99 protein-coding genes and 3 pseudogenes (1 of these 102 cut by a window edge) are annotated in these 113,833 nt (G+C 74.1%); 40 read left to right on the top strand and 62 right to left on the bottom strand.

What is annotated here, in order from left to right; all coding sequences use genetic code 11:
* Positions 1 to 130: 130 nt before the first annotated feature.
* The gene (locus IE109_RS13615; protein ID WP_189551095.1) at positions 131 to 1,102 is read left to right on the top strand and encodes a GlxA family transcriptional regulator; all 972 of its coding nucleotides are present in this window, start codon (positions 131 to 133) and stop codon (positions 1,100 to 1,102) included.
* 142 nt (positions 1,103 to 1,244) lie between these two features.
* Here the strand turns inward: IE109_RS13615 and paaK are convergent, their stop codons facing one another.
* The gene (gene paaK / locus IE109_RS13610; RefSeq protein WP_189551094.1) at positions 1,245 to 2,540 is read right to left on the bottom strand and encodes a phenylacetate--CoA ligase PaaK; all 1,296 of its coding nucleotides are present in this window, start codon (positions 2,538 to 2,540) and stop codon (positions 1,245 to 1,247) included.
* A 141-nt stretch (positions 2,541 to 2,681) separates the two neighbouring features.
* Entirely contained in the window at positions 2,682 to 3,179 is a 498-nt protein-coding gene (locus IE109_RS13605) for a GNAT family N-acetyltransferase (RefSeq protein WP_189551093.1), read from the bottom strand.
* Between the two features lie 210 nt (positions 3,180 to 3,389).
* On the opposite strand from IE109_RS13605, the gene IE109_RS13600 reads away from it, so the two are divergent.
* The 4 genes from IE109_RS13600 (at position 3,390) to IE109_RS13585 (ending at position 5,401) form a co-directional block, all read left to right on the top strand.
* On the top strand, positions 3,390 to 3,632 hold the full coding sequence (locus tag IE109_RS13600) for a DUF397 domain-containing protein (protein ID WP_189551092.1): 243 nt from the start codon (positions 3,390 to 3,392) through the stop codon (positions 3,630 to 3,632).
* Positions 3,633 to 3,852: 220 nt separating this feature from the next.
* Positions 3,853 to 4,254, top strand: a complete 402-nt coding sequence (locus IE109_RS13595) for an ACT domain-containing protein (protein WP_189551091.1) — start codon at positions 3,853 to 3,855, stop codon at positions 4,252 to 4,254.
* A gap of 164 nt (positions 4,255 to 4,418) precedes the next feature.
* Positions 4,419 to 4,919 carry a hypothetical protein gene (locus tag IE109_RS13590; protein WP_064070633.1) on the top strand — a complete coding sequence of 167 codons (501 nt, stop codon included), beginning with the start codon at positions 4,419 to 4,421 and terminating at the stop codon, positions 4,917 to 4,919.
* A gap of 92 nt (positions 4,920 to 5,011) precedes the next feature.
* Positions 5,012 to 5,401, top strand: coding sequence for an RNA-binding S4 domain-containing protein (locus IE109_RS13585; RefSeq protein WP_189551090.1), 390 nt, complete (start codon positions 5,012 to 5,014; stop codon positions 5,399 to 5,401).
* Between the two features lie 42 nt (positions 5,402 to 5,443).
* On the opposite strand, the gene IE109_RS13580 is transcribed toward IE109_RS13585, so the two are convergent.
* From IE109_RS13580 to IE109_RS13555, 6 genes are all read right to left on the bottom strand, one after another.
* Positions 5,444 to 7,726 (bottom strand): terpene synthase family protein, encoded by a 2,283-nt coding sequence (locus tag IE109_RS13580; RefSeq protein ID WP_189551089.1) that lies wholly within the window; start codon positions 7,724 to 7,726, stop codon positions 5,444 to 5,446.
* Between the two features lie 121 nt (positions 7,727 to 7,847).
* Entirely contained in the window at positions 7,848 to 9,755 is a 1,908-nt protein-coding gene (locus IE109_RS13575) for an N-acetylmuramoyl-L-alanine amidase (RefSeq protein WP_189551295.1), read from the bottom strand.
* 267 nt (positions 9,756 to 10,022) lie between these two features.
* A complete protein-coding gene (locus tag IE109_RS13570; protein ID WP_189551088.1) occupies positions 10,023 to 11,777 on the bottom strand; it encodes a PP2C family protein-serine/threonine phosphatase in 1,755 nt (584 codons plus the stop codon).
* Positions 11,778 to 11,922: 145 nt separating this feature from the next.
* A complete protein-coding gene (locus IE109_RS13565; RefSeq protein ID WP_189551087.1) occupies positions 11,923 to 12,207 on the bottom strand; it encodes a GlsB/YeaQ/YmgE family stress response membrane protein in 285 nt (94 codons plus the stop codon).
* A gap of 512 nt (positions 12,208 to 12,719) precedes the next feature.
* Positions 12,720 to 12,899, bottom strand: a complete 180-nt coding sequence (locus IE109_RS13560; RefSeq protein WP_189551086.1) for a hypothetical protein — start codon at positions 12,897 to 12,899, stop codon at positions 12,720 to 12,722.
* Positions 12,900 to 13,393: 494 nt separating this feature from the next.
* Positions 13,394 to 14,515 carry an aminoglycoside phosphotransferase family protein gene (locus IE109_RS13555; RefSeq protein ID WP_189551085.1) on the bottom strand — a complete coding sequence of 374 codons (1,122 nt, stop codon included), beginning with the start codon at positions 14,513 to 14,515 and terminating at the stop codon, positions 13,394 to 13,396.
* Positions 14,516 to 14,749: 234 nt separating this feature from the next.
* On the opposite strand from IE109_RS13555, the gene IE109_RS13550 reads away from it, so the two are divergent.
* A complete protein-coding gene (locus IE109_RS13550) occupies positions 14,750 to 16,243 on the top strand; it encodes a DNA-binding protein NsdB (RefSeq protein ID WP_189551084.1) in 1,494 nt (497 codons plus the stop codon).
* A gap of 273 nt (positions 16,244 to 16,516) precedes the next feature.
* Here IE109_RS13550 and IE109_RS13545 read toward each other — a convergent pair whose 3' ends face one another.
* On the bottom strand, positions 16,517 to 17,956 hold the full coding sequence (locus tag IE109_RS13545) for a PP2C family protein-serine/threonine phosphatase (protein ID WP_189551083.1): 1,440 nt from the start codon (positions 17,954 to 17,956) through the stop codon (positions 16,517 to 16,519).
* Positions 17,957 to 18,166: 210 nt separating this feature from the next.
* Complete coding sequence (locus IE109_RS13540; protein WP_189551082.1) at positions 18,167 to 18,961, bottom strand: SDR family NAD(P)-dependent oxidoreductase; 795 nt, start codon at positions 18,959 to 18,961, stop codon at positions 18,167 to 18,169.
* A 199-nt stretch (positions 18,962 to 19,160) separates the two neighbouring features.
* Here IE109_RS13540 and IE109_RS13535 point away from each other — a divergent pair, with 199 nt between their 5' ends.
* Both IE109_RS13535 and IE109_RS13530 read left to right on the top strand, forming a co-directional pair.
* Positions 19,161 to 20,180 carry an NAD-dependent epimerase/dehydratase family protein gene (locus IE109_RS13535; protein WP_373297700.1) on the top strand — a complete coding sequence of 340 codons (1,020 nt, stop codon included), beginning with the start codon at positions 19,161 to 19,163 and terminating at the stop codon, positions 20,178 to 20,180.
* Between the two features lie 156 nt (positions 20,181 to 20,336).
* Entirely contained in the window at positions 20,337 to 21,215 is an 879-nt protein-coding gene (locus IE109_RS13530) for a hypothetical protein (RefSeq protein ID WP_189551080.1), read from the top strand.
* Between the two features lie 34 nt (positions 21,216 to 21,249).
* On the opposite strand, the gene IE109_RS13525 is transcribed toward IE109_RS13530, so the two are convergent.
* The 4 genes from IE109_RS13525 to IE109_RS13510 form a co-directional block, all read right to left on the bottom strand.
* Entirely contained in the window at positions 21,250 to 22,521 is a 1,272-nt protein-coding gene (locus IE109_RS13525; protein ID WP_189551079.1) for a cation:proton antiporter, read from the bottom strand.
* The gene (locus IE109_RS13520; protein WP_189551078.1) at positions 22,521 to 23,324 is read right to left on the bottom strand and encodes a VOC family protein; all 804 of its coding nucleotides are present in this window, start codon (positions 23,322 to 23,324) and stop codon (positions 22,521 to 22,523) included. The genes IE109_RS13525 and IE109_RS13520 overlap by 1 nt, the downstream gene beginning before the upstream one ends.
* A gap of 140 nt (positions 23,325 to 23,464) precedes the next feature.
* A complete protein-coding gene (locus IE109_RS13515) occupies positions 23,465 to 24,346 on the bottom strand; it encodes a YhjD/YihY/BrkB family envelope integrity protein (RefSeq protein ID WP_229890984.1) in 882 nt (293 codons plus the stop codon).
* A gap of 95 nt (positions 24,347 to 24,441) precedes the next feature.
* Positions 24,442 to 25,098 carry an HAD family acid phosphatase gene (locus IE109_RS13510; protein WP_189551077.1) on the bottom strand — a complete coding sequence of 219 codons (657 nt, stop codon included), beginning with the start codon at positions 25,096 to 25,098 and terminating at the stop codon, positions 24,442 to 24,444.
* 172 nt (positions 25,099 to 25,270) lie between these two features.
* Here IE109_RS13510 and IE109_RS13505 point away from each other — a divergent pair, with 172 nt between their 5' ends.
* Positions 25,271 to 26,221, top strand: coding sequence for a GNAT family N-acetyltransferase (locus IE109_RS13505; protein ID WP_189551076.1), 951 nt, complete (start codon positions 25,271 to 25,273; stop codon positions 26,219 to 26,221).
* Positions 26,222 to 26,340: 119 nt separating this feature from the next.
* On the opposite strand, the pseudogene IE109_RS33130 reads toward IE109_RS13505, so the two are convergent.
* Together IE109_RS33130 and IE109_RS13495 are read right to left on the bottom strand one after the other, a co-directional pair.
* Positions 26,341 to 27,659: pseudogene (locus IE109_RS33130) on the bottom strand (3-hydroxybutyrate oligomer hydrolase family protein).
* Positions 27,657 to 29,000, bottom strand: a pseudogene (locus IE109_RS13495) (extracellular catalytic domain type 1 short-chain-length polyhydroxyalkanoate depolymerase); the annotation flags it as partial. The pseudogenes IE109_RS13495 and IE109_RS33130, both read right to left, overlap by 3 nt.
* 489 nt (positions 29,001 to 29,489) lie before the next feature.
* Here IE109_RS13495 and IE109_RS13490 point away from each other — a divergent pair.
* Positions 29,490 to 29,690, top strand: a complete 201-nt coding sequence (locus IE109_RS13490) for a hypothetical protein (RefSeq protein WP_189551074.1) — start codon at positions 29,490 to 29,492, stop codon at positions 29,688 to 29,690.
* Positions 29,691 to 29,775: 85 nt separating this feature from the next.
* On the opposite strand, the gene IE109_RS13485 is transcribed toward IE109_RS13490, so the two are convergent.
* The 4 genes from IE109_RS13485 to IE109_RS13470 form a co-directional block, all read right to left on the bottom strand.
* Positions 29,776 to 30,132, bottom strand: a complete 357-nt coding sequence (locus IE109_RS13485) for a hypothetical protein (protein WP_189551073.1) — start codon at positions 30,130 to 30,132, stop codon at positions 29,776 to 29,778.
* A 66-nt stretch (positions 30,133 to 30,198) separates the two neighbouring features.
* Complete coding sequence (locus IE109_RS13480; protein ID WP_189551072.1) at positions 30,199 to 31,956, bottom strand: ThuA domain-containing protein; 1,758 nt, start codon at positions 31,954 to 31,956, stop codon at positions 30,199 to 30,201.
* 19 nt (positions 31,957 to 31,975) lie between these two features.
* Entirely contained in the window at positions 31,976 to 34,846 is a 2,871-nt protein-coding gene (locus tag IE109_RS13475; RefSeq protein ID WP_189551071.1) for a PQQ-dependent sugar dehydrogenase, read from the bottom strand.
* Positions 34,847 to 35,112: 266 nt separating this feature from the next.
* Positions 35,113 to 36,030 carry a S1 family peptidase gene (locus IE109_RS13470; RefSeq protein ID WP_189551070.1) on the bottom strand — a complete coding sequence of 306 codons (918 nt, stop codon included), beginning with the start codon at positions 36,028 to 36,030 and terminating at the stop codon, positions 35,113 to 35,115.
* Positions 36,031 to 36,887: 857 nt separating this feature from the next.
* Between IE109_RS13470 and IE109_RS13465 the strand changes: the two genes are divergently transcribed.
* Positions 36,888 to 37,082: a hypothetical protein gene (locus tag IE109_RS13465; RefSeq protein WP_189551069.1), complete on the top strand. Its 195-nt coding sequence runs from the start codon at positions 36,888 to 36,890 to the stop codon at positions 37,080 to 37,082.
* Between the two features lie 501 nt (positions 37,083 to 37,583).
* Here the strand turns inward: IE109_RS13465 and IE109_RS13460 are convergent.
* Complete coding sequence (locus IE109_RS13460; RefSeq protein WP_189551068.1) at positions 37,584 to 38,453, bottom strand: class II glutamine amidotransferase; 870 nt, start codon at positions 38,451 to 38,453, stop codon at positions 37,584 to 37,586.
* A 48-nt stretch (positions 38,454 to 38,501) separates the two neighbouring features.
* Positions 38,502 to 39,941 (bottom strand): glutamate decarboxylase, encoded by a 1,440-nt coding sequence (gene gad, locus IE109_RS13455; protein ID WP_189551067.1) that lies wholly within the window; start codon positions 39,939 to 39,941, stop codon positions 38,502 to 38,504.
* Positions 39,942 to 40,472: 531 nt separating this feature from the next.
* On the opposite strand from gad, the gene IE109_RS13450 reads away from it, so the two are divergent.
* A complete protein-coding gene (locus tag IE109_RS13450) occupies positions 40,473 to 41,033 on the top strand; it encodes a hypothetical protein (protein WP_189551066.1) in 561 nt (186 codons plus the stop codon).
* A gap of 130 nt (positions 41,034 to 41,163) precedes the next feature.
* On the opposite strand, the gene crcB (IE109_RS13445) is transcribed toward IE109_RS13450, so the two are convergent.
* The 6 genes from crcB (IE109_RS13445) to IE109_RS13420 all read right to left on the bottom strand — a co-directional run bounded on the left by crcB (IE109_RS13445) (position 41,164) and on the right by IE109_RS13420 (position 46,311).
* Positions 41,164 to 41,538, bottom strand: a complete 375-nt coding sequence (gene crcB, locus IE109_RS13445; RefSeq protein ID WP_189551065.1) for a fluoride efflux transporter CrcB — start codon at positions 41,536 to 41,538, stop codon at positions 41,164 to 41,166.
* Positions 41,539 to 41,665: 127 nt separating this feature from the next.
* On the bottom strand, positions 41,666 to 42,076 hold the full coding sequence (crcB, locus tag IE109_RS13440; protein ID WP_189551064.1) for a fluoride efflux transporter CrcB: 411 nt from the start codon (positions 42,074 to 42,076) through the stop codon (positions 41,666 to 41,668).
* A 64-nt stretch (positions 42,077 to 42,140) separates the two neighbouring features.
* Complete coding sequence (locus tag IE109_RS13435; protein WP_189551063.1) at positions 42,141 to 42,356, bottom strand: hypothetical protein; 216 nt, start codon at positions 42,354 to 42,356, stop codon at positions 42,141 to 42,143.
* Between the two features lie 114 nt (positions 42,357 to 42,470).
* Complete coding sequence (locus tag IE109_RS13430) at positions 42,471 to 43,784, bottom strand: vanadium-dependent haloperoxidase (protein WP_229890979.1); 1,314 nt, start codon at positions 43,782 to 43,784, stop codon at positions 42,471 to 42,473.
* Positions 43,785 to 43,910: 126 nt separating this feature from the next.
* Entirely contained in the window at positions 43,911 to 45,227 is a 1,317-nt protein-coding gene (locus IE109_RS13425; RefSeq protein ID WP_189551062.1) for a phytase, read from the bottom strand.
* A 211-nt stretch (positions 45,228 to 45,438) separates the two neighbouring features.
* Positions 45,439 to 46,311 (bottom strand): MBL fold metallo-hydrolase, encoded by an 873-nt coding sequence (locus IE109_RS13420; RefSeq protein WP_189551061.1) that lies wholly within the window; start codon positions 46,309 to 46,311, stop codon positions 45,439 to 45,441.
* 254 nt (positions 46,312 to 46,565) lie between these two features.
* Here IE109_RS13420 and IE109_RS13415 point away from each other — a divergent pair, with 254 nt between their 5' ends.
* Positions 46,566 to 48,662 (top strand): SpoIIE family protein phosphatase, encoded by a 2,097-nt coding sequence (locus IE109_RS13415; RefSeq protein ID WP_189551060.1) that lies wholly within the window; start codon positions 46,566 to 46,568, stop codon positions 48,660 to 48,662.
* Between the two features lie 82 nt (positions 48,663 to 48,744).
* A complete protein-coding gene (locus IE109_RS13410; protein WP_189551059.1) occupies positions 48,745 to 49,035 on the top strand; it encodes a hypothetical protein in 291 nt (96 codons plus the stop codon).
* A 22-nt stretch (positions 49,036 to 49,057) separates the two neighbouring features.
* On the opposite strand, the gene IE109_RS13405 is transcribed toward IE109_RS13410, so the two are convergent.
* From IE109_RS13405 to IE109_RS13395, 3 genes are all read right to left on the bottom strand, one after another.
* Positions 49,058 to 49,678 carry an L-threonylcarbamoyladenylate synthase gene (locus IE109_RS13405; protein ID WP_189551058.1) on the bottom strand — a complete coding sequence of 207 codons (621 nt, stop codon included), beginning with the start codon at positions 49,676 to 49,678 and terminating at the stop codon, positions 49,058 to 49,060.
* Positions 49,679 to 49,775: 97 nt separating this feature from the next.
* Positions 49,776 to 50,564 (bottom strand): SGNH/GDSL hydrolase family protein, encoded by a 789-nt coding sequence (locus IE109_RS13400; protein ID WP_189551057.1) that lies wholly within the window; start codon positions 50,562 to 50,564, stop codon positions 49,776 to 49,778.
* Positions 50,551 to 51,123, bottom strand: a complete 573-nt coding sequence (locus IE109_RS13395) for a PadR family transcriptional regulator (RefSeq protein ID WP_189551056.1) — start codon at positions 51,121 to 51,123, stop codon at positions 50,551 to 50,553. Before IE109_RS13395 ends, IE109_RS13400 begins: the two co-directional genes overlap by 14 nt.
* A gap of 102 nt (positions 51,124 to 51,225) precedes the next feature.
* On the opposite strand from IE109_RS13395, the gene IE109_RS13390 reads away from it, so the two are divergent.
* The gene (locus IE109_RS13390; RefSeq protein ID WP_229890977.1) at positions 51,226 to 51,654 is read left to right on the top strand and encodes a nuclear transport factor 2 family protein; all 429 of its coding nucleotides are present in this window, start codon (positions 51,226 to 51,228) and stop codon (positions 51,652 to 51,654) included.
* A 181-nt stretch (positions 51,655 to 51,835) separates the two neighbouring features.
* Here IE109_RS13390 and IE109_RS13385 read toward each other — a convergent pair whose 3' ends face one another.
* The 8 genes from IE109_RS13385 to IE109_RS13350 form a co-directional block, all read right to left on the bottom strand.
* Entirely contained in the window at positions 51,836 to 52,813 is a 978-nt protein-coding gene (locus IE109_RS13385; protein WP_189551054.1) for a hypothetical protein, read from the bottom strand.
* A gap of 902 nt (positions 52,814 to 53,715) precedes the next feature.
* Positions 53,716 to 55,155: an amidohydrolase family protein gene (locus IE109_RS13380; protein ID WP_189551053.1), complete on the bottom strand. Its 1,440-nt coding sequence runs from the start codon at positions 55,153 to 55,155 to the stop codon at positions 53,716 to 53,718.
* Positions 55,156 to 55,288: 133 nt separating this feature from the next.
* On the bottom strand, positions 55,289 to 55,963 hold the full coding sequence (locus IE109_RS13375; protein ID WP_189551052.1) for a hypothetical protein: 675 nt from the start codon (positions 55,961 to 55,963) through the stop codon (positions 55,289 to 55,291).
* A 168-nt stretch (positions 55,964 to 56,131) separates the two neighbouring features.
* Positions 56,132 to 57,505, bottom strand: coding sequence for a diacylglycerol/lipid kinase family protein (locus tag IE109_RS13370; RefSeq protein WP_189551051.1), 1,374 nt, complete (start codon positions 57,503 to 57,505; stop codon positions 56,132 to 56,134).
* Between the two features lie 67 nt (positions 57,506 to 57,572).
* Entirely contained in the window at positions 57,573 to 58,874 is a 1,302-nt protein-coding gene (locus IE109_RS13365; protein WP_229890975.1) for a polysaccharide deacetylase family protein, read from the bottom strand.
* Positions 58,871 to 60,991 (bottom strand): transglycosylase domain-containing protein, encoded by a 2,121-nt coding sequence (locus IE109_RS13360; protein WP_189551050.1) that lies wholly within the window; start codon positions 60,989 to 60,991, stop codon positions 58,871 to 58,873. The genes IE109_RS13365 and IE109_RS13360 overlap by 4 nt, the downstream gene beginning before the upstream one ends.
* Positions 60,992 to 61,490: 499 nt before the next feature.
* The gene (gene helR, locus IE109_RS13355) at positions 61,491 to 63,659 is read right to left on the bottom strand and encodes an RNA polymerase recycling motor ATPase HelR (protein WP_189551049.1); all 2,169 of its coding nucleotides are present in this window, start codon (positions 63,657 to 63,659) and stop codon (positions 61,491 to 61,493) included.
* Positions 63,660 to 64,654: 995 nt separating this feature from the next.
* Positions 64,655 to 65,479 (bottom strand): ATP-grasp domain-containing protein, encoded by an 825-nt coding sequence (locus tag IE109_RS13350; RefSeq protein WP_189551048.1) that lies wholly within the window; start codon positions 65,477 to 65,479, stop codon positions 64,655 to 64,657.
* A gap of 246 nt (positions 65,480 to 65,725) precedes the next feature.
* Between IE109_RS13350 and IE109_RS13345 the strand changes: the two genes are divergently transcribed.
* Positions 65,726 to 67,306 carry an FAD-dependent monooxygenase gene (locus tag IE109_RS13345; protein WP_268251472.1) on the top strand — a complete coding sequence of 527 codons (1,581 nt, stop codon included), beginning with the start codon at positions 65,726 to 65,728 and terminating at the stop codon, positions 67,304 to 67,306.
* On the opposite strand, the gene IE109_RS13340 is transcribed toward IE109_RS13345, so the two are convergent.
* On the bottom strand, positions 67,291 to 67,977 hold the full coding sequence (locus IE109_RS13340) for a ScbR family autoregulator-binding transcription factor (RefSeq protein ID WP_189551047.1): 687 nt from the start codon (positions 67,975 to 67,977) through the stop codon (positions 67,291 to 67,293). The two genes, IE109_RS13345 and IE109_RS13340, sit on opposite strands and share 16 nt — an antisense overlap.
* Before the next feature lie 368 nt (positions 67,978 to 68,345).
* Positions 68,346 to 69,269 carry a ScbA/BarX family gamma-butyrolactone biosynthesis protein gene (locus IE109_RS13335; RefSeq protein ID WP_189551046.1) on the bottom strand — a complete coding sequence of 308 codons (924 nt, stop codon included), beginning with the start codon at positions 69,267 to 69,269 and terminating at the stop codon, positions 68,346 to 68,348.
* A gap of 361 nt (positions 69,270 to 69,630) precedes the next feature.
* Between IE109_RS13335 and IE109_RS13330 the strand changes: the two genes are divergently transcribed.
* Together IE109_RS13330 and IE109_RS13325 are read left to right on the top strand one after the other, a co-directional pair.
* Positions 69,631 to 70,617, top strand: coding sequence for a TauD/TfdA family dioxygenase (locus tag IE109_RS13330; protein WP_189551045.1), 987 nt, complete (start codon positions 69,631 to 69,633; stop codon positions 70,615 to 70,617).
* A gap of 73 nt (positions 70,618 to 70,690) precedes the next feature.
* Complete coding sequence (locus IE109_RS13325) at positions 70,691 to 71,353, top strand: lysophospholipid acyltransferase family protein (protein ID WP_189551044.1); 663 nt, start codon at positions 70,691 to 70,693, stop codon at positions 71,351 to 71,353.
* Positions 71,354 to 71,384: 31 nt separating this feature from the next.
* On the opposite strand, the gene IE109_RS13320 is transcribed toward IE109_RS13325, so the two are convergent.
* Positions 71,385 to 71,717 carry a hypothetical protein gene (locus IE109_RS13320; RefSeq protein ID WP_189551043.1) on the bottom strand — a complete coding sequence of 111 codons (333 nt, stop codon included), beginning with the start codon at positions 71,715 to 71,717 and terminating at the stop codon, positions 71,385 to 71,387.
* A gap of 582 nt (positions 71,718 to 72,299) precedes the next feature.
* Here IE109_RS13320 and IE109_RS13315 point away from each other — a divergent pair.
* On the top strand, positions 72,300 to 72,632 hold the full coding sequence (locus tag IE109_RS13315; RefSeq protein WP_189551042.1) for an STAS domain-containing protein: 333 nt from the start codon (positions 72,300 to 72,302) through the stop codon (positions 72,630 to 72,632).
* A 37-nt stretch (positions 72,633 to 72,669) separates the two neighbouring features.
* Here IE109_RS13315 and IE109_RS13310 read toward each other — a convergent pair whose 3' ends face one another.
* From IE109_RS13310 to IE109_RS13300, 3 genes are all read right to left on the bottom strand, one after another.
* Positions 72,670 to 73,557 carry an SDR family oxidoreductase gene (locus IE109_RS13310; RefSeq protein WP_189551041.1) on the bottom strand — a complete coding sequence of 296 codons (888 nt, stop codon included), beginning with the start codon at positions 73,555 to 73,557 and terminating at the stop codon, positions 72,670 to 72,672.
* A gap of 348 nt (positions 73,558 to 73,905) precedes the next feature.
* Positions 73,906 to 74,181: a hypothetical protein gene (locus IE109_RS13305; RefSeq protein ID WP_189551040.1), complete on the bottom strand. Its 276-nt coding sequence runs from the start codon at positions 74,179 to 74,181 to the stop codon at positions 73,906 to 73,908.
* A 5-nt stretch (positions 74,182 to 74,186) separates the two neighbouring features.
* Positions 74,187 to 74,387, bottom strand: a complete 201-nt coding sequence (locus tag IE109_RS13300; protein ID WP_189551039.1) for a hypothetical protein — start codon at positions 74,385 to 74,387, stop codon at positions 74,187 to 74,189.
* A gap of 412 nt (positions 74,388 to 74,799) precedes the next feature.
* Here IE109_RS13300 and IE109_RS13295 point away from each other — a divergent pair, with 412 nt between their 5' ends.
* Positions 74,800 to 75,249 carry a hypothetical protein gene (locus tag IE109_RS13295; RefSeq protein ID WP_189551038.1) on the top strand — a complete coding sequence of 150 codons (450 nt, stop codon included), beginning with the start codon at positions 74,800 to 74,802 and terminating at the stop codon, positions 75,247 to 75,249.
* Positions 75,250 to 75,316: 67 nt separating this feature from the next.
* On the opposite strand, the gene IE109_RS13290 is transcribed toward IE109_RS13295, so the two are convergent.
* The 3 genes from IE109_RS13290 to IE109_RS13280 all read right to left on the bottom strand — a co-directional run bounded on the left by IE109_RS13290 (position 75,317) and on the right by IE109_RS13280 (position 79,603).
* Positions 75,317 to 76,930, bottom strand: a complete 1,614-nt coding sequence (locus tag IE109_RS13290; protein ID WP_229890973.1) for an adenosine deaminase family protein — start codon at positions 76,928 to 76,930, stop codon at positions 75,317 to 75,319.
* Between the two features lie 110 nt (positions 76,931 to 77,040).
* Positions 77,041 to 78,453, bottom strand: a complete 1,413-nt coding sequence (gene aspA, locus IE109_RS13285) for an aspartate ammonia-lyase (RefSeq protein WP_189551037.1) — start codon at positions 78,451 to 78,453, stop codon at positions 77,041 to 77,043.
* 139 nt (positions 78,454 to 78,592) lie between these two features.
* On the bottom strand, positions 78,593 to 79,603 hold the full coding sequence (locus tag IE109_RS13280) for an asparaginase (RefSeq protein ID WP_189551036.1): 1,011 nt from the start codon (positions 79,601 to 79,603) through the stop codon (positions 78,593 to 78,595).
* Positions 79,604 to 79,748: 145 nt separating this feature from the next.
* Here IE109_RS13280 and IE109_RS13275 point away from each other — a divergent pair, with 145 nt between their 5' ends.
* Complete coding sequence (locus IE109_RS13275; protein ID WP_189551035.1) at positions 79,749 to 80,204, top strand: Lrp/AsnC family transcriptional regulator; 456 nt, start codon at positions 79,749 to 79,751, stop codon at positions 80,202 to 80,204.
* Between the two features lie 184 nt (positions 80,205 to 80,388).
* Complete coding sequence (locus IE109_RS13270) at positions 80,389 to 80,604, top strand: hypothetical protein (protein ID WP_189551288.1); 216 nt, start codon at positions 80,389 to 80,391, stop codon at positions 80,602 to 80,604.
* A gap of 29 nt (positions 80,605 to 80,633) precedes the next feature.
* Here IE109_RS13270 and IE109_RS13265 read toward each other — a convergent pair whose 3' ends face one another.
* Positions 80,634 to 83,696 (bottom strand): CHAT domain-containing protein, encoded by a 3,063-nt coding sequence (locus IE109_RS13265; RefSeq protein ID WP_189551034.1) that lies wholly within the window; start codon positions 83,694 to 83,696, stop codon positions 80,634 to 80,636.
* Between the two features lie 98 nt (positions 83,697 to 83,794).
* Between IE109_RS13265 and IE109_RS13260 the strand changes: the two genes are divergently transcribed.
* The 3 genes from IE109_RS13260 (at position 83,795) to IE109_RS33125 (ending at position 85,666) form a co-directional block, all read left to right on the top strand.
* Positions 83,795 to 84,145: a hypothetical protein gene (locus IE109_RS13260; RefSeq protein ID WP_189551033.1), complete on the top strand. Its 351-nt coding sequence runs from the start codon at positions 83,795 to 83,797 to the stop codon at positions 84,143 to 84,145.
* Positions 84,142 to 84,999 carry a hypothetical protein gene (locus IE109_RS13255; protein WP_189551032.1) on the top strand — a complete coding sequence of 286 codons (858 nt, stop codon included), beginning with the start codon at positions 84,142 to 84,144 and terminating at the stop codon, positions 84,997 to 84,999. The genes IE109_RS13260 and IE109_RS13255 overlap by 4 nt, the downstream gene beginning before the upstream one ends.
* A gap of 316 nt (positions 85,000 to 85,315) precedes the next feature.
* Entirely contained in the window at positions 85,316 to 85,666 is a 351-nt protein-coding gene (locus IE109_RS33125; protein ID WP_229890971.1) for a hypothetical protein, read from the top strand.
* 145 nt (positions 85,667 to 85,811) lie between these two features.
* Here IE109_RS33125 and IE109_RS13245 read toward each other — a convergent pair whose 3' ends face one another.
* A complete protein-coding gene (locus IE109_RS13245; RefSeq protein ID WP_268251471.1) occupies positions 85,812 to 86,591 on the bottom strand; it encodes an inositol monophosphatase family protein in 780 nt (259 codons plus the stop codon).
* A gap of 236 nt (positions 86,592 to 86,827) precedes the next feature.
* Here IE109_RS13245 and IE109_RS13240 point away from each other — a divergent pair, with 236 nt between their 5' ends.
* The gene (locus tag IE109_RS13240) at positions 86,828 to 87,469 is read left to right on the top strand and encodes a hypothetical protein (protein WP_189551030.1); all 642 of its coding nucleotides are present in this window, start codon (positions 86,828 to 86,830) and stop codon (positions 87,467 to 87,469) included.
* Positions 87,470 to 87,628: 159 nt separating this feature from the next.
* Here the strand turns inward: IE109_RS13240 and IE109_RS13235 are convergent, their stop codons facing one another.
* From IE109_RS13235 to IE109_RS13225, 3 genes are all read right to left on the bottom strand, one after another.
* On the bottom strand, positions 87,629 to 89,467 hold the full coding sequence (locus IE109_RS13235) for a CASTOR/POLLUX-related putative ion channel (RefSeq protein WP_229890969.1): 1,839 nt from the start codon (positions 89,465 to 89,467) through the stop codon (positions 87,629 to 87,631).
* A gap of 286 nt (positions 89,468 to 89,753) precedes the next feature.
* Positions 89,754 to 89,975: a hypothetical protein gene (locus IE109_RS13230; RefSeq protein WP_189551028.1), complete on the bottom strand. Its 222-nt coding sequence runs from the start codon at positions 89,973 to 89,975 to the stop codon at positions 89,754 to 89,756.
* A gap of 175 nt (positions 89,976 to 90,150) precedes the next feature.
* Complete coding sequence (locus tag IE109_RS13225) at positions 90,151 to 90,429, bottom strand: hypothetical protein (RefSeq protein ID WP_189551027.1); 279 nt, start codon at positions 90,427 to 90,429, stop codon at positions 90,151 to 90,153.
* A gap of 256 nt (positions 90,430 to 90,685) precedes the next feature.
* On the opposite strand from IE109_RS13225, the pseudogene IE109_RS33120 reads away from it, so the two are divergent.
* Positions 90,686 to 90,781, top strand: a pseudogene (locus IE109_RS33120) (DUF5701 family protein); the annotation flags it as partial.
* Between the two features lies 1 nt (position 90,782).
* On the opposite strand, the gene IE109_RS13220 reads toward IE109_RS33120, so the two are convergent.
* Both IE109_RS13220 and IE109_RS13215 read right to left on the bottom strand, forming a co-directional pair.
* Positions 90,783 to 91,094, bottom strand: a complete 312-nt coding sequence (locus IE109_RS13220; protein ID WP_189551026.1) for a hypothetical protein — start codon at positions 91,092 to 91,094, stop codon at positions 90,783 to 90,785.
* A 1,034-nt stretch (positions 91,095 to 92,128) separates the two neighbouring features.
* Complete coding sequence (locus IE109_RS13215; RefSeq protein WP_189551025.1) at positions 92,129 to 92,689, bottom strand: hemerythrin domain-containing protein; 561 nt, start codon at positions 92,687 to 92,689, stop codon at positions 92,129 to 92,131.
* Between the two features lie 420 nt (positions 92,690 to 93,109).
* Here IE109_RS13215 and IE109_RS13210 point away from each other — a divergent pair, with 420 nt between their 5' ends.
* Entirely contained in the window at positions 93,110 to 93,964 is an 855-nt protein-coding gene (locus tag IE109_RS13210; RefSeq protein ID WP_189551024.1) for an RNA polymerase sigma factor SigF, read from the top strand.
* 464 nt (positions 93,965 to 94,428) lie between these two features.
* On the opposite strand, the gene IE109_RS13205 is transcribed toward IE109_RS13210, so the two are convergent.
* From IE109_RS13205 to IE109_RS13195, 3 genes are all read right to left on the bottom strand, one after another.
* A complete protein-coding gene (locus IE109_RS13205; protein WP_189551023.1) occupies positions 94,429 to 95,652 on the bottom strand; it encodes a PucR family transcriptional regulator in 1,224 nt (407 codons plus the stop codon).
* 124 nt (positions 95,653 to 95,776) lie between these two features.
* Positions 95,777 to 96,703 carry a hypothetical protein gene (locus IE109_RS13200; RefSeq protein WP_189551022.1) on the bottom strand — a complete coding sequence of 309 codons (927 nt, stop codon included), beginning with the start codon at positions 96,701 to 96,703 and terminating at the stop codon, positions 95,777 to 95,779.
* 391 nt (positions 96,704 to 97,094) lie between these two features.
* Positions 97,095 to 97,265, bottom strand: a complete 171-nt coding sequence (locus tag IE109_RS13195) for a hypothetical protein (RefSeq protein WP_189551021.1) — start codon at positions 97,263 to 97,265, stop codon at positions 97,095 to 97,097.
* A 545-nt stretch (positions 97,266 to 97,810) separates the two neighbouring features.
* On the opposite strand from IE109_RS13195, the gene IE109_RS13190 reads away from it, so the two are divergent.
* The 4 genes from IE109_RS13190 (at position 97,811) to IE109_RS13175 (ending at position 100,995) form a co-directional block, all read left to right on the top strand.
* Positions 97,811 to 98,554, top strand: a complete 744-nt coding sequence (locus IE109_RS13190; protein WP_189551020.1) for a class I SAM-dependent methyltransferase — start codon at positions 97,811 to 97,813, stop codon at positions 98,552 to 98,554.
* A gap of 122 nt (positions 98,555 to 98,676) precedes the next feature.
* Positions 98,677 to 99,576: an SCO6745 family protein gene (locus IE109_RS13185; protein WP_229890967.1), complete on the top strand. Its 900-nt coding sequence runs from the start codon at positions 98,677 to 98,679 to the stop codon at positions 99,574 to 99,576.
* Positions 99,577 to 99,730: 154 nt separating this feature from the next.
* The gene (locus tag IE109_RS13180; protein ID WP_189551019.1) at positions 99,731 to 99,961 is read left to right on the top strand and encodes a hypothetical protein; all 231 of its coding nucleotides are present in this window, start codon (positions 99,731 to 99,733) and stop codon (positions 99,959 to 99,961) included.
* Positions 99,962 to 99,966: 5 nt separating this feature from the next.
* A complete protein-coding gene (locus tag IE109_RS13175) occupies positions 99,967 to 100,995 on the top strand; it encodes a serine hydrolase domain-containing protein (RefSeq protein ID WP_189551018.1) in 1,029 nt (342 codons plus the stop codon).
* Positions 100,996 to 101,261: 266 nt separating this feature from the next.
* On the opposite strand, the gene IE109_RS13170 is transcribed toward IE109_RS13175, so the two are convergent.
* Together IE109_RS13170 and IE109_RS13165 are read right to left on the bottom strand one after the other, a co-directional pair.
* Positions 101,262 to 101,699 (bottom strand): excalibur calcium-binding protein, encoded by a 438-nt coding sequence (locus IE109_RS13170; protein WP_308431358.1) that lies wholly within the window; start codon positions 101,697 to 101,699, stop codon positions 101,262 to 101,264.
* 216 nt (positions 101,700 to 101,915) lie between these two features.
* Complete coding sequence (locus IE109_RS13165) at positions 101,916 to 102,965, bottom strand: aldo/keto reductase (protein WP_189551016.1); 1,050 nt, start codon at positions 102,963 to 102,965, stop codon at positions 101,916 to 101,918.
* 135 nt (positions 102,966 to 103,100) lie between these two features.
* Here IE109_RS13165 and IE109_RS13160 point away from each other — a divergent pair, with 135 nt between their 5' ends.
* The 6 genes from IE109_RS13160 to IE109_RS13135 all read left to right on the top strand — a co-directional run bounded on the left by IE109_RS13160 (position 103,101) and on the right by IE109_RS13135 (position 110,609).
* Complete coding sequence (locus tag IE109_RS13160; protein ID WP_189551015.1) at positions 103,101 to 103,385, top strand: hypothetical protein; 285 nt, start codon at positions 103,101 to 103,103, stop codon at positions 103,383 to 103,385.
* A gap of 380 nt (positions 103,386 to 103,765) precedes the next feature.
* A complete protein-coding gene (locus tag IE109_RS13155) occupies positions 103,766 to 103,957 on the top strand; it encodes a hypothetical protein (RefSeq protein ID WP_189551014.1) in 192 nt (63 codons plus the stop codon).
* A gap of 527 nt (positions 103,958 to 104,484) precedes the next feature.
* Positions 104,485 to 108,903, top strand: coding sequence for a non-ribosomal peptide synthetase (locus IE109_RS13150; RefSeq protein ID WP_189551013.1), 4,419 nt, complete (start codon positions 104,485 to 104,487; stop codon positions 108,901 to 108,903).
* Positions 108,903 to 109,220: an acyl carrier protein gene (locus IE109_RS13145; RefSeq protein ID WP_189551012.1), complete on the top strand. Its 318-nt coding sequence runs from the start codon at positions 108,903 to 108,905 to the stop codon at positions 109,218 to 109,220. The genes IE109_RS13150 and IE109_RS13145 overlap by 1 nt, the downstream gene beginning before the upstream one ends.
* A 7-nt stretch (positions 109,221 to 109,227) precedes the next feature.
* Positions 109,228 to 109,998 carry a thioesterase II family protein gene (locus IE109_RS13140; RefSeq protein WP_189551011.1) on the top strand — a complete coding sequence of 257 codons (771 nt, stop codon included), beginning with the start codon at positions 109,228 to 109,230 and terminating at the stop codon, positions 109,996 to 109,998.
* Positions 109,992 to 110,609 (top strand): LysE family translocator, encoded by a 618-nt coding sequence (locus tag IE109_RS13135; RefSeq protein ID WP_189551010.1) that lies wholly within the window; start codon positions 109,992 to 109,994, stop codon positions 110,607 to 110,609. Before IE109_RS13140 ends, IE109_RS13135 begins: the two co-directional genes overlap by 7 nt.
* 240 nt (positions 110,610 to 110,849) lie before the next feature.
* Here the strand turns inward: IE109_RS13135 and IE109_RS13130 are convergent, their stop codons facing one another.
* Positions 110,850 to 111,029 carry a hypothetical protein gene (locus IE109_RS13130; protein WP_189551009.1) on the bottom strand — a complete coding sequence of 60 codons (180 nt, stop codon included), beginning with the start codon at positions 111,027 to 111,029 and terminating at the stop codon, positions 110,850 to 110,852.
* A gap of 211 nt (positions 111,030 to 111,240) precedes the next feature.
* Between IE109_RS13130 and IE109_RS13125 the strand changes: the two genes are divergently transcribed.
* Positions 111,241 to 111,756: a hypothetical protein gene (locus IE109_RS13125; RefSeq protein WP_189551008.1), complete on the top strand. Its 516-nt coding sequence runs from the start codon at positions 111,241 to 111,243 to the stop codon at positions 111,754 to 111,756.
* Positions 111,757 to 111,837: 81 nt separating this feature from the next.
* Here the strand turns inward: IE109_RS13125 and IE109_RS13120 are convergent, their stop codons facing one another.
* Complete coding sequence (locus IE109_RS13120; protein ID WP_189551007.1) at positions 111,838 to 113,217, bottom strand: cytochrome P450; 1,380 nt, start codon at positions 113,215 to 113,217, stop codon at positions 111,838 to 111,840.
* Positions 113,218 to 113,479: 262 nt separating this feature from the next.
* Between IE109_RS13120 and IE109_RS13115 the strand changes: the two genes are divergently transcribed.
* Positions 113,480 to 113,833 carry the 5' end (the start) of a cytochrome P450 gene (locus IE109_RS13115; RefSeq protein ID WP_189551006.1) on the top strand. It continues 1,005 nt past the right edge of the window, so the window shows 354 of its 1,359 coding nt (coding positions 1–354); the start codon lies at positions 113,480 to 113,482; the stop codon falls past the right edge of the window.

Here is a 113,833-nt window from a genome sequence, read left to right as displayed (position 1 = left end):
CCCGCCGTCCGGTCCCCCGCCCGCGCCCAGCCACCGCGCCTTTCGCCCGCCGTCCGGCCACCGCGCCTCCCGCCCGCTCCGGCGCCCGCCGGGAGCGGTGGCGCCGTCGTCGTCCGTACACTTCCGGCCCATGAGGACCGTCGCACTGGCCGTCACGGCCGGAGTCCCGCACTTCGAGCTCGCCGCCGCGTGCGACGTCTTCGGCGTCGACCGCTCCGACCTCGCCGACCCCTGGTACGACTTCCGCGTCTGCGGCCCGGCCACCGTCCCGGTCGGCGGGCGGTTCCTCCTGGAACCCGACCACGGCCTCGACCACCTCGCGCAGGCCGACACGGTGATCGTCCCGGCGTGCCCCGACCCCGACGAGGAGCCGGCCGCCGAACTGGTCGACGCCGTGCGCGCCGCGTACGAGGCGGGCGCCCGCGTGGCGTCCCTGTGCACCGGCGCGTTCGTTCTGGCCGCCGCCGGCCTGCTCGACGGGCGGCGCGCCACGACGCACTGGGTGCATGCCGAGGCGCTGGCGGCCAGGTACCCGCGTGTCCGGGTCGACGCGGACGTCCTGTACGTCGACGACGACCGGGTGCTGACCTCCGCCGGCAAGGCCGCCGCCATGGACCTGTGCCTGCACCTGGTCCGCCTCGACCACGGCTCGGTGGTGGCCAACCAGGTGGCCCGCCGCCTGGTCGTCCCGCCCCACCGGTCCGGCGGCCAGGCCCAGTTCGTCGCCACCCCGCTGCCCGAGCCGCGCGACCACTCCCTGGCCGAGCTGCTGTGCTGGGTGATGCAGCGCCTCGACCAGCCGCTCACCGTGGAGGAACTGGCCCGCCGGGCGAACATGAGCTCCCGCAGCCTGGCCCGGCACTTCACCGCGGTCACCGGCACGACGCCGCTGCGCTGGCTGCTGGCCCAGCGCGTCCACCGGGCCCAGGAGCTGCTGGAGACCACCGACGACACGGTCGACGCGATCGCCGCGGCCACCGGCATGGGCACCGCCACCACGCTGCGCCGGCACTTCCAGCGCAGCGTGGGCGTGCCGCCGGACGCCTACCGGCGCACCTTCCGCAGAGCCCGCACCGCCGTCACCGGCGGCGGCAACGCGTAGCTCGTCGGCTCTTCCCGCCGTCCCCCGTGGTCGTTCATGCGCCCATGACGCACCGGCGGGTGACGCCCCGGTCGTCCGTTTCCGTGGTCATGGGGCGACGGCAGGACGCGTACGGGACCGTTCCCGTCCTGTACGGCCCACCTCACGGGGTGGCATCGCGCAGGTCCACGATCCGCCTGATCTTCCCCACCGAGCGCTCCAGCGTCTCCGGGTCGACCACCTCCACCGCGACGGAGACCCCGATGCCGTCCTTGACGGCCGCCGCGACCGCCCGCGCCGCCTCCGCGCGCGCCTCGGCGGTGGCGTCCGCCCGGGCCTCCGCGCGTACGGTGAGCGCGTCGAGGCGCCCGTCCCTGGTCAGGCGCAGCTGGAAGTGCGGGGCGAGCCCCGGCGTACGGAGCACGATCTCCTCGATCTGCGTGGGGAAGAGGTTGACGCCGCGCAGGATCACCATGTCGTCACTGCGCCCCGTGACCTTCTCCATCCGCCGGAACGCCGGCCGCGCCGTGCCCGGCAGCAGCCGCGTCAGGTCACGCGTCCGGTACCGGACGACGGGCATGGCCTCCTTGGTGAGCGAGGTGAACACCAGCTCACCCCGCTCGCCGTCGGGCACCACCTCGCCCGTGAACGGGTCGACCACCTCCGGGTAGAAGTGGTCCTCCCAGATGTGGAGCCCGTCCTTCGTCTCCACGCACTCCTGGGCGACGCCCGGGCCGATCACCTCCGACAGGCCGTATATGTCGACGGCGTCGATGGCGAACCGCTCCTCGATCTCCCGCCGCATCTCCTCCGTCCAGGGCTCCGCGCCGAAGACGCCCACCTTCAGGGAGGTGGACCGGGGATCGACGCCCTGCCGCTCGAACTCGTCGAGCAGCGTCAGCATGTACGACGGCGTCACCATGATGATCTCGGGCCGGAAGTCCTGGATCAGTTGCACCTGACGTGCCGTCATTCCCCCGGAGGCCGGTACGACGGTGCAACCCAGCCGCTCGGCGCCGTAGTGCGCCCCGAGGCCGCCCGTGAACAGCCCGTAGCCGTACGCCACGTGCACCGTGTGCCCGGGCCGGCCGCCGGCCGCGCGGATCGACCGCGCGACGACGTCGGCCCAGGTGTCCAGGTCGCGGTCGGTGTACCCGACGACGGTCGGCAGGCCGGTCGTCCCGCTGGACGCGTGCACCCGCCGCACCCGTGACCGCTCGACCGCGAACATCCCGAAGGGGTAGTTGTCGCGCAGGTCCGCCTTGACGGTGAACGGGAAGCGGGCCAGATCGGCGAGCGTACGGCAGTCCTCCGGACGCAGCCCGGCGCCGTCGAACGCCTGCCGGTAGAACCCCACGTTGTCGTACGCGTGGCGCAGGGTGGCCCGCAGCCGCTCCAGCTGGAGAGCCGCCAGTTCCTCCCGGTCCAGCCGCTCCCCGGCGTCGAGGAAATCCGTCATCCGCCGCACTCCCGTTCTCCCGCGCGTCCACCGAACCGGACGACCGATCATTCGGTCGATCGCCCGGGATCAGTAATCCAACCCGGCGCCGCGATCGCAAGGGGCGGGCGGTCACTTTCTCCACCGGGACGGGGAGCGTGCCTATGGGGCGACCGGGATGACCAGCTCGGGGCGGTCCCACATCACGGCCGGCGGGTCGGCGCTCACCGTGCCGACCCGCCGCGCGCCCACGCCGAGGTAGAAGCCCTCGGCGGGCGGGTGGGAGACGACCCGCACGGCGCCGACCCCCGCCGCCCGCGCCCGCTCCACCATGTGCCCGACGAGCAGGCGGCCGATGCCGAGGCCCTGGGCGGCGTCCGCGACGAACAGCAGGTCCAGCTCGGGCGGGGACAGGACGAGCGCGTAGAAACCCAGCACCCGCTCGTCCTCGCCCACGGCCACATGGACCTCATGGGTGTCGATGTAGTCGGGTCCCACCCGATACCCCGCCACCATCGGCGCGTAGCGCCCCTCGTACGCGCGCGACTTCCGCACCAGCGAGGTCAGCCGCTTCGCGTCCCGGGCGGTCGCCCGCCTGATCGGGACCGGCGGCCCGGCCGGCCGGCCGGCGGCGCCGCGACCTGTCATATGCGCACTCATGCTCGGAGTATTACCCGTCGCCGGTGCGCCCGGGTAACGGCACAGGTCAGGGGCGATCCGCCCGCGGACGGCTGTCGCTGCCCAGGCGCCCCGCCCGCCCGCCGCCCCCCCCATGCCCCACCCGCGCGCCCGGCCGGGCGCCGCACCCTGTCCGCGACCGGCCCCGATGGCTAGTCTGAGCGCGGACGACGAACCGGGAGGAGCAGGCACGTGGCGGAGACCATCACCACCCACCATCAGCTCACGGACGGGGACAAGCCGGATCTCGATCTCAGCGGGGCCGACTGGCGGTCGGGCAGCCAGGGAGCGGGCGACGTCCAGATCGCCTTCGTCGAGGGGTTCATCGCGATGCGCAACGGCGGCCGCCCGGAAGGCCCGTCGCTGATCTTCACCCCTGCCGAGTGGCGCGCCTTCGTGCTCAACGCCAGGGAAGGGGAGTTCGACCTCACCTGACGGGGGGCGCCCCCGGACCGCGCGCCGCTCCGGCGGGGCCACGCACCCCAGGACGCGGGTGACGGACGGGGACGTCCGATCGGCACGCCACCGCGCGCCGCCCGGGAGGGCGACCGGTGCCGTGCCGTGGGGTGCCACGCCCGCCCCGCCACGGGACGCGGGCGGCACCCTGCCGGAAGGTGCCGTGTCCGCCGCCGGGCGTCCGGCCTAGGCTGGGAGCATGAGTGCGGAGCGAGATCTGACCCGGCTGGTCGCCGGCATGCGGCCCGAGCTGAACCCCGGCCGCTTCGTGTTCGTGACCGTGGACGGTTCCACCGTCCCGCCCGGACTCCACCCCGTCGTCACGGTCGCCGAGTCCGAGGGCCTCACTCTCGTCCTGCCGCAGCAGGAGGCGGACGCGGCCTCGCTGCCGTACGACTACGTGGCCGGATGGATCACCCTGCGCGTCCACTCCGCGCTCGACGCCGTCGGCCTCACCGCCGCCGTCTCCCGGCGACTCGCCGACGCCGGACTGAGCTGCAACGTCGTCGCGGGGTTCCACCACGACCACCTCTTCGTCGAGTACGCCCGGGCGGGAGAAGCGCTCACGGCCCTGCGCCACCTGGCCGAACAGGCCGCCTGACCGGCCCACCGCGCCGCCGCCGGCCCTGTGTCCGATGCTCCCGGGGCATCGCCCGCGGCGGTGGATCCGGCACCTTCCCGGGGGCCGTTCGGCGGGAAAGGGCCACGGCCGGGGCGCGCGGGCCCGGGCGCCGGTGGCGGGCCCCGGGCACGTACCATGGCGGCATGTCCTTCCTCCGCCGCCGCAGCGCCGCCACACCCGCGGGCCCGGACTTCGACGTCCTGGCCATGGACCCGGGCGACTGGCCCGGCAATCTCGGCGCCGGTCTGCTCCCCGCCCCCGACGGCACCTGCCAGGGCGTCTTCCTGCGCTACGACCTGTTCGGCGGCCGCGGCCCCGCGATGATCATCGGGAACCTCCCCGAGGGCTCCCCGGCCCGGGAGCTCGCGGAGGGGCAGATCCCCTTCGAGGTCGCCCAGCTCCTCGCGGCACTGGAGAACGACGAGCCGGTCGAGGTCGTCGAGACCGAGGACGTGCCGGTGATGCAGGGCGACAACCTGCTCATCGTGCGCCGCCTCAAGCTCTCCGAGAGCCGGATCTCCTGCGTGCAGTTCGACCGCAGCGACAACGTACTGGTCACCATCGCCAGCTGGGACCGCCCCATCACCGACGACCTGTACGCGCTGCTCAAGCCGCTGCCCGCGGAGCTCTTCCAGCAGGGCTGACCCCCGCCCGGCGCACCCGGCCCGGCCGGCCGGCGGGGACGTGCGGGAAATGCGTTCCCGCACGTCCGCCGGCGCGGATTAGAGTCGGGACCATGGCAACGCACGAGGGGAACCCGACCGCGCGGGTCGACAGCTGGATCTGGGCCGTACGCCTCACCAAGACGCGCTCGCAGGCGGCCACCGCCTGCCGGGCCGGGCACGTCCGCGTCAACGGCGAGCGTGCCAAGCCCGCCCAGCCCGTGAAGCCCGGCGACGAGGTCCGGCTGTTCCACGCCGGCCGCGAGCGCGTCGTGAAGGTGCGGCAGGTGCTCACCAAGCGGGTCGGCGCACCCGTGGCGGCCGAGGCGTACGTCGACAACAGCCCGCCCCCGCCGCCCCGCGAGCACGTCGCCCTGGCGGGCGTCCGCGACCGAGGGGCCGGGCGTCCCACCAAGCGGGAACGCCGCGAACTGGACCAGCTCCGCGGCATCCGTCCGTCCTGACCCCCGCGGCCCGCCGGCGGTCACCGCACCCTCGGCCAGCGGCTACGGCCTGAACAGCTCCAGGGGCCGGGCCGCCGAGGTGCCCAGCCCGGTCGGCCCGGCGGGCAGCCCCGTACCCGCGAGCCCCGTACCCGCGCCCGGCGTCGCCACCGCGCCGTGCGGCGCCGACCGGCCCGGCGGGACGACCGCGCCGGCCCGCAGCCGGGCGGTCCCGGCGCCCGAGTGGACGTCCTCGGCCCGGTAGCGGCGCACCTCCCGGTGCCAGTTGAGGATCCCGGCGAGCCAGTCCTCCAGCTCCCGCACATACGCGGCGAGGGCGGCCCTGCCCTCCTGGTCGAGCCCGAACTGCTCACTGAGCACCGGCAGTTCGTGCTTCTTCACATGTTCGAACTGGCGCAGCCGGCCGCGCATCAGGTCGTCGATGATCTTCACGCCCGTCGCGTAGTCGCAACCGAAGAAGGACTGCACGACCAGCACCCCGTTGTGCACCTCGCCCTCGACCTCGATCTCCTTCTGGTACGAGAAGAGGTCGTTGAGCATGGTGGCGTAGTCCGCCACCGCGTTCTCCATGCTGCGCACCGTCCCGCTCCGCAACAACTCCTGCGGCAGATGGTGCTGGTGGCGCAGCCGCCCCAGGCTCATCGTCAGGTCCGAGCCGAAGGTCAGGCGCCGCATCTCCACGTAGTCCACCGGGTCGGGCACCCGGTGCTGCGCCTGGTTGTGCAGTTCCCACAGCCAGCTCTCCAGCATGTCGTCCAGCGCCCTGCGCAGGGACGCCCGCGCCCCCGGACCCATCGGTCCCGCGGTGCGCGCCCACAGGTCGGCCAGCGACCGCTCCAGCGGGCTGACCGCCCCGGCGGCCCCGGTCTCCGGCGCGTCGACCGGCATGCACGCCATCAGCCGCTCGTTGCACAGCTTGGCGCCGGCGAGATCACGCGGCCGTCCGAAGACCAGCGGGTAGTAGTCGTCGCCGTACGTCCCCCAGGTGAGCCACTCGGCGCTCAGCTCCAGCTCCTCGGCGGTGGCGTCCGGGTCGAGTCCGGCGCCGCACAGCGCGAGGTCGAACCCGGCCATCATCCGCTCGTCCCAGATGTCGTCGAGCAGGCCCATCCGCCCGGCCCACGCCAGGGACTTGGCACGCGCGTCGTCCAGGTGGGGGCTGAGCGTCAGGGGGTACGGCAGGTCGAAGTCGGGCAGCAGCGAGGGGCCGACGTGCTGGTGCGGCACATGCGTGAGGCCGCGCGCCCGGGCGGCGGCGGGGCGGCCGAACAGGGTGGTGATGTCGAGCGCCGAGGTGCCGAGCACCCCGCTGAAGAGCGACGGCCCGCTCCTGGCGTCCTCGTTCATGTACCGGCTGGAGCGCAGGTGCCACTCGTGCCCGCCGGACTGCCAGTCCTGGAGCCCCTTGGTGTACGCGGCGATCGCGGCGCACTCCGCGGCGTTCAGCCCCTTGTCCAGGCACAGTTGGGGGACCTCGGTGAGGGCGGTGTTCTCGAACTGCTGGAGCCGGGAGGTGAGCAGGTCGTTGACGGCCTCGGCGGCCTCCTGGGTGGTGCAGCCCAGGAACTTCTCCAGCACCAGGACGCCGTTGCTGTTCTCGCCCTCGTCCTCGACCTCGCGCTGGTACGAGAAGAGGTCGTTGCGCAGGTGCACCGCGTCGGAGAAGGCGTCGCGCAGGACCCGCAGCGGACGGGAGGCGGCCACCGACTCCGGCACCTCGGCGCCGGCCGCGTACTCCACCAGCCCGGCGGACCAGGGAGCGCCGCCCACCTTGCGGCGCATCTCGATGTACTCGACGGGGTTGGCGATCCGCCCCTCGTTGATGTTCGCCAGTTCCCACATCGACTCGTTGAGCAGGTGCTCGGTCGCCTCGGCGAACCGGGACCGCCACGCCTGCGACATGCTCGGGACGGTCCGCTTCCACAGGTCGGCCAGCCCCGCCTCCACCGGGTTCACCGGCTCGGGCGTCCCCTGGGAGAGGTCCAGCGGCATGAAGGCCGGCAGACGCTCCAGGTAGGCCTTGCCGCCGTCCAGGTCCTGGGTGCGCTTGAAGACCTCCAGGAAGTGGTCGTCGAAGAAGAAGACCCAGACGTACCAGTCGGTGACCAGGGAGAGGGCGTCGGAGTCACAATCGGGGTGGGTGTACGCGCACAGCAGGGCGTAGTCGTGCGCGTCGAGGTCCTGCTGGTCCCAGACCCCCGATCCCTCCAGCATCCCCATCCGGCGCGCCCACGTCCTGGTGTGGGAACGGGCCGCCTCCACATGGGGATTGAGGCGTGCCGGATACGGCATGTAGAAATCCGGCAGGACGAAGGGCTGTGCCATGCGTGCGGCGCCTTTCGGTGAAGGTGGACATACCGCGGCCCCCCTACCCTTCGCCAACACCGTCCAAGCCGCTCGCCGTATTAGTCATATGAACGCCAATGAGGCGGGTCGCCGCTGCCCGTCACCGCCGGGAAACGACGACGTCCGACGCCTTCACGAAGGCCACCCGGTGCCCGAACTGGATCTCGTAGTAGGTCTCCCGCCCCCGCACCAGCCGGTGCCCCGAGGTGTCGAAGGACGGGGCGTAGTAGTACTCGCCCGGCACCCGGTCGCCCACCACGTAGCGCTGGCCCGCCGGGAGCCTGTACGGCAACGGCGAGAGCGCCTGGACCGGCACGTCCGCCGGGTAGGCGGAGACCTCGGGATAGGCCCGGCCGTAGACCGGGACGTCCACCAGCCCCTCCCTCGGCGTCACCACCCGGCCGCGCGACCCCACGGCCACCGGCTGGGTGCGCGGGTCGTGGAACCAGGCCTTCTGGCCCAGGTACCAGATCGCCGTCCACGACCCGCGCCGCTCCGCCACCGCGTACTTCTGGCCCGTGGACGCCCGCGCGCCGGTGTCGTCGACTCCGGTGGTCGAGTCGCCGCCACCCGGCCGGAGCCCGGCGTCCCGCACCAGCGGCGCGTCCTCGGCGGGCTCCGTGTGCAGCCGGACGGCGCCGCTGCCGTGCGGCGGGCACGCCTCGCCGGGCTTCGCGCAGCCGGTGTAGAGCGGCCGGTGGGCGCCGTAGCGCGGGCGGATCGTCACCACGGCGGCGTGCGGCCCGGCGGTCGGCGTGAAGGGCCGCCCCAGCAGCTCGAAGTAGTGCGCCCAGTCCCAGTACGGCCCCGGATCGGTGTGCATACCGCGGACCGAGGCGGCGGTCGGGCCGGGCACGTTGTCGTGGCCCAGGATGTGCTGCCGGTCCAGCGGGACGCCGTACCTCTTCGCCAGGTACCGCACCAGCCGCGCGGACGTGCGGTACATCGCCTCCGTGTACCAGGCGTCCGGCGCCACCAGGAAGCCCTCGTGCTCCAGACCCACCGACTTGGCGTTGACGTACCAGTTGCCCGCGTGCCACCCGACGTCCTTCAGCGGAACGTGCTGGGCGATGTGCCCGTCGGACGAGCGCAGCGAGTAGTGCCACGACACGTACTCCGGGTCCTGCACCAGCTTCAGTGTGACGTCCCAGGTCGCCTCGGTGTCATGGATGACGATGTGGTCGACCGACGGGGACACGGGCCGCTCCGCCTTGTCGTGGTTGCCGTAGTCGCCCTCGCCGAACTCCTCGTAAGGCGCCGGGATCCACTCGCAGGCCACCGTCCTCGGGCACTCGGTCCCGGCCGACACGGCCGTCCGCAGCCCCAGCCCGGCGGCCTGCCCGGTCTCCGGGACGACACCCGGGTCCGCGGGCAGGTCCACCACCTGCCCGCCGTCCGTCACCCGGCGCGCACCCGACCGGATGACGTCGTACACGTCGTTCGCGTACGTCGTGGCCGTCGCCGTGTCGTCGGCGCCCGAGTACCGCGCCACCGCGCCGTACCAGTCGCCGGGGTCGGCGCTCGCCGGGTGGCCGAGTTCCCGCTGAACGGCCGCCAGCAGGGCCGCGCCCCCGCGGATGTTCGCGGCGGCGCCGGTGCGCAGCCGCTCGGGGGAGATGCCCGACAGCCGGGCCGCCCGCTCCAGGGTCCGCAGCCGGGCGGGGAGCGCGGACGGCGCGGGCACCACGGCGTGCGCCACGCGCTTCGCCGGGCGCGAGGAGTCACCGCGCGGGTCCTCGGCGCCGTGCGAGTGGTGCGGGGCGGAGGCCAGCGCGGTCCGCGCGTCGGTGAGGTGCATCGGGCCGTACCCCCCGGTGACGCTGGGCGCGCCACCGTGCCCGTCCCAGCGGGACTGCAGGTACGACACCGCGAGCAGCACGCTCCGCGGCACCCCGTACTCGTCGGCGGCGGACGCGAAGTCGCGCTGCAGGCCCCCGGGCCCGGGCGGCCGGACGGCCGTCGCGGACGGGGCCGCCGGGACCGGCGTCAGCAGCAGCGCGGCGGACAAGGCCACCACTCCCGCTGCCCGAGCGCGCCCGGCGTGGCGTACGTGTCGACGGACCGAGCGGGGCACGGCGGCCTCCAGGGGTGGGCGGAAAGCGGCGACCCGTACAGGCGTAGCGGCTGCCGGACCGTCCGTCAATCACGCCCGCGCACACCGGAAAAGACGTTCCGTGGAGCCGGAGGAGGGGTTTCCCGCCGGTTCCACGCCGGCCTGCGTGATGTCACCGGCCCGTACGCGCCGGCGCCTCGTCGTGCGGGGGCGAGCGGCCCCTCAGTCCACCTGGACGGCGAGCAGACAGGCGTCGTCGTCATGGACGCCGCGCTCGTACTCCTCCGTGAGGCGGTCCACGATGCGCCGGGGCGGCAGTCCGCTGCTCGCCGCGAGGAGACCCGTCAGCGCCGCGATGCCCTCGGTGATGTCCTGCCCGCGCCGCTCGACCACCCCGTCGGTGTACAGCAGCAGCACGTCGCCCCGCTCCAGCTGGAACTCCGCCGTCTCGTACCGGTGCCCCGGCAGCGCCCCCAGCAGCGGTCCCCGGTGCTCGATCGGCAGCGTGTACGCACGCCCCTCGCGCAGCAGCAACGGCGCCGGGTGGCCGGCGCAGGTCCACCGGAAGACCCGGTCGGCGCCGACGTGGCCGACCGACATCGTGGCCGTCGCCGACGAGGGGTCGCTGCACACCAGCTCGTTCAGCCAGGTGGTGACCTCCCCGGCACACGCCCCCGTCTGGGCGAGCCCCGCCGTGGCGTGGCGCTGCTGGGCCATCCGGGCGACCGCCTCCAGGCCGTGCCCGCTGGCGTCCCCGATCGCGATCAGCGCCCGGCCGTCCGCCAGCGGCCGGCACTTGTACCAGTCGCCGCCCACCGCCGCGTCCGGCTCGGCGGGCAGATAGGCGGCCGCCACGTCCAGACCCAGTTCCGCCAGGCCCTCCGAGTACGTCGGCAGCAGCGCCTCCCGCAGCGCCGACGCGACATGCCGCTCCGCCGCGGCCTGCTGCCGCAACTGCTCGGCCTCCACCTGCTTCTCCACCAGCCTGCGGCGGCTGCGCATCTGGGGAGTGAGGTCACGGGCCACGATCTGCAACGCCCACGGCCGGCCGTCCGTGCCCGCCACCGGGCGGCCCAGCAGGTCGACCGTCCGGACCTCGCCCAGGACCAGGAACCGGATCCGCGTCCACGCCGGTTCCTCACCGGCCAGCACCGACACGATGAACTCGCCGAACGGCCCCACGTCCTCCGTCACCAGCGCGTCACACAGCTCCAGCAGCGACCACGGCAGCGCCGGGTCCGTACGGAAGATCCGCTGAAGCCCCTCCGACCATGTCACCGAGCCGGACAGCAGGTCCCAGCGCCCCCACCCCATGGAGGCCAGGTGCTGGGCGTCGATGGTGAGGAGCTCCGCCTGGCTGCGCACCGGGCGCCAGGTGGTGAGCACCTGGTCGCCGCACGACGACGCGTAGTGCACCAGCTGGACGCGGCGCAGCCTGCCGTAACGCTCCTCGGTGTAGTCCACGACCATGCCGTTGAGGGCCAGGCCGTCAGCCAGGACGTCCTTGAGCGCGGCCAGCAGCCCGCCGGCCGCGGCCCCCGGGCGGGCCTCCGCGAAGAACCGCTGGCCGACCTGCTGGTCCGGCGGGACCAGCCATTCGGCGGAGCGGATGTGATTGCCGGCACGGATGACGAAGTCGGTGATCCCACCGGAGTCGTCCCGCACCGGGGACAGCAGCGCGGCCGACACCGGGATGGCCGGCAGCGTGGCGCACAGGCACGTCCACGGGTCGTGCTGCCCGCCCGCGTCCCAGCGGGTGTGCGGGGACCAGAACCCCTGCCGGCACCGGCACTGGCCCGTCCGGGCGTCGCCGGCCTCCGGCGACGCCTTGCCGACCTCGCCGGTGGACCTGCCGGGGGAGGGCTTCGCCACCCCGGCCGTCTCGGCCCGGCGGCGCACCTCCGCCCGCAGCGTCGCGATCTCGCGTTCGATGTACGCCTTCAGCGACGCCACGTCGGCGGTGTGCGAGCGCGTCACGAGGGCGCCACGGTCCCCGTACCGGCAGCCGCTCCAGCGGCCCGGGCGTGTTCGCTGCCGGGAAGGTACATCGTGGCGCCCTCTCTCCTCGTACTTCCTGTGCCGACCGGGGACCCACGGCCCCCGGAGCACGTTCCGGACGGGGTCAGGCGTGCACCCCGTGACCCCGGTGCCCCCGGCCGGCGATGACCCGGTAGAGGGCGAGCACGATCACAGAACCGATGATCGCGGCGATCCAGGTCGACAGGTCGAAGAAGCCGTCGATCGAGTCGACACCGAAGATGACCTTGCCCAGGAAGCCGCCGAGCAGACCGCCCACGATGCCGATCAGCATGGTCACCAGAATGCCGCCCGGGTCACGTCCCGGCATCAGCGCCTTGGCGATCGCACCGGCCAGCAGCCCGATGATGATCCACGCGATGATTCCCATTCTCGACCTCCCGTAGCTTTCCGCACGTTCCGCCACGCGGCGGGACATCACACCGCTTTGCCCGGCCCGGTGGCGGTAAACGCCCGCGGTGGCCGCCGTTCCGGTTCAGCGGCGGTCCGGGGGCGGACGACCCGGTGCGGACGGGCCGTAGGCCCCGGAACGGACGGGCCGTAAGTCCCGGAACGGGCGCGCCGGTCGGCGCGCTCGCCGCGCTTCCCACCGGCAACACCGACAGAAGCGGCCGGCCCCACCGGTCACGCCGGACAGCCGAGAGAAGAGAACCGCCGATGAAGCCACCCATACGGCGGAAGCCCCGCGGGAGCCGGCCCACGGGTCCGCACGCCGCTCCGCGCGCCCGTCCGCGTACCAGCCCTCCGTGAGCGGTTGTCGGTCCGGCCCAAGCCGGTCACCCTCGCACCGGGTGCCTCCGCCCGGTTCACGCTCACGCCGGCACGGCGACACGGGCTGCGGAACGGGGCCCGCGGCGCGGGGGATCGAGGGCCCCGGCGCCGTCAGCCCGGGGTCCCCGCTTCCCGCCTGAGCGCGATCCAGCGTTCGGCCACTCCCCGGACGGCCGGGTAGCGCTTGAGCAGTTCCTCGTCCGCCAGGGACATCTCGGTCGCCGCGCCCGCCGGGGCGCGGGTGGATCCGTCGGAGAGGGGAAGGGACCGGGCGTGGTGATCGTCGTACATCGGGCCTCCAGTCGCTCGGGCACGCGCCTGGCCTCCCGTGGGGAGCCGGGAGGCGGCGCGGCTCCGCCCACGCGGCTGAGCGGGGCGGAGCCGATACGGCGACCCGTCGGGGGTACGAGCGCCGCGGCCACAGCATGCACCCGAACTGGCCATCACCGGTAGGGGTGTGGCCGAAATCAGTCGAACCGTGGTGCCGGAGAGCGCGAACGCGACTGCCCCGTCCAGTGGGGCGAGCGGTGCGACGGCGTCGCCCCACGGAGCCGGCACCGCGGAGAGCCGGAACAGGGGCCGCCCCGCCCCGCCGCCCGCGCGCCGCCGAGCGGTGGGCCTCCCGGCCCGCCGAGCCGTGCCGCGCCGAGGCTGCCCGGGGCACCGTCCGCCCGGCGACCGGAGCCGTGCCCCGCGTCAGGCCCGCGCGCCGGAACGTACGGCAGCGCGCCGGGTGGCCGGTGTGTCGGCACCCGCCACCCGGCGCGCTTCCCCCTCGCCGCCGGTCAGCGCGTGCCGACCGCGGCGCGCACGGCCCGCCGTGCCAGCGCGCAGTCATCGTGCAGCCGCCGCAGCAGCAGCCGCTGTTCCTCGCCGGTGGACACCGCGCCGGGAGCGGTCGGCACCGAACCGGCGGGTGGCGCCTCGCGTATCGTCCGCTGCACGGCGGTCTCGTAGGTACGGATCTCCCGCGTCAGCACGAGCATCAGGTTCACCAGGAACGCGTCCCGCGCCGCAGGCCCCTCGCGCTGGGCGAGCTGGCTGATGTGGCGCCTGGCCGCGGGCGCGTCGCCCAGCACGGCCCACAGCGTCGCCAGGTCGTATCCCGGCAGGTACCAGCCGGCGTGCTCCCAGTCGACCAGTACGGGTCCGGCCGGCGAGAGCAGGATGTTGGACAGCAGCGCGTCGCCGTGGCAGAACTGGCCCATGCCCTGCCGCCCGCCCGCGTGCGCCAGACCGTGCAGCAGCTTCTGCAGGTCGTCGCGGTCCCGGTCGGTGAACAGGCCCAGCTCGTGGTAGCGGGAGATCCGGGAGCCGTAGTCGAGCGGGGCGTCGAACGTCCCGGCCGGTGGCCGCCAGGCGTTGAGCCGGGTGACCGCGCCGAGCGCGGCCCGCAGGTCGGTGCGCGGCGGGGCCTCCCGGGGGTGGCGCGTGAGCGCCGCGGCCCGCCCGGGCATCCGCTCGATCACCAGCGCGCAGTTGTCCGGATCGGCGGCGATCAGCCGCGGCGCCCGGACCGGGGGGCGATGGCGCACGAAGGTGCGGTAGGCCGCGATCTCATGACGGAACCGCTCGACCCACGCGGGGGAGTGGTCCAGTAAACACTTGGCGACCGCGGTGGCGCGTCCGGTGGTCCCGACGAGCAGGACCGAGCGGCCGCTGCGCCGCATCACCTGCACCGGGTTGAACTCCGGGCAGATCCGGTGCACCGACGCGATCACCTTCCGCAACTGCGCGCCCTGGGTGCCGGACAAGTCGATTCTCCCGCTGAGCGGTCCGGCCACCGCCCCTGCCCAGCGCCGGGTCCGGCCCGCCTGGGAAGGATCCAGGTACGGGCCGCCGCCGGCCGGGACGGTGCGCTGCTGCGGCCGGGGCGGGGCGGACACGGAGGACGATGCTGTGTACATGGGCGAGACAGACCCCTTCGTGTGCCGACGATTTGCGTACGCTGCCCCGTCCCGGCCTCCGGTCGACACCCTGGGGAATGAGGGCCGGTTGCCGGGGCGGGGTGGCGCTTTCCTACCTGACACCCGGGCGCGGGTGGCACACCATCTGGCGCACCCTGGCGAACCCTGGCGAATAGTCGTCAGCCCTATGACAGCGGGTTAGTGTCAACTCAGCCGAGAACCTGGGGGCTTGACGTGACCGGAGAACCCAACACCCGACTTGCGGACCTGTTCGGCCTGGCCGGCTGGTCCAAGGGCGAACTCGCGAGACTGGTGAACCGGCAGGCGGCGGCCATGGGCCACCCCCAGCTGGCGACCGACACCTCGCGGGTCCGGCGCTGGATCGACATGGGGGAGACCCCGCGCGATCCGGTACCCCGGGTGCTGGCAGCACTGTTCACCGAGCGACTCGGCCGTGTCGTGACCATCGAGGACCTCGGGTTCGTACGACACGGGCGCGCCGGGAAACGGCGGGACGTCAGGAACACCGACAACCCTGACGGGCTGCCCTGGGCGCCCGAGCGTACGGCTGCGGTCCTCACCGAATTCACGGGAATGGACCTCATGCTCAACCGACGCGGCTTGGTGGGCGCGGGCGCCGCGCTCGCCGCAGGCTCCGCACTCACCAGCGCCATGTACGACTGGCTCCACACCGATCCCTCCCCCACCGCCGACGCCCCCCGGCACGACAGTCCCCTGCACGCCGATCCGGCCGGGTTCGACCGCTACGAGGCCGCCCCCATCGGGTCGCAGGAGATCGAAGCGCTGGAACGCTCGGTCGAAGTGTTCCGCGCCTGGGACGCCGCGCGTGGCGGCGGGCTCCAGCGGAAGGCCGTCGTCGGCCAGCTGAACGAAGTGGGCGGCATGCTCGCCTACCGCCACCCCGACCACCTCCAGCGCAGGCTCTGGGGTGTGGCCGCCAACCTCGCCGTCCTGGCGGGCTGGATGTCCCACGACGTGGGCCTGGAACCCACCGCCCAGAAGTACTTCGTCATCGCCGCCCACGCGGCGCGCGAGGGCGGCGACCGGCCGCGCGCCGGCGAGGCGCTGTCCCGCGCCGCCCGCCAGATGGTGCACCTCGGCCGGCCCGACGAGGCCCTGGACCTGATGAAGCTCGCCCGGTCCGGCTCGGGCGAGGAGATCCTGCCGCGTACGCAGGCCATGCTGCACACCATCGAGGCGTGGGCGCAGGCGTCCATGGGACGCGGCCAGGCCATGCGCCGCACCCTGGGCGAGGCCGAGGAACTGTTCGTCTCGGACAAGTCCGACGTGCCCCTGCCGAGCTGGATGCAGACCTTCCGGAGCGAGGACCTGTACGGCATGCAGGCGCTCGCCTACCGGACGCTGGCCGAGCATGAGCCCGCCGCGGCGAAGCAGGCCCAGTACTTCGCCCAGAAGGCGCTGGCGCTGCGCAACGACGGCCGGCAGCGTTCGAAGATCTTCGACTACCTCTCCATGGCGTCGGCGTGCTTCATCGCCGACGACCCCGAGCAGGCGGACCGCTACGCCAGGCTCGCCCTGATGTCGATGGGCGAGACCTCGTCCCAGCGCACCTGGGACCGGCTGCGGGAGATGTACCGGCTCACCGGGCACTACGCGGGTTACACGAAGATCGAGGACCTGCGCGAGGAGATCCAGCTGGCCATGCCCAAGGCCGCGGCGAAGAGGCCCCGGCGCACCCGGGCCTGACCGCCCCGGAGCACGCCCGAAGGATCACCGCCGATCCACCGCCGAACCACCACGGAGAACCGCCACGCCGGAACGACCGGCACCGGCGGGACCGGGCGGGTCAGGACGTCGGTGACGTCCGTCGACCGGCCCCGGCGTCCGGCACCACACTCACCCACGGCGATGGGCCACCCGTCCCACAGGCCGGGCCACCGCGCCCCGACCACCGCGAACTCCCGACCACGCCCACGCACCCTGCCGTGCCGTAACGGCATGACGTGCCCGGGCCACCACTCACGACCGGCCGCCGGTCACCCTGGCGACCATCACACAGGCGTCGTTCTCACGAGCCGCGCCACCGAACTCCTCCACCACCGACCGCACACACTCGCGCGCGTCGCGGGCCCGGGCGAACCGGGGTGCGAGCTCCAGCAGCTTGTCCCTGCCGGGGCCGCGCGTCAGCCCGTCCGTGTGCAGCACCAGCAGGTCACCGGGCCGCAGCCCGATCTCGGCCTGTTCGTACGCCGCCCCGGACGTCGCCCCGAGCAGGGCGCCCTCCGGGCGGGTCAGCGTGTGCCCCGTCCCGTCGCGGAACAGCAACGGGGCGGGGTGCCCCGCCTGCGCCCAGGTGAGCGTCCGGCTCGTCGGCTCGTAGCGGCAGCAGATCGCGCTGCCCAGCGCGGGCTGCGACGAGGTGTCCAGCACCTGGTTGAGGTGTGCCATCAGCGGGCCGGGCCGGATTCCGGCGACCGCCAGGCCCCGCAGGGCGCCCAGCAGCATCGCCATGGTCGACGTCGCGGAGACGCCGTGGCCCGTCAGGTCGCCCACGGTCAGCAGGGCGTCGCCGTCCGGGAGTTCCAGCGCGTCGTACCAGTCGCCGCCGATCGTCGCGCTGGACGCGGACGGCAGGTACCGCGCGGCCAGATCCAGCCCCGCGGGCCCGTTGTGCGGCAGCCCGGCGGACCCGCGCCATGGCGGCAGCACCGCCTCCTGCAGCTCCACCGCCATCCGGTGCTCGGCCCGCTCGATGTGCCGGCGGCGCTGCAACGAGTCACGCGACTCGCGCACGGCCCGCTCGCTGCGGCGCAGTTCGCTGACGTCCCGCAGCACCGCCCACATCGAGGCCGTGCACCCGTCCACGTCGAGCACGGGCTCGCCCATCATGTGGAGCGTGCGCACCCGGCCGTCCGTCCGGACGATCCGGAACTCCCCGTCGATGGGCTTGCCGTCGATCAGGCACCCCGTCACCATCGCGGTCAGCAGCGCCTGGTCCTCGGCGAACACCATGGAGGGCAGCTCGTCGAGGGTCAGCGGGCCGGCCTCGGAGGAGCGGCCGAAGATGTCGTACAGCTCGTCCGACCAGCTCACCTCGTCGGTGAGGAGGTTCCACTCCGCGCTGCCGACCCGGCTGAGCAGGGAACCGGTGGGCGGCGGGTCCGCGGGTGCCGCCTCGTCCGCGCCGGGGCCGAACGGCTCAGCGGGCTGTTCGGGGCCGTCGGGCACGCCCTCCTTGAGCTGACCCAACTGTGCGCCCAGGTCGTCCAGTTGGTGGACGGCCAGGTCGCACAGCGCGCGCTGCCAGCGGCCCTGGGGGTCGTCCTCGTCCACCACGGCGTCCCGGCGCACGGCATCGACGTCTCCGCGCAGCCTGCGGGTCTGCGAGATCAGGGCGTCCAGCGTGCCGCGCTCGGGCGGCTGTGGGGCGGGACGGTCCGCGAACAGATGGGACGGCATGTCGTACTCCGATACGGGCGCGAGCGCGGCCAGGGTCTGAAACTGAGGACCGGTTACGACTGTTGCACAGGCGGAGAGTGCCTGTAAGGGGTTTGGCAACACTCGATACGGTGGTGCTTCCGGCATATGCCAAGGGCCCGGTGGGGCCGGCCGCGCGGACCGGATCGCCACCGGCGTCCCCGGGCCGGGGCGGGTGCGGAGACCCGCCGGTCACGGCAGGATCGAGTCCACGTAACCGCCGTCGACCCGGACCGCCCCACCGGTCGTCGCGGACGCCTGGGGCGAGCTGAGGTAGACCACCATGTGAGCGATCTCCTCCGGCTCGATGAGCCGCTGGAGCAGGGACTGGGGCCGGTGTCTGCGCATGAACACGCGCTGCGCCTCCTCCCACGGCAGGTCCCGGTCGACCAGCTCGTACACGAAGTCCTCCACCCCACCCGTACGAGTGGGTCCGGCGATGACGGCGTTGACGGTGACGCCCGTGCCGGCGGCCTCCTTGGCGAAGCCGCGGTTCACCGCCAGCAGGGCCGTCTTCGACATGCCGTAGTGGATCATCTCGGCCGGGGTCACCACGGCCGAGTCACTGGCGATGTACTGCACCCGGCCCCAGCCGCGGGCCGTCATGCTAGGCAGGTACGCGCGGGTGAGCCGGACGGCCGCGAGCACGTTCACCTCGAAGTACCGCCGCCACTCCTCGTCCGTGATCTCCAGGGCGGGCCGGGACTCGAAGATGCCCAGGTTGTTGACGAGGACGTCCACGTGGGGCAGCAGCTCCACGGCCAGCGCGGCGCCCTCCTCGGAGGCGACGTCCGCCGCCACCGGGACCACCTCGGCGTCGGGCACCTCCGCCCGCAGCCGCTTCACGGCGGCGGCGACACCGTCCGGGGTGCGTCCGTTGACGGCCACCGTCGCGCCCGCGCGCGCCAGCCCGGTGGCGATCGCCGCTCCGATGCCCTGCGTCGAACCGGTGACCAGTGCCGTCCTGCCGGTGAGGTCCACGTGCATCCGCCCGGTTTCCCTTCTCGTGTGCCGTCCCCCGCGTGCCATCGTGCCCCCGCGCCCGGTCCGCCATGCCCGGTACGTACCGGTTACCGGTGCGGGGCAGACCATGGACCGCCCCCCAACGGGTACCCGGTCCTCCGGCGCGGGGTACCGGGCCGGAACCAAGGCAGAGCCGTCGCCGTCGAGGACAGGAGCCGTGAACATGAACGCCGGCAAGCGGGTCGTCGTCACTGGGGCCACCGGAAATGTCGGGACCAGTGTGGTGGCGGCCCTCGCGAAGGGCCCGCAGATCTCGTCCGTACTGGGCCTGGCCCGCAGGCTGCCCGGCTGGTCGCCGCCCAAGACCGACTGGGCCACGGTGGACCTGCGCGAGGAGAACGACCTGGTCAGGCACTTCGAAGGCGCCGACGCCGTGATCCACCTGGCCTGGGCGTTCCAGCCCACGCACGATCCGGTCGCCACCTGGCGCACCAACGTCCTCGGCAGCCTCCAGGTGTACCGGGACGTCGCCTCCGCGGGTGTGCCCGCACTGATCCACGCCTCGTCGGTCGGCGCGTACTCGCCGGGGCCGAAGGACCGGGGGGTCGACGAGTCATGGCCCACACACGGCTGGCCGGGGGCCGCGTACACCCGGGAGAAGGCCTACCTGGAGCGGGTGCTGGACGGCTTCGAGGCCCGCAACCCGGGGGTGCGGGTCGTGCGGATGAGGCCCGCCTTCCTGTTCAAGGAGGAGTCGGGGAGCGAGCAGCGGCGCATCTTCGCGGGCCGGTTCATGCCGGGCCGGCTGGCCGGGCCCCGGACGATCCCGGTCGTACCGGACATCCCGGGTCTGCGTTTTCAGGCCCTGCACACCGATGACGCCGCCGAGGCCTACCGGCTCGCCGTCATGAAGGACGTCCGGGGCTCGTTCAACCTCGCCGCCGAACCGGCCCTCGACGCCCGCGGGCTCGCCGAAATCCTCGACGCCCGGGTCGTACGCCTGCCCCGGCCGGCCATCCGCGCGGCCCTGGCCGCCGGGTGGGGGCTGCGTCTGATCCCCGCGTCCCCCCAGCTGTTCGACGCGGTGCTGCGCGTTCCGATGCTGGACTGCGCGCGCGCCCGCGAGGAGCTGGGCTGGAGCCCCCGGCGCACCTCCCTGGAGGCGATCGAGGAGATGCTGGAGGGGATGCGGCAGGGCGCCGGCATGGACACCGCCCCCCTCACGGGCCGCAGGGCGAGCTGACCGGCGCGAGGCGGTAGGCCGGTTCGGGGCGGGCCGGCCGGCGCGACGGGTTCCGCCCCCAGGTGCAGACGTCCTTCCCAGTGGGCAGATTCGACAGACAGGGGCAGGACGTCCAGACGTCCCGGCCCGTCCACCCACCCGGTGAAGGGGGCAACGGTGCCGGACAGGCGTCCTCGCGGCTATCAACCCGACTGGCAACCACGCCCCGCGACCCAGGAGCTGCTGGCCGCCGTGGAGTTCATCCTGGGCAGGTACGCCGCGCAACTCCCCCTGACCATCCGCCAGATCTGGTATGCGGCCGTCTCCGAGGGTGTGCTCGTCCGGCAGGAGCGGACATACAAGCGGCTCGTCGACCTGCTCGGCATGGCCCGCCGGTCCGGCCGCATCTCGTGGCTGGCCATCGGGGACGGCACGGACGCCGCCGTGGAGCCCGTCGCCTACGACGGCGCGGACGGCTTCCGCCGGGCGCAGCTCGACGCGGTGCGGGGCTTCCGGCTGGACCGGCAGGCGGGCCAGGACGCCAGGCTGGAGGTGTGGTGCGACACCCCCGGCCTGGTGCCGCAGCTGGCCACCGTGACGGACCCATGGGGCGTGCCGGTGTACACGTCGGCCACGGGGCTGTCCGGCAAGCGGGCCGCCGCCCAGCGGGCGGCCGGGGGCGGTCACACTTCCGTACGCATCCTGGTCGTCGGTGACTGGGACCCGAGCGGGCTGCACCTGTTCTCCGCCCTCGCGGAGGACGTCACCGCCTTCGCCGCGCTGGACGCCCCCGACGTGCTGGTGCAGTTCGACCGGCTGGCCGTCACCGAGCGGCAGATCGCCGAGTTCCGCCTGCCGACGGCCCCCGTGAAGGCCAGCGACCGGCGCTCCTTCCCCGGCACGTCCACCACCCAGGCCGAGGCGATCCCGCCGGACGCGCTGGCGGCCCTGGTGCGGGACGCGATCAGCAGCAGCCGCGACACCGAGATCCTGGCCGAGGTCCTGGAGCGCGAGGACCTCCAGCGGCAGGCCCTGCTGGAGCGCTTCCCGGTGTAGCGGCGAGCCGGGAGACGGCGGGCGGCGGTGGCCCTCAGGGCGGCGGGGCGCCCGGCGCCGCCGTACGGCGCAGCCGGTCGAGACGGCTGATCACCGGGGTCGCGGTGATCCCGTGCAGGACCACGGACGCGACGACCGTGAAGGCCACGGCGGCCCACAGCTGACGCGCCAGTCCGCCGAAGTCGTCCTCCCCCAGGGCGTACGCCAGGTAGTACAGCGACCCTATGCCCCGCAGCCCGAACGCCGCCGCCACGATCCGCTCGCGCGGGCCGGCGGCCGAGCCGAGCTGCGCCAGCCAGCCGGTCACCGGGCGGATCACCAGGATGAGCAGCACGGAGACGGCCGCCGCCTGCCAGGTCAGGTCCGCGAGACCGCCGCCGGCGACGTACATGCCGAGCAGGAACAGCAGGAAGGCGGTGAGCAGCCGCTCGATCTGCTCGGTGAACTCGTGCAGCACCTTGTGGTACCCGTGGCTGCGCTCGGCGGCCCGCAGCGTGCAGGCGGCGACGAACACCGCCAGGAAGCCGTAGCCGTGCAGCAGCTCGGTGATCCCGTACGACAGCAGGGTGGCCCCCAGGGCCACGAAGCCCTCCATGTGCTCCGACAGCCGCAGTGCCTGCGCCCTGGCGCGGAAGAACATCCAGCCCAGCAGCTTGCCCACCGCCACGCCCGCGACCACGCCGATCGCCACCTTGCCGAGCGCGTCGGACAGGGCCCAGCCGCCGATCCACCCGGCCGACCAGCCGGTCCCCGCGGCGGCGGCCAGCGCGACCGCCGCCAGGACGAACGGGAAGGCGAGCCCGTCGTTGAGGCCCGCCTCGCTGGTGAGCGTGAAGCGCACCTCGTCCTCGTCCTCCTCCGCGTCGGTCGGCTCACCCACCCGCACCTCCGCCGCCAGCACCGGGTCGGTCGGCGCCAGCACGGCACCGAGCAGCAGGGCGACGGCGGGCGGCCAGTCCAGCAGCGCCCACGCCAGCACGGTCACCGCGAGGACCGTCAGCGGCATCGTGACGCCCAGCAGCCGCCAGGTGCCCGCCCAGGCGCGGAGCCCCGGCGGCCGGTTGATGGCCAGCCCGGCGCCCATCAGCGAGACGATCACGCAGACCTCGGTGACGTGCTCCACCCACAGCCGGTCCGCCAGCGGGTCGACCACGGGAACCGGCAGCGGCAGCAGCTGGACGGCGATCCCGGCGGCCAGGAAGACCATGGGCATGGAGAAGGGGCGGCGGAACACCACGCGGGGCAGGACGGCCGCCGCGAGCGCCCCGACGCCGAGACCGGCGTACACCAGATCGGAGAAGGTCATTAAGCACTGATGCGCGTGGTGAGCGTGAACAAACCCCCGTCCGGGTCACGCAGGGTCGCGTGAACGCCCGGTTCGTGCTGGATCACCGTGCCGCCGTGGCGCCGTGCCGCGGCCACGCGGGCGTCGACGTCCCGCACCGGGAAGTGGACCTCCCACCGGGGGCGGATCGCCGGGTCGGGGGCGGCTTCCAGCGCCCCGGAGCCGAGCCGGGCGACCACGTGGCCGGCGCTGCGCAGCACGACCTCGTCGCCCTCGTACTCCACGTCGCAGCACCCCGGCCGGCCGCAGGCCCAGTCGAAGACCTCCCCGTAGAAGATCGCGGCCTCGAAGGCGTCCCGGGTCCGCAGCCGCAGCCAGGCGGGCGCGTCGGCGCGCCAGGTCTCCCACCCGGAGAGCAGCTGGCCCTCCCAGATGCCGAAGACGGCGCCGTCGCGGTCGGCCGCGAGGGCTCCGCGGCCGACGACGAAGCCGACCGGCCCGACGGCGACCGTGCCGCTGCGCTCCCGGATGCGGGCCGCGGTCTGGTCGGCGTCCTGCACGGCGAAGTACGGGGTCCAGGCGACGGCCACCTGGAGGGCGGTGGCCAGCGCTCCTATTCCGGCGACGGGATTGCCCTCGTCGAGGGCGACGCTGAACTCCTGGCCGAGCCGCGCCGGGCGGAACTCCCACCCCAGCGCCGCTCCGTAGAAGTCCTGGGCCGCGCGCAGGTCGCGGGTCATCAGGCTGACCCAGCAGGGGGCACCGAAGACGGAACCGCTGGACGTCACTCCGGACGCCGCGGTGGCTGTGAGCTTCCTGTTCATGTGCAAAACCATCCCGGTGTCACCATGGGTGTGGATGTGCCGCAGGTGTCCCTGTCGTCCCCTGCTGTCTCTTCTGCCTCTGCCCGAGTGTCCATCCTCGCACTCTTCGCGGGGGATGGCCCTTTTCCTCCCGCCGCAGCTCAGCCGCGCCGTCGCGGCAGGCGCAACCGGTCGCCCCAGCGGCGTATGACACGGGCCAGATGCCAGCGCTCCTCGTACGTCAGCCGGCCCACGAGAGCCCCGCCGAACACCACGAAGCCGACACCGACGAGCCACGACTGGACCACGAGCATGGTGCCCACCGGACCGTAGGTCACCGCGTTGGACGCGATCAGCGGGGAGAAGACCAAACGCGAGAAGACCCGCAGCCCCGCCAGGCCGATGACGGTCGCCACGGCGCCCGGCAGCAGCGCGCGCCAGGGCAGGCGCCCGCCGAGCAGCAGCCGCTGCGACCACCAGAAGAACAGCACCGCGCTGACGAAGGCGAGCGCGACGCGCCAGACCAGGTCGGCGCCGGTCGCGGGGAGGGAGGCGACGTCGGCCGACAGCAGGAGGTAGCCGATGAGCAGGGCGAGCCATACGCCGTGGCGCCACATGGTGTGCCAGCGGGCGGCGGGCAGCTCCCACACCTTCTCGTAGCCCGTCTGCACCACACCGCCGAACGTCAGGCCGAACACCGCCAGTGCGGCGATACCGAACCCGGTGGTCGATTCCAGCGCCGCGCCCGGTGGTGCGAACAGCCGCTCGACCTCGTCCGTCGAGCCCTTGGAGACCCCGAGTCCGTCGGAGAGCCACTGGGCGAATCCGGTGCCGCCCGCCGGATCGGCCGCCGCGATCACGATCAGCAGCGGCACCAGGGTGAGCAGCCCGAGGGCGGCGAACCCCATCGAGCGGTGCATCAGCTCCAGGTCGGTGCCCGTCCGCCAGCCGCGCCCGGCGGCCGAGCGGTGGAAGGCGCCGTGCAGCCGGCCGATCCACCACGCGGGGGCCCGGCCCTCGGCCCCGGGAGACTTGTCGGACATGCACCTCGCATACCCGTCAGCCGCGTGCCGGGTGCGGATGGGCGCGGGGGAGGCCCCGAATGGACGCCTCCGCCCGCGCCCCCCGCGCGTTCCGGCTAGGACAGCTCGCCGTCGTAGTCGGGCAGCTTGAACGTCTTCTCGGCGTGCCCGCCGGTCAGGTCGGTGGGCCGGTTGCCGATGTTGGCGATGATCGTGTAGCCCTTGGCCTCTATCTCCGCGCGCTTGTCCGTCTTGTACCGGCTGACCTCGTCGAACAGGTCCGGCAGGTCGCGCACGTACAGGCCGTCGACGGGGTAGCCGACGGCGCGGAGGTTGTACGTGGTGGGCGCGTGCAGGATGCCCGGCCGGGCGGTGACGAAGAAGACGTCGACACCGCGCGAGTCCGCGTAGCGGACCAGGTCGAGGACGGGGCGGACGGCGGGGGTCGGGTACTCCCAGAAGGGGTGGAAGTCCGTTTCCAGCGAGGTGTTGTCGATGTCGAGGACCAGGGCCAGCTTCCGGCCCTGGGCGGACGAGGTGCGCTGCTCGATGTAGGGACGCGCCTGGCCGAGGGCGGCGGCCACATCACGCTGCCAGGTGGCGTAGTCGACGCCGGCGAGCCGGGCGTCGCCAGTGGTGGTGGCGACGTGGCCGGCGGGAGCGGCCGGCGGGGCGGCGGTGGCCGTGGTGGTGGTCGCGGCGGTGGTGGCCGTGGTGAGGGCGAGCGCGGCCGCGGTGAGCGCCACTCGTGTTCTCCATCGAGCTGCGTGCACGGGGGATCAACTCCTGTGGGGTGGGGAGCGGTTGATGCGTTGGCATGCTCGCGCTCCATGATGGACGGAAGGAGGCGTTCCCTCTACTGGTCGGTAGCGATTGGTTCGCGACCCGGGGTACGGACACGAAAACGGTTTGCGCGCCGGGCCGCCGGGCCCCGACAGTGGCCGGATGCAGACGGGACCCATACCGACCGTCCGGGCTGCCCGGACCGATGACGCGCCGCAGATCTGCGAGCTGCTCAACACCATCGACACGATCGAGATCGGCGCGCCCGAGACCGATCTGCACACCGTCGAGGCCGACCTGACGCACTCCGAGGTGGACCTCGCCCAGGACTCGTGGCTGGCCTTCGCCGAGGGCCGGCTGGTCGCGTACGCGCTGGTGTGGAGCGACTCGGGCGGCGAGCGCGTCGACATCGACCACTACGTCCTGCCCGACCACCAGGCCGCCGGTGAGCGGCTGCTGGAGCTGGCCGGGGAACGGTGCCGCCGGATGGCACGCGACAACGGCGCCACGCGGGCGGTGGTCCACCTCCATCTCAACCAGCGGCCCACCACCGACACCGGCATCCTCGTCCGGCGCGGCTGGCACACCGTACGGCGGTACCAGGTCATGGTCCGCGACCTGACGCCGCACCAGGAGCCGCTGCCCGAGCCCCCGGCCGGGGTGACCCTGCGCGCCTGCACGGACGAGGCGGACCGGCGGCGCGCCCACGCCCTGGTCGAGGAGACCTTCGCCGAGCATTTCGACCACCAGCCGCGGACCTACGAGCAGTGGCTCGAGGACATCGACGCCGCCCGGCTGGACTGGTCGCTCGTCTGGGTCGCCTCCACGCGGGACACCGGCGACGCCGCCGTGCTGCTGTCGCGCAACGACCGCGCCGGCATGGGCTGGGTGCGCAACCTCGGCGTCGTCAAGGCCGCCCGGGGCCGGGGCCTCGGCGGCCACCTGCTGCGCCACGCCTTCGGCGTCTACGCCGCCCTGGGCCGCGACAAGCTCGGGCTCGGCGTGGACACCCTCAACGAGACCGGCGCCCTGCGGCTCTACGAGGCCCACGGCATGCGGACGCACTACGCCGTGGACACCTGGGAGGTCACGCTCCCGGTGAGCGGCCACTGACACCGGGCCCCGGAACCGCCCGGCCCGGCCCAGCCCGGTACGGCGCGCTCCGGCGCCGGGGGGCCACCCGGCGCCGGAGCGCCGGGTGGCCGCCGTCGCGGCCGGGCGGCGCCGGGGTGTCACAACCGGCAGCCGGCCAGCAGCGCCGCCGCGCCGGCCCCCGCCGGGAGCGGCACGGTCCGGCTCGCCGGCGGACGCTCGCCCCGCCCGATCCACCCCTCCAGCGCCGTGAACGCCGAGCGGTGGCACGGCACCAGCGGCCTGAGCCGGTCCGGGAACGCGTCGACCAGGGAGTCGGTGTGGGTACCGCCCTCGACGCGGTAGTAGCGGTGCAGCCCGCCGCGCCCCGCCTCCCGCACCATGCGGGCGTACACGTCCGAGTCCCGGGCGATGGGCAGCAGCACGTCCAGCGTGCCGTGCACGGTGATCAGAGGCTTGCCGATCCGGCCCGTCAGGGCGATGCGGTCGACGGCGGCACGCACCTCCTCGGGCCGGGCGGCCCAGTCGTAGTCGGCGTCCGCGCCCGTGTACCCCGGGTCCAGCTCCTCCCGGTACACGCGCTGGGTCAGCCCCCAGTAGTACGCGTGGTGGTACGGCCACAGGAACTCGGAGCCGGCCGGGTAGCCGGCGGCGTGCATCGCGTCCCGGGCCGCGCCGGCGGCCGGGCCGCCCGCCGCGTGGACCGGGTAGTGCCGCAGGGCGGGAGGCAGGAAGGTGAACAGGTGGGGGCCGTCGGCCCGCCACAGGGTGCCCTCCCAGTCCACCCCGCCGTCGTACAGCTCCGGATGGTTCTCCAGCTGCCAGCGCACCAGGTAGCCGCCGTTGGACATGCCGGTCGCGAGGGTGCGCGCCGGCGGCCGGTGGTAGCGCTGGGCCACCACCGCGCGGGCCGCGCGCGTCAACTGCGTCAGACGGGAGTTCCACTCGGCGACGGCGTCGCCGGGCAGGCGCCCGTCCTGCTGGAAGGACGTACCCGTGTTGCCCTTGTCGGTGCGGCGAACGCGTACCCGCGCGAGACCACCCAGTCGCCGATGGCCCGGTCGTTGGCGTACTGCTCGCGGTTGCCCGGGGTGCCGGAGACGACCAGCCCGCCGTTCCACCGGTCGGGCAGCCGGATGACGAACTGCGCGTCGTGCCGCCAGCCGTGGTTGGTGTTGGTGGTGGAGGTGTCGGGGAAGTAGCCGTCGATCTGGACGCCCGGCACGCCGCTGGGCGTGGGCAGGTCCCTGGGGGTCAGGCCGGCCCAGTCGGCCGGGTCGGTGTGGCCGGAGGCGACGGTGCCGGCCGTGGTCAGCTCGTCCAGGCAGGCCACACGCTGACGGGCGGCGCCCGGTACGCGCAGCGGGCCGGGGCAGCCGGCGCTCCCGGCCCGGATCGTCACGGTCGCGGTCGCGGCTGCGGCTGCGGGTGCGACACCGGCCGCGGTCGCTGTCGCCACGCAGCCGTCGTCGGCGAGTGTGAAGTATCCGGCGGGCGCTTCCCGCAGCGTGTGTGTGACAAACGTGTTGTACAGCCCCATGGCCTGGTTCGAGCCCCTGGCGTACGTCTGCCCGCCGCTCGTCGTCGCGCGTCCCGCCCGGACGTGCTGGTGGTTGTTGCCCGTCCAGCAGGCGGCGGATGAGTCGCCCGTGGTCCGTGCGGTCAGGGTGCCGGACGGCGCGCCGGGCCGGCCGTCCCCGTCCCGGGCGGCCACCGCGTAGGCGTGGGTGGTGCCGGGTGACAGGCCCGTGTCGGTGAACGGGGGAGCGGCGGGGGTCGCCACCGGTGCTCCGTCGCGGTACAGCGTGTAGCCGGTGGCGCCGGCGACGGCCGACCAGGACAGGGTGATCGTCCTGTCGGTGGCCCCGGTGGCCGTCAGACCGGTCGGTGCCGGCAGGGAGCCGGGCGGACCGCCGGCGCCGGCCAGGCCGAAGAACTCCACGATCCAGTGGCTGGAACAGATGGTGTCGAGGAAGTACGCCGCCGCCGCGCCGCACTGCTCGGGCCCCGTCCCGGGGTCGACGGGGGTCCCGTGCCCCATGCCCGGCACCTCGGCGACCTCGACGGCGACCGAGCCGTCCGGGGCGGCGTACTGCTCCCGCCGGGTGGCGTTCGGGCCGATGACGGACGCACGGGTCGGGGTCTGCGACAGGCCGTGCACCGCCGTCCACTGGTCACGCAGCTCGTCGGCGTTGCGCGGCACCACCGTGGTGTCCCGGTCGCCCTGCCAGATCGCCACCCTGGGCCACGGCCCCGTCCACGACGGATGGGCGTCACGCACACGCTGCGCCCACTGGGCAGGGGTGAGATCCACACCCGGGTTCATGCACCGGTACGCCGCGGAGGTGTCCCGCGCGCAGTCGTAGGGCAGACCGGCGACCACGGCGCCCGAGGCGAAGACGTCCGGGTAGGCCGCGAGCATCACCGAGGTCATCGCGCCCCCGGCGGACAGGCCGGTCACATGGACCCGCCGCGCGTCCGCCCCGTAGGCGTCCACGGCGTGCGCGACCATCTGGGGGATGGACGCCGCCTCGCCCTGGCCCCGGCGGTTGTCGGCCGTCCCGAACCAGTTGAAGCACTTGTTGAGGTTGTTCGCCGTGCTCTGCTCGGCCAGCACCAGCAGGAAACCGTGCCGGTCGGCGAACCGCGCGAGACCGGAGTTGTCCGCGTAGACCTGCGCGCTCTGGGTGCAGCCGTGCAGCGCGACCACCACGGGCGGCGCGGCGGGCAGCGAAGCCGGCCGGTACACGTACATGCCGAGCGCGCCGGGATTGGCCCCGAACGCGGTGACCCGGGTCAGGGCCACGGCGGCAGGGGCGGCAGGGGCTTCCGGGGCCGCCGGTGCGGCGTGGACGGCGGGCGGGGGGCCGGTCAGGGCGGCGCCGGCCGCGAGGACCAGGACGGTCAGCGTGGTGAGCAGCCGCCGCAGCGGGGAGGGGGCCCAGGACGGGCGCACGGCCCAGGACGGGCGCGCGGCGGGCGAACGGCGGGACGACGGCGTGGGCACGGGCGGCTCCTGGGGGGAGGGAGGAGGGACATGCCTGGGGGATCCCCGCACCGTAGGGCTCCCCTGATACCGCTCGGTATGTCCACGCGCCCCACACTCCGGGCGGCCGTGGGCGGAGCGCGGGGGGATTGCGCCACCGCCCGGTATCTGCTAGCCGACGCAGCGCGGCCCGGACGGGACCGGGCTGCGCGTACCGCGCCCGGTCATGCCCCGTACACTCGTCCACCGCTGCCCGCAGCGGCGGTGAGCGAGCAACAGACCCCTTCGGAAAGGTATTTCGACATGGATTCCGCCGTGCGAGGCGACGCGCCGATCTACGACCGCCTCATCCAGGAGCGCGGCGACGTCCCCGCAGACGTGCGCCGGGTGGCCGAGGAGACACTCAGGCAGCTGACGCGTGCGCTGGACTTCGGCGCCGTGGGCCGGCCGGCCGGGTACCCGGGCATGGGTATGGGCATGGGTTTCCCGCCCGCGTCCATATGAGCGGGCGGGAAGCCCCGCCTGCCACGCGGTCCGCCGCCGACCGGTGCCCCGGGCCGGCCCCGGCACGCCGTCCGGCGCCCGCGCGTCAGGGCTGCTCGTCGATCAGCCCGCAGACCCAGGCCAGCGCGTCGTGGACGCCGCGGACGTGGGCCGCGCCCTCCGCGGACTGGGTCGGGTCGCCCAGCTGCACCACCGCCGCGTCCAGCTCGGCCGTGAGCAGATGGCTGGACGGTACGCGGCCGGTGCCGGCCGCCCCCGTCACCGGGGCCTCCGAGGCCCGCCCGAGCGCCCACTCGTAGGCCGACACGGCGCCCAGCGAGAAGGGCGTCCGAAGGCCGGGCGTGGCGGCCTTGTGCGCGAGTCGCTGGTGCGCCGCCTCGACCTGGGCGCGGGGCTTGATGCCGACGAGTACGTCCTGGTTGCGTCCGGAATCCACTGCCATACCCTTACGTCTCACCCCGGAGGCCCGGGCAATGCCCCGAAATGCGAAATATTCCGGGCGGGTCGTTCAGGGCAGGGCCCATTGCTGGTTGGGTCCGGTGTGGCAGGTCCACAGGTGCAGGCGGGTGCCGTCGTTCCAGGTGGCGCCTTCGGCGTCGAGGCATTTGCCGGAGCGGGGGTTGCGCAGGGTGCCGTCGGTGTGGGGGGTCCATTGCTGGGCGGTGGTGCCGTTGCAGGTCCAGAGCTGGATCCTGGTGCCGTCGGTGGTGGCGCCGCCGCTGATGTCGAGGCATTTGCCGAGGGCGCGCAGGGTGCCGTCGCCGGGGAGGGTCCATCGCTGGGCGGGGACGGTGGCGCAGGTCCACAGCTGGATGTGGGTGCCGTCGGTGCTCGCCCCGCCGGCGACGTCGGCGCACTTGCCGTTCACCCCCCTCACCGCACCCGTCCGGGGACCGGGCGGCGGTGTGGTGCCCGAGGTCTTGACGCGTACGTTGCGGAACGACACCTGATCGCCGTCGCCGTGGTTCTGCAAACCGATGTGGCCCTGGGCGAGGCTGCGCGCCGGATCGGTGTTGGTGAAGTCGTTGATCTTCCGCCCGTTGAGGAAGACCTCCAGGCGCTCTCCCGTGACCCGGATCTCGTAGGTGTTCCACTCGCCCGGCGGGTTGAGCGCGGCGTCACGGGCCGCGAGATCCGCCGACCGGAATCCGTACACGGCCCCGGTCGTGCGGTCCGCCGCGTCCGTGGCGTCGATCTGGATCTCGTACCCGTTGTTCACCGCCGACCAGGGGTCGTCGGAGGCGGGGAAGCCCACCAGGACGCCGGAGTTGTCGTCGCCGTCCGTCCGCCAGTCCAGTTTCAGCGAGTAGTCGCCGGTCAGCTCACGGCCGGAGTACCACAGCATCCCCAGGCCGCCCTGTGAGGTGAGCGTGCCGTCGTTCAGCGTGAACGACCCCGGTCCGGCCTGCTTCCAGCCCGCCGTACCCGAGCCGTCGAACAGCGGTACGTATCCCGTTTCCGGGCGGCAGTCGGCCTCGGTCATCCCGGCCGCCCACCGGATGCCACCGAGCAGGTGCCGGCGGAACGCGGCCTCCGTGTACGACTCGTCGGTGTGCCCGCCACCGGTGTAGAAGGCGCGACCGCCCTGGTAGTCCTTGCACCACGAGATCGGGTGGTCGCCGGACATGGTGCCGCCCGCGTAGCTGGACTCGTCGAGCGAGGCGAGGACGTGTGCGGTGGTACGGGGGTTGGAGCGGTAGTTGTACCACTCGTCGAACCGCTGCCAGGTGCGGCCGAGGTGCGCCGTGGCGTCGTGGGCACGGTCCTCCACCCTCACCGTCGCGCTCTGGTTGTGCGGGTGCGAGTGGAACAGCGCGCCGGCGAGACCGGCGTAGAAGGGCCAGTCGTACTCCGTGTCGGCCGCGGCGTGGACGCCGACGTAGCCGCCACCGGCCCGGATGTACTGCTCGAACGCGGTCTGCTGGACCGTGTTCAGTACGTCTCCGGTGGTGGAGAGGAAGACGACCGCCTCGTACCGCGCGAGGTTGCCGGCCGTGAACGCCTGCGCGTCCTCGGTGGCGTCGACGGTGAAGCCGTTGCCACCGCCCAGCTCGCGCAGGGCGGCCAGACCGTCGTCGATGGACGAGTGGCGGAAGCCCGCCGTCCGGGAGAACGCGAGGATCTTGTACGCCGGATCCGCCGCCGTGACGCGGGGCGCGGGCGCGGGTGCCGCCGCCCGCTCCGGCGGCACCGCCGAGGGCGCCCCGGCGACACACAGGAGCGCGCCCGCCAGCAGGCAGCCGGCCTTGGTGAGGGTGGTACGCATGGTTACGCCTCCTCTCCTGCTACGGCAGGGTCCATTTCTGGTTGGGTCCGGTGTGGCAGGTCCACAGGTGCAGGCGGGTGCCGTCGTTCCAGGTGGCGCCTTCGGCGTCGAGGCATTTGCCGGAGCGGGGGTTGCGCAGGGTGCCGTCGGTGTGGGGGGTCCATTGCTGGGCGGTGGTGCCGTTGCAGGTCCAGAGCTGGATCCTGGTGCCGTCGGTGGTGGCGCCGCCGCTGATGTCGAGGCATTTGCCGAGGGCGTGCAGGGTGCCGTCGCCGGGGAGGGTCCATTGCTGGGCGGGGACGGTGGCGCAGGTCCACAGCTGGATGTGGGTGCCGTCGGTGCTCGCCCCGCCGGCGACGTCGGCGCACTTGCCGTTCACCCCCCTCACCGCACCCGTCCGGGGACCGGCGCTGCCGGTGGTGAGCCGGAAGTCGTCCACGTCGAACAGCGAGCCGGCCCCGCCCCTGAAGACGAGGTACAGCGTCGTCGTACCGGCCGGGCGGTTCGAGAGCGCGGTGGAGACGTCCTGGAAGGTCTCCCAGCCGCCCGTCACCGGCACCGCCGCCGTACCCAGCAGGGTTCCGGTGGGTGAGCCGGCCCGTACCTCCAGGGTGCCGCCGGTGCCGGCGGAGGAGACCCGCGCGGTGAACCGGGTGGCGTCGTCGAGCGCGTACGGCGTGAACGAGATCCAGTCGCCGTTCTCGATGTGCCCGACCGTCCGGCCGCCGTGGGCGGGCGCGTGGGTGACGACCTGGACGCCCGAGGAGCCGCCGAAGTGCTCGGCCTGCCGGTGGCTGGGCTGGCTGATGTGCTGGTCGTGCGCGGTCAGCGCGGGCTGTCCGCCCGCCCCCTTGTCGGTGTACTCGGCGTCCCAGACGCCGAAGATGTTCGCGTTGGGGTCGTGCTCGCCGTCCGCGATGGTCTGCACGGTGCCGGAGCAGCCGGTCGCGGAGGTCTGCGGGTGGCCGTGGCTGTCGTGCCCGACGATGAAGGTGACCTTGACCTTCGAGCAGTCGATCGTCCCGTCCTCCGGGTCGGTCACGGTGACCCGGAACGGAACGGCGGCGCCCGGGTCGATGATCCGCCCGTCGGCCGGCAGCTCCAGCCGCACGGTCGGCGCGGTGTTGCCCACGGTGACCTGCAGGGAGGCGGTGGCGCTGCGTCCGGTGCCGTCCGAGACGGTGACGGTCGCGGTGTACTGCCCGTTGGCGGTGTACGTGTGCGACGGGTTCGCGGCCGTGGAGCCCGCGCCGTCGCCGAACCTCCAGGCGTACGTCAGCGGGTCGCCGTCCGGGTCGGAGCTGCCGGCCGAGGAGAACGCCACGGTCAGCGGCGCCTGCCCCGAGGTGCGGTTCGCCGTGGCCTGGGCGACGGGGGAGCGGCCCGCGGTGACGTGCTCGACGCGGTACAGCGCCGAGTTGGCGTCGCCGTTGAAGTAGCCGGTGCCGTAGTCCAGTACGTACAGGGCCCCGTCCGGCCCGAAGGCCATGTCCATCACCTGGGTGCCGTTCCAGGGGAAGGCGTTGATGGACTGGACCGTGCCGTCGGTGCCCTGGGCGATGCGTTTGATCCACTTGCGGCCGAACTCGCCGGCGAAGAAGTTCCCGTCATGGCTCTGCGGGAACTTGACCGGGGACGTGGAGGCGGCGTCGTAGCGGTAGACCGGCCCGCCCATGGGCGACTCCGAGCCGCTGCCGAACTCCGGTACGGAGCCTCCGTCGTACGGGATCCACGCGGGCTGCGCCGGCGGCAGGTCGGTGAGGCCGGTGTTGCGCGGCGAGGTGTTCCTCGGCGCGGCGCAGTCGAACCTGCCGCCGGTCGCGCCGGTGGCGAAGTCGTGGTCGCCGTAGGCGTCGTTCTTACCCGTGCAGTAGGGCCAGCCGTAGTTGCCGGCCCTGGTGACGCGGTTGAACTCGACCTGGCCGGCCGGGCCGCGGGTGGGGCTGGCGGTGCCGGCGTCGGGGCCGTAGTCCCCGACGTAGACGATGCCCGTGGGCTTGTCGACGCTCATCCGGAACGGGTTGCGGAAGCCCATGGCGTAGATCTCGGGCCGGGTCCTCGCGGTGCCGGGGGCGAACAGGTTGCCGGTGGGGACGGAGTACGAGCCGTCCGCGTTCACCTTGATCCGCAGCACCTTGCCGCGCAGGTCGTTGGTGTTGCCCGCCGAACGCTGGGCGTCGTACGCGGGGTTGCGGGAGGCGCGTTCGTCGATCGGCGTGTATCCGTCGGAGGCGAAGGGGTTGGAGTCGTCACCGGTCGACAGGTACAGGTTGCCCTGGGCGTCGAAGTCGATGTCGCCGCCCACGTGGCAGCAGATCCCGCGTGAGGCGGGCACGTCGAGGACCTTCCGCTCGCTGGCCGGGTCGAGGGTGCCGTCCGTGCGGAGCACGAACCGCGACAGTCGGTTCACCCCGTCGAAGGGAGCGAAGTCGGCGGCCGTGCCGTCCCCGGGGGCGTCACCGGCCGGGGTGGACAGCTTGGGCGCGTAGTACAAGTAGACGTGGCGGTTGGTGGCGAAGCCCGGGTCCACGCCGACGCCCTGGAGGCCCTCCTCGTCGTGGGAGTACACGTCCAGTCTGCCCGACACCCTGGTCGTGCCCGCGGCGTCGGTGATCCGCAGGGTGCCGTCGCGCGAGGTGTGCAGGACCGAGCGGTCGGGGAGGACCGCCATGGTCATCGGCTCGCCCGTCTCGGCCACGCCCTTGGCGAGGGTGACCTGCTGGAACTCCTCCGCCGCGACGGCGGCGGGAGCGGGGGCGTGAGCCCGGGCCGGCGCCGGGGGCGCGGCGGCGGTGGCGGCCGTGGTCGCGGGGGTGAGGAAGCCCGCCGCGAGCACCGCGGCGAGGAGGAGGGCCGGCTTCCGGCGGGGTCGTTCCGGTCTTGTGCGCACAGGAGTCTCCCGGGACGGTGGGGAAGCCCGCGGCCAGGGGTGTGGGACCGCGGGGAGAACGCAGGAGGGAGCACAGGCGCGCGCCGTCGCGCCGGAAGAGCGCCGGTCACGGCTCATGACCGGTTCGGTGCAGTGAAGTTAGCGGGCCCGGTCCGGTTGCGTAACCCCTTTCGCGGGGGCTTCGGGAACTTCTTCCTGCACCGGGACAAAGAATCGGCGGTCCGCCGGGAGGCGGACCGCCGATGGGACGCGCTGTGCGCGGGTGCTTAGAAGACGCTCACGCCGTAGGCGCTCAGCGCCTCGGTGACCGGCTGGAAGAACGTGGTGCCGCCGCTGGAGCAGTTGCCGCTGCCGCCGGAGGTGAGGCCCAGCGCGGTGGTGCCCGAGAACAGGGCGCCGCCGCTGTCGCCGGGCTCGGCGCAGACGTTGGTCTGGATCATGCCGTAGACGATGTCACCGTTGCCGTAGTTGACGGTCGCGTTGAGACCGGTGACCGTACCGCCGCGCAGACCGGTGGTGCTGCCGCTGCGCTGGACGGACTGGCCGACGGAGGCGTTGCCCGCGGCCGTGATGTCACGGTAGCTGCCGTTGTACAGGTACACGCGGCCGTCCGCCGCCGAGGCGTTGGAGTGACGGATGATGCCGTAGTCGTTGTTGGGGAAGCTGGATCCTGTGCGGGTGCCGAGCACGGTGGTGTTCGCCGAGTTGGTGTACCAGGTGCTTCCGATGTTGGTGCAGTGACCGGCCGTCAGGGCGTAGTAGGTGCTGCCGCTGCGGACGTTGAAGCCGAGCGAGCAGCGCCCGCCGCCCGCGTAGATGGCCTGGCCGCCCGCTATGAGCTTGTTGAACGTGCCCGGCGTGCGCTTGATCTCGAGCGCGCCGGCGCGGCTTCCGGCGGCCTCCTTGATGCGGGCCAGCTCGGCGGCGGACACCGTGGAGTCCGCCGTGACGACGAGCTTGCCGGTCTTGGTGTCCGTGTACCAGGCGGTGCCCGGGACGTCGGCGCCGAGGACGGCGTCGCTCGCCTCGGCCAGCTGGGCGGCGGTGGTGCGCGCGCCGTCGACCGGGGCGGCGCCGGCGCTCGGGGCCGCAAGCGCGGAGGCGGTCAGGAGGGCGGCGGCCACGGCGGTCAGCCGGGCGCCTCTCGCGATGCCGCCGAGGGGGGTGAAGCGCTTGAAGTTCACTGCATCCTCCGGTGGGGGATCCGTGGCCCGCTGGGTGGGCGGGCCCGACAGGGCGCCGGAAGCCGGCTCACGACGGGGGGTGACCGGCATGTGCCTGACAAGCGGCGCGCTAGGAATCCTGGGCTCCGGTCGGCTGCCCGGGCAAGATCGCCTTTTGGCCGCGCTACGCGCGTCGGTCGGGCCGGGCGTGCTCGAGCGGTCGGTCGAGGGATCGCGGGTGCCCGGCGGGGCGGTGCCGCGGCCGGTCGGCCGGGGTGTCCGGAGGGGCGGGGAGCAAAGCGGGGAAACGTTTGCTGAGCGTTCACCGGCCCGTCCGGTGACCCGGCCGGCGTCCGGCGGGCCGGGCGGGGGAGCGGGGGCGTGGCCGGCCGTCGAACGACCCGTTCGACGCTGTTCAGCGTTCAACCGGGGGATGGAGGCGGGCGCCCCCGACCGGACCGAATCAGTCCGCTTCGCCGGGTGCCGGCGCGCCTGCACGGCGGCCGGCGTTGCAGTGGCTCCCGCAACCGGCACCCGTGACGGCCGGCTCCGGCCCCCGGGCGGCGGCGGCCCGGCGCGCCGGCGGTACCGAGGGGCCGGAGGCGGCCGGCGGAGGACCCCGGCGGGCGTCCTTATGCGCCGATCGCTCCCGTTCGCCCAGCGGTCCACCGTGTCCGAATCCCGTCCATCGGCCTCTCGACGGCAGTGCCCCGCGGGTCGGGAGGAGGTCGGCCGGCCCGGCCCCCGACCCGGCCGAGGCGCGGGGCGGGCCGCGACCGCCCGGGCGCACCGACGACGCCGGAGGCGTGACCAGGGGTGTAAAGCACCGGGTGGCGAGGAAGTCGGGAGACACCAGTGAAGCCGGGTGAAGGAGAGACATGAAGGACCGCGACCACCAGCCCGAGACCGCCGCCGAAGAGGTACTGGACGAGTTCGAGGAAGCCGAGCTGCGGCTCGACGACGGGGGGCCCGACGAACACGACAAGGAAGCGGCGGACACCCTCACGCCCAGCAGGACCGGCCAGGAGTCGGTGCAGAACGCCCGGCACCGCCGGGGCGACTCCGCCTCCTGACGGCGCCGGGCGAGCCCACGGCCGCGCCGGAGCCGTCGGCACCGGCGCGTGCGCGCCCCGCGCCGCCCTGCCCGTACGCGCCGGACCGGGCCGGGCCGTACGGGCCGGGGTGTCCGCTACGCGCCGCCCGGTACGGGCCGCGCCGCGTCGTACGCGCAGGCCGCCTCCGCACACGCCTCGGTGCCACGGTGCCGGGAGACAGCCGGCCGCGGCCCAGACAGGTGCAACGGATGCGGGGCTCGGTGAGGGCGCCGGCCCGCGAAGACACCCACCGGCATCGTCCCGGCCCCGCGAGCCGAGATCACCCCGGCCGCCGCAGCCACGCATCGAGAGCCGCGTAGTCGCTGTCCGTCCGTCAGGCCCTGGCGTCACGATCAGGCGCGGGGGACGTCTTCGTCGGTTCACGGCCGGCATGGTCAGGCTCGCCGCCCTCGTCATCCGGCTCCGGCTCCGGCTCCGGGCGGCTCCGGGCCGGGCCGGAGCGGATCGGCAGGACAGGTCCTAGCCGGCCGACTGCGACGCCGCCGCCGTGGGGCGCAGATCCGCCAGGCCCAGTTCGTGCGCCGGGCGGTCGGGGACGGCGATGCGGCTCGTGACGCCCAGGTCCGCCCCGACGTGGAGCAGCTCACCCGGTTCCATGAGCCGCCAGTGGGGGTTGTCGTCCATGCGCTCGCTGGCGACGACGACCGCCGGGGCGCCGGTCAGCTCCGCTGAGTGGACGCGCATCCGGCCCTGCGCGCCGCTGTGGTCGAGGTGCCGGTCGCCGTGGTGGCCGCCGGCCGGGCGGTGCAGGACATAGAGGCGGTGCGTGTCCGGGTAGCGCAGGGCCCACAGCTCGTCGCGCGTCGTCACGATCAGGTTGAGGGCGAAGAGCGGCAGGTGGCGGGCGACCCAGCGGGCCGCCGCCTCGAGCCCGGCGGCGACATCGCCGTCGTGGGCCCGTACGCTCCGGGTGATCAGCGCGAAGAACCGCTCCGAGTCGGTGTCCCCGGTCACCAGCGCACGGTCCTCGCCCAGCTCCGCGTCGATCGCCTCCGGGTCCTCGATGACCCCGTTGTGGGCGAACAGCCGCCCGTCCTGGAGGAAGGGGTGCGTGTTGCGGGTCTCCAGGGCACCGGTCGAGGCGAACCGCACATGGGCCAGGAACGTGGCGGAGCGGACCCGCCTGGCCTCCTCGGCGAAGGCGCGGTCGCGGTACGCGGCGATGGGCGCCTTGTCGACCCGCGCGGTGCCGTCGGCGTCGAAGTACCCGAGGCCGGTGCCGTCCGGGTCGTGCCGGCTCTGGTCCCGGAGGCTGTCCGGGGCGTCCAGCAGCCAGAACGTGGCATGGGTGCGCCGCGGGGCGCTGCTCAGCCCGAACAGTCGGCACATGCGGGAATTCCTTTCTCGACGGCCCTCGGCGGACGGCGGCGCCCGTGCTCAGCGCCTCCCGGGCCGCCTCGGATCCTTGGTCTCGGCGCCGTGGGCGAATCCGCCCGCGTCGTCGGCGTCCCGCTGCGGGCCGGGCTGGCGCTCCAGCCGTGCCAGGACGCGGCGCAGGTCGTCCAGGAGCAGGTCCGCCAGGTCGTGCCCGAAGCCGTTGCGCACGACGATGCGCAGCACCTCCAGGTCGGTGCGGTTCTCGGGGAAGGTGTAGGCGGGCACGAGCCAGCCGCGCTCCCGCAGCGCCGCGGACACGTCGTAGACGCTGTACGTCCCCACTCCCTCCCGGATCCTGAAGGCGAACACCGGTGCCTGACCGCCGTCCGTGATCAGCTCGAACGGCCCGAGTTCGGCGATGCGCGCCGCCAGCCGCGTCGCGACGTCCCGGCAGGTCTGCTGGACCCGGCGGTAGCCGTCGAAACCCAGCCGCAGGAAGGTGTAGTACTGCGCGACCACCTGCGCACCGGGCCGGGAGAAGTTCAGCGCGAAGGTCGGCATGTCGCCGCCCAGGTAGTTGACGTGGAAGACCAGGTCGTCCGGGAGCGCGTCGGCGTCCCGCCACAGCGCCCAGCCGACCCCCGGCATGACCAGGCCGTACTTGTGCCCCGACGTGTTGATCGACGCGACCCGCGGCACCCGGAAGTCCCACTCCAGAGCGGGGTCGACGAACGGGGCGATCATGGCCCCGGAGGCGCCGTCCACATGGACGGGTACGTCGAGGCCCGTACGCGCCTCGAAGGCGTCCAGAGCGGCCGCGATCTCCGCGACGGGCTCGTAGCTGCCGTCGAACGTCGAGCCCAGCACCGCGACGACCCCGATGGTGTTCTCGTCGCACAGCCCGACGGCGGTCTCCGGCGTCAGGTGGTACCGGTCGCCGTCCATGGGGACGTAACGGGGCTCCACCTCGAAGTAGTCGGCGAACTTTTCCCAGCAGATCTGGACGTTGACGCCCATCACCAGGTTGGGCCGGTCCACCGGCTTCCCCGCCGCCCTGCGCCGGTGCTGCCACCGCCGTTTGAGCGCCAGCCCGGCCAGCATCGCCGCCTCGCTCGACCCCGTGGTCGAGCAGCCCATCACCCGGTCGGGGTCGGGGGCGTGCCAGAGGCGGGCCAGCATGTGCACGCACCGCGTCTCCAGCTCCGCCGTCTGCGGATACTCGTCCTTGTCGATCATGTTCTTGTCGGCGCATTCGGCCATCAGGCGCTGCGCCTGCGGCTCCGCCCACGTGCTGACGAAGGTCGCCAGGTTGAGCCGGGCGTTGCCGTCGAGCATCAGCTCGTCGTGCACCAGCTGGTAGGCGGTGTCCGGATCCATGGCCCCGTCGGGCAGCGCGTGACGGGGGACCGTGACGGGCTCCCGGCTGAAGAGCGGGTTGAGCTGGAGGTCGCGGCTGTGCCGCGTGCCGTGCCGGGACCGGTCCACGGGGTTCAGGGGCATCGCTCGACGTCCTTCCACACGGATCGGTCCGTGCCTCCACGCCATTCCCCGCCGTCCGGCGCCCGGCCCGCCGGCCGTGCGCTTCCCCCCGGAATGGCCCAACGCCGACGGCCCGACGCCCCGGCCCACGCCGGGGCCGGAACCCGCGTCGGCCGCCCGGACCCGGCGACAAGCCATGCCCGGGCTTGGGCGGCCGACGGCGGGCCGGTCGTCCCGGTGCCCTCCTCGAGGTGGGACCCGGGGCTTCCGATACGCCCGGCCGCACAGGACGTACTCCCGCAAGTCGCCCTTGCCGGGGGCCGCACGGCCGAGCTTCCCGTCGGCGACGACCCGCGTGTCACCGGTGGGCCGCCGTGCACACCGGGTGAGCGGCGGGGTCACCGCCCACCCCCTGGAGCGTGGGCCAAAACGTTCTCATCCGTACCCGGCCGGACACCCAACGCGACGGCAGGAGCCCCAATGAGCCACGGTACGTAACAGGTTCGGGCCGGACGGGTGCGCGGGAGCCGCCCCTGCCGATACGGTCCGCCCGTGGACGACACCGAGTTGACCGAGGGCATCGACGCGTGCGCGGCGCCCGACCGGTTCGTGCGACTGCGGCTCGCCGCCTACGACGCGGCAGCGGACGCGGGCATCTCCTGGGCCCTTAAGGCCCAACGGCCGCGCCGGGCCGAGATACGGATCGCACGGGAACTGCACCAGGACATCCAGGCGGCCCGGGCCGCCTGGAGCACCCCGGAAACTCACGACGAGCCCTGGCCGCAGCTGGTGCGGAGGCTGCACAGCCTGCTCCACATCAGCCACCTCATACGCGCGCTGCTGGAGACCGGCGGCACCGACGACCTCGACGCGGAACTGGTCCAGGCCCTGCGGACGGCCGCCGTGATGTGCGGCGGATTCGACCGGCCGCTGACGGAACTGGAGGACTCGCTCCGCGATCCCCCGCGCGATGACGGCCCGGACCGGGGCACCGGGCGCGCGGCCGACCCCGGCCTCCTGGCGGTGGCGTCGCGGCACGCGCTGACCGCCCTGCTCCTGCTGGACAAACAACTCCTGTCCAAGATCGCCGCCTGCGAGAGTGCGGCCCAGTGACGGCGCGGAACCGGCGCCCCCCGCACCACCCGGTGCGGCTCGCGGTGTGCCGGTTCCGGTCGCCGGAGGACGGCGGGGCCGGCACCCGCGCCACCCGGCCGGGGAACCGGCGGGACCCGCAAGACACGCCCTAGCCCCAGACCGTCTCCGCCACCGCCGCACCGGCGAAGACCGCGCCCAGACCGGCGCCGACGCTGCCGGCCACGTTCAGGGCCGCGTACAGGGACGCACCACCCTCCACCAGCCGCAGCGTCTCGTAGGAGAACGTCGAGTACGTGGTGAGCGCCCCGCACAGCCCCGTGCCCAGCAGCAGGCGGAGTTCCGGCGCGGCGGCCCCCGCCGTGACCGCTCCCGTCACCAGGCCCAGTACCAGGCAGCCCACCACGTTGACCGTGAACGTGCCCCACGGGAAGGCGGAGTCGTGGCGCGCCTGCACGGCCCGGTCGGTCAGGTACCGCAACGGCGCCCCGACCGCGGCGCCCGCGACCACCCACAGCCAGGTCACCGCACCCGCCCCCCACCGGCGTACCGCGCCACCTCGCGCGGGCCGGGCACCACCGGCCCGTCCCCGTGCAAACCGTCCGGCGGCGGCGGGAACGCCCGCGCGCGCTCCTGGTCGTCCGCGGGCCGGGTCATGCCTGCCGCCACGTCAGTACGCGGCGCGTCAGCCACGCCGCCGTGCCCACCGCCACCAGCGCCGCCGACGGCGTGAGGACGAGATACGCGAGCCCGGCCCGGAATCGGCCGCCCTCGACGAGCTGCCGGACGTCCAGCGCGTACGTCGAGAACGTGGTGAACCCGCCGAGCACCCCCGTGCCGAGGAACGGGCGGACCAGCCGGTGGACCGCCCGGGCCCTGCCGGCCACCACCATCAACACGCCGATCAGCGCGCAGCCGAGGACGTTGACGCCCAGGGTGGTCCACGGGAAGCCGCCCACGGGCGTGGGCCGGACCAGGGACGCGGCGTAGCGCGCCGAGGCGCCCACCGCCCCGCCGAGCGCCACCACGGCGACCACCGGGGCCTGCACCCGCCACGCTGTCATGTACGTCCATCCCCACCGGCCGGGGCAGCCCCGGGTCGATCTCGGCCGTCAGCGTAACGCGCCGCTACCGCCCCAGGCCGTCCAGGGGGCGGAGGTCGGAGTCGGTCAGGGCGCGCCCGGCGCTCTGCGGCTCCGGACTGCCGGTGTTGCCGTACGACTGCGTCGAGAAGTTGCCGTTCTGCGTGTGCAGCTCGCGGTCGCCCACCGCGGATGCCGCGGGGGAGGAGGCACCGAGAACGGCCGCGGCGACGCCGGCGGCGGCGAGAACCTGCTTGATCATGGGTTCGTTTCCTATCGTCGTAGCGACCGGGGTCGGACTGCGTAACGGTCGTCCGGCGACGGACGTATGCCGTATTCACCCGTATGCCGCAGCCGCCGGCCGGTCGCGCACGGGTCAGCCGCGCACCGGCCGGAAGTACCGCTCCAGGGCCCACGCGGCCAGCCGGTGCCCGGCGGCGTTGCCGACGGTGTCGGCGGTCCGCGTGTGGATGCCGCCCCACACGCGGGCGTTCACGACGTCCCTGTCGTACTCGTGCGCGTAACGGTGGTGCCGTGTCGTGCCGGTGCCCCGGGACGACAGGAACAGGTCGATGCGGGACGTGCCGAGCAGGCCGGTGAGGGTGCCCGTCAACGCGCCGCCGGACGCCGCGTGGCCGCTCAGGTAGTCCGGGTGCGGGGGCGTGGGCAGCAGCGGCTCCCACCGGGAGTCGGCCGTGGTGGCCGGGTTGCCGTCCCGGCCGGCCTCCCGGATGGCGGTGACGGGCCGCCAGGTGCCGTAGGTCAGCTTGGCGTCCCAGGCGGTGACCACCGCGTCCAGCTGGACGGTGTTGACGGCCGCGTACAGCCGGGCCGTGTCGACGAGGTCGAACCGGTGCCGGTCCGCGTGGTCGCCCAGCGCCTTCTGCAGGTCGAGTTCGGTGAAGTACACCGCGGTCTCCGTCTGCCACGGGCTGCGGGCCGAGCCCTCCTTGGCGCCGTACGCCCGCACCTCCGCCAGGTCCCGCGCGTACCGGACGGAGGTGAGCGGGGGCGGCGGAGGCGGCCGGAACCAGGCGGGGGAGTCGAGGAGCATCGGGCGCAGCCGGGCCAGCCAGGCGCTGGCGAACGGCTGGTGGCCCGGTGGCGTGGGCCGCCAGACCCCGGGCGCGGGACGCGCCGCGAACGGCACCGGCGCGCCGCGCCCGTCCCCGGCGCGCAGCGCCAGTAGGTGGTCGGCGGCGCGCTCGCCGAACGTGACGCCCTCGTCCTCGGCCCGGCCGTCCGGGACCCGCGCCAGGCTCGTGGCGTAGACCTCGCGCAGCCGGGGCGCGGCAGCCGGGAACGAGAGCCGCAGCAGCCGGTGCGCGGCCGCCGCCGCGGCGGCCTCCGCCGACGCCGTACGGGGACCGCGCGCGCCCCACCGGTAGGGCTCGTACCGTCCCTCGACGCCGACGACCGCGTTGTACATGGCCGTCGAGACCAGCGCGTGCCACACCGCCTCCTCCGGGGTGGTCAGCCCGCCCACCGGATCCACCGTCCCGGCGACGGTGCCCATCCACTCGGTGATCACCGTGCCGGGCACCGGGGCTCCGGCCCGTGCCGTCGGCCCGGTCGCCACCGTCCCCGCGGTCGCGTGCGGGCCCGCGGCGGCCAGCGCCGCCAGCCCCGTCATGGCGGCGACCGCCACGGCCGCGCGTGACCCCGGCCGTCCCGCTCTCCTGTGTCGCACAGCAAGCTCCTCGCACCGGACGGACTCTTCCCCGAACAGCTGTAGACCCCGGGGCGGGCGGTCAATCGCTCCGCCTCCGGGGTCTGCGCTGTCAGGGGCAGTCACGCCACCCGCTCGGAGTCAGCCTCAGTCGTCGATGCCGTCCAGGACCTTGCCGAGGTCGACGAACGCGAAGTTGGTGGCCTCACGGTCGCCGTCCACCGGCGTGTCGTGGCCGTCCTGGACGACGAGCAGGCCGTGCGGGTACTTCGTGCCGAGCGGGGCGTTGAGGACGGCGGCGCCGTCGCACTCCTCGGAACCGTCGATGGCGCCGTCGGCCGTGGCGGTGACGCGGAACCCGCCCTCGTACTCGTTGGCGTCCTCCAGCTCACGGTCGTACGCGGCGAAGGTGTCGTCGCCCTGGCTGGAGGCCAGGATGTAACCGTCACCGTCGGGCTCGGTGAGCAGGGTCAGGCCCTCGACGTCGGCCGCCAGGCGGGTGCCGCCGAAGCCCGGGTCGGTGCCGGCCGAGCACTCCTCGGTCTCCTCGTCGTACACGCCCGGAACGCCGTACTCGCGGACGCGGTCGATGAGCTTGGGGGCGGCGGTCAGGTCCGCGCGCATGCGCCAGATGCCGACGTCCTCCTGGCCCGCGTACAGCATGCCGTTCGCGGGGTCGACGACCATGCCCTCGATCTGCGGCAGCTCGTCCGGCTCGCCGCAGGGCGTCCAGGAGGTGCCGTCGGGGAGGCGGAAGGCGGAGGGCAGGTCCAGGGTGCGGACCTTCCGGTAGGTGACCGTTCCGGTGGCGGTGGGCGTGAGCTCCAGCAGGGCGACGGTGGTGCGGTTGCGGCGGCTGACCAGGGCGTAGGAGCGGCCGGACGCGGCATCGGTCCAGGTGGCGAGCCCGTAGGCGGTCTGCTGGTCGTTGATCTCGTCCTGGTTCGACGAGAACACCGGCGGCGCGGCGGGGTCGGTGACGTCGACGAGCGGTCCGCCGGCGCGGCCCGGAGCGATGCGGTGGATACGGAGGCGGTCGTGTCCGCGGTCGGTCGTCACGCTGACGTCGGCGCGGCCGGACGGCAGGCGCAGGCCGTGGACGAGGTCCACGTTGTTGAAGCGGCCGGGGGCGTCGTCGGGCCCGGCGGCCGGGGGAGCGGGGATGGCCTGTACCTGGCGGGCGTCGAGGTCGTAGACCCGCAGGCCGCCCTCCTTGGCGGTGGCGATGACGAGGCTGCGGTCCGGCTGGGCCGCGTTGCGCCAGATCGCCGGGTCGTCGGCGTTGGCGTTGCCGCCCGCCTCGTCGTCGTAGAGCGTGGCGGTCTCCGCGCGCGGGGTGACGCCGGGCAGGGCGAGGACGGCGCCCGATGACGGGTGCGCGCCGGCGGGGACGGCCGCGGCGAGCGCCGCCAGAGCCGTACCGAGGACGAGACCGGCCGACCGGGCGGGACGGAGCCTGAACACGAGAGGTAACCCCTTGCTGTCGGGAGCATGGCAAACCGCTGCCGATCATGGACGGGCCCGGTGACCGGTTCGCCTACGCAAGGTGTTCCTCTCGTGAACTCACCGCTGAACCACCGCTGAACCGACCGCTGAACCGACCGCCGCACCGCGCCGGGGCGAGCGCGGCGCGGCCGTCCCGCCCGGGGCCTGTCCGGGCGTGCCCGTCCGCCGCTCAGGTCGGCGCGCCCGGCGCCGGCGTCTCGGCGGGCATGTCCTCCGGTGCCCGCACGGGCCCGGGCGCCGGTCCACCGGGCTCGAACCCCGCCAGCATGCGCTCCAGCGCCTCCTGGTCCGGCCCGAAGAACGGGTCCGCCCCGGGCGCCCCGCTGATCGTGTCGACCATCCGGGGCACCAGCCCGGTGGCCGGCGGCAGGTGCGTGCCGAGGACGGTCTCGGGGTCCATCTCCCGCAGCGGTCGCACCGTGGCGAGGAACCTGTCCACGTCGACGGCGTGCACCCACGGGCTGTCGACGGTGGCCCACAACAGCTGCGCGGCCCGCAACTGCTCGGGCACCAGCGCACCCGCGTCGTCCCCCCGGGCCAGATCCTCGCTCGGCATGGGCGCCCCGAAGCAGTCCGAGCTGAAGCACGCCCGCGCCCGGTCGTCGTAGAAGCCCACCGTCGCCGGACTGTCGAAGAGCGGCGGCCGGAACGCGGTGAGCGTACGGTCGCCGACGTCGAGGGACTGTCCCGGGTTCAGCAGGAAGACCCGGTCCAGGGGCAGCGGCCGCTCCGTGGACATGATCCCGGCGCCGATGTACGTGGTGACGACCCGCGCCCGCGGAGCCGCCTCCAGCAGGGCGAACAGGCCGCCCGTGTGGTCGCGGTCGGGGTGCGTCAGCCAGATCCACCGCACATCGGCGGGGTCGACCGCGGAGCCGAGCGACTCCAGGAAGTCCCGGTCGGGCAGACCAAGACCGGTGTCCACGACGACTGGCTGTTCGGCGTGCAGGACGAAGGCGTTGACGGGCAGGAATCCGATGCCGGGCACCTCGAGGGAGTCCGCGAGGACGGTGATGTCACGGCCGACTCTGTGCATGGTCATGGTGGAACTCCGCGCCCCCCGGCGAGGTGGAGAAGGCTCGCGACCGCGTGCGGGAGGCGGGGCCGGAGGCACCCGTCCCGGCTCCCACCTCCATGGTGGTCCCGCCCGCGCCCGCCCGCACTCCGGCGCGGGGGCCCCGGTCGGGGCGGCGTTCGGCCGGCGCGGCCGGTGGTACCCCCCGGCGGCCGTTCGGCCACACCGGCGTGCGCCCGCGCCGGTATGGAGGCACGGTTGCGGTACGGAGAGGAGCGGTCATGGGCGGCGCAGAGGGCACCCCGGCCCACCGCGGGACGCCGGGCGGGCCTGGGCCGGACGCGGGGGCGGCGGAGCCGTCGTCGGCCGAGGGGCTGCTCGACGTCCTCGGGGTGGCGGCCGTGGTGCTGGACGCCGAGGGGCGCATCGTCCTGTGGAGCCCGCAGGCCGAGGCCCTGCTGGGCTACACGGCCGACGAGGCGCTGGGCCGGTACGCGGCCCGGCTGATGGTCGACGAGGAGCACTTCGCCCGGGTCCTCCACCTGTTCGAGCGCGTGATGAGCAGCGGGGACGCCTGGTCGGGGGAGTTCCCCGTCCGCTGCAAGGACGGCACCGCGCGCATGCTGGAGTTCCGCAACATGCGGCTGCTGGACGACCGGGGCGACTACTACGCCCTGGGCCTCGCCACCGACCAGGCGACGCTGCGCCGGGTGGAACGCGACCTGGCCCTGTCGGTCCGGCTGGTGGACCAGTCCCCGATCGGCCTGGCCGTCGTGGGCACCGATCTGCGGTACGTCGGGGTCAACGCCGCGCTGGAACGGATCGACGGCCTGAGCGCCGACCGGCACAAGGGCAGGCGCATCGCGGAGGTCCTCCCCTTCGTCAACGCCGAAGCGGTCGAGGAGGCGATGCGGACCGTCCTGGCCGACGGCGTCCCCCTGCTCGACCGCCAGATGGTGGGCCGTACACCGGCGGACCCCGACCACGACCACGCCTGGTCGGTGTCGCTGTACCGGCTGGAGGACGTGGCCGGCCGGGTGCTGGGGCTGGCCGTCTCGGTGATCGACGTGACCGACCGCCACCGGGCGGCCACCGAGGCCGAGCGGGCACGCGACCGCCTGGCGCTGGTCGCCGACGCCTCCGTACGCATCGGCACCACGCTCGACCTGGAACAGACCGCCCGCGAACTGGCCGACGTCGCGGTACCCGAACTCGCCGACGTCGCCGCCGTCGACATCCTGGACACCGTGCTGGAGGGCCGCCCCGGCCGCGTACCGGCCGACGGGCCGGCCGTCATCCGGGCCCTGGCCGTGGCCGCCGCGTACCCCACCGTCGCCGTCGACGCGGCCGACGTCCCGGGCGAACCCGCCCACTACGGCGCCGACCGGCTCGTCACCCGCTGCGTCCGCACCGCCCGGCCGGTCATGGTGGCCGAGGTCGACGACGACGCCCTGTCCTGCATCGCCCGGGACGGGCAGGCGGCGGAACTCCTCGCCCGGGCCGGCGTCCACTCCTACCTCGCCGTCCCCCTGATCGCCCGGGGCGAGGTGCTGGGCGCGCTCGACCTCAAACGGGCCCGCAACCCGTTCCCGTTCACCGAGGACGACGCCCTGCTCGCCAGCGAGCTGGCCGCCCGGGCGGCGGTGTGCATCGACAACGCCCGCCTGTTCCGGCGGCAGCGCGAGACCGCCCTGACCCTCCAGCGCAGCCTCCTGCCCGAGACGCCCCGCCACCTCGTCGGACTCGAGGTGGCCTCCCGCTACCAGCCGGCCGGGTCCAACAGCGAGGTGGGCGGCGACTGGTTCGACATCATCCCCATGGACGACGGCCGTACCGCACTCGTGGTCGGCGACGTGATGGGCAGCGGCATCAACGCCGCCACCACGATGGGCCGGCTGCGCACCGCCACCCAGACCCTGACCCGGCTCGCCCTCGAACCCGCCGAGGTGCTCCGCCACCTCGACGAGATCACCGCCGGCCTGGAACCCTCCCTCGCCACCTGCGTCTACGCCGTCTACGACCCCCACCGCGCCCAGTGCCGGCTCTGCACCGCCGGACACCCCCCGCCCGTGCTGGTCCGCGCCGGTGCCGGGCCCCGGCTCCTCGACCTCCCCACCGGTGCTCCGCTCGGCGTGGGCGGCGTGCCCTTCCGCGACGTCACCACCGAACTCGTACCGGGCGACCGGCTGGTGCTCTACACCGACGGCCTGGTCGAGACCCGTGACCAGGACATCGACACCCGCCTGGACCGGCTGCTCGACCTTCTCCGCGCACCCGAACCGTCCCTGGAGGACACCTGCGACCGCCTCCTGCGCGAACTGCGGCACGGCGGCAACCACGACGACGTCGCCCTGTTGATGGCCCGCGTCCGCGTGTGACCCCCGGCGCGGTACGCCGGGGTCGCGGTCGCCGGACGGCGGCGGGCCGTGACTGATGGCTGATTGCGGCGTTGGTCTGGCTATGACCACATCTCAGCGCATCCTCGCCGCCCTCGCCCTGGCCGCCGGCGCCTCCGTCCTGTCGGCCCCCACCGCGGGAGCGGTGATCGTGCCCGCTCCCGGTCCCCAGGGGCCCTCCGTCCTCGACCGGGTCGACGGTCTCGCCTCCATCGCCGTCGCACCCGAGCACCGCTCCAAGGTGCCCACGGTGAGGGAGCAGTTCGGCGGGCTCGACGGACTGCAGCGCCTCGGCGAGGCCCGTCAGCTCATCCAGCCGGTGGCCCCGGTGCTGGGGCTGCTGCCCGCGGGCTGACGTTCCCCCGGCCGGGCGGCGGCTACTCGAACCGCGCCGTGTCGCCCGCGCCCCGGCGTACGATCTCGGGCTCACCGCCAGAGAAGTCGATGACCGTGGTCGGCTCGGTGCCGCAATCGCCCGAGTCGACCACTGCGTCCACCAGGTGGTCGAGACGCTCCTTGATCTCCCACCCCTGGGTCAGCGGCTCCTCCTCGTCCGGCAGGAGCAGCGTGCTGGACAGCAGCGGTTCGCCGAGCTCCGCGAGCAGCGCCTGGGTGACCCCGTGGTCCGGGATGCGGACCCCGACCGTCTTCTTCTTGGGGTGCAACAGCTGGCGCGGCACCTCCTTCGTCGCGGGGAGGATGAAGGTGTAGCTGCCGGGCGTCGCCGCCTTGACGGCGCGGAACACGTCGTTGTCCACATGCACGAACTGACCCAACTGGGCGAAGTTCTCGCACACGAGCGTGAAGTGGTGACGGTCGTCGAGACTGCGGATCGACCTGATCCGGCCGAGGCCCTCCCGGTTGCCGAGCTGGCAGCCCAGGGCGAAACAGGAGTCGGTCGGGTACGCGACCAGCCCGCCGGCGCGGATGATGTCGACCACCGTGCTGATCGTGCGCCGCTGGGGATTGTCCGGGTGCACGTCGAAGTACTTCGCCATTCGCCGAGCGTACGCGATCGGGCCGTCCCGGCTCACACCCACGCCCCAGCGGCGCCCACGTGCCCGGCCCGGTGCGGCACGGTCCCCGGCCGGCGCGTCAGCGCGGGGAGCCGGGCCCCACGGGCAGCAGTTCGGGCCGCTTCGCGCGGCGACCGTCGCCGGAGGACCGGCCGCGGACACGGCGCCCGATCCAGGGACCGAGGAACGCGGCGGCCCAGCGCAGTTCGGCCGCCGCCGCGCGCCAGGCCGGGGGCGGGTCCCGCGGGGGGAGGGGGTGCGTCCAGGCGTCGTCGCTGCCGGGCAGCCGGATGGCACGGGCGACCGCGGCGGCGATGCGCTCGTGGCCCAGGGGGCCCGCGTGGAGGCGGTCGGCGGTCCACAGGCGCGGGTCGGTGGAGACGACCTGCCCGCCGGTGTCGGCGACCGTGACGCCGTGGCGGGCGGCCGCGGCGCGGACACGGGCGTTGAGGTCGGCCACCCGGGGTGCGAGCGGCCGGGCGAGCGGGGCGATGCGCCCCACGTCCGGGAAGGTCAGGGTCACCACGTGAGCCCCCGCACCCGTGAGAGCGGCGAACATCGCCTCCAGGTGCCCGGCCACCTCCACCGGGTCGAACCGGGGCCGCAGCAGGTCGTTGAGACCCGCGACGACCGTGACCAGGTCGGGGCGGAGGGCCAAGGCCGGGGCCAGCTGCTCGGCCCTGACCTGGCCGGCGAGGCGCCCCCGTACGGCCAGGTTGGCGTACCGGACGCCGGGGTTCGCCGCGGCGAGGTGCTCGGCCAGCCGGTCGGCCCAGCCGCGCAGTCCCGCCGTGTCGTCCCCGTCGCCGACGCCCTCGGTCATGCTGTCGCCCAGGGCGACGTACCGCAGGTGGTCACCGCTCGCCATGGGTGGCCCTCCGCCTCTCCCGCAGGACGGCCGCGATCCGCAGGCACCAGTCGCGGTGCTCGCGCTCGAAGGCCAGGCCGCGCAGGCAGGTGAGGTACGGCCCGATCCGCTCGCCCCGGAGCAGGAACTCCTCCTCGTCCACGTCGCCGCGCAGCTGCCGCAACAACGCGCTCAGCAGCTCGATCTTGGCCTCGGCCGCCGACGCCCGCTCCTCCAGTTGTCCGATCACCGGTGCCGTGCCGACGCGGTCGGCGGCCTGGACCTTCACCAGCAGGTCGTCGCGGATGAACGACGGCTTCGACGCGGCGGCGGCGAACGCCTCCAGCTCCGCCCGGCCGGCCTCGGTGACCCGGAACAACCGTTTGTTGGGCCGGGTCTCCTGAACCACCTGCCTGCCCGCGACGAGGCCGTCCCTCTCCAGTCTGGCCAGCTCGGCGTAGAGCTGCTGGGGCAGGGCGTGCCAGAAGTTGGCGACGCCGATGTCGAACGCCTTCGCCAGCTGGTACCCGCTGAACTCCCCGTCCAGCAGCGCCGCCAGCACGGCATGCCGCAAAGCCACCGCAGCGGCCCCCTTTCCTGTCCCGGCCTCTTCCCCTCAGCCGCTCGCCCCTGCATGATACTCAAAAAACTGACTAGTCAGATTTTTGAGTATGGAGGGCCTGTGGAGAAGACCGTGGAAGACTTCCGCACCGCGGTGGCGAATCGCGATGTGGCCGCGCTGGACGGCCTGTTCACCGAGGACGTCCGGCTCTACAGCCCGGTCACGTTCACGCCCTTCGAGGGCAAGGCCATGGTGCTGGGCCTCTTCAGGGTCCTGATGCGCACCTTCGAGGACTTCCGCTACATCGGGCGCTGCGAGGGTGCCGCCGAGACCACCGCGGACGGTGAGGAGGCCCCGTCGGTGGTCCTGCTCTTCCGTGCCACCGTCGGCGGCAAGCAGATCCACGGCATCGACCTGTTGCAATGCGACGAGGCGGGCCGGATCAGGGAGTTCACCGTGATGGTGCGTCCGAGGTCCGCGGTGCACGCCCTCGGCGAGGCGGTGCTCGCCGGGCTGGTGGCCGACGGTCTCGTCCCGGCGACGGGCTGACGGCGCCCGCGACGGCGCCCGCGACGGCGCCGGTCGTCCGGCCGGTGGACCGTGCGGCCGGTGGTTCGGTGGTTCGGGTGGGGGCCGTGACCCGCCGAGACGGACGGGCCGGGCCGCGGGCATGCGGGCGTCCCGGTGGCAACGGGCCACCGGGACGGGCCGCACGCTCAGATCGCGGGGCTCAGTTGGCGGGCGCCTGGTAGAGGCCGCGGCCGGCGCGGCGGGCACGGGAGGTGGCGACGAGCCGGTCGAGGGTGCTGCGCACGGTGTTGATGGCACCGGTGCTGTCATCGCGGCCCAGTTCCTTGGCGACGTCACGGGCGCGCAGGGGCGTGTCGCTGTTGCGCGCGAGGACGGCGGCGACCTGCTCGGTCAGCCCGTTGGTGTTGTCGCCGGCGGTGGCGGCGGGCGCCGTGGCGGTGGTGGTGGCGGGCGCCTTGTCTGCGGGCTTCTTGGCCTTGGCGGCGGTGCCGGTCTTGGTGGTGGTGCCGGTCTTGCCGGTGGTTCCGGACTTCGCGGCCTTGGTGGTGGTGGCGGTGGTGGCGGTCTTCTTGGCCGTCGCGGTCTTCTTCGTCGCCGGGCGCGCCTTGGCGGCGGGCTTGGAAGCGGGCTTGGCGGTGGCGGGCTTGCCGGCGGCCGGCTTGGCGGACTTCTTGGCGGTGGTCTTCCGGCCGGCGGCGGTGGTACGCGCCGTGCGCTGCGCCGGAACGTCCGTGGTGGTGACCTGCTTCGGCTCCGCTTCCGGCTTCCGCTGTTCCGGCTCCTGCCCGGACTTCCGCTCCGCCGCCGACTCGGCGGCGGGCTCCTGCTCCGGGTCCTGGGCCGCCGGGGCCGGCGACTTTGTGGCCTCGGCGGCCACCGGGGCCTCCTCGGGCTCGGGCTCCGGCTTCGGCGCGGACTCCGGCTCGGGCTCGGGGCCGGCGCCGGACGGCGCGTCCTCGACGGCTCCTTCCGGTGCCTCGGTGCGCGGCGCCGGAACGGCCGCGACGGACAGCGCCTCCAGCGCGGTCAGCGCGCTGCGGACCGAACCGAGTCGCTCGGTGACGGCGGCCAGATCCTTCTCCAGCGCCTGCTGCTGCTCCTCGAGTTGGGGGAGCTCTTCCCTCAGCAGGGCGGTGGTGGCCTCGATGTTGCCGGCTGCGGTGGTGGGAAGGGGCACGTGTCCTCCTACGGATCGTGGCGTTTGTGAAGGAACGAAACTGTGCTGAAGAGTACGGCTGCGGTGTTGTGTCAAGCAAACAAGCGGTGACCGCCGCGTTGAGATCCGATGCCACGGCAGCCCGCCAGCCCCGAGGCGTCGCGCTTGCAACTGTTGTGTGTGCGAGGGGCGTTGTGTTCGCCCCGGCCCGGCGCGCCGCCGGTGGCGCGTCCGGGACGAAGTCACCGTAAGGGTGTGCCCCTCCCGGGCGGTTTCCGGGTCCGGTGGCCCCGTAGCGCGACGGGCAGACCTCGTACCGGCCGGTGAACGCCTGGCGCATCGACTCCGTTGTGCCGAATCCGCAGCGCCTGGTCACGCGGGCCGTCGGCCTCGGTACGTGCCTGGCGCACGAACCGGCCCGGTGCCTGGCCGAGGTGTTGCGTGAACGACCGGGTCGGGTGACCGGGCGCCATGCGACCTGGTTCCGGGCCACGTGCCGGGCCGGCTCGGGGCCGTGGCCCTCCTCGGCGAAGGCGAGGGTGAGGGCCGGTGCGCCCGTGCGCTGGTGACGGCCGCGGCCGTGCGGAGGTTGCCGCCACGTACGTACGCAGGTGGGCGTGGGGTCCGGGTCAACGACCCGTCAGCCAGGCGCGGATGAGTCCGGACACCGCCGCTCCGGCTCCCCGAGGCGCGGGCGATGGGACGCCCCCGTGGCGGCCACACTCACCCAGATCGGAACGGACAGCCGATCACGTGGGACAGGGCCAGGCGCCGACGTCGCACCCGCGATGTCCGGCGACTCGGAGTCTTCGTGTCCGACCACCACCATCACCCGTTCCCCTGCGGCGCGACGGCGTTGGTCCTTCCGCCGTCACCGGACGGACGGCGGCGCTCCTCTGGACGGCGGCGCGCCGCCGGGCCGGTCAGCCGTTCGCACCGCGCGGCGGCCCGGTGGTCGCCATCGTGTCGCGCACCCGGGCGGCGGCGCGTTCGGCCTCGCGCACGACGGCGTCCGTGTCCACGCCCACCAGCACGCCGTCGGCCTTGCGCATCCGGCCGTCCACGAAGACGTGGCTGAGGTTCGGCGGCTGGCCGTTCAGCACGATCTGGCCCACCCAGTCGTAGCGGGGCGCGAAGTTCAGCGTGCCCGGGTCCAGCACGAGGACGTCCGCGCGCTTGCCGGGGGAGAGGGAGCCGACGTGGTCCGCCATCCCGAGGCACTCCGCCCCGCCGAGGGTCGCCATGCGCAGCACGGCGGGGATCGACGGGTGCACCCCGGGGTCCCGGTGCGACGCCCGCTGGAGGCCCACGGCCGCCTTCATGACGTTGAACATGTCGGACGTGTCGTTGGTACCGCCGTCGTGGCCGAGCCCCACCTTCACCCCGCGCGCGTGCAGTGCGGGCAGCCGGATGATGCCGGAGGCCAGCCGCATGTTGCTCAGCGGGCAGTGGGCCACCCGCACGTCGTGCTCGGCGATCAGCGCGATCTCGTCGTCCGTCAGGTGGATCGCGTGGTTCATCAGCAGGTCCGGGCCGAGGGCTCCCGCGAGCCGCAGGGCGCGCACCGGGTCGTCCCCGCGGTCGCCGGGATGCTCCAGGACATGGGAGTTGAGCATCACCCCGAGGTGCCGGGCGAGTTCGGTGGTTCGCCGTAGCGGTCCGAGGGTCGCCATGCCGGCATGGGTGGAGATGTGGGCGGACGCCAGGGGCAGCGGGTCGAGCAGTTCCCTCTTCACCCGCAGGAGAAGGTCCGCGTCCGCGGGCCCTTGCGTCATCGCGTACACGAAACGCAGCCCGGAGTCGTCCAGCGCCTTTATGTGCTGGACGCTGGTCTCGTACGGGACGGGGTGCACCCAGTCCACGACGGTGGTGACGCCGGCCTGCAACGCGTCGAGGGCGGCGAGGCGGGCGAAGCGGTACATGTCGCGGGGGCCGATCCGGGCGAGCGTCCCGCGGTTGCAGGAGGCCAGCCAGCCGTACAGGTCCTGGTTGCCGCATCCGCCCCGGATGCTGGACTGCCACAGGTGGTTGTGCACGTCCACGAATCCCGGCAGGACGATGCGTCCGCCCGCGTCCAGCACCCGCACGCCCCGCCGCGCGGGCAGCCGGCGCCCTACGGCGGCGATCTTCCCACCCCGCATCAGCACATCGGCGTCGCGCAGGATGCCCAGGGGCCCGTCGCCCACCGCCGGGTCCATGGTGAGGAGCAGCCCGGCCCCGCGCAGCAGGGTGGCGGGCATGGGCTCGCCGGGTCCGCCGGTGGGGGGCGGGGCCTGGCCGGCCGGGCGTGTGCCCAGGGCGAGGGGGATGCTGCCGAATCCGGCGAGTACGCTGCGGCGGTTGAACTCTGGCGACTCCGTCATGAGGGTGGTATCCCGCACGTCTCGACGTCAGGCAAGCCAGAATTCCGGCCAACGGTAATGGAATTCCGTTTTCACCGTCCGCGTCGGGCGGTTCCCTCCGGTACCGCCTCTCCGGCGGCCCCGCCGCCCGCGGTCACCTCGCGGCGTTGAGGTGCAGCCACGCGCTGAGCGCCGCGTGGAGTTCGACGACGTCCTGGCGCGGCAGGCTCTCACTGGCACGGCCCACATGGAGGCGCACGTCGTCGGCGGTGACCGTGTAGCCCACCGCCAGACGGGGCGGGGAGCTGACGGCCGACCCGGCGGCCAGGGCGCGCCGTAACGCGGCCACCCGGTGCGGGAGCCGGGCCGCGGGCCGGACGGCGGGGCCCGGCCGGTCGGGCCGGTCGGGCCGGTCGGGCCGCCGGGGCAGGAACGGCGCCCCGATCGTGGTGTAGAAGCCGTTGATGGCGTCCTCGAGGGTGCCGCGCGACGCGGCGGGCGCGGCGGCGTCGAACGCCCGGAACAACAGGGGCCAGGAGGGCTCGACGACATGTGCCTTGCCGGGCGGGGGTTCCGGTGTGTCCTCCCGCAGCGCCAGCTGGACGCACGCCCCGGGGATCAGCTCGTCCGAGTAGCCCTTCGCCATGTACCGGGAGCGCAGACCTCGCAGGTGCGCCACGTGCCGGTGGACGGGGGTCTGGCGGACCGGGGTGTCCGGCCGGGACGCCCGGCCGGGGGCGCCGTAGGGACCGTGCGCGCGGTGGAGCCGGCCGGACTCCGTCACCACCGCCGTCACCTGCCGACTGCCGTTCCCCAGCCGAAATCCCACGACCGTGAGCATGGCGCCCCTCCCCGCTTCCGCACGCACCCCACCGACGCTACCGGCAGCACGCACCCCGCGGGGCCGATACGTCCGACCCGCCCCGGTCGGTACCAGGCGTACCGTTTCGCCTGCGGGGCCGGGGCCGGGGCCGGGGCCGGGGCGCGCCGCGGGCCGTCACCCCGGCAGCCCGGGCCCGCCGGCCGAGCGGCCGGTGACCGCCGTACGGCTCACCGCCGCGGCGAGCTTGCGCACCCGGCGCCAGTCGAGGCGGGGCTGGGGCTGCGGGACCCCGGGCCGCAGCCGGGGTACCCGGACGCGCAGCGCCCGTGGCGCGATGCGGCAGTGCACCGGGACGGGCAGGACGAAGGCCTCCCCGTCGATGCCGACGTCGACGGTCGGGAGGTCGGCGTCCACGACCACCTCACGGGCCGTCAGCACCGTCAGCGCGCCCGCCTCCGGATCGAGGAGCAGACCGGCCGCCTCCGCCGCGTTGTCCACCCGGATGCCCACCACGCCCAGCACGCCGGAGTCCAGCCGCTCCCGGCGGCCCAGGCCCGCCGGGTCGTCCCTGCGGTAGGGGTTGTTGCTCACCAGCAGCGCCTGCGGTCCGGTGAGCGTGGTCCCGCCGGCACGCGCGGTGAGCCTCGGGCCGCTCTGTCCGGTGAGCAGTTCCGGCAGCAGGTCCAGCGCGGTGCCCACCTTGTCCCCCCGGTACGCCGGGCTCTGCACGACCGCCCCGTAGACCCCGAACGACACGTTGTTGACGAACGGGCGCCCGCCGGCGAATCCGAGGTCCACATGGAGCTCGACGCCGTCGGTGAGCGCGTCCAGGCAGGCGGCCGGGTCGTCGCGGTCGAGGCCCAGGTCCATCGCGAAGTGGTTGCGGGTGCCCGCGGAGACGACCAGGAACGGCAGGCCGTGCTCGGCGGCGACCGCGGCGACCAGCGCCTGGGTGCCGTCGCCGCCGGCGACCCCCAGCAGGTCGGCGCCCTCCGCTACCGCCCGCCGGGCCAGCTCCGCGACGTCCCGCGGCCGTTCGGGGTCGAGCAGCACCACCCGCGCCCCCAGCCGCTCCGCCTTCTCCTTGAGGCCGAACCGCTCCACCTTGGCGCCGCCCGAGTGCGGGTTCATCACGAGGAACGGGCGCCTCGGCGGCGGCGTGCGGTGCTCCTTCACCCGCACGGGACGCAGACCGGTGCTCCGCAGCGCGTACCGCCCGGCCCAGACGGACGCGACCCACAGCGTGAGGGAGAGCACGACCACCCACAGCAGGTTGGCGGCGGCGAACATCGCGACGACGGCGGTCGGCGCCGCCGCCGCGAGCGTCGCGGCGGCCGCTCGGGCGGTGCCGCGCCGCGTCAGCACCCACCACAGGCCGGCCGCCGTGACGGCGATGCCCGCCGCGCCCACCATGAGCAGCAGGACGCCGCCGAGCCCCCCGTACAACAGGGGCAGCAGGGCGGCCAGCGACACGCAGACCAGGGACGCCCTGGCCGACCACCGCTGCTTCCGATGGGCCCGCTCGCCCGCCCGCCACCCGACCCCCATGGGCCCTCCCCTCGTCCGCGCACATCGTAGGAGGCCCGCACGCCGGGCGGCCCGTCGACGGGGCCGGTCACCTGCCCGGCGAGGACCAGCCGGGTGGCTGAGCGGGATCGAGGGTGCGCCACTGGGCCAGGACGTCCGGGTCCTGCGCGTCGAGCCAGTCGGTCAGTTCGCGGAAGGAGACGCAGCGCACCTCCTTGCGGGGGCAGACGCGGCGCATCACGTCCTCCACCGCGTCCATGTAGATGCCGCCGTTCCAGTTCTCGAAGTGGTTGCCGATGAACATCGGCGCGCGGCTGCCGTTGAAGACGCGCTCGAATCCGGCGAGATAGGAGTCGCGGGTCTGCTCGCGCCAGGTGCTGTACATCGCCGGATCGCCGTCCGTCAGTCCTTTGGACTGGTTGTAGAGGTAGTTGAAGTCCATGGACAGGACCTGGAAGTCCTTGCCGGGGAAAGGCAGCATCTGCAGCGGCAGGTCCCAGACGCCGTTCTTCCTGGACGGCCAGATCTGGAAGTCGCCCGACGAGCTCGCGTCGTACCGCCATCCGAACGGCCTGGACGCGGGTATGAGCGTCTTCTGCCCTTCGAGGCAGGGCGCCCGACCGCCGACGACCTCACGGGTGGGGTCGAAGGGGAGGGGGTCGAGGTCGGTGAAGCCCGTGTTGGTCTTCCAGTTCTGCACGAAGGAGTAGAACTGGTCGATCTCGCTGGTCCACTCGGCGGCGGTCCAGTCCCCACCGCCCTTGGCGCCGCAGAAGTGGCCGTTGAAGTGGGACCCGATCTCGTGCCCTTCCTTCCACGCCTTGCCCAGCTGCTCCAGGGTGGTGCGGATGTGCTCGCGGGTCGGGTACGAGATGGCCGCCGCTCCCACGTCGTGCCGGGGCGGCCGGTAGAGGTCCTTCTTCTCCTTCGGCAGCAGGTAGATGCCCGTGAGGAAGAACGTCATGTGGGCGCCGCTCTCCTTGGCCACGCGGCGGAAGCGGGAGAAGAGCCGGTCGTCGCCCTCCAGGGCGCCGTCCCAGGAGAAGACGACGAACTGCGGCGGCCGCTGACCCGGTTTCAGCCGCTGGGGCTTGAGCCGGCCGGGCTGCGGGCCGGTGTACGAGGTGGAGCCGTCCCCGAGGATCCTCACCCGGCCGTCCCACTCCTCGTCGGAGCTCTCGGCGCCGCCGCCCTTGCGCCCCGCCGGAGGCCGGGGGGCCGGGGCGGACGTGCGGTCGGCCGTCGCCGCGAGGTCGTCGTCACCGGCGCCGGTCACCAGCGGGACGAGGCTCGCGCCGGTGGCGATGAGGACCGCGGTGATCCCGAGCGCGATGCCACGGGTGGTGGTGCGTTCGCGCAGGCGCCGTACGGCCGGGTGGTTCCGGATCATCGTGTCTTCCCCCGATCGTCACCGGTGCGAGGAGACACGTCCCGCACCGCGTCCATGTATTGGTTCCATATCGCCGCGGGACGGCCGGCCCCGGCCGTGGAGTCGCCGCCGAGGCCCGTGAGGGGCAGTGGGGCGAGGCTCTTGGCGAGGTCCATGCGGTAGACGACGACGGCCGTGGCCTCGGTGGGCGTGTAACCGGCGTACCAGCGGGCCGTGTCCTCCCGCGTGCCGCCGGCCTTGCCCGCCGCGCCGTCCGGCCCCTCGCCGCCGTGCTCCTCGTCAGCGCGCCCCTCGGTGGCCTGCTCCTCGGTGGCCTGCTCCTCGCGGGCGCGGGAGAGCGCGTCGGTGACGTGGTCGGCCACCGCGGGGCCGACGGCCCGCCGCTTGCGCGGGGCGGCGAGCGGAACGGGCTCTCCCTTGTGGGTGACCCGCAGCACCGAGTACGGCTCGGTGTGCGTGCCGCGCCCGGGGAACATGCTGTAGGCGCTCGCCATGCGGATGGCGCTCGGCGTGGAGTTGCCGAGGGCGAAGTCGGGGACCGGGGGGCCGAGGCTGGAGCCGAGGAGGCCGGCCGATTGCGCGGTGCGCCGCACATGCTCCAGACCGACGTCCATGCCCAGTTGGAGGAAGGGCGCGTCCGCCGACTCGGCCAGGGCACGGCCGAGGCTGATGCGGCCGTGGGAGCGGCCGTCGAGGTTGATGGCCTTGACCATCTTCCCGGCGCGGTCCCAGTACGGGCCCTCCGGGGTCCGCAGGGGGACGCCGTCGTCGCCGTCGTAGACGGTCGCGGGAGTGACCGGGGTGCGGGGTCCGCCGCGCTCGCGCTGCACGCCGTGCTCGAGCGCGGCGGCGTAGACGAAGGGGGTGAAGACCGTTCCGGCCGGGACGGTGGCGGCGTTGGACTCGTTGAACGCCTGCTTCTGGTGGTCCGGTCCGCCGTGGACGGCCAGGATGCGGCCGTCGGGGGCGACCGAGGCGGCTCCGAACCGGGCGTACCGGTCGGCCGCGCGGTTCTCGGGGTCGAGGCCGGCGCGTGCCGCGTCGACGGCCTTGGTGAGCGCGGCCGTACGCGGCTTCTGGAAGGTCGTGTAGACCTGGTACCCGCCGAGGTCGAACCGCGCGTCGCTGATCCGCCCGGCGCGCTTGGCGTACGTCTCGGCCAGCTCGACGAGGTAGCCGTTCTGGCCGCCGGAGGTGCTCGGGGTGGTCGGGACCCTCGGCTCGGGGAATCTGGTGTAGCGGGCGCGCTCCTCGCGGGACAGCCTGCCGATCTCGACCATGCGGTCCAGCGTCCAGGCCCACCGCTCGACGGCGCGTTCGCGGTTGGCGGGCGAGATGGCGGGGTCGTACAGCGAGGCGCCCTTCAGGAGGGCGGCGAGGAAGGCGCCCTCGCTGGCGTCCAGCTGGGTGACGTCCTTGCCGTAGTACGCCTGCGCGGCACGCTGGAGGCCGTACGTGCCGCGCCCGAACCAGCTGGTGTTGAGGTAGTCCTCGAGTATCCGGTCCTTGCTGTGCTGGCGGTCCACCTTGATGGCGAGGAGCACCTCGGTGAACTTGCGGGAGAGCGACTGGTCCTGGCTGAGATAGACGTTCTTGACGTACTGCTGGGTGATGGTGGACCCGCCCTGGGTGTCGCCGTCACCGACCGTGCGCCACAGGGCCCGCGTCACACCGCTCACGGAGACGCCGGGGTCGGAGTAGAAACCGGCGTTCTCCGCGGCGAGCACCGCCCAGCGGACGTGCTTCGGGATCTTGTCCAGGGGCATCTCCTGGCGCCTGACCCAGCCGGTGCGGGCCATCGGAGTGCCGTCGGCCCAGTAGTAGACGTTGTCCTGCTGCGTGGCGAAGCCGTTCAGGCCCTCCGGTATCTCGGTGCGTACGTAGGCGATGGCCACGACTCCCGAGACGGCGGCCACGGCCAGCAGGAACGACGCCGACAACTGGCGCCAGGACGGGACCCACCGGCGCCAGCCGACGCGGCCCGAGCGGGGGTAGTCGGGCCGGCGCGGCACACGTGAGGCGCGCGGCCTGCGCCGCTTGCCACGGGGCCTGGTCCGGGACCCCGCCGCCGTGCGTACGGCGCCCGCCGCTCTTCTCCAGTCGATGTGCTTGGTCATCCCCGTCCAGCCATGACTCGTGGCCCGGACCCCCGCGGACAGCCGCGGGTGTGCGGCCCGGCATCCGATTACCGGCGCGATGAAACAACACAAAAGCGCACCCCAGAGAGTGACAGAGGGTGACGCCCGCCATGTCACGCAAAGATAACAGGCCGGTATGACAGTCCCATGGGGGCGCCGGGGCTTTGGCCGAAGCCGGCCCGTCGGGGGCGGAACCCGGCCCCGCCCCCGACGGGAGGAGCCGCCTGGCTCACCCCGCTCGCGGTCCCCTGCTGGACCCCGGCGCGGGGAGCCGCCCGTCACACCAGGGCCTCCGGCGACGCGCGTTCACGGTCGGCGCCGAGACCCGCCCGACGGGCCCGGTCCGGTCCCTCCGCCCGCTCCCGGCCCAGCGCGCCGGCCGGCAGCTCCGCCCGGAACCGGCGCCGAAGCCCCGCGACACATGTCGCCGCCGATGGGGCCGGCCCACCGTGCGTCGGCCGGTGATCGCACCCCGGCGTCAGGGGCTCGTGAGGACCACGAGCCGCTGGGTCGCCCGCGTCATCGCGACGTAGCGGTCGACCGCTCCTTCGACGCCCGTGCCGAAGCCCTCCGGGTCGACGAGCACGACCAGGTCGAACTCGAGCCCCTTCGACAGTTCCGGGGTCAGCGACCGGACACGCGGCTCGGCCCGGAACGCCGGGGCGCCGATGACGCACGCGGTCCCCTCGGCATGCGTGGACAGCCACTCGTCGAGGACCGGGCGCAGATCGGCGACCGACCCGCGCATGACGGGAATCCCGGTGCCGCGCACGGATACCGGTACGTTGGCGTCCGGGAGCACGGCGCGCACGACCCGCTCGGCCTCGGCCATGACCTCCTCGGGGGTCCGGTAGTTGATGTTCAGCGAGGCCACCTCGATCCGGTCGAACCCGACCCGTTCGAGCCGCTCCGGCCACGACTCCGGGAACCCGTGCCTGGCCTGGGCGCGGTCCCCGACGATGGTGAAGCTCCGGGACGGGCAGCGCGGCAGCAGCATCCGCCATTCCGCGTCGGTCAGCTCCTGGGCCTCGTCCACGACGATGTGCGCGAACGGGCCGGCGAGCAGGTCCGGGTCGGGGGCGGGCAGTTCGGACTCGTCGACCAGGCTGACCCGGGCGTCCCGGCCGCGCAGCATCGTCACGAGCCCCTCGCCGTCGTCGCCGTCGGCGCCGGAGTCGGCCGCGGCGGCGATCAGGTTGTCGACGACCTGCGTCATGCGCTCGCGCTGGGCCGCGAGGGCGGCCTCGCGCCGGCTCAGCCGTCGTGCCGCCTCCGGGTCGCCGAGCCGCTGCCGTGCCGCGTCCAGCAGGGGCAGGTCCGACAACGTCCACGCCTGGGCGTCCCCGCGCCGCAGCCTGCGGACGTCGTCGGGGCCGAGCCAGGGAGCGCACTTGCGCAGGTACGCGGGCACCGACCACAGGTCGCCGACGAGGTCGGCCGCCTCGATCAGCGGCCACGCGCGGTGGAGGGTCCCGGCCAGTTCGTCGTCCCGCGCCAGCGACCTGCGGAACTCCTCGGGCGGGACGTCCTCGCCGAGCTTGTCCAGCAGGATCGTGCCCAGCGCCTCCCGGATCTGCTCGTGCGCCTCGTTGTGCGGCGTCCCGGGCTCCGGTGCCTCGAACGCCTCGGCCCAGTCGTCGGCGCTCAGCCGGACGTCGGCCCAGTCGGTCGTGACGGTCATGCCCCGGGTGGGCGGCTCCTCGTAGAACCTGACGGCCGCCTCGACGGCGTCCACCATCCGCGCGGACGCCTTGAGGCGGGCCACCTCCGGGTCGGTCTCGGCGGCTGCTCCGGCTCCCTCGGCGACGAGGTCCCGCAGCGTGCAGGTCCGCACACCGTCCTCGCCGAGGCTGGGCAGGACGTCGGCGACGTAGGCCAGGTACGGCTGGTGCGGACCGACGAACAGCACGCCGCCCCGGCGGTGACCGAGGCGGGGGTCGGAGTACAGCAGGTGCGCGGTGCGGTGCAGGGCGACGACGGTCTTTCCCGTACCCGGACCGCCGTCGACGACGAGGGCGCCGCGGGACCCCGCCCGGATGACGGCGTCCTGGTCGGCCTGGATGGTGGCGAGGACGTCACGCATCCGGGGCGACCGGGTGCTGCCCAGACTGGCGATGAAGGCGGACTGGTCGTCCAGCGCCGCGTGCCCCTCAAGGCCCTCGGCCGTGAACACCTCGTCCCAGTAGTCGCTGATCCGGCCCCGCGTCCAGCGGTACCTGCGGCGGCTCACCACACCCATCGGGTCGGCGTGCGTCGCCGCGAAGAACGGCTCGGCCGCGGGGGAGCGCCAGTCGACCAGCAGCCGGCGCCCCGTGCTGTCGGTGAGGCCGAGCCGCCCGATGTGGACGGGCTCGGGGTCGTCGGCCCGGACGAAGTGCCCGAGGCACAGGTCGAGGCCGAAGCGACTCAGGATGCGCAGACGGCCGGTCAGCCGGTGGATCTCCACGTCCCGGTCCATGGCCTCCCGGCCGAGGCCGCCGGGCGCCCTGCGCAGGGCGTCGAGACGGTCGGTCAGCTCGGTGATCGACCGGTCGAGGCACTCCGCGACGGCCGCGAAGTGCCGCTCGTCCCGGGCGATCAGCGCCGGGTCGGCCTTGGCGGAGAGATGGCCGGGGAGGTCGAAGGCACTGGCAATCGGGGAACTCATGTCACCACCGCCGATCGGTGGCCGCGCCCGCGACGTCCGGTGCCGCGCGTCCCGGCGCCCCGGTTCCGGGCGCCGGGGGCCGCAGCCCCTGTCCCACCCCCGCCATGACTTCCCCGCACGACCAGTGGACCGACGACAACACACGCACCTGGTGTTCACCCGTTTCTGCGGCTTCCGGCTTCGGCCTGCGATTCTGCGGTACGAGCGGGGCCTTGTGGCAAGCCCCCCGGTGCGCTATATGTTGAGAGTGGCAAGAGGTGGGCACTCCCTCTTGCCTTTGTCGTTTCGCGACTCCTCCCTCACACGCCCCCCGGGCCCCGGCTGAGCGGCCGCGGGGTGGGTCAGCCGTACGTCCGGTGGCAGAGGCTCACGATCGAGGGGTCCGCCACACCGTGCGACGCGCGGCACAGGTCCCGCATGCCGACGGACCGGCGGGGCAGCGGCCTCTTCGGAACGGACTCGGTGCGGGGCCCGCGCGGCGCCCCGGCCCGGGGCGCGCCGACGGGCCGTCGGTCCCGGGCGCTGTCGCGACGCTCCCGTGGCGCGTACAAGCCCTGTTCCCCGGCGGCTTCCGGGGGCCGGTGCTCGGCCCGGCGCGGCGACCGCTGCCCGGGGCCGGCCGACGCCTCACGGGCGGCGTTCCCGGCCGCCCTCCCAGGCGGTGGCGCGGGCACCGGGCCGGTGTGGGCGAGTTCCTCGCGGACCGGCGCCGGGCGCGGCGCCGGCAACTCACGCACGGGGGAGGACAGACGGCCACCCGCGGGCGCGAGGCTCGGACGCGGGGTGGTCGGCCCACCCCCGACGCTGGTGCACCCGGACAGGAGCAGCAGGGCGGTGACGACGGGCGGGGCGATTCGGCGGAGGCGCATCCCTCCACGGTGCCCCCCGACCGCGGCGTCGCGCCCGGGACCCGCGCGGCAACCACCGTGACGGGTGACGGCACCGAGGGCTCGCGCCACCGGGACCCCGCCGCGCCGGAGGTCCGAAGCGCCGGGTCACCCGTCCAGGAACCGGTGGAGGGAGGCCGTCATGCCGCTGACGAAGGCGTCCCGGGTCCGGTCGTCGACCAGGTCGAGGGACAAGTAGGGGTTGAGGTCCTCCAGTTCCACCAGGAGCAGGCCGCCTTCCCGGGTGCGGCAGGCGTCCACCCGCTGGATCCCGTGGCCGAGGGTGTTCCAGTCGATGAAGCGGCGGGCGAAGGCCAGGTCGGCCTCCGTCGGCGCGTACGGCTCCAGCTCCCAGCGCCGCGCGGGGTCGGGGGCGTACAGGGCGTACTGGAAGGTGTCGTCGACGTAGTAGAACGACACCTCGTAGCGGAAGTCGACACGGGGCTGGACCAGTACATCGCCCTCGGCGATCGGGCCGAGCGCGTCCGCTGGTACGAAGCGGAGGCCGATGGAGTCCGCCCCGGCCTTCGGCTTGACCACGTACTGGCCGGTGTCGGGCAGGAGATCCAGGTCCTGGAGCCGGTCGACGGTGGGGATGACCGGGTGTCCGGCCCGGGTCAGCTCCAGCAGATACTGCTTGCCGGCCATGTCCCCCCGGCCGGTCAGTGGGTTGTAGACGCGGGTGCCGTGCGCCGTCGCGCGCTCGCGGAAGGCGTCGTACTCCGCCTGGTAGTGGAGTACGGGCCCGCTGTTGCGGACCACGACGGCGTCGAAGCGGTCCATGAGGGCGGCGGCGTCGAGCGGGTGGCACAGGGCGATGTCGAAGTCCGCGCGGAGGCGGGAGGACAGGAAGACGTCCTCGTCGCAGTAGCGCCGCCCCCGGGCCGGGTAGGCCAGATCGGTCACGTACAGCAGGGCGGGGCGGGCGGGCATGGGGTGTCTCCTCCGTCGGTGGGGGGGACCCATGGTGCCAGCCGCTCGGACGCGGCCCCGAGGTGCCCCTGGGCCGGCCCGGCGGGCGGCGGGGGGCCCGGGGCGCACCCGGCCGGGAGCGCCCCGCGACCGGAGCTGTTCACCCGCCCACCACCCGCTACCGCCTCCCTGCCGCGACGGGCGCCGAGGCGGCGTACGTACCATCCCGTCAGCAGGCTTTCGTGGTGGCAGGGAGGCGGTTTCGCGGTGACTCGTCCGGGAGAGGCACGGGCGCGGGTACTGGTGGTCGGGGGCGGACCGGTCGGCATGCTGCTCGCCGCCGAGCTGGCCGCCCTGGGTACCGAAGTCGTCCTGGTGGAAGGCCGCACCACGACGTCCGAACGGCCGAAGGCGACGACGCTGCACGCCCGGACCGTCCAGTGCCTGGCCCGCCGCGGCCACCTGCCGGACCACCTCGCGCAAGCGGGCGGCGACGCGAACACCATGCCCTTCCACTTCGCGGGCATACCGGGCCTGGCCATCACGGCACCACCGACCGAACCGCAACCCGTTCTGAAGGTGCCCCAGGCGGAATGGGAACGCCATTTCGAGGGCCGGGCACGGGCCGCCGGCGCCCGTGTCCTGCGCGGTCACCGCGTGGTGGGCCTCGACCGGACGCCGGAGGGCGTGCGGGTGGAGGCCCAGGGGCCGCGCGGCACCGTCACCCTCCACGCGCGGTACGCGGTCGGGGCCGACGGCGCCCGCAGCACCGTCCGCCGTCTTGCCGGCATCGAGTCCGACACGTGGCCGGCGACCGCGACCGCGCTCATGGGGCAGGTCCGTCTGCGGGACGAGCACGCCCGTCTGCTTCCGCCGGGCTGGCACCGCACCCCGCGCGGCTGGCTCGTCGTCAAGGAGGCCGCCGACGGCAGCACGCACCTGCGCACGCTCAACTGCGACCGGCCCCCGGGCGACCGGGAACGACCCGTCACGCTCGCCGAGTTGAGCCAGGAGGTCTCGTACCTGGCCGGGCACGACATCACCCTGACCGAGGGCCGGTGGCTCAGCAGGTTCAGCGACTTCAGCCGGCTGGCCCGGACCTTCCGGGCCGGCCCGGTCTTCCTCGCCGGTGACGCGGCGCACGTCCACTTCCCCGTGGGCGGCCAGGGGCTCAGCACCGGGCTGCTGGACGCGGTGGGCCTGGGCTGGAAGCTCGCCCTCGCGGCGGCGGGGGACGCGGGGGACGAACTGCTCGACACGTACGACGCGGAGCGCCGCCCGGCGGCCCGGCGCGTCGTCGACAACACCCGGGCGCAGGTGGCGCTGATGCGCCCCGATCCCGCCCTGGACCCGTTGCGGGACCTGATCGCCGGCATGCTCACGTCCGGCGAGGACGGCAGCGGGGCCGGGGGAGCGGACGGGGGCCGGGGCGGGGACGCCTTCGGCCTGATGATCAGCGCCCAGGACACCGTGCTGCCCACGCGCTCGCCGTCGTCCTCGTGGGAGGGGACCTTCCTGCGGAACGTCGCCCTGGACACGGCCGAGGGGCCGACGGACGTGATCCGGCTGCTGCGCGAGGGCAGGCCGCTCCTGCTGCTCCTGGGCGAGGACGGCGAACGACACCTCGGCGCGGCGCGGCCCTGGGCGCACCGCCTGCGGGTGGTCCGCTGCGCGCCGGTGCCGGACCTGCCGTGCGAGGCGCTGCTCGTCAGGCCCGACGGGTACGTCGGCTGGGCGCCGGACGGCGGCGCGCTGGACGCCGTGCTGGCCCGCTGCTTCGGCGGGCGCGGGGTCCCGGACCCCCCGGAGGCCCTGGCGGCGGCCGGACCCGGTCAGCCGACGGGCTGACGCTCCAGCAGTGCCGGGCGGGAGTCCGCGCCGGCGTCGGCGTCCAGCTCGGCCAGCACGACGGCTCCCCTCGTCCGCGACAGGTCGATGGAGGCGAGGACCGAGGACAGCACCACCGTCGGCAGCACGTGCCGGAGCAGCACGCACACCCGGTCGGGCAGGTCCTGGTAGTCGCTGATGGCCTGGGACATCGCCTGCACGCCGGCGAAGCTGCCCACCAGCACCTCGGCTGTCTCGGCCGGGACCACGTGGGGGAGCAGCTCGCCCTGGGCCCGGGCGTCGTCCAGCAGTTGGTCCAGAACCTGCACCCACCGCAGGAACGGCCCGGAGCGGTCGAGGTCGTGCGCCTGCTGGTCCAGCGACAGCCGGACCCCGGCGCGCACCATGGGGTCGGTCCTGAGGCGGTGGGCGTGCAGCATCACCACGTCCACCAGCTCCTGTGTACGGCACGGGCGGCGGGGCACCACCAACCGCTGGTCCTGCTCGGCGAGCACACCCTGCGCCAGGTCGTCCTTGGACTCGAAGTGGAAGTACAGGGCGCCCTTGGTGACTCCGGCCGTGGTGAGGATCTCGGAGATCGTGGCCGCCTGATACCCCCGCTGCTCGAACACCTTGGCCGCCGCGGCCAGAATCGTCCGGCGCGTACGGATGGCTCGGTCCTGCTTCGCCACTCTCGCCTCCTCCACGGGCTCTCGGGACGTGATGTCCACCCAATAACAAACCGCTGGGTCTGTATCTTACCGCTCCGCTCGGTAGGTGAACGTGGTACCACTTTCCTCCCGCGGCCGGAATGGCTGGAATGCGTCCGGCCCCAGCCACGGTCCTTCCCGCCTCCGCCGTGCCCACACCAGGGATCCGGCCCGGCCCCGGTGACCGGCGGACCGGCCCGGCGAGCGGCGTGTGGAGCAGGTGGCCACAGTGGCGGGACGGTGCCGAAGGGGCCGTTCGAGAGCCGCCCCGGAAGACCTCCCGGGCGGCGGATGCCTTGGTGGCACCGGGGGTGCGGGCGGGGACGCCCCGTGCCGGTCGAGCCGCTCGCTCAGAGCCGGTGGGACGAGGCCGTCACGGTCGAGGAGAAGACGGGCCGGCCTTCCTGGCTGCCGGTCACCCGCACCGCTCCCCGGCCGGCCCCGGGCGCGGAAAGGCGGGTGGCCCCGATCGAGCAGGGCGCGTCCAGCTCCGCGAACCGCGTGAAATGGCTGGTGATCGCGATGGGGAGCATCTCGCCGTCCCCCAGGACGGACGCCGCCGCCTGGCGCGCCGCCTCCAGCAGGACCATGCCCGGGACGTGGTCGACAGGGTGGTCGAACAGCACGTGGTGGCGGCTGTCGACGCGCAGTCGCCAGCGGTTCTCCTCGCCGACGGGGGAGAGCACCACGTCCATGGGGGACGTACGTCCGACGCTCTGCGGGGAGGCGGGGGCGGTCAGCGGGACCGGGGATCGCCCGTCGTCCGGCCCGCGCCCCGCCCGGAGCCGCCGGTAGACGTCCGGGGAGGTGCAGGTGAAGGAGGCGCCCCCGGTTACGGCGACGTGGCCGTCGCGCCGGACCACCGCCGTGTAGCGCAGCCCCGCCAGTGCGGAGCCCCGCCGCTTGACCTCGGTGCAGTCGACGTCGATGTCGAGCGCGGCGGGGGCGTCGCCGACCAGGAGGTGTTCCTGGTCGACGGCGTACTCCAGGTCCCACATCAGGAAGTGGTGGCCGAAGGGGACGCCGAACTCCGCGTGAGCGAGGAGCGAGCCGACCTGGCGGATCGTTTCCGCGGCGAGGAGCGGGTCATGATGCCCGCGTATCGGGCTGAAGAAGCTGTGCCCACGCGGCCACTGGGCCGTGACGTCGAAGCGGGTGTCGCTCCTGCGCCGCCAGTCGGTGAGCATCACCTCGGCCACGGCGGCCCGGTGCACGAACTCCTTGGGCACCGTGGTGGTCAGGGAGGGGAAGCGGAAGGCGGGCGGGCAGCGCATCGGATCTTCACGGCCCCCGAGGGGCGCGGTGCTCAGGGGGTCCTCCGTCCGATACGCACTCGTAGCCATGTACTCCCCTCAAACGCAAGGTACTTGACGGACGGCGCGCCCGTAGCTGTCGCCCGAAGATACATACCAGCCGGTTTAGTTTCCACCCGGTCCTTCACATGGGGTGTGTGCTGTGAGTATGCGGCATACCCGGCAGAGGCCCAGAAGCCGCCCCCCACCGTCAACTCCCCGCCGCCCGGCCCCGTGCCGGTTTCCTCCGTGGACGCCGGTTTCCTCCATGAACACCGTGGGAACGATCCGCAGACCTGACCTCGCGACCCCTGCCTGTTCCCCCACGCCCACGGAGGCGGCCATGTCGACAGAGCGAGTCGCTGCCCCCGGCGGCCCCAGGGACTGGACCCGGGACACCTTGCGGGAGGACGACTGGCTCCTGACCCTCCCGGCCGCGTGGACGGACGGTGCACGCGCCGACCGGGCAGGCGGGCTCCGGCCGGCCGGGCAACCGCCCCCGCCGGACCCGGGGGAGCCGCCGGACCTTCCGGCCGGGTTGTTCGCCCGCCTCGCCGAACAGTTGGCGCGGGGCCCCGGTTTCGCGGTGGTACGCGGCGGACCCCTGACCGGCCTGAGCGACGCGCGGTGCCTCGACCTGGCGCACCGGTTCGCCGCGCGGCTCGGCACGCCCAGGCCGCCGGACGCACCCGAGCAGGGCCACGTCCTCGTCACGTCCCGGCTCCCCTCCGGGCACCCGGCGGCCGACGCGGTACGGGGCGGGGTGGACGACCGGCACCTCGCCCTCCACACCGACCGCGCCGGCCCGCCGGGGCCGCCCCACCTCCTGGGGCTGCTGTGCGTCCGGCAGGCCGCACACGGCGGCGCGTCCCTGCTTGCCGGCGGCGCCACGGTGCACGACCGGCTGCTCGCCCGCCACCCCGCCGTACTGGGGCGCCTGTACCGCGACTTCCGCTTCGGGCGCGATGACGGCTTCGACCGGGTGCACCCCGTCTTCGAGCGCCGTGCGGGCGAGGTGCTGACCCGCTACAACAGGTACTGGATCGAACGCGCCCACCGGGAGGCGGGCGAGCCGCTGTCCGTCGCCGACCGCACGGCCCTGGACGCCTTCGACGAGGTCCTGGCCGACCCCGGCACGGTGCTGCGCATCCGCCTGCGCCCCGGTGACTTCCTGCTGCTGGACAACACCGCCGTCCTCCACGGCCGCACCGCCTTCACCGACGCCTCCGACGATCCGCTGCGGCGACGCTGCCTCGTGCGCGTGTGGGTGGACCGGCCCACCCGGCCCGGCACAGGGCGCCCCGCTGGGTACCGGGTGCCGGGGAAGTGAGTACGCGTGCTCAGGAAAACGGGTCCCCGGCCGCCGACGATGAGAGTCACATCGCCGGAACGGGGAGAACCGCATGCTCAGCCGCCTCAGCCAGGCCCTGGTGCCCACCATCGGGCGCCTCACGGTCACCGCCGACCCGGCGGCCCGTATCGCTCCGGGCAGCATCCTGGCCGCCAACCACACATCGCTCGCCGACCCGGCCATCGTGCTCGCCGCGCTCCGCCGGCTCGGCGTCCGGCCGGTCGTCATGGCCGCCGCCGGCCTGTGGCGCATACCGTTCCTCGGCCGTGCGCTCACCCGCGAGGGCCACATCCCCGTCCACCGCCACGACCGGCGTGCCGCCCGGGCCCTGGACCTCGCCGCCGCCGCCCTCGACGAGGGGCGCCCGGTCCTCATCTACGCCGAGGGCGGCATCCCGCTCCGCGAGGACGCCGCCGAGGCCGCGCCGGTCACCTTCCGCAGCGGGCTGGCCCGGCTCGCCGAGCGCACGGGCGCGCCCGTCGTACCGGTCGGTCAGGCCGGGGCCCGCCGGGTCGTCTCGGGGAGCGCGGCCAAGCAGCTCGCCGGCCTGGTCACGGCACCGGTCCGCCGGCCCGAGCTGCACGTCCACGTCGGGGCGCCGCTCACGCTGCGCGGCGACCACGCGGTGCGCACGGCTCAGGCGTACGGCGCGGTGACGGAAGCCTGGCGCACGGCGGCGGCCCGCCTCGGCGAACCCGCCGCCCTGGCCGCGTGACGGCCCATGCGCCCCGCGCTCTCCGCATGCGTCACGGAGCGGGAAGGAGGCCCTCCTCCCGGGCGACGTACGAGCAGGCCATGGCGGCGACCGTCATGCCGAGCCGGCCGAGCACCTCGATCGACTCCAGCAGGATCCGGGTGTCGGCCTCCGCCATGGCGGCGCCGCACCGGTCGCGCTCGGCCGACTCCTCGGCGGAGGTGGCCGTCCGCAGCGCCGTGACCCGTGCGGCCAGAGCCTCGCGCGCGACCTCCCGCGCGACGACACCGCGCACCGCGCGGGCGATCGCCTCGTCGCTCATCCCGCCCGTCCCGCTCGTCCCGTTCATCTGATTCAGGTCGGTCCGGTCGGTCCTGTCGTCCACGTCGCCCGTACCTCGTCCGACGGCTCCCGACCGCTCGCCGTCACCCCCACCCACCCGGCTGTGAGCGGGAACACCCGGCAGGACCACCCGCCGGCCGGCGATCGCCGCCCGCGCGGCGCCAGGAGCGCACCGGGTGCGCGGGCGCGCGGCGGACGCACCGGCGGTCACCGGGCATTCCATCCGATTAGTGGCGTGAGCCCGTCAGTGGCGCGTCACGGCATGCCCGTGCGGAGAGGTTGGTGATGAGGGCGTTGCACCTGCATCAGCGGCTCGCTCCCGTTCCGTACGGGGTTTCTGGGCCTGCCGCCAGGGACGGGCGCATGGTTCCTCGCGGCACGGCGGTTCTCGTCGATGGCCGAGCCGATCTCCTCGCAGCGGAAGCACGCGCGCGGCCCGTCCATGAGGGACCGGGCGGTGCGCCGGCCGCGTTCCGACAGTCGTCCAACACGTGCCGCTCGGCACGCTCCGGCCGCAAAGGGTGAGGATGCGCATGCGAGACGGCTACTCGCGGAAGCCATGTACCGGTGGACGCCGCGCCGCACCCCGGCCGGCCGGCGCCGGCGACGAAGAGGGAGGCGGCAGGTGAGAGCGCATGTCCAGGCACTGCCGGACGAGGACGGCACCAGGATCATCCTGTGCGCCGGCGAGTTCGACGTCGCCACCTCCGTCCTGCTCGACGCGGCGCTCGCCACGGCGGCCGCGGACACCACGGTGGCGCGTACGGTCGTCGACCTCAGCCAAGTGGCCTTCGCCGACTCCACGTTGCTCAACGTCCTCGTCAAAGGACACCGCACGCAGCGTCTCGTCGTCGCCGGCCCACTGTCCCCGAGGCTCCAGCGCATCCTGGCGCTCAGTGGTCTGGACACCGCGCTGCGCATCGCCCCCGACCTGCGGTCCACGGCCGAGACCGAGTGACCGGGACGGCGGACCGTTCGCCGTCCGGCCCGGCACGTCAGGCGGACGGGCGCGGCGCCGGTGCGTCGGCGAGACCGCCCGGCCCGAGGAGGCCGGTGGGCTCGAAGGGGTGGGCCGCGGCGAGCCGGGGCAGTTCCCTGCGGGACAGCGCCGTGACCACGGGCGGCATGGCGGCCCGCACGAGCTGAGTCGCCCGCATCCAGGACGGTACGTACACGGTGGGGCGACGCCGTTCCACCGCACGGACCAGCCGTCCGGCCACATGGGCGACGGAATGGACCCGGCGGGCGGGCGGCGGCATATGGCCGCGCAGCTCCCGCAGGACGGCGTGGGCGTCGACGTCGCGGACCATGTCGGTGTCCGTCCAGTTGATGTAGGCGATGCCCACCCCCACGCCGCGGTGGGCGACCTCGGCGCGCAGCGAGTGGGCGAACGACTCGACACCGGCCTTGGAGGCGCAGTACGCGCTCATCATCGGCGCGGCGCCGATCGACGCGAGCGAGGCGACCTGGAGGAAGTAGCCGCTGGTCTCGAACAGCGCCGCCAGGTGGGACCGGGCGGTGATGGCACTGCCCACCAGGTTCACCTCGATGACGCGGCGCCACGAGGCCGGGTCCGACTCGGCGAACGGCCCGCCCTCCGCCACACCGGCGTTCGCCACGACCACCGACGGCGGCCCCAACCGTTCCCGCACCTCGCCGGCGACCTCCGCCATACGGGCGTCGTCGGTGACGTCGACCTCCCAGCAGGCGGACTCCGTCCCCAGCCGTTCCGCGACCCGGGCCAGGGCCGCTCCCTCCCGCCCGAGCAGGGCCACCTTGGCGCCGCGCTCGGCCAGCCGCACGGCCAGCCCTTCGCCGAGGCCCCGGGCCGCTCCCGTGACGACAGCCGTGCGGCCGTGGAGCGGCCCCGCTTCCCTTGCCATGTGCCGACTCCCTCAGCCCTGCCCGCGGACACTCCTGCCTGCCACGCTAGGGCGGGAGGCGAGGAACGGCCCGTCGACACCGCACCCGGCCACCCCGTCGGCCGCGCGGCACGGCGGGTGGGAGGGCGGTACGCCGGTCCCCGGCAGCGCTCGCACGGCGGCGGGGACCCGGCGGACTGAACCGCCCCTGTTCGGCCGCGGTCCCGGGCCCGTCCACCCCCACGCCCTCGGGGACGAAGCGCATGGCCGAGCAGACCATGGCCGTGCCAGGGCTCGGCTGCCACGGGCGGCCGCCGGAGGGCGGGCCGCGGAGGGCGGGCCCCGGCACGTCCGGCCGTGCGGCGGCGGTCAGCCGTGGGTGCCGCCGGTACCCGGCTGCGGACCGGGGCCCAGGTGCCGGCGGGCCACCGGCCGCTGCCGGGCGACCGGCCGGCCGGGTGCGGAGCCCGGGTCGACCGCCAGTTCGGCGGCGGTACGGCCGCGCCGCGCAGGGCCGGCGTCGGGCCCGCCGTCCGGCAGGGAGCCGGGGTCGGGGCCGGGTGCGGAGTCGGTCCCCGAGTCGGAGTCGGAGTCGGAGTCGGGGCGGGGACCGGGGCCCAGCGGGCGGCGGCGCGTCGTCGTCACCCGCGTCAGTCTGTCAGGGAGTGCGCGTCGAGCACGCCCCGGTCCCGCAGCTCGTCCAGGTCCGGCAGGTGCAGGTGGCGCAGCGGGCCGGTGTCGAGATCCGCCTGAGCGGCGACGACGCGGCGCCGGGTCGTCTCGCCCGGGCCGGCACCCGGCGCGGACGTGGTGGGGCCGGTCCCGAGGAGGCGGCGTATGTCGGTGGTCACGAACGATGATCGTAAGGCGCCGGGCTCCACGGATCGAAGGGTTATTCGACCCCGTGTGTCGGCATGCGCGGCAGTCGGACACGGGGGAGTGAGCCGGCCGTGGGACGAGGGCTGCCCGAGATCCGGTACCGCGCCGCCCGCCGACGACCACCGGGCCGGACGGGGCGGGACGCACTCCCGGCCACGGGAACGCGCGGCCGTCCCCACCGCCACCGGTGCTCACGTCCGTCAGGCCCGTCGGTACGCTGCCGACCCGGTCGAGCCGCCCTCACCGCCCGGACCCGGGCGGCGGCCCGGACCGCCGTCGAAGCGGCCCGGCGCGTCATACGCCGCGGGCCCGCCCGACATGGCCGGTGCGCCCGCCGCCGGTCTGGCCCGAGCCGCCGTGCCGGTTCCTGACGAAAGAGGTTCGGTGAGGCGTACGCACACCGCCGCGTCGCTGGCCGGAGCGCTCGTGCTGCTCCTCGGCGGCTGTGACGCCCTGGCCACCGACAAGACCCCCGAGCGCGTCAGGGACGGCACGGCCGGACTCGACCTGACCGTCACCGGCCGCCCCACTCCCGGCACCCTCGCCGTCACCGAGCACGTCCTGGCCCGTCTCAAGGCCCGCGACGCCGACGGACTGGCGGACCGGGCCGGACAGGACGGCGGCACGGAGAGCGACGCCGAACGCTGGGTGGCGCGCTGGGGCGCCGCCGCGCAGCGTCCCGCCACGGCGGACTTCGGCCAGGGCGAGAAGACGGCTTCCGTGGAGGTCCGCTTCGCCGGCGAACCGTCGCCCCTGATCCTGCTCCTGACCCCCGAGGGCCGGAGCGACCCCTACGGCGACCGGTTCGACGTCGCCCTCCACGACGACCGGTGAGACACCGCCCCCGGTCCCGGCCGACGGCCACCCGACGGCCGGGGCCGGAGCCGGGGGCCGACGGGGATCACGGCCTGCGGAGGGCGACCGGGATGCGTTCGAAGGCGTGGAACGCCGCCTCCTGACGCCACTGCACCGCGGCCTTGGCGCTGGAGCGGAGCAGCGCGCGGCATGCGGGAGCGGGCGTACCCGTGCCGAGCCGTGTGCCCGAGCACGGGGCGGCCGGGCGGTACCCGTCACGGGTGGGGTTGCCCCGCCACAGGCCGGCGCCGGGGAGGAAGGCGTACTCCAGGCTCGCGCGGGCCAGGTCCTTCAGCTCGCGGTAGGACAGCCCGTAGGTCTCGGCGGCGTACTGGTACTCGTGGCTGATGTCGATGCGCGAGACGCCCGGATCGTCCGTGGCCAGAACCACCGGAACGCCGTGGCGGCGATAGGTGTCGAAGGGGTGGTCGTGCCCCTGTACGCCGAGGATCTGGGCGTTGCTGGTGAATGGCACCTCGACGGCGACCTCCCGGGCCGCCATGGTGCGGACGGTCCCCCGCCAGTCGTCCTCGTGAAGGAGGGACACCCCGTGGCCGATCCGTTCGGCACGGGCCACGCCGACCGCCTCGCCGATGTGGAACGTCAGGTCCCGGGGATCGACCAGTCCCGGCCACAGCTCACCCGCGTGCAGGGTGAGACGAGCGCGCGGATACACCCCCCGCAGGTGGGCGAGCATCCGCATGTGCAGGCGGTAGCCGGCCGTCGCCGCCCGCGCGTCCTCGGGCTGGACGAGGTTGACCGCCACGAACCGGGGATCACGCTCGGCCAGGCGCATGCCCAACGCCATCTGTGTGAACACCCGCTCGGGGGAACCCAGCCGGTAGACCTGCGAGATGAAGCGCACGGCCAGACCACAGGCGGGCCGGGCCGCCGGGGTGCCGCAGCGCGCGGCGGCACGGAACTCGCGCTCGGCGGCGTCCGCCTCCTTCCGGGCGCGGTCCACCAGCCGGTCCAGCCGGCCGCCGGAGACGAGCCTGTCGTGCAGCCGGGCGGGATCGCTGCCCGGCCCGATCCCGGCCGCGACCCGGTCCGCGGCCTCGGCCGCCGGCGTCACCATCGTCTCCAGGTAGAACTGGTTCTGTGCGGCCGCCCGGTCGGCGACGTGGGCCAGCACCTTGCCGCGGTGCCGTTCGGCCACTGCCTGGAACTTGCCGAAGGTGGCGAAGAAGTGGTCGTGGCCGTTGCCGCCGGGAGGGAAGTCCTGCATCGACCAGGCCCGCACGATCGCGTCGTGGAAGGCCCGGTCACGGCGGGCGTCCGAGGCGGGGCGGGTGCCCGGACCGCACGGCGGCGGCACGGCGGTCATGGCCGGGGTCTCGACGCACGAGCCGTCCCCGGCGGCCAGTTCGATCAGGTACTCGGTCGCCACCGCGCCCGCCAGGTGGTGGTGCAGGTCCCCGCCCTTCGGCAGCCGCTCGAAGAACCGGCGCAGCGACCGCGGATCGTGGCGGACGGCGTCCAGCCGCGCGTCCGCGGTCCGCTCACCCGGCGTGGGCGCGCGGAACGAGGTCCCCGCCTGACCGGCGGGCCGGGCGGAGGCGGCCCGGTCGGCCCACAGGGGCGCCGACACCAGGGAGCACAGGCAGGCCAGGGCCAGGAGCCCGTGCGGGCGCGGCATCCGGAAGCGGGGGAGCGTCATGACGGCATGATCACCGTCGCGCCGTGGCACGTCCGGCACCGGCGCGTGCGGGGCGCCGCCGTCACCCGATCGGCCGGACGCCCGGCCGTGCCGGCCGTCGGTCGCGCGGGTCAGCGGGCGTGCGGACGGGCGATGTTGTCGGGGTGGAGGATCTCGCGCAACCGGTCCTCCGTCAGCAGCCCCCGCTCCAGGACGAGTTCCTGGACGCTGCGGCCGGAGGCCAGCGCCTCCTGGGCGACGGCGGTGGCCTGCTCGTACCCGATGTGCGGGTTGAGCGCGGTCACCAGGCCGATGGAGTGGGCGACGAGGTGGGCGAGGTGCTCGCGGTTGGCCGTGATGCCGTTGACGCAGCGCCCGGCGAGGGTCAGGCAGCCGGCGCGCAGGTGCGTCAGGCTCTTGAGGAGGCTGTGCGCGATGAGCGGTTCGAAGGCGTTCAGCTGGAGCTGGCCCGCCTCGGCGGCCATGGTCACCGCCATGTCGTTGCCGATGACCTCGAACGCGATCTGGTTGACGACCTCGGGGACCACCGGGTTGACCTTGCCGGGCATGATGCTCGAACCGGCCTGGACGGGCGGCAGGTTGATCTCCGCGAACCCGGCGCGCGGCCCGCAGGACAGCAGCCGCAGGTCGTTGCACGTCTTGGACAGCTTGACGGCGATCCGCTTCAGCACCCCCGACAGCTGGACGAACGCGCCGGCGTCCTGGGTGGCCTCGACGAGGTCGTCGGCGACGGTCAGCGGAAGCCCGGTGATCTCGCGCAGGTGGCGGGAGGCGAGCGCCGCGTACTCGGGGTGGGCGTTGAGGCCGGTGCCGATGGCGGTACCGCCGAGGTTGATCTCGCGGATCAGCGCGCACGCCTCGGCGAGCCGCTTGCGGTCCTCCTCCAGCATGATCGCGTATGTGGCGAACTCCTGGCCCAGCGTCATCGGCACCGCGTCCTGGAGCTGGGTGCGGCCCATCTTGAGGACGTCGGCGAACTCCCGCGCCTTGGCGGCGAACGCGTCCCGCAGCACCTCCATGGCGTCCAGGAGCCGCCGGGCGGTGAGGTCGAGGGCGATCTTGACGGCCGTCGGGTAGACGTCGTTGGTGCTCTGGCCGGCGTTGACGTCCTCCAGCGGGTGCAGCCGCCCGTAGTCGCCCCGGTCGTGCCCGAGGAGCTCCAGGGCCCGGTTGGCGACGACCTCGTTGGCGTTCATGTTGGTCGAGGTGCCGGCGCCGCCCTGGATGACGTCGACGACGAACGCCTCGTGCAGCTTCCCCGCCCGGATCTCCTCGCAGGCGGCGACGATCGCGTCGGCCTTCAGCGGTTCCAGGAGGCCGAGGTCGCGGTTGGCGAGGGCGGCGGCCTGCTTGACGCAGGCGAGGGCGGTGACGAGCTCGGGGTAGGCGCTGATGGGGGTGCCGGTGATGGGGAAGTTCTCGACGGCCCGCAGGGTGTGGATCCCGTAGTACGCGTCGGCGGGGACGTCACGGTCGCCCAGCAGGTCGTGCTCGACGCGGAACGTGTCGGCGGGGGCGGGCATGGTGACCATGGTGGCGGTACGGCTTCCTGTGGGCGGCGGGGCGGGGGCGTTGTCGGCGGGGGGACGGGGTGGCCGGCGGCGGAGGACGGGTGCGGGCGGGCACCCGGGGCGCCGGGCGCGCAGCCCGGCGCGCGGCGAGTCAGGTACGGGCCGGCTCGGCGGGCACGGGCACGGGCTGGCCGAGCACATGCCGCAGCACCCGTACGCGCTCATCGGTGTCGGTGGTCGCGAGCACGGCGGCCAGGACGGCGACGCGGGCCTGCCCGGCGCGGAGGAGACCGGTGGGGACGGCGCCCGCGGCGACGAGGTCGACACCGCCGCCGTGCGTGTAGATCTGGGAGACCGGCCCGGAGGGGACGCGGGTGGTCAGGGCGACGAGTACGCCCCGCGCGGTGGCGGCGGCGACGGCCGAGACGACCTCGGGGGTGGCGTTCCCGGCGCCGGTGGCGACCAGGACCACGCCCTGGGCACCGGCCTCGACGGCGGCGTTCAGCAGGAGCGGGTCGCCGTCGGCGTGGTGCATCACCATGTCCACCCGGGGCCGGCTCTCCGGTACGCCGGGCAGGGGCAGCGCGGCCGGGCGCGACGGATGGCGCCGTACGGAGACCTTGCCGAACCCGATGTCGCCCACGCGCGCGTGGGACGGGTCGGCGAAGGCGTCGGCGCCGACGGTGTGCGTCTTGACCGTGCCGCGCGCCGCGTGCACCTTGCCGTCGAACGCCACCAGGACCCCCAGGTCGCGGGTACGGGAGGCGGTCAGCAGGGCGTCGTGGAGGTTGCGGGGCCCGTCGCCGTCCTCCGCGTCCAGCGGCAGCTGAGCCCCGGTGAACACCACGGGGCGCGGGTCGTCGTGGTACAGGTCGACGAGGAAGGCCGACTCCTCCAGGGTGTCCGTGCCGTGCGTGACGACGACGCCGTCGACGCCCGGGTCCCCGAGGACCTCGTGCACGGTCCGCACCAGGGTGAGCTGGTGCGCGGTGGTGAGGCGGGGGCTGTTCACGCTGAACAGGTCGACGACCTCGATGGCGACGCCCTCGGGCACGGCGGCGGTCGCCATGACCTCCTGGCCGTGCGCGTCGGCGGCGAAGCCGGATCCCTGCCAGCGGCTGGCTATGGTTCCGCCGGTGCTGATGACGACGATCCGCTTCACGGTCCCTTGTCCTCTTCTCGTTCACGTCCGGCGTCGCACTCGACGCGCCCCCTGTGCTGTCCGGGCGCAATGATAGGGGAGGGCACGCGCAATGGGATGACCGATATTCGCGTCATCGCGTTCCCTTGTGGTGGATAATTGCGCCATGGACGAGATCGACCGCGCCATCTTGCGCGAGCTCCAGGAAGACGGTCGGCTGAGCAACCAGGAGCTGGCCGCGCGCGTGGGGCTGACGCCCTCCCCCTGCATGCGGCGCGTACGGCAGCTGGAACAGGACGGGGTCATCCAGGGCTACCGCGCCGTCATCGACCCGGACGCCGTGAACCGGGGCTTCGAGGTCCTGGTGTCCATCGAGGTCAAGCGCGACCGCGAGGTGGTCGAGGCGTTCGAGGCGGCCCTGCGGGAGATCCCGGACGTCATCGAGGCGTACCGGCTGTTCGGCAGCCCCGGCTGCCTGCTGCGCATCGCGGTGGCGGACCTGCGCGCCTACGAACGCCTCTGGATCGAGAAGCTGACCGCCCTGACCGGTGTGACGGAGGTCAACTCCCAGATCATCATGAAGCGCGTCAAGGAACCGCGCGGACTGCCCGTCGACGGCTGACGGCCCCGCCGGGGGCCGGGGGGGCCGGGCGGCGCCCGCGACACGCGCGGCGCACCCGACGCGCACGGCGAGGCACATGCGGCGCACGAGCGTGCGCGGCGTACACGGCGCGGGTGGGGCGACCGTCCCTCCCCGCCCAGGACGGGTGTTCCGGCCACCTCGTTACACTGCCGCCGTGGAGACCATGAAGTGCGGCCAGTGCGGCGATGCCGGCCTGGAACCGGGGTTCATCGAGGACGCGGGCGAACACTCGCGCGGCTACGCCCGCTGGGTGGAAGGCGCTCTCGCGCGCGGTCCGCTCGGCAACGCCCGCCGCATGGGGCGGCCCAAGTGGCAGGTGGACGCCTACCGTTGCCCCGGCTGCGGCCACCTGGAGCTGTTCGCCCGCCAGCAGGTCTGAGACGCGGACCCGCCCCCGGAGCCGTGCGTTCACGGGCCCACGTGGACGTAGGGCGCCCAGCTCAGCACGGCACGCGGCCGGCGTTCCCGGAGAGAGCGCAGCGCCGTGTGGAGGGCGGTCGCCGGGTCGGGGTTGCCCGGCCGGGCCAGGTGTTCGTGCACCAGGCCGGCCACCTCGGCGGCGAAGGCGTCGTCGATGGACCACAGGGTGCCCACGACGTCCCGGAAGCCCGCGAGTTGCAGCGCGGTGGCGAAGGTGATCGCCTCGTCGGCGAGGACGAGACCACCGCGATGGGTCTCACAGGCGGACAGGAAGGCGAACTCGGCCCGCGCCGGCCGGAGGTTGCCGATCGCCCGCAGGCTCAGCGGCCCGTCGTGCAGGACGAGCGCGCCGCGCGACGGGCGGGTCAAATCCTGCTGTCCGTGACAGGCGAAGTGCGCCCAGGAACAGCGGGACAGGGCGTCCAGCACGGCCGGCGCGCTGGCGGCGGCGCCGGTCAGGAACGCGGCGTCCGGGTGCCGCAGGCGCAGCGCCCGGGCCTCCTCCCCGGCCGCCGGCAGGTCCGGCAGGCCGGGGGTGGACGGCAGGGACACGATGAGTCCGCGGGCGCGCGCCCCCGCCGCGGCGGGGCGTCCCCCGCGCGCGTGGAGCAGGGCGCGCAGGGTGGGGGTGTACGAGGAGACCACCCGGTCCGGCACGGTGTCGCCGTCGCCCCCCGGCAGCGGACGCCCCGCGGCGTGCAGCGGCAGCAGGGTGAACAACCCGGCCGGGCACCACCACAGGCGGGAGCCCGCCGCGTCCGGACCGAGCGGCTCGGTGCGGCCCAGCGCCGTCAGCACCGGGCCGGCCACGGTCTCCCACAGCCACGCGAGGGTGTCGACGACCGTCCTCCGTGCCCTGAACGGCGACCGCCGGTCGTCCAGGGCCTCCGTCAGGGCCACCGCCCGCGCGGCGAGCTGCCGGTCGTCGAGCGCCAGCTCCAGCACCCGTACGCCCTCGGCGGTCAGCAGCAGCGCGAAGCACCCGTACCGGCTCGGGACGAGGAGGACCACGGGGCCCCGCGCGGCGGCGGTGCGCAACGTGGCGAACTCCGGAGGGCGCAGGAAGCGGGCGAGCCCGGGCAGGGCGCGGATCTCCGCCAGGACCTCGTCCCGGCTCCGGGCCAGGGCCACGCGGCGCTCGCCCGCGCGCCGGCGCTCCCGCACGTCCACCGCGGCCGTCCCCGACGGGCCATGGGGGCCGTCGGGCAGCCGGTCGAGTTCGTCGAGGACCCGGCGGAGCCGGTCGGCGAGCTCGGGCGCCTCGGCGCGCAGGCCGGCGTGGTCGGCGCGGCTCTCCATGGCCTGGGCGAGCAGGATGCCGCGGCCCTGCTCCAGGAGCTCCACGGCGCGCTCCGGCCGCCCGGCCCGTAAAGCGACGGCGGCGGCGTCCGTGACCAGGCTCGGGTGGTCGGCGATCAGGCGCTCGCGGTCGTCGCGCTCCAGGCCACGCCAGGCCGTCAGCTCCAACTGGGCGAGGGCCAGGGCGAAGTGTTCGAGGGATCCGGCGAAGTCCCCGGTCCCGGCGGCGAGATGTCCGGCGGCGGCAGCCGCGCGGGCACGGGCGCGCGCCGGGGCGGAGGACACCAGGGAGGCGTCGCTCATGGCGCGGAGCGCCGCGACCCGGTCGCCGGGCGCGCCCGTGGCCTCGGCGCGTTCCACCAGGGCGAAGCCCAGTTCGGTCAGGGTTCCGGTGCGTTCCGGATGACCCTCGGGCAACAGCGCCTCCGCCGCCCGCAGCGCGTCGACGGCCTCGGTGAGGGCGCCGGGCGCCCCGAAGTGGGCGGCGTACCGCCGCAGTGACCGGCCGAGCCCCCGCAGGCGGCTCGGCCGCTGGTGGTCACCGGCCGTGCCTGCCGACGCCTCGCGGGCCGCCGCCACGGAGTCTTCCAGGTCCCTCGGGTCCCCGTCGCGCGCGAACCGCTCGCCGAGCGCGCCGGCCAGCAGGTGCAGGCAGGCCGGCCGGTCGGGGTGCCCGTCGCCGACCAGGGAGAGGGCGTCCCGCAGGAGGTCGACGACCAGCCCGTACCTGCCGCCGTCACCACCACCACCGTCACCACCACCAGCACCGCCGTCGTCATCGGCGCCGGCGCGGACGGGTCCCGGGTGACTCTCCAGCGCGGCGGCGAGGTTCAGCAGCCGGCTCGGCAGGTCCGGGTGGTCGCGCGGGGTGCTCCGCACCGCCTCGAACTGGGCCGACAGCGCCTCGTCGACGGCCTCCGCGCGACCGGTGTGCCGGTGGTAGTGGCTCAGCGCAGAGCTGAGGTTGGTGAGGAACGCGGCACGGTGCGGGTGGTCGGCGGGTGCCGTGTACGCCGCCTCCCGCAGCGCCCGGACCGCCAGATCGAGGGTGTCGAGGTCCCCGCTGCGCTCGAACCGGCGGATCGCCGTGTGCCCCAGGCCCGAGCAGAACGTCAGGCGGTACGGATGGCCCTCCGGCACCGACTGCCCGCCCTTGACGGTCACCGTGAAGGCCCGGTCCAGGCTGTCGGCGTCACCCGTGTACTCGTACCGGCGGGTCAGGACGTTCCCCAGGGTCACCAGGGCCTCCGCGCACACCACGTCCTGCCGGGGATTCGCCCGCGCCGACAGCAGACACAGCTCGACGGCGTCGTCGAGCAGCCGCGGGTCCCCACCCGCCTCCACCTCCTTCAGCAGGCCGATCGCGAGAGCGGTGTACCCGGCCGTAAGCTCCGCATCCGGTCCGCCGCCCGCCGGGTCCCCCAGCGCCGCGTACGCCGCCGACAGCGCCGCGGGAACGCAGTGCGGGGCCACCGGGTGCACCAGCCGGAAGAGGAACGCGGCCCGCTCGGCGTCGGCCTGCCCGCCGCCGTGCTGGTAGCGGTACCAGTGGAACGTCCCCAGCAGCACGGCGACGTTGAACGCCCGCGCGCCCTCGGCCGCCCCGGTCAGGGGCGACAGCCAGTCGACCGCGTAGTACAGCCGGTCGGCCAGCCGCTGCGCCTCCGGTTCCCGCAGCGACGCCACGTCGCCGCTGGAGGAGAAGGCGTCGAGCCGGTCCTCCATGGCGAAGGTCAGATCCTCGGTGCTCATGACGCCCCCCGTTCCGTGCCCGGAATGCCGGCGAACGCATGACCGGCGGGTACGCCGAATGAGACTATTCCGTGCGACGCCGGGGGGAAGGGGAACGGGTGGAAAGCTCCGCCGTGGACGCGGACGGCCTCAGCCGGCTCTGCGGGGACCTGCCGGAGCTGCGCGAGCAGGCGCGGCTGGACGGATGGTCCGCCGAACTGGGCCTCATGCTCACCGGGTTGCGCGCCGGAACGCTGCCGGTGCCGACCGCCCTGGAACGGGTCTGCGACCGTCTGGGCCTGCCGGTGCGGCCACGGGGGTACGCCCCGGTGCCCGGCCAGGACCCGGCGCCGCCGCCGGCCGGCGCGTACACGTGCCCGGGCGGGCGCTGTTCGCGGGTCGAGCGCCGTGAACCGGGCGGCCCGCTGCCGGAGTGCGCCGTGTTCGACGCCCCGTTGACCTTCGGATGAACGCCTTCCTCGCCGAGCTGGGCAAGAAGCTCGCCGAACGCTGGGTGAGCCTGCTGGTCGTGCCCGGCGCCCTGTTCGTCGCCCTCGTCGCCGCGGGCTCCGTGCTCGGTCACCGCCACGCCCTCGACGGGCGGATGCTGGGCCGTGCGGTCGAGGCGTTCGCCGCCCACTACGACCACCGCCCGGTGCCGGCCGTCCTGCTGTTCGTGGCCGTCCTGGCGGCGGCCGCGGTGGCCGGGCTCCTGGCCCGCGGTCTGGGCGCCGCCGTGGAGCGGGCGTGGCTGGTGTCGGGGCCGCGGTGGCTGACCGGCCGGCTCGTCCGCCGGCGCCGTGACCGCTGGGCGCGTGCCGTCGCCGCGGCCGGGCGGGCCGGCGCCGCCGACCGGGCCGCCCTCGCCGACGCGCGCAACGCCATCGCGCTCACCCGGCCCGCCAGGCCGACGTGGATCGGTGACCGGTTGAGGGGCGTGGGTGCCCGCGTCCACGCCCAGTACGGACTCGACTTCCCGTTCGCCTGGCCCCGCCTGTGGACGCTGCTGCCGGAAGCCTGCCGCAACGACCTGATCGCGGCGCGCGGGGCGATGACCACCGCGGCGGCGACGAGCGGCTGGGGCCTGCTCCACCTCTGCCTGGGTGTGATGTGGTGGCCGGCGGCCCTTGCGGGGGCCGTGCTGATGCTGCTGGGCTGGCGGCGCGGCCGGGAGGCCGCGGGCAACCTCGCGGACCTCACCGAGGCGACCGTCGACCTGTACGCGGCCGACCTCGCCCTCCTGCTCGGCGTCCGGCTCCCGTCGGGCCACGTCACACCCGCCGTGGGCAGACAGCTCAGCGAACGCTTCCGCAAAGGCGCGTGACCCGGACGGAACCCGTCCGGGGCCGGGTGCACCACCGGCACCGCGCGCGGCGACGACCGGCCCGCCCTGCCGCGTGACGCCCGCGGGCCGCGACCCGGGCGGGCCGGGGGCGGACGGCCCGTCACCACCGCGTCACCGGCCGACCCGCACCGACCCTCGCGCACCACCGGGACAGAGGCGCCCCGGCACTCACCGGGACGAGCGTGCCGAGGTTCGCGCAGGGGCACCGGAGCCGAGCGCCGTGCCCGACCGGTACCAGGACGGGCTGAGTACGCCGACGGATGCGGCCCCGTGCCGACGCCGCTGGAATGGGGCCATGATCCCTGACGCACCGCGACGCGTGAACATGCAGCACGTCGTCCACACCGGCGCCGCCCTCGCCGCGACGCTGCTGCCGCTCGCCGCGGCCGCACTGCTGGCCAAGGCGATGGCGGGGGACCCCTTGGCGCCGGTGAACACCCTGATCACCAACGGCGGGCAGCGCGTGCGGATGTCACCGTCGCAGTGGCGAGGGTGCGGCAGGTCCGCGCTGTCCGGCTGGAGGGCCGACGGCCGGGACGTCGACGCACCCGCCTCCGGCCGGGCGTGGCGCCGGGGCCGGCGCCGGGTCGAGCGTCTGCGATCCGCCGGCCGCCGGACCCGGCCGAGCGCGGCCGGGGCACCCTAGGGTCCGTCCTCCCGATCTTGCCGGGCTCCGTGCCCGGCACGCGCGTCCGCCGCGTTGCCGCGGGCCGCCCCGGCTCCGCCCGGGTTCGCTTCCCCCGCCGCGCTCGCACTCCACGGACACCGCGCCCCGGTCGGGGCGGACGCCCTCATCTTCCGGACGTACCCGCGCCCCGGTCGCGGATCATCGACATCACCAGCCCGTGGGTGTCGGCGTCGGCGGCCACCACCAGTCCGCGGCCGGTCCCCGGCACCGGGGCGCCGTCGACACCGGTGACCACGCAACCGGCGGCCCGGCACAGGGCGATACCGGCGGCGAAGTGCACGCTCGCCGACAGGTCGCCGCCGTCGGTGAGGTACGCGGCGCGCCTGCCGGCCGCCACCCAGGCCAGCGCCAGCGTCGTGGAGACGACCCGCGGCCGGAACCGTGCGACGAACTCCGGATGGGCCAGCAGCTCCACGGCCCGGAACACCGCAGCGTGGGGAAACGGCGGATCCAGGTTGACGTCCACCAGGCCGGTGGACGACGTGGGCGTCAGCCGGGTGTCGACCCCGTCGCGCCGCACCCAGGCACCGTCGCCGTCGGTGAAGAAGGTCTCCTCGCCGAACGGGTCCGCCACCGCCGCCGCCCCGTCGCGCAGCGCCACGTTGACGGCCACCAGCATGCTGCCGACGGCGTAGTTCAGCGTGCCGCACAGGGGGTCCACCAGCCACTGGCGCGCGGCGCCGGCCTCCCCCCGCTGCCCGCCCTCCTCGCCGAGCACCCCGTCGCAGGGCCGCGCGGCCCGGATGACGCCGAGGATCGTCCGCTCGGCCTCCACATCGGCGGCGGTGGCGAAGTCGCCGGCGCCCTTGTCGACGCGGGCGAGCCGCCGGCCGTACATGGCGCGCACCACCTCCGCGCCCGCGCGGGCCGCGGATATCGCCACCTCGGTATCGTCCGTGTACGCACATTCGATCACACAGCGCACGATAGCGAGGCGCGGTCGGCCGTCACCGGCGGAGCGAGGCCCTCTGAGTACCCGTACTCATGTGCCGGCCGTGTGCCGCGGTCGAGGATCGTGGACGAGCGACAGCCGCGCACCGAACCGGACGCAGGGCACCGCCCCGACGACCGCGCACCCGACCCGAGAACGGGGAACGACTCGTGCACCACCATGGCCCCATGAACCGTGCCACGCGACCGTCGCGCCGTCTGCTGGGCGTGACCGCCGCGCTCACCGCGGCCCTGGCCGGCTGCGGGACCCGAACCGCCGCGGACGGAGCCGACCGCTCCGAGCTGGAGGCCCGCGCGCGGGCCGCCCAGGTGGCGATCGAGAACGTCTACGTCACCGAGGTCCCGGGCTATGAGGTGGCCGAGCAGTCCGTGGGCGTCGTCGGGGCGGACGGGTTCTCGGCGACGTACGTGAACGCGGGGACGGGCGCCCGGATACGGCTCACGGTCGACCGGAGTTCCCTCGACGCGGCCGGCTGCCCGGGAACCCCGCTCGTGGCCGGTGACGGCGCCCCGGGCGGTGGTGACGTGGAGTGCGAGGCGGACGGCGGGCACTGGTACCGGACGAGTGGCACGCGGCACGAGTACGCGACCGGGACGGACGGGCGCGTGGTGCGGCTCGACGCCGACCGGGGGACCGTGGACCGGGCCACCTTGCGCCGGGCGGCCGAGGCCGCGCACGCCGCCGGTGACGCCGAACTCGACGTTGTGCTGCCCACGGCGAGGCCGGCCGGCGGGGTGCCGGCCGAGCGCGGGGACCTGCCGCCGGTCGGGGACGGCGCGCCGGACAACGAGGTCGACGCCGGCGGCTGACGACCGGGCGCCGTCCCGCACCGCCCCCGCCACCTCCACCCGGGCCCGGCTGACCCCGTGCGGCCCGCTCACCGGCGCCGGCCCCGCTGTCCCGGGACACCGCCGACGACGAAGGGGACGCCGCGGACGGCCCGCCCGGTGGTCGCTCAGCCGTCGCTCTCAGCCCTCCGCCACCACGATCACGCAGTCCCCGGCCCCGAACCGCACCTTCGTGCGTTTGTCCGGGTTGACCCGCACGCCGTGGGCGGGGGCGATCGACGCCTCGGCGCGCAGGCGGTAGCCGATGGCGCATTCGTGACGGCGGCGCGCCGACTCCACCACGGTGGCGAAGGTGACCTCCCGGTCCGTCGGCACGTAGTCGATGGCCGGCTTGAGGTGGATCTCGCTGCCCTCCGCCGTGAACAGCTCCTGGAAGACGTCGGCCAGATGCCGGTTCTCGGCGATCTGCGTCATCAGCAGGCTGATGAGGCGACCGCTGACGATGAAGTCGGCGCCCTGCCGTACCGGGGCCAGCAACCGGTTGCGGTCGTCGGTCAGTTCCGTGATCACGGCGAGCTCCCTGCGGGCCGACTCCTCGACGGCCCGCAGGTGCAGCAGCGTGACCAGGGTCCGGTCGTCCGTCTCCGTGCCTCCCTCGGAGGGCGGGCTCTCGTCCCCGATGAGCATCACGCTGTCGTACGACGGCACGTCGAGCCCGGCCAGCGTCCGCTGCTCGGTGATGTCGCCGCTGTGGAAGCTCACCAGCAGGTGGTCGGGGTCGGTGGTGGTGGCCCGTACCTCGTGGGCCGTCGCCGCGTCGCCCAGGGCCACCACGTCGAGGCGGGAGCCGGCCCTTACGTACTGGTCGAGCTGTTCGATGATCAGCGGGGCGCGGCGGTTCCAGCCGAGGAGCAGCATGCGCTCGGGTGCCGGTGTGCGCGGAAGCGCCGTGACGATCGCCTCCTCGTCCACCGGCGGGACGGTGTCGGCGGGTGTCGCGGTGTCGTCGTCCTCGGTGATGACGACCAGCCGGTCGCCCTCCTCGACGCGGGTCGCCGAAGGCGGATTGAGGACCGTGCTCCCGTCGGCGCGCACCAGCCCCACCACCGAGGAGGTGGCGAAGGCCCCCAGCGCCTCACCGAACGTGCGGCCGGTGAGCGCCGCCGCGGGCACGACGTAGAACTCGTCACCCGCGAAGTCCAGCAGCTCGCGGTAGACGAGGGAGAGGCCCGGCTGGCGCGAGGTCTGCACGAGCAGCCGGGCGACGATGTCGTCGATGCTGAGGACGTGCCCGTCGCGGCCGGCTGCCAGGGTGGCGGCCAGGTGGTGCCGGGGATTGCGTACCGCCGCGACGACGACCCGGTCGCCGGACGGGGGGCCGGCCGCGTCGAGGGCGAGGAGCGTCTTCACGACATGGGCGTCACCGCCCTGCCCGCCGGACGGCAGCACCAGCACGGCCTTCGCCAGGCCGGGGTTGACCCGGGTGAGGATCGCCGGGTCCGTCGTCGGGCCGCTCCGGCAGATGACCCGGGTACGTCCGGTGTCGCCGACGCGACCGGCGATCTCGACGTCCATCTCGACCTTGTCCTTGTCGGCGAGGACGGCGACGGCCGCTCCGCGCTGGTTGGCGTTGGCCGCGACCAGCTCGGTCAACACCGGGAAGACCTGGTCGGACCAGCCGAGCAGCACCGTGTGCCGCTCCTCCAGGACCACCGACCGGCCCAGCCGCAGAGCCATCAGCCGCTCGTTGAGGCCCGCCGTGATCAGACTGACCAGTGCCGAGACGAACAGCAGCGCCACGAGGCCCAGCAGGACCGACATCACGACGTACAGCGGCGGCCCCACTTCACCGCCGATCTTGAGGGTCCGCCCGACGCTCTCCCAGACGGCCGCCATCCGCCCGGAGGAGGTGGGCGGAGTGTCCCGGTCGGCCCAGACGAGCACCACGCTCGCCGGCACCACGATCGCGAGGCACACCAGGGCGAGCCAGCCGATGAGCACCGGTGTGCCGTGGGCCATCAGGTTGTCGAATCCGTACCGGACACGCGACCTCGACGGAAAAGCGCGCCATGCCATACGAAGCCCCCTCGACACCGGGAGTCCGCCCGGTGCGTGTTCGGTACCGCCTCCCCGAGCGGTCGACGTCCGTCGACGCGGGTCGGCGCCCTGCCGGTTCCAGTCTTGTGGCTCGATCACCCAAGCGTGGATCTTCGACCCGCGCTTCACCCGCAGGTGGCATCACCTCGGCGTGGCGTACGCCGCGGAGCGATGCGACGGGATGGGACGGCACGGGGGCCGCGCGGCGTCAGCCGGTGAACGGCAGGAACAGCGACAGCGCCGTGGTGACCGTGGTCCAGGTGATCATGACCGCCTGTACGGCGGGAACCGCCCCACCGGTGAACGGTGGGTCGTCCCCCTCGTCGTCCGGGTCGTCGGGAGAGAGCAGGCGTGTGCAGTACGAGCACTCGCTTGCGTCGGCGTCGAGCCAGTACGCGCCGTCCAGTACCGCGTAGTGAGGAGTCCACATGCCTGGTCCAACCCGGCGACCGGGCCTTCGGCAATGCGGTGGCGCCACCTCGACACCCAATCGCTACCTTGCCCATACCCCGGGCATAACCCGGCCGCACGGTCGGGAACGAGTGTCTCCAAGGCCGCGCGACAAGGCGGCCGGAGAGCCCGCGCCCGGGCCCGGGGAGCGAGCCCTAACGACGGCCGTGCCGGCCTTCCCGGGCCGCCTCGGACGCTGCCAGCGCGCCCGAGGGGCCGGTCGCGGCGGTCCCCGGCGCGCGGTCCACCGCCGAGGTGGGCGCGGCGCGGTGGTCGTACCCGGGGTGGGTGTTGGCCGCGAGGATTTCGAAGAGACGGCGACGGCGGCGCAGTTCGACGATGTCGACCGTCCGCATTCTGCTGGCCGGTGAGGGCAGGAAGACGGAAAGGGCCGTACAGGTCGATCCACAGGCCAGCAGAAGCCAAAGCGTCACGTGCACAATGAGGTCCTTCCCCAACGCTGGAAAATCTGACAAACACGCAGGTCACGGCCCGATTCAGGGGCTCTGTGACGGAGGTCGACTACATAACGCGATGGCATATGCCTGGTTATGGTGCGAGGGGAAGGCTTGGGCTGGACGGGTGGTGGTGGCCCGGCCGGCGGCGCGTGCCCGGCGTCCTCCGCCTCCGTCTCGCCCCGCCTCGCCGCCACGGGGCGCCGGTGTCACCGTGAGCGTCGCGCCGGGCCCCGGCCGCGAGCGGCGCAACGCCCCGAAGGCCGGCTGGTGCTGGTGGGGCAGCCGGCACACCTGGCTCGGCTTCGCCTCCGGGCCGCGGATGCGAGGTCTCAGGAGTCGGTGTGGCCGAGCGTCCGGCATGAGGGGCACTCGCTCCAGAGGTCGAAGGACGAAGGCGGCGGGGGCGGGGCGAAGCCCATGCGGTACTCGTCCTGGACCAGGGATCCGCGCGGCCCCATAGCGGCGGTTATGGCGGGGCCCGCCCACAGGGGGGTGGTCCGGCGCGGGCGCCGGGCCACCTCCGCGAGGGCGCGCAGCACCGCGGCTGCCGCGTGGGTGCCGGCCGCCCGCACAGCGGTGATCAGCGACCGGATCTCCAGGCTGTGGCGCTGTCTCACGTTCTTGCCGGTGAAGAAGTGCATTGGTGCCTCCGAAGTCGATCGAAGGAACAGACCCTGCTGCATCCCGCTGCTCCGAGGAAGGGTGGCGGACCCTGGCGAACCCGGAAACGTTACGCCTTATCGCTTGTGCGAAAGTCGTAGAAGCGAGGTCCGGGTGAAGTCCTGGTGCTCGGGAGACGCATGATGCGGAAGAGGGGCTGAGGGAGAGGAGTGACGACATAGGTGTCGAGCACTCCGGTCGGACGTGCCGCGCGAAGTGGCACGCCATGAAAGAGGGAACAGAGCGATACGCCGGGAAGGAAAGGCGCGATCCCGCCGGAAAGGCATGCGCGGGGAAAAGCAGGGGAGCGTCCGGGCCATGCCCGGGGGCGGGGGGAGCCACCGGCGACCGTACCGCCGGGAGTCCCGGTGCACTGCTCAGGGGCGGCCTGAGCGCCCCCGGCGTGCCTGCGGCAGTATCGGGAGGCCGGCCTTCCGCCACGCGTCGAGGAAATCGCGTTCCAGGCCGGCCATGACCGCCACGAACTCCTCCAGGGCGGGAGCCGACCAGGTCAGGACGACCGCTCTGCCGCCCTCTTCGAGAAGGTCGTTGCTTCCCCCCGAACGTGCGGAAGCCGGGCGGTACAGAAAGGCTCCCAAGGCGACAGAACCATCTGCCCAGGAAGGAATTTTGTCCCGATGGGGACCGAAGCTGTCCGGAGGTGTTGCCGTCATATCCGGCTAACGGTTATCCGAATAGCCCGGATGCGAGGCATCCGGGTGACCGGGGCCCTCCATCCGAGGGACCATCGGGCCTTTTATCGGTTCTGCACATGCCTCCACTTGTGACCAGAAAGCGCACCCCGTACGACAACCCCCGGCAAACCCGGCAGCCGCGACCCGGGCCACGCACCCGTTCAGCCCCCGCCGTGTTCCGTCGCCGGTTCCGTTCTCGGCGTGCTCCGACCCCGACACGCGCCAGCCCCGGGAGGTGAGTCCCGGGGCTGGAGGCGGGCGGCCCGCCCGCCGCGGCGGGCGACCGCGTGGTGGGGGAGGAGCGCCGGTTCGGCCGGAGGTCAGCCGCGGCCGCGGCCGGTGAGCATGTCGCGCAGGCGGTCGACCATGCCGGTGCCCGGCGCGAGGAGCTTGTTCGCGGGCGGCGTGTCCGGTGCCGCGGGGTGCGGGCGGGTGGGGGCGGTCTTCTTCGCGCTGCGGATCTTCTCGCCCAGCTCGTCGAGCGCCTGGGGCGAGCAGGATTCGGCGAGCAGGGGGAAGAGCCGGTTCTCCTCGTCGGCCACATGGGCGGTCACCGTCGACTGCAGACGGTTGATGAGGGCGTCGAACTGCGCCTCGCCCGGGCGACAGCCTTCGAGGTCCTTGAGCATCCGCTCCACCTCGCTGTGGTCCTCGATCTCCTTGTCGGCCAGGTCGTCCCCGCCGTCCACGTACCGGCGGACCGCCGGGTACAGGTACATCTCCTCCGCCACGGCGTGCCGGATCAGCTCCATGGTCAGTTCATCGGCCAGCTCCCGCCGCTGCTCGTCATCCGCGGGCAATGAAGCGAGCTTGGTGAAGAGCGCGTCCACCTCGCGGTGATCGGTGGTGAGCTCCTGGATGACGTTCCCGCCATGACCCATGATCGGTCACTCCTCTTTCCGTGGTGATCGGTGGTGACAGGCGGCCTGCTCGGGCACCTGCCGGGACATACGTCCCCGCGCGGGACCGGTGCAGTGCCGCCGATGCCGTCCGTGTCACCCGAGCGGCGGGCATTACACCTGGGCCGCCCGAGGTCGTGGTGGGCGTGTCACCGGCCGCCACCTGCGCCGCGACCCCTCCGGGTGCGGGACGGGGCGCGGTGCGCGGCAGGAAGGGGACCCGCCCCTGGGAGGGGTCCGCGCCCGGGCCGGGGGGGGTGGATCGGGGAGGGGTGCGGGGGCGCGTCGAAGATGGCGGGAAAAAAGGAGGCATGGGTGTGAGGACCCTGGGTAGGCGCGGCTCATCGGCTTGTCGGGGGACAACGGCGAGGTCGACGGGTTCGGGAGGGAAGCATGACGATGATGACGACGACTCAGCAGGTGGCGACCACTGAGGGCAGCCGCACGGCGGCCCTGCCCGAGGTCTCGAACCCGCGGCGGGTGGCGCCCAAGGACGCCAGGGCCCTGTCGAAGGCGTTCTTCGACCGGCTCGCCGTCCTGGAGGAGGGCACCGCCGAGTACCAGGACGTCCGCAATACGCTGATCGAGATGAACATGTCCCTCGTCCGGTACGCGGCCGGCAGGTTCCGCAGCCGCGGCGCGGACGAGATGGAGGACATCGTCCAGGTCGGCATGATCGGCCTGATCAAGGCGATCGACCGCTTCGAGCTGACGCGCGAGGTGGAGTTCACCACCTTCGCCGTGCCGTACATCGTCGGCGAGATCAAGCGTTTCTTCCGGGACACCTCCTGGGCCGTGCACGTTCCGCGGCGCCTCCAGGAGGCCCGCGTCGAACTGGCCCGCGCCACCGAGGAGCTCCGGACCCGCCTGGGGCGCACCCCCACGGTCAAGGAACTGTCGACCCTGATGAACCTCACCGAGGAAGAGGTCATCGAGGCCCGCCTCGCCTCCAACGGCTACAACTCCAGCTCGCTGGACGCCACCATCAACAGCGACAGCGACGACGGGGAAGCCGCCCTGGCGAACTTCATCGGCGCCGAGGACCCCGCGATGGAGCTCGTGGAGGACTTCCACGCGCTGGCCCCGCTGATCGCCGAGCTGGACGACCGCGACCGCCAGATCATCCACATGCGGTTCGTCGAGGAGCTGACCCAGTCCCAGATCGGCGAGCGCCTGGGGTGCTCGCAGATGCATGTCTCCCGGCTGCTGTCCCGCACGCTGAAGCGCCTGCGGGAGGGCATGCTCACCACCCAGTGAGCGATCCTCGCACCACCCGTCCGGCCTTGGAGGGCACCGCCTCCAAGGCCGGTCGTCGTGCGGGGCCGTCCGGCGGCGCGGCGGACGGCGGGAGCCGGCCGCCCACGCCCGTGTGATGACGCAGCCCTGAAGCCGGCTTCGCCCGCTCGGCCACGGCGCCTCCGGCCCGGCCGTTCCCCGGCCCCCGCCGCCCCGCCCGGCCCGCTACGGTCCCGCCGCCCCGGGAGGCTGCCGGCCAGGCCGAGCAGCAACGCCACCGGCGGCGAGACGAGGACGACCGTGCGGAGCGGGAACCAGTCGACGTACCGGTCCGGGAAGAGCGCGGCGGGCGAGTGGCGCAGAGGACGAGCGCCCCGAGCATGACCATGGCCGTCCGCTCCACGCCGGGTCCCGACAGCTGCGGCACCCCAGAGCAGCCGACACGACCCCGCCCGTCCAGGTGTGCGGCCGACGGCGCTGCCCGGTCACAACGCCGGGCGGCCCGGGGTGTGCCGGTTCCCAAGCACCGCCACGGCCGGCCCAAGGAGCCGCTGGGCGTCGAGCGCCAGCGTCAGGCGCAGCAGGTCGCGGGGGCGGGTCAGCGACAGGCCGGTGGTCTGCTCGACCCGACGCAGCCGGTTGAGCACGGTGTTGCGGTGGCAGAACATCCGCCGGGCCGCCTGGGCGGCGGAGCCGCCGTGCTCGATCCATACGCCGAGGGTGGTCAACAGCGTTTCGCGGTCGGCGGGTTCGAGGTCGTACAGCGGGCGCAGCACCTGGTGCGCCAGTTCGGCGGCCAGGTCGGGCCGGGAGACCAGCAGACCGTCGGGCAGGCGCGCGTCGAGCCGGACGACCTCGCCGCCCGCCCGGCAGGTGCGCAGCGCCAGCGCGGCCATGTCCCGGGCTCGGGCCAGGCCGTCCAGCCCCTGGACGACGGGGCTGATCCCGATGCGCACACCGGGGCCGGCCCGCAGCCCGCCGGCCAGTGCGTCCAGGGGCAGGCCGTCCAGATGGGCGACCAGTACGTCGAGCTCCCCGGCGGCATGCCGCAGGATCCGGATGCCGGGCACCTCCGGGGCGCCGCGCGGCGCCCCGCCGTACGGGGGTGCCGCCATCACGGCCACGGCGTAGCGCCCGTCGAGCGGCAGATCGAGGATGGCCGCCGCGTCCCGCGCGAACGCCGGATCGTCGCGCGTCTCCAGCAGGGCCGCGAGGATCAGCCGGACGCGCTCGGTGTCGCGGCTGGCCACCCCCTCGGCCGCCTGCCGGTAGGCGTCGGCGACCAGGACCGCGTCGCGGTCGTTGCTCTTCCACACGAGATCGGCGACATGCACGAGTTGACGCACGTCGCCGAGCCCGTCGCGTTCCACCACCGTGATGATCCCGTTCCACACGCCGGAACCGGCCACCCGGAAGGCGTGCAGCACCTCGTCCAGGGGCCGCCCCTGCTCCGCCCGCCGTACGCCCAGCTCCCTGGTGTACCGCTCGACGTCAACGAGCCTGTCCGGATCCAGGCCGGCCTCCAGCCCGTAGTGGATCCCGGTGCCCACGGTCCTGCGCAGGTCGGGCGGGGCGAGCACGGGATCGGCGTAGTACGGCACGTCGCCGCGGATCCGGTCCACGACGGTGTCCGTGAACTCGGGGCCCCGCTCGAGCAGACGCCGGCACGCTCGGTGGAAAAGCTCCAGCGGGGCGGAACTGTGCTGCATGGCGCCTCCATTCCGTCCGGAGGCCCATCATGCTAAGCGGTCGCTTACGCAAGGGCGAGGTTTCAGCCGCCCCAGCCCTAATCGTGACCTGACTGGCGGCGCGTCCGGGGGACGGCGCCCCGCCTCAGCCCAGGTAGACCCGGGCTGCGGCGATCGGCCGGTCGGCGACCCGGCGGGCGGTCGAGGAGTTCACGCTCCAGCGGTAGCCGGCGAAGAGCTTCGTGGTGGGATCCGCGTAGAAGACCATGTGGCCGTAGCCGACGCCGTTGTGCTCCGCCCAGCCGGCGGTGCCGTCGGGCGCCTCCTCGATCCGGGTGTCGGGAAAGCCGCGGTATGTCGCCTCGGCGGTCGGGGAGGCGGCCGGGTTGCCGTGCGGGTCGCTGGTGCAGTCGACGACCTCGAAGACGTACGGCACGACGCCCTCACCGACCTGGTCGTCCACCGGTGACGCGAGCGTCCCCTTGCGCTCCCGGATCATGACGATGTGTCCGGTGTAGGGCTCGGTGGTCGTCTCCGGGTCGTAGTCGAAGGCCACCAGGTCACCGGGGCGCAGGTTGACCGGCTTCGTGACCCCGGTGAAGTGCGGGATCGACGCCGCGGTGGCGAAACCCTCACGGAACTTCTCGGCCGTGGGGTAGAACTTCCCGGCCTCGGTCGCGAAGTACCGGGCGAAGAATTCCCTGGTGGCCCAGCCGTACGCCGTGCCGGTGCCGTAGGCGCGCTGGAGGACCATCGTGAGGAAGGAGGAGCACTGGGCGAGCGCGGAGAACTGCTCCGGATGGCCCGGCGCTCCCCAGACGAGGGCGGAGTTCTCGTCCGGGAACTGCCCGGCCGTCTTGTAGCGGTTGGCGCCGTCGCTCCAGGGGCGCAGCCGCAGGTAGTCGATGAGCGCCTCCGCCTCGATCTGATGCGGCAACTTGGGCTGGTACGGGTTCGGGCTCGGCGTGGCCGCGGCCGAAGCGGCACCCGCAGCCGGGCCGGCCACCAGCGCGGCGCCCACGGCCGCGGTGCCGGTCAGCACTCCGCGGCGGCTCGGAAAGTGACGAGACATGGACGTTCCCCCGGGTCATGATGATCGTGACGACGTCCGGATCCTACGTCCTGACCCGGAACCCCCCGCCGGGCGGGGCGAGTCCGCGGGATCCGCCCATGCCGGGTCGCGAACCCATGACCAACAAGCGGCCACGACGGCGAAGGTCCCGGTGGCCGGTCCCCGCTCGCCCCGTCGGTGGTGACGTCGACAGTCAGGCGATGGCCGCCCAGGGGTGCGCCGAAGAAGCCGCCTCAGTACGGGGGATGAGGCCGAACGCCGCCACCATCGGCCCGGGCACTCCGGGCACCACCATCGTGGTCGCCCGGTTCCTACCGGCGGACGACTTCTCCGACGGCGTCACGCCCCTGGGTCAACCGGTGTGGGCGCCGGCCCTCCCGCGGCGGCGGGTTCAGCGGCGGCGGGAGCGCAGGGAGGTACCGACGCCCGCGACGTGCAGCGCCAGGAGCGTCAGCCCCAGCAGCATGACGTTGCCCGAGGCGAACACGTCATTGGTGGCGATGTCGGCGGCGTTGATGAGGAAGGCGATGAAGAACAGGACCGCGGCGGCTATGCCCAGCATGGAACGACTCCTCTGTCCGGAACGGGTTGACATCTCGGTGCACCGGTTCATGTGCCCCGGGGTGGCGTTCGCAGACCTGTTCGGTCCCCGTCCGATCCCGGCGCGACGACGAGGGTCCGGCTGCAGGGCAACGGGGTCACCGTGGTCGGTGGTCGGTGGTCGGTGGTCGGCATCGCCACCGACCACCGCGTGGGTGCCACGGCCGTGGACGCGCGTGCCCGGCCGAACCGCGCCGGAGTACGGCCGTCGTGGCGGGGGCGGTCGCCGTGGGGCTGACGTGGCGGCAGATCCCCGCGCTGCGGGCGGTCATCGGCACCGGCGGCGCGGTCCTCACCCTGCCGTAGGAACCTACGAGCGGCAGCCCCGCCGACGGGTGTTGGGTGATGGGTCGATCACCCGTCCACTTCTTCGTGCCATCCGCCAGTACGACGGCCGGACCGGCGCGGAGGAGAGTGCCTTCCACGGCCGCCGCGCCGGTGGACCTCCGGAGCGGGAGGACCCGGCGTGGCCTTGGCGCAGGACGACAACACAGAAGGGGGCGGCACGTGAGCGTGCAGCAGTACGACGGGATCGGCGAGGCCTTCGAGGGGTTCAAGTCCCTCCCCTTGATGCGGTACGGGGAGGTGCCGAGCTTCCTGGGCATGGTCGGGGACGTGCGGGGCAAGTCGGTCCTCGACCTGGCCTGCGGCACCGGCTTCTACAGCCGGGAGTTCAAGCGTCGGGGCGCCGCGGACGTCTTCGGCGTCGACATCTCGGTCGAGATGATCGCCGCCGCCCGGGAGTTCGAGCGGCGCGAGCCGCTGGGCGTGCGCTACGAGGTCGGTGACGTGACGGAGCTGCCGTCCCTCGACCGGCGCTTCGACATCGCGCTGGCCGTGCAGTGCCTGAACTACGCCGAGGACATCGCGGCGATGGAGCGGATGTGCCGCAACATCCACCGGAGCCTGGTGCCGGGCGGTGAGTTCTTCGTGCTCGCCCAGAAGCCCGACTACCGGTTCGACTGCGCGTCCCTGGCCGACTACGGCTTCCGCTGCGAACCGACCGGCGAGGAACGCGAGACCGGCCCGCAGGTGCGCGTCACCGCTCTGCTGGACCCGCAGCCGATCAGCATCGTCGCCACGGCCCCGCGGCGCGAGGTCTACGAGAAGTGTCTGCGGGCGGCCGGGTTCGGCGAGCCGGAGTGGGTCCCGCTGCGGGTGTCCGACGCCGGCGTCCGGGAGTTCGGCGCCGACTTCTGGGCCGACCTCCTCGCCAGCCCGCCGCTGGAGATGCTGCGCTGCCGCGCCTGACCCGCCGCCCGGCCGCCCCGCGCCGCCCCGCCCCGGGCCCGTGCGGCCGGGGCGGCGGGTGCGGTCGCGGGCCGGGCGCGACCGCTGGTGCGCCGGCGTCAGCGCGGCACAGAATGCGGGGCATGGAAGCCGTCACGAACAACAACACCACCGCCACCCCTGCCGCCTCCTCGCCCGAGCACGCCGCGCGCCTGCTGTGGACGCTGCTCGAACCGGTGCACGCGGTCACGTACTTCGCCCCCGAGTGCCTCGACGCGTTCGAGGAGGCGGGGCTGCGCGGTTTCTGGCGCGGCTACTTCGCCGGAAGGGCCGCCCCGCTGGGCGCGGTGGGGCCCGCGCCGGTCACTGCCGCGTTCTTCTCGTTCGCGCCCGCCATGGTGGCGCGCGCCGTGCCGGCCGTCTGGGACACCGTCGCCCCCGAGCGGGTCCTGAAGGTCCGGGAGGACGGGGCCCGGGCGGCCCTCGCCCGGCTGTCGGCGGACCGTGAGCGCGAGGTGGAGCACGCGGCGGCGCTGCTGGCCCGGTACGTCGACGACCTGGACTGCGGCGGCCGGCCGCTCGCCGCGGTCAACGCGGCGCTGCCGGCGCCCGGGGACCCGCACGCACGCCTGTGGCACGCGGCGACCGTCCTGCGCGAGCACCGGGGCGACGGGCACGTGGCCGCCCTCGTCGCGGCGGGCCTCGACGGCTGCGAGGTGCTGGTCCTGCGGGCGGGCACCGACCTGCCGCGCGGCGAACTCCAGCCGTTCCGGGGCTGGACGGACGCCGAATGGGCGGCCGCCGCCGCACGACTGGCCGGGCGCGGCCTGCTGGACGCCGCGACCGGGCGGGCGACGGAGGCGGGGCGCCGGGTCCACGCCTCCGTCGAGCAGGCGACCGACCGCGCGGCGGCCCGGCCCTGGCGGGGCGTACCCGAACACGAGGTGGCCCGGCTGGTCGCGGCGCTGACCCCGCTGTCGGAGGCCTGCGCGACCGCGCTGCGCTTCCCGAACCCCATCGGGCTGCCCGACCGCCGCGCGTGACGCGGCGGGGGCGGTGCGCCGATGGAGCCCGGCGGGTCGGGGGCGAGGGCGTCGCGTACCCGTCACGCTCCCCCGGCCGCGGGGACTCCCGCCACCTCCTCGGCGTGGTCAACGTGGGTTGACGGCCAGGAAGGTGGTCAACTAAAGTTGACGCATGACCGAAGTGGACATCTCACCGATCACCGAGAACACCGATCCCGTCGCGGCGCTGCGCGAGGCAGCCGCGCTGCGCCGCCGCCTGGAAGGGCAGGAAGAGGTTCTGGTGCACCGGGCACGGGTGGCGGGGACGACGTGGACGCAGATCGCCGAGGCGCTGGGGGTGTCGAAGCAGGCCGTACACAAGAAGTACGGCGGCCGGCGCCTGTTCGGCCGGACGGAGGCCTGACGACCGTGACCTCGCTCCTCGATGATCCGGTGCGAAGGACGGCGGAGCGGCTCGGTGCCCGACAGCGGGGCGCCGTCGTGGTGGGTGCCCTGAGGGGCGGGGAGTCCGCGGTGCACGGCGCCGACCCCGGCACGCTGTTCGAGATCGGTTCCGTCACGAAGACGTTCACCTCGCTGGTCCTGGCCCGGCTCACCGTGCGTGGCGCCGTGGAACCGGACCAGCCGCTGCGCGACCTGCTGCCCCGCGACATCACGGCTCCGGAACGCGGCGGTGAGGTCATCAGGCTGGCTCACCTGGCCTGCCACACGTCCGGCCTGCCCCGGTTGCCCAAGGGCCTCCTGCCGGGGGGCCTGTTCCGCCCGGACCCCTACGCCGGCTGCACGGGCGAGCTCCTGTTGGACGGATTGCGGCGCACCCGTCTGCGGTCGGCGCCCGGCACCCGCTTCCGCTACTCCAACTTCGGTGCCGGCCTGCTGGGGCTCGTCCTGGCACGCCACACCGGCACCGACTACGACACGCTCGTCCGGACCGAGATCTGCCGGCCCCTGGGCATGACCGACACCCGCGTGGTCCTCGACCCCGCACGCACGGCACGACTGGCCGACGGCCACTCCCGCACCGGCCGCCCCCGCCCGCGCTGGCACCTTGCCGCCCTCGCCGGCGCCGGCGGCCTGCACTCCACCGTGCCCGACCTGCTCACCCTGGCCCGGGCCCAGATCGGTCCCGCACCCGGGGAACTCGCCGAAGCCATCGCCCTCACCCACACCACCGCCCACCGCGTCAACGCCGGAACCGCCGTCCATCCCGGCTGGATCTCGGCCGGTCCGCCCCGCGGCCGGCACCGGATCCTGTTCCACACCGGCGGCACCGGCGGTTACCGCAGCCTGGTGGCCATAGCCCCCGAACGCCGGTCCGCAGTCGTCGTCCTCAGCGCCAACGCCCGGTCCGTCGACCGTGCCGGCCTCGACCTGCTCGCCCGGATCATCGACTCCGGACCCGGTCCGGACCCGGTCCCGGCAGCCACCTTCGCCTGACCGGGGCGGCGTCGCACCGGCGGGACCGGACGCCGTCCCCACCAGGGGCCCGCCGCCGCTCGACCGGTGCGTGAGTCGCCGCCTTGCCGGCCGGCGCCGGGAACGCCCGCGCCCGGGCGTCCACGGCGTACAACGGCCTCTGCCCGTACCGGCGTTCGGCTCCCGCCTCTCCCGGCCGCCCCGCCCGTCCCATGCAGCCGCCCGGGGCGTGGTCTCCGTCCCCACGCCCCGGGCTCCTGGCATCGCGCCGCCACCGCGGGGCGGCGTCAGGTGTGGCGACGACGCCTCACGACCCAGCCCGCGCCGACCGCCGCGCCGGCCGCCAACGCCAGTCCGGCGCCGGTCCACCAGGCGTCGCGCGCCGGCTCCGACGCGCCTCCGAGCCCCCCGCGTACGCCCCGGGCCGGGACCGGGGACGGCGAGGCCGGTGGCGCGGTGACGGTGCCCTGCGGCGTGGCGGTGCCCTGCGGCGCAGGGGTGTCCTGCGGTGTGACGGCACCGGTGCGCCGAGGCAGCACCTCGCAGGCGATGCCGTCGTCGGGGCCCCGGTCCTCGTCGAGGCGGTGCGGGTCGCGCGGATCGGTGTCGAAGACCGCCTGCGCGTCCTCCTGGTACACGAAGTCACGGCAGTCGAGATCCTGGGCGTGTGCGGTGCCGGACAGGGGCACGACCGACGCGATGGCGATCAGGACTCCGGCAGACACGGAACGGCCGTTCATCATTCCGTCTCCCTTCCGGCCGACCGATGGGGCGGCCGGGATCGACGCTACGGGCCGGTCGCCCCATCGGCTCAGGCCCGTGGGCCGAACGGGTGACCGGCCCGACGTCGCGGGGCAGCTCCCGGCATGTGCCGGGCCGGTGCCACGTACGTGCCGTGCCGGGGGCGTGCGGACCCGTGCGGGGGTCGTGCCGGGGGCGTCTCAGGCGGCGGGCCTGGAGGCGACCGGGCGGCGGCGGAGTGCTGGGGTGGTGAGCGCGGGCGGGGCCCAGACACCGTCCGGGGGGTAGACGTCGGTGCCGGGCGGCACGATGGCGTCGATCCGGTCGAGTACGGCGTCGTCCAGCACGACGGACATGCCCTTCAGCGTGCCGCGCAGCTGCTCCATCGTGCGCGGGCCGATGATCACCGACGTGACGGCCGGGTGCGCCAGCGGGAAGGCGATGGCCAGCTCCGGCAGCGAGCACCCCACTTCCGCGGCCACGCCGACGAGCTGCTCGACGGCCTCCAGCTTCGCGGCGGTGCGCGGCGCCGACGGATCGAAGCGGTCGGGGTGCAGGGCGGGACGTCCGCTGCTCAGGTCGAGCGCCCGGCCCTTGCGGTAGCGGCCCGTCAGGAACCCCGAGGCCAGCGGACTCCACGTCAGCACGCCCATGCCGAGGCGCTGCGCCGTCGGCAGCACGTGCCTCTCGACGCCCCGCGCCAGCACCGAGTACGGCGGCTGCTCGGTGCGGAACCGCTGGAGACCGCGCCGCTCGGCCACGTGGTACGCCTCGACGATCTGCTCCGCCGGGAACGTGGAGCAGCCGAACGCCCTGATCTTGCCCTGGTGCACGAGATCGGTCAGGGCGGAGAGCGTCTCCTCCACATCCGTCGTGTGGTCCGGCCGGTGCACCTGGTACAGGTCGATCCAGTCGGTGCCCAGCCTCCGCAGACTGTCCTCCACCGCCCGGACGACATGGCGCCGCGAGTTGCCGCCCCGGTTGGGTCCCTCCCCCAGGGGGAAGTGGAACTTGGTCGCCAGGACCACGTCGTCACGCCGGCCCTTCAACGCCTTGCCGACGATCGTCTCCGACTCCCCGCGCGAGTACATGTCGGCGGTGTCGACGAAGTTGATCCCCTCGTCCAGCGCGGCGTGGACGATCCGGGCGCAGTCGTCGTGGTCGGCGTTGCCGACGGCACCGAACATCATGGTGCCCAGGCAGTAGGGGCTCACCTCGATGCCGGTACCGCCCAGTACACGGTGGCGCATGCGACTCTCCTCCGGATCGTCCTTCTGGGTGCCGCGACCCTACGAGTTGGAGTGCGCTCCAGCGCAAGTGACGCCGGCGCCCGGCGGTCGCGGTGACGTCAGTCGGTGGAACCGGGTGGTGCAGAGGGTGGTGCAGTGGCGCGCGCCTTGTCGATCCGGGCGCCCTGCCGGGTGCGGTCGCCCCCGGACGAGAAGTGGACGGTCGAACCGCCCCGGACCGAGTCCTCGGTGGTCACCGGCCCCGCGCTCAGCCCGCACGGCAGGACGCTGATGACGACGACCGACTCGGGCGACGGCATCACGGTCCGCGACGCCGGCACCGGCAGGAAGCCGCGCGTCCTGCCCGAGGCGACGTGCGACGGGCCGGACGAGGCCGGGGAGCGCTGTCCGCCGTCTCGCCCGACGGCGCCACCGTACTGACGGACACCGGGACCCTCCTCAGCGCCCGGGGGAAGCGCGGCGAGCGCACGGCACTGGACAACTGCGCGTGCCACCGTCTTCAGCGCCGCCGGCGACCGCGCCGCCGTGGTCGACTCGGCCGGCGGCATCCCCCTCCGCGCGAGTGCTGAGTCCGGCGGCCGGGCGGGCCCCGCGACGCCTGTGCGAGGATCGGGCCGTGTGCCCGGATCGGGGTCGGGGAGGTGGGGGCGTGAACTGCCAGAGGTGCGGGGCGGCGGCGTTGCGGCAGGGGTCGGGCTGGGTCTGCGGCCAGGGGTGCGGTTGGTCGTCGGCCGTGCCGGGCCCGGCGGGGCTAGGCTCGGGTGATGAGCGGCAGGTGGCCACCGGAACAGGAGGCGGACATGACCGCACCCGCGGCGCAGACGCCTGAGATCACGACGACCGAGTGCCGGGCGTGCGGCGCGGCGGTGTCCGGCCTGGACGGCCGGTACGCCTGCGGCGTGTGCGGCTGGGTCAACGCCTGGTCCGAGGGGCACGGCGCGCTGCCCACCGCCGAACAGGACCCCGACCACCCGGGTTCCACCACGGCGTGACCCACCGGGACGCCCCCACGCCAGGCGGCGACCCCGGCCGGCGGTGACCGGGTGTCCGCGCGTGGGGAACGGCCCGGCCGGACACCCCGGAGAGCGGGGAGGTGTCCCGGCCGCTGCCCGGTCCGCCACCACCGCCACCGTTTTCACGCCATCCGGAGCATTCGGGGAATATTCCGCTCCAAAAGAAAAAGCTCTGGCCGAGAAGCATTTCACCGGAAAATCGAAGCGAAGATTCCGGCCAATGCGGCAAAACGTGAGCATCGTCACGGTGGACCCGGCGTGCCCCGGTGGTTCTAATTGGCGGGCCCACGCGGACCTCCGGTCCGTCCCGGGCTCCACGGGGGACTGCGAGGGGGTCATCGAACAGGGAACGCCACGCCGCCGCGACGGTGGTCGCGCCGCGCCGCCGACGCCTTCCGCGGCACCGCTTCCCACCTTCTCCTTCCACTCTCCCGGCTTCAACGAACGCTATCCGGGCCGCACGAGTTCCGCCGGGATCCGGCGGAACTCGACTGAGAGGGACAACGATGACGGACAGCAGTCGCACGAACCGGTCACCCCGGGACGACGACCGGTTCGAGAAGTTCCCGCTGACGGAGATCCAGTACGCCTACTGGGTCGGCCGGGGTTCCAACTTCGTCCTGGGCAACGTGGCGCCGCACGCCTACTTCGAACTCGAAGGGCGACGCCTCGACCCCGAAGTGCTCTCACGCTCCTGGCAGACCCTCATCGACCGCCACGACATGCTGCGGGCCGTCGTGGACGAGGACGGCCGGCAACACGTCCTGCCCTCGGTCCCGGAGTTCCGGGTGCGATGTACCGACCTGCGGTCGGCCCCGCCGGACGAGGCGCACCGGACGCTGACCGCGATACGCGACGAGATGTCCCACCACGTCTACACGACCGCCGACTGGCCGCTGTTCGACATCCGTCTCTCACGGCTCCCCGCACACGACCGGCTGCACGTCAGCCTGGACCTCCTCATGGTCGACCTGGCCAGCCTCACCCTGCTGTTCAGCGAGTGGAGCGCGCTCTGCCAGGACCCCGGCCTCGAACTGCCGCCCGTAAACGTGACGTTCCGCGAGTACGCGCTGGCCCTCGAACGCGGCTCCCAGGCACCCCGCCACCGCAACGCCCTCGACTACTGGACCTCACGCGCCGCGACCCTCGCCCCGCCGCCGGACCTGCCGCTGGCCACGTCGCCCGTCAGCGTCCACAAGCCGCGCTTCACCCACCGCGAGTACCACCTCCCCGAGGACGACTGGAAGCGACTCCAGGAACGCTGCGAGGCACGCGGCCTGACCCCGACCGCCGTCCTCGCCGCCCTCTTCTCCGAGGTCCTCGCCGTCTGGAGCGGAACCCGGCGCTTCACCCTCAACCTCACCCTCTTCAACCGCCTGCCGCTGCTGCTGGAGAGGAACGCGGCGGGCAAGCGGGTCGTCCACCCGCACCTGCGCCGGATGGTCGGCGACTTCACCTCCATCTGCCTGCTGGAGATGGACGCGTCGGCGGGGCGCTCGCTGACCGAGCGCGCCGAGGCCACCCAGATCCAGCTGCAGAAGGACCTGCGGCACCGCCAGGTCAGCGCGCTGCAGACGCTCCGCGAACGCCGCAGGCTCGGGCTGCAGAGCGGCTTCGAGACGATGCCCGTGGTGTTCACCAGCGGACTCGGCACCGCGGCGGACGTGTCCGGCGCGATGAGGTACTTCGGTGACATCTCGTACCGGGTCAGCCAGACACCGCAGGTGTGGCTCGACCACCAGGTGGTCGACTTCACCGGGTCCCTCGACCTGACCTGGGACTGCGTCGAGGAACTGTTCCCCGAGGGCCTCCTCGACGACATGTTCGCCACCTACTGCGGCATGGTCGCCCGGCTGGCCCGCGAGGACACGATGTGGGGCGAGGACCTGGGCGTCACGCTCCCCGGGCACCAGCTGACGGGCCGCGAGCGGGCCAACGCCACCCACGGCCCGCGCCCCGCGGGCCTGCTCCACGAGCCGTTCCTCGACCGCGCCGCCGCCCACCCCGAACGGCCCGCGGTGCTCACCGCCACCCGCGAGGTCACCTACGGCGAACTCGCCGCCCACGCCGACGCCGTACGGCACGACATCGCGACCGCGGCCGGCGGGGACCTCCGGGACCGCCTCGTCGGCATCACCCTCGACAAGGGGCCGGAGCAGATCGCCGCGGCGTACGCCGTGATGATGGCGGGTGCCGCCTACCTCCCCGTCGGCACCGCCCTCCCGGCGCAGCGCCGGGCCCGCATCCTCGCCGACGGCGCGGCGGCCGGCGTCGTCACCGACAGCGCCCTGGACGCCGCCCTGGAGTGGCCCGACGACGTGCCCCGCCTCCTCGCCGACCGGACGCGGACGGCGAACCCGCCCGGCCCCGGCGCCGCGGACCGCCTCCCCCCGGGGCCCGCCCGCCCCGGCGACCTCGCCTACGTCCTGTACACCTCGGGCTCCACGGGCACCCCGAAGGGCGTCATGATCGAGCACGGCGCCGTGCTCAACACCGTCGCCGACATCAACGAGCGCTTCGGCGTCGGGCCCGGCGACCGGGTCTTCGGCATCGCCGACCTCGGGTTCGACCTGTCCGTGTACGACGTGTTCGGCACGCACGCCGCGGGCGCCGCGCTCGTCCTGCCCGACCCGGACATGCGCTCCGAACCGGCGCACTGGGCGAAGGTCATGACGCAGCACGGGGTCACCGTCTGGAACTCCGTACCGGCGCAGATGCAGATGCTGGTGGAGCACCTGGAGGCGGGCGGGGAGGTCCCGGAGCGCCTGCGGCTGGTGCTCCTCAGCGGCGACTGGATCCCCGTCGACCTGCCCCGCCGCATCCGCGACCTGTGGCCGGACGCCGAGGTCGTCAGCCTCGGCGGCGCCACCGAGGCGTCCATCTGGTCCATCCACCACCCCGTCGACGACGTGCCCCGGGGCGCCAGGAGCATCCCGTACGGCGTACCGCTGCGCAACCAGACCTTCCACGTGCTGGACGAGCGGATGGAACCCTGCCCCGTGTGGACCGCCGGTCAGCTGTACATCGGCGGCGCCGGCCTGGCACGCGGCTACTGGGGCGACGAGGAGCGCACCGCCGCGAGCTTCGTGCGCCACCCGCGCACCGGTGAACGCCTCTACCGCACGGGCGACTTCGGGCGCTACACCGCCGACGGGACCATCGAGTTCCTCGGCCGCCGGGACGGCCAGGTCAAGATCAACGGGCACCGGGTCGAACTCGGCGAGATCGAGGCGACGCTGTCGCAGCACCCGGGCGTGGACGCCTCGGTGGTGGTCAAGACGTCCGACGGCTCCGGCGCCGCCCGGCTGCACGGGTACGTCGTGCCCTCACCCCGCGACGAGACGCTGTTCGTGACCGAGCGGGTGGAGCCCGCGACGAGCCGGGAGTGGTGGCAAGCCGTCCGCTCGGCGGGCGACCGGCCGAGCGCCGGCCCCGGGCCGGAGGCGCTGCGCTCCGCGTGGGACGTGCTCGACGAGGTGTACACCGCCGCCACCGCCGCGGCCTTCCGTTCCTTCGGGCTGCCGCACACCCCCGGCGCCGCCTTCGACCCGGCGGCGCTGCGCGGCGCGGGCGTCGCCCCTCGGTACGAACGCTGGCTCGCGCGCGCCGTCGCCGGCCTGGAGGCGACCGGCCGTCTGCGCCCCGGCCCCGACGGGCCCACCGTGGCGCGCGAGCTGCCCGCCGCCCTCCCGCCGGAGCTCAAGGCGCGGGCGCGCCACGTCCTGAAGGAGGTCCTGGGCATCGAGCAGGACGTCACCGACTGGATGCTCTCCCTCGCCGACGGCCTGGCCGACGTGCTCACCCAGAGCGTCCACTCGGCGGAGCTGTACGCCTCGGACCGTACGCCCGGCGTCTACGACCGGCTCTTCGGCCCCACCTACGAGGCGGCGGCCGGGGCCGTGGCCGCGTACGCCGGCAGCCTGCCCGCAGACCGCCCGCTGCGGGCCATGGAGGTGGGCTCCGGCTACGGGTCACTGACCCGGCACCTGCTGCCGCTGCTGCCGCCCGGCCGCACCGAGTACCTCTTCACGGACATCTCGCGCTACTTCACCGACCGGGCCCGCGCGCAGTTCGCCGGCCACCCGGCGCTGCGGTACGACCTGTTCGACCTCGACCTGCCGCCCGCCGTCCAGGGGTTCGGCGACCGGACCGCCGACCTCCTCGTCGCGGCGAGCGTGCTGCACGACATGCGGCGGATCCGGCCCACGCTGAGGAACCTGAGGTCCATCACGGCACCGGGGGGCATCCTGCTCATGGTCGAGCAGACCACCTTCCACCCGTGGTTCGACCTCGTCATGGGGCTCCAGCAGGGCTTCGACAACTTCGAGGACACCGAACTGCGTGCCCGGCACTGCCTGTTGACCCGTGACCAGTGGCGGGCCGAACTCACCGCCGCCGGCTTCGACCGAGCCGAGGTGCTCACCACGAGCGGCGGTCCCGCCTCCGTCGGCTTCGACGTCATCGTCGCGCAGGCACCGGACACGCGCCGCCGGTTCGCCCCCGAGGCGCTGCGGGACTTCGCCGCCGAACGGCTGCCCCGGCACATGGTCCCGTCCCGCATCCTGGCGCTGGACGAACTCCCGCTGTCCGCCACCGGAAAGGTGGACCGCGCCGCGCTCGCCAAGGCCGGCGCGCGGAGCGCCTCACGGGGCCGGCCGGCCAAGCCGCCGCGCACGGACCGGCAGCGCAAGCTCGTCGAGATCTGGCGCGAGGTGCTCGGGCTCACCCAGGTGGACCTGGACGACGACTTCCTCGACGCGGGCGGCGACTCGCTGCTCGCCGCGCGGCTCGTCACGCACCTCCAGACCGCGTTCGACGTCACCGTGCCGGTCGGCACGGTCCTCCAGTACACGACGGTGGAGGCGCTCGACGGCTACCTCGAGCAGCTTCTCGGACCGTCCGAGCTCATGCCCGGGGAGAAGTGATGAACCATACGCAAGCGTCGAGTGCGAGCCCGCTCGGCGGGACGGATCGGGAAGCGGCGGCCGGCCGGCCGGCCGCCGGGGCGGTCACCGGATGGGTCGTGGCCTTCCTCGCGGAGATCCTCGACATCTCACCCGACGAGATCGACCCCACCACGCCGCTCGACGAGCTGGGGGTCGACTCGGCCACCACGCTCGTGCTGTGCGCCGGGCTCGCCGCCCGGTTCGGCATCCCGGTACGCCCGCGGGACGTCCTCGACCACTTCACGGCGGACGCCCTGGGCCGGCACCTGGCGGCTGCGCTGCCCGCGGGAGTGTGAGCCCGCGGTGAACGACGTCATACCGCCTCGCTGGACCCTCGGCGGAGCACCCCGTCCGGCCGCCCCCCGGCTCTACTGCTTCCCGCACGGGGGCGGCTCGGCCGCCGAGTACCTGCGCTGGGCACGGGACGTGCGGAACGCCGAGACGCACGCGGTGCAGTTGCCGGGGCGGGGATCGCGCATCGACGAGCCCGTGCTCACGTCGGTGGACGCGCTCGCCGAGGCGTTCCTCGCCGGAGCCGGGCCCTTCCCGGAGCCCTTCGTCTTCTTCGGCCACAGCTTCGGCTCGCTCCTCGCGTTCGAGACCACCCGGGCACTGCGGGCGGCCGGACGGCCGCTCCCCGCGCACCTCGTCGTCTCGGGCTACCCGGCCCCGCACCTCCCCCGTGCCGCCTCGGGGCTGCACCGGCTCGGGGACAGGGAGCTGATGGAGACCGTCGCCGCCCTGCACGGCGGCATCCCGGCGGAGGTGCTGGCCTGTGAGGAACTGGTGGTCCTCGCCGCGCGCGCCCTGCGCGCCGACTACCAGGCGCTGGAGACGTACGCCCACCGCCCGGAGGAACCCCTGTCGGTGCCCATCACCGTCCTGGGCGGCACGGAGGACCGGGTGACCGCCGAGAAACTGGAGGCGTGGCGGGAGCTGACGGACGCCGAGGTGACGGTACGGCGGTTCCCCGGTGGCCACTTCTACCTGCGGGAGAGCCCGGCACCCGTACTGCGGGCACTGGCCGGCGCCCTCGGTTCGGTGACCGCGCGGGAGAGGAACACCACGTGCTGACCTTCGCGGCCGCCTCACTGGTGCTCATCATGATCCCGGGCCCGGACCAGGCACTGATCACCCGCAGCGCGCTGGCCGGCGGGCGACGGGCGGGCCTGCTCACCATGGTGGGCGGCGTGCTCGGCCTGGTCGTCCACGTCGGGGCGGCCGTGCTCGGCATCTCGGCGGTGCTGATCGCCTCCGCGACCGCGTTCACCGCGCTCAAGGTCGTCGGCGCGGTCTACCTCGTCTGGATGGGCGTCGCGACCCTGCGCGGCGCCCGCCGGACCCTGCGGGAGGACCCCGGCGAGGAGGCGCCCGCGACGGACGCCGCCACCGGCCGGTACGTCCGGTACGGCTTCCTCTCCAACGCCCTCAACCCGAAGGTCGCGCTCTTCTTCGTGACCTTCCTGCCGCAGTTCCTGCCCGCGACGGGGAACGTGCTGCCGCGCGCGATGGCGCTGTCGCTGGTGTTCGCCGCCCTGTACCTGCTGTGGTTCAGCCTGTACGTGGTCACGGTCGACCGGCTCGGCAGGGTGCTGCGCAGGCCACGGGTGCGCGCCCGGATCGAGCAGGTCACCGGGGTGCTCCTGATCGGCTTCGCGGTGCGGCTGGCCCTCCAGGCCCCCTGACGGCACCCCCGCCCCCGGCCGCGCCCGGCCGGGGGCGGGGGTGCCGTCAGGCCGGGTGGCGGGTGCCCCGGTGGAGCCGGGTGCCTCCCGGGCGCCGTTGTCCATACGCACTTGTGCCCATGGCCCCGGCCCCCCGGCCGGAGTCATAGTCGAGCAGCGGCGGATCAATGACCTGAAGTCCGCCGCGCGAGGGGGAGACCGTGTTCCGTAGAACAACGGCCAGGAAAGCCGTGCCCGGCGCTACGACGCCGTGGCACAGCCCCCGTACGGGTACGGGGGCGCGATCACCGCGTCACCGTGCTGAACGGGGTTGAGCACGGTGGCGCGGTGCGCCGTCCGTTCGCACGGGTGACCGCCGTACGCGGCGGCACGCGCGCCCGCGGGCTCGCGTACGTCAGCGGCGGTGACCGCCGCGTTCATGATCCGACCACCGCGACGGAAGAGCGGCGCAGCACGACCCGGCTCCACGGTCGCGACGCCCGTGCGACCGCGCCGGTCCCGCCTTCGGCAACGGTTCCCCCCACCGCATCCGCGCGATACGCCGGCGACGTGCTCGGCGGCGCGATCACGCACCTCGAGGCCCGGCGCGGCCGACACCGCCCGGCCGACCTTCGGAGAGGCGATCATCGACATGCGTCCACTGCGTTCCCTCCTCGCGTCCGTCACGGCGGTGTGCGCCGTGGCGGCCGGCGTGACCCTCGCCGGTCCCGCCGAGCCCGCCCAGGCCGCCGCGTCGGACTGCACCGGCGGCGCCCGCGGGTTCCGCGACCACCCCGACAACGCCTCCGGCGACACGTACAAGCCCCGCAGCCTCGACCTCGGCGGCGGCGTGAGGATCACCCTGGAGAAGGGGGTGTACGTGGACCAGCAGATCGCCTTCGGGAAGATCAGCGGTCCCACGTTCCCGGGGGACAAGGTCTGGATGGACTGGAAGGCCGACGGCTGGGACCAGGGGGGCCCTCCCGGCACCGCGATGCGCCCCTGGCTCCAGTGCGGTCCGTTCACCGTCCAGAGCATCGGGCAGAGCCTGACGACCCCCTTCAAGCGCACCAGCACCGACCCGGCCTACCAGTTCCGGGTGTGCGGTTCGCTCAACTCCAACGGCGTCGTCCGCTGCGCCACCGCCAATGGCGTCGACTGGTGGTAGCCGGCCCGACGCCCTGGCGCACGCCGGGCCGCCGGGCACGGTGACAACGCCGGCGGCCCGGCGGCGACACCCGTTGGCGGGCTACCGACGCCGGAACCAGCGGCCCCGGGACCTCTCCGGCGGCGCCGGAACCACACCGGTCCGCGCCGGCGCCGGGCCCGGCCGTTCAACGCCTTCCACCGCCCTCGGCCGGGCCTGGGGCGTGAACGTGACGGGCAGACCGGTCAGCCGCCGCGACATCCACGTACCCACCACCCGCAGCTCGTCGTCGGTCACGGAGAGGCGAAGGTCCGGGACCCGTTCCAGCAGCAGGTCGATACCCGTCTCCGCGATCGCGCGGCCGAGGTCCTGACCGGGGCACTCATGCGGTCCCGCGCCGAACGACAGGTGTGAGCGGTTGCCGTGCATGGGCACGGTGAGGTCCGGCCGGATGCCCGGGTCGACGTTGCCGGCCGCGAGGCCGAGCATCACCATGTCGCCGGCCATGATGTGCCGGCCGCCCAGCCGGGTGTCGCCCGTCGCCCACCGGGTCGGCACCACGGAGAGCGGAGGGTGGTCCCACAGGACGTGGTCCAGCGCGTCGGGCAGGGTCATCTGCCCGCCGGACAGGTGACCGCGGAAGCGCCGGTCGGTCAGCACCATGCGCAGCGTGTTGGCGATCAGGTTCGCGGTCGGTTCCAGCGCGGCGACGAGCGCCAGGCGCAGGTGCTCGCGGACTTCCTCCTCCGTCAGGCCGGAGGGGTGGACCAGCAGCCAGCTGGCCAGGTCGTCACCGGGCCGCTGCTTCTTGTGCCGCACCAGTTCGTCCATCATCCCGACGACGAGCTGGTTGCTCCGGAGGGCCGACTCCCCGCCGCCGACCATGTCGCTCACGGCCGCGCCCACGGTCAGGGCGTCCTCCTCCCGGATGCCGAACTGCTGGCAGACGACCAGGGCGGGGAGCTTCCGGGCGAAGTCGTCGACGAGATCGGCCCGGCCGGCACTGGCGAAGTCGTCGATGAGGCGGGTGGTGTAGCGCGTGATGTACCTGCGCAGCCGGTGCCGGTTCACCCGGGCCAGGCTCTCGGTCACCGCCTGCCGAAGACGGGCGTGCTCCGCGCCGTCGGTCAGCGCGACCAGCGGCTGCCACGCGGTGATGGGCAGGAGAGGCGAGTCCGCGGACAGGGAGCCTTCCCGAACGGCGTGCCAGTGCCGGGAGTCGGAGGAGAAACGCGGCGAACGCATCACCTCCAGGTTCTCCCGGTGCCCGAGGACCAGCCAGGCCGGCACGCCCCCGTACAGCAGCACGGGCGCCACGGCCCCGTGCTCCTTGCGGAGCTGCTCGTACAGGGCGTAGGGCTGCGCCTCCGCCTCCGGGCCGTACAGCGGGCGAAGGCCGCCGGCGGCCCGGGCGTGCGCCGGGCAGCCGACGGGGGCGGCCGACGCGCTGGAGCCGGTCGGGGCATGGGGAGGGGTGGTCACGTGGCCTCCGGGCAGCGGCGGGCGGCTCGTGGGCGGCGCCCGCACTGAGATGACGAAAGGTCAATGATCCGCAGCTTACTGTCATCGTGTACCTGCCAGGCAGGCGGGGCCCGTCCCAAGTGGCATGGACTCGGGGGAGACTTGGGTACCGATGATCTTGCTTGGGGACAAGGGGGTCGCGCACCCGCGCGGCTCCGCCCCGCTCCGGCGCCGGCCGGGAGGTCCGTCCGGCGGCCGGACGCCCTGCCTGAGAGGATTCCTCATGTCGCACGTCGCGGAGCTGCGGCCGATCGCGTCCGTTCCTCGTGTACCCGGATCCGTACCGCTCCTCGGTCACGCCCTCGCGCTGTGGCGAGACCCCCTGGGCTTCCTGTCCTCCCTGCGGCAGCACGGTGACCTGGTACGTGTCGACCTGGGCACCATGCCCATGTACGTGGTGACCACGCCCGACCTCGTGCACGAGGTGACGGTCCGGCAGGCCGGGAAGTTCGAGAAGGGCCGGTTCTTCGACCGGCTGCGGCCCCTGGCCGGGAACGGGCTCGCCAACGCGGACGGCGAGCTGCACAGGAAACACCGCCGGATGATCCAGCCCATGTTCTCCCGCGAGCGCATCACC

The organism is Streptomyces lavendofoliae, from assembly GCF_014649735.1.
Taxonomy (GTDB): Bacteria; Actinomycetota; Actinomycetes; order Streptomycetales; family Streptomycetaceae; genus Streptomyces; species Streptomyces lavendofoliae.
This window is presented reverse-complemented; position numbering and strand designations above follow the sequence as displayed.

Excerpts from the sequence above, each read along its gene's own strand:
- IE109_RS13615 (WP_189551095.1), top strand. The coding sequence starts at position 131 with ATGAGGACCGTCGCACTGGCCGTCACGGCCGGAGTCCCGCACTTCGAG.
- paaK (WP_189551094.1), bottom strand. The coding sequence starts at position 2,540 with ATGACGGATTTCCTCGACGCCGGGGAGCGGCTGGACCGGGAGGAACTG.
- IE109_RS13605 (WP_189551093.1), bottom strand. The coding sequence starts at position 3,179 with ATGAGTGCGCATATGACAGGTCGCGGCGCCGCCGGCCGGCCGGCCGGG.
- IE109_RS13595 (WP_189551091.1), top strand. The coding sequence starts at position 3,853 with ATGAGTGCGGAGCGAGATCTGACCCGGCTGGTCGCCGGCATGCGGCCC.
- IE109_RS13590 (WP_064070633.1), top strand. The coding sequence starts at position 4,419 with ATGTCCTTCCTCCGCCGCCGCAGCGCCGCCACACCCGCGGGCCCGGAC.
- IE109_RS13585 (WP_189551090.1), top strand. The coding sequence starts at position 5,012 with ATGGCAACGCACGAGGGGAACCCGACCGCGCGGGTCGACAGCTGGATC.
- IE109_RS13580 (WP_189551089.1), bottom strand. The coding sequence starts at position 7,726 with ATGGCACAGCCCTTCGTCCTGCCGGATTTCTACATGCCGTATCCGGCA.
- IE109_RS13565 (WP_189551087.1), bottom strand. The coding sequence starts at position 12,207 with ATGGGAATCATCGCGTGGATCATCATCGGGCTGCTGGCCGGTGCGATC.
- IE109_RS13560 (WP_189551086.1), bottom strand. The coding sequence starts at position 12,899 with ATGTACGACGATCACCACGCCCGGTCCCTTCCCCTCTCCGACGGATCC.
- IE109_RS13555 (WP_189551085.1), bottom strand. The coding sequence starts at position 14,515 with ATGTACACAGCATCGTCCTCCGTGTCCGCCCCGCCCCGGCCGCAGCAG.
- IE109_RS13545 (WP_189551083.1), bottom strand. The coding sequence starts at position 17,956 with ATGCCGTCCCATCTGTTCGCGGACCGTCCCGCCCCACAGCCGCCCGAG.
- IE109_RS13540 (WP_189551082.1), bottom strand. The coding sequence starts at position 18,961 with ATGCACGTGGACCTCACCGGCAGGACGGCACTGGTCACCGGTTCGACG.
- IE109_RS13535 (WP_373297700.1), top strand. The coding sequence starts at position 19,161 with ATGAACGCCGGCAAGCGGGTCGTCGTCACTGGGGCCACCGGAAATGTC.
- IE109_RS13525 (WP_189551079.1), bottom strand. The coding sequence starts at position 22,521 with ATGACCTTCTCCGATCTGGTGTACGCCGGTCTCGGCGTCGGGGCGCTC.
- IE109_RS13520 (WP_189551078.1), bottom strand. The coding sequence starts at position 23,324 with ATGAACAGGAAGCTCACAGCCACCGCGGCGTCCGGAGTGACGTCCAGC.
- IE109_RS13515 (WP_229890984.1), bottom strand. The coding sequence starts at position 24,346 with ATGTCCGACAAGTCTCCCGGGGCCGAGGGCCGGGCCCCCGCGTGGTGG.
- IE109_RS13505 (WP_189551076.1), top strand. The coding sequence starts at position 25,271 with ATGCAGACGGGACCCATACCGACCGTCCGGGCTGCCCGGACCGATGAC.
- IE109_RS13490 (WP_189551074.1), top strand. The coding sequence starts at position 29,490 with ATGGATTCCGCCGTGCGAGGCGACGCGCCGATCTACGACCGCCTCATC.
- IE109_RS13485 (WP_189551073.1), bottom strand. The coding sequence starts at position 30,132 with ATGGCAGTGGATTCCGGACGCAACCAGGACGTACTCGTCGGCATCAAG.
- IE109_RS13480 (WP_189551072.1), bottom strand. The coding sequence starts at position 31,956 with ATGCGTACCACCCTCACCAAGGCCGGCTGCCTGCTGGCGGGCGCGCTC.
- IE109_RS13465 (WP_189551069.1), top strand. The coding sequence starts at position 36,888 with ATGAAGGACCGCGACCACCAGCCCGAGACCGCCGCCGAAGAGGTACTG.
- IE109_RS13460 (WP_189551068.1), bottom strand. The coding sequence starts at position 38,453 with ATGTGCCGACTGTTCGGGCTGAGCAGCGCCCCGCGGCGCACCCATGCC.
- gad (WP_189551067.1), bottom strand. The coding sequence starts at position 39,941 with ATGCCCCTGAACCCCGTGGACCGGTCCCGGCACGGCACGCGGCACAGC.
- crcB (WP_189551064.1), bottom strand. The coding sequence starts at position 42,076 with ATGACAGCGTGGCGGGTGCAGGCCCCGGTGGTCGCCGTGGTGGCGCTC.
- IE109_RS13435 (WP_189551063.1), bottom strand. The coding sequence starts at position 42,356 with ATGATCAAGCAGGTTCTCGCCGCCGCCGGCGTCGCCGCGGCCGTTCTC.
- IE109_RS13420 (WP_189551061.1), bottom strand. The coding sequence starts at position 46,311 with ATGACCATGCACAGAGTCGGCCGTGACATCACCGTCCTCGCGGACTCC.
- IE109_RS13415 (WP_189551060.1), top strand. The coding sequence starts at position 46,566 with ATGGGCGGCGCAGAGGGCACCCCGGCCCACCGCGGGACGCCGGGCGGG.
- IE109_RS13410 (WP_189551059.1), top strand. The coding sequence starts at position 48,745 with ATGACCACATCTCAGCGCATCCTCGCCGCCCTCGCCCTGGCCGCCGGC.
- IE109_RS13405 (WP_189551058.1), bottom strand. The coding sequence starts at position 49,678 with ATGGCGAAGTACTTCGACGTGCACCCGGACAATCCCCAGCGGCGCACG.
- IE109_RS13400 (WP_189551057.1), bottom strand. The coding sequence starts at position 50,564 with ATGGCGAGCGGTGACCACCTGCGGTACGTCGCCCTGGGCGACAGCATG.
- IE109_RS13380 (WP_189551053.1), bottom strand. The coding sequence starts at position 55,155 with ATGACGGAGTCGCCAGAGTTCAACCGCCGCAGCGTACTCGCCGGATTC.
- IE109_RS13370 (WP_189551051.1), bottom strand. The coding sequence starts at position 57,505 with ATGGGGGTCGGGTGGCGGGCGGGCGAGCGGGCCCATCGGAAGCAGCGG.
- IE109_RS13365 (WP_229890975.1), bottom strand. The coding sequence starts at position 58,874 with ATGATCCGGAACCACCCGGCCGTACGGCGCCTGCGCGAACGCACCACC.
- IE109_RS13360 (WP_189551050.1), bottom strand. The coding sequence starts at position 60,991 with ATGACCAAGCACATCGACTGGAGAAGAGCGGCGGGCGCCGTACGCACG.
- helR (WP_189551049.1), bottom strand. The coding sequence starts at position 63,659 with ATGAGTTCCCCGATTGCCAGTGCCTTCGACCTCCCCGGCCATCTCTCC.
- IE109_RS13350 (WP_189551048.1), bottom strand. The coding sequence starts at position 65,479 with ATGCCCGCCCGCCCCGCCCTGCTGTACGTGACCGATCTGGCCTACCCG.
- IE109_RS13335 (WP_189551046.1), bottom strand. The coding sequence starts at position 69,269 with ATGCGCTGCCCGCCCGCCTTCCGCTTCCCCTCCCTGACCACCACGGTG.
- IE109_RS13330 (WP_189551045.1), top strand. The coding sequence starts at position 69,631 with ATGTCGACAGAGCGAGTCGCTGCCCCCGGCGGCCCCAGGGACTGGACC.
- IE109_RS13325 (WP_189551044.1), top strand. The coding sequence starts at position 70,691 with ATGCTCAGCCGCCTCAGCCAGGCCCTGGTGCCCACCATCGGGCGCCTC.
- IE109_RS13310 (WP_189551041.1), bottom strand. The coding sequence starts at position 73,557 with ATGGCAAGGGAAGCGGGGCCGCTCCACGGCCGCACGGCTGTCGTCACG.
- IE109_RS13290 (WP_229890973.1), bottom strand. The coding sequence starts at position 76,930 with ATGACGCTCCCCCGCTTCCGGATGCCGCGCCCGCACGGGCTCCTGGCC.
- aspA (WP_189551037.1), bottom strand. The coding sequence starts at position 78,453 with ATGCCCGCCCCCGCCGACACGTTCCGCGTCGAGCACGACCTGCTGGGC.
- IE109_RS13275 (WP_189551035.1), top strand. The coding sequence starts at position 79,749 with ATGGACGAGATCGACCGCGCCATCTTGCGCGAGCTCCAGGAAGACGGT.
- IE109_RS13270 (WP_189551288.1), top strand. The coding sequence starts at position 80,389 with ATGAAGTGCGGCCAGTGCGGCGATGCCGGCCTGGAACCGGGGTTCATC.
- IE109_RS13265 (WP_189551034.1), bottom strand. The coding sequence starts at position 83,696 with ATGAGCACCGAGGATCTGACCTTCGCCATGGAGGACCGGCTCGACGCC.
- IE109_RS13255 (WP_189551032.1), top strand. The coding sequence starts at position 84,142 with ATGAACGCCTTCCTCGCCGAGCTGGGCAAGAAGCTCGCCGAACGCTGG.
- IE109_RS33125 (WP_229890971.1), top strand. The coding sequence starts at position 85,316 with ATGATCCCTGACGCACCGCGACGCGTGAACATGCAGCACGTCGTCCAC.
- IE109_RS13240 (WP_189551030.1), top strand. The coding sequence starts at position 86,828 with ATGAACCGTGCCACGCGACCGTCGCGCCGTCTGCTGGGCGTGACCGCC.
- IE109_RS13235 (WP_229890969.1), bottom strand. The coding sequence starts at position 89,467 with ATGGCCCACGGCACACCGGTGCTCATCGGCTGGCTCGCCCTGGTGTGC.
- IE109_RS13230 (WP_189551028.1), bottom strand. The coding sequence starts at position 89,975 with ATGTGGACTCCTCACTACGCGGTACTGGACGGCGCGTACTGGCTCGAC.
- IE109_RS13220 (WP_189551026.1), bottom strand. The coding sequence starts at position 91,094 with ATGCACTTCTTCACCGGCAAGAACGTGAGACAGCGCCACAGCCTGGAG.
- IE109_RS13215 (WP_189551025.1), bottom strand. The coding sequence starts at position 92,689 with ATGGGTCATGGCGGGAACGTCATCCAGGAGCTCACCACCGATCACCGC.
- IE109_RS13210 (WP_189551024.1), top strand. The coding sequence starts at position 93,110 with ATGACGACGACTCAGCAGGTGGCGACCACTGAGGGCAGCCGCACGGCG.
- IE109_RS13205 (WP_189551023.1), bottom strand. The coding sequence starts at position 95,652 with ATGCAGCACAGTTCCGCCCCGCTGGAGCTTTTCCACCGAGCGTGCCGG.
- IE109_RS13200 (WP_189551022.1), bottom strand. The coding sequence starts at position 96,703 with ATGTCTCGTCACTTTCCGAGCCGCCGCGGAGTGCTGACCGGCACCGCG.
- IE109_RS13195 (WP_189551021.1), bottom strand. The coding sequence starts at position 97,265 with ATGCTGGGCATAGCCGCCGCGGTCCTGTTCTTCATCGCCTTCCTCATC.
- IE109_RS13185 (WP_229890967.1), top strand. The coding sequence starts at position 98,677 with ATGGAAGCCGTCACGAACAACAACACCACCGCCACCCCTGCCGCCTCC.
- IE109_RS13180 (WP_189551019.1), top strand. The coding sequence starts at position 99,731 with ATGACCGAAGTGGACATCTCACCGATCACCGAGAACACCGATCCCGTC.
- IE109_RS13165 (WP_189551016.1), bottom strand. The coding sequence starts at position 102,965 with ATGCGCCACCGTGTACTGGGCGGTACCGGCATCGAGGTGAGCCCCTAC.
- IE109_RS13155 (WP_189551014.1), top strand. The coding sequence starts at position 103,766 with ATGACCGCACCCGCGGCGCAGACGCCTGAGATCACGACGACCGAGTGC.
- IE109_RS13150 (WP_189551013.1), top strand. The coding sequence starts at position 104,485 with ATGACGGACAGCAGTCGCACGAACCGGTCACCCCGGGACGACGACCGG.
- IE109_RS13145 (WP_189551012.1), top strand. The coding sequence starts at position 108,903 with ATGAACCATACGCAAGCGTCGAGTGCGAGCCCGCTCGGCGGGACGGAT.
- IE109_RS13130 (WP_189551009.1), bottom strand. The coding sequence starts at position 111,029 with ATGAACGCGGCGGTCACCGCCGCTGACGTACGCGAGCCCGCGGGCGCG.
- IE109_RS13125 (WP_189551008.1), top strand. The coding sequence starts at position 111,241 with ATGCGTCCACTGCGTTCCCTCCTCGCGTCCGTCACGGCGGTGTGCGCC.